At 71.6% G+C, this 81,154-nt stretch carries 71 protein-coding genes and 14 pseudogenes; 36 read left to right on the forward strand and 49 right to left on the reverse strand.

Translation table 11 applies throughout. The annotated features are described in order from the left end of the window. The 3 genes and pseudogenes from RUMESO_RS05835 to argE form a co-directional block, all read left to right on the forward strand. Positions 1–282 (forward strand): annotated as a pseudogene (locus RUMESO_RS05835) (type III glutamate--ammonia ligase); the annotation flags it as partial. A gap of 119 nt (positions 283–401) precedes the next feature. Then, the gene (locus tag RUMESO_RS25665) at positions 402–653 is read left to right on the forward strand and encodes an MbcA/ParS/Xre antitoxin family protein (protein ID WP_037278847.1); all 252 of its coding nucleotides are present in this window, start codon (positions 402–404) and stop codon (positions 651–653) included. A 356-nt stretch (positions 654–1,009) separates the two neighbouring features. Continuing rightward, a complete protein-coding gene (gene argE / locus RUMESO_RS05845) occupies positions 1,010–2,164 on the forward strand; it encodes an acetylornithine deacetylase (protein WP_037278919.1) in 1,155 nt (384 codons plus the stop codon). Positions 2,165–2,308: 144 nt separating this feature from the next. On the opposite strand, the gene RUMESO_RS05850 is transcribed toward argE, so the two are convergent. The 20 genes and pseudogenes from RUMESO_RS05850 to RUMESO_RS05930 form a co-directional block, all read right to left on the reverse strand. After that, positions 2,309–2,983, reverse strand: coding sequence for a DUF1028 domain-containing protein (locus tag RUMESO_RS05850; protein WP_037278850.1), 675 nt, complete (start codon positions 2,981–2,983; stop codon positions 2,309–2,311). A 1-nt stretch (position 2,984) separates the two neighbouring features. After that, positions 2,985–3,398: a RidA family protein gene (locus RUMESO_RS05855; RefSeq protein WP_037278852.1), complete on the reverse strand. Its 414-nt coding sequence runs from the start codon at positions 3,396–3,398 to the stop codon at positions 2,985–2,987. Positions 3,399–3,416: 18 nt separating this feature from the next. Further along, positions 3,417–4,691, reverse strand: a complete 1,275-nt coding sequence (locus RUMESO_RS05860) for a flavin-containing monooxygenase (RefSeq protein WP_051521069.1) — start codon at positions 4,689–4,691, stop codon at positions 3,417–3,419. 159 nt (positions 4,692–4,850) lie between these two features. After that, positions 4,851–6,113 carry a molybdopterin molybdotransferase MoeA gene (locus tag RUMESO_RS05865; protein ID WP_169791139.1) on the reverse strand — a complete coding sequence of 421 codons (1,263 nt, stop codon included), beginning with the start codon at positions 6,111–6,113 and terminating at the stop codon, positions 4,851–4,853. Between the two features lie 346 nt (positions 6,114–6,459). Further along, positions 6,460–6,669, reverse strand: a complete 210-nt coding sequence (locus tag RUMESO_RS05870) for a hypothetical protein (RefSeq protein ID WP_037278854.1) — start codon at positions 6,667–6,669, stop codon at positions 6,460–6,462. Further along, positions 6,666–6,986: a hypothetical protein gene (locus RUMESO_RS05875; RefSeq protein ID WP_037278857.1), complete on the reverse strand. Its 321-nt coding sequence runs from the start codon at positions 6,984–6,986 to the stop codon at positions 6,666–6,668. The genes RUMESO_RS05870 and RUMESO_RS05875 overlap by 4 nt, the downstream gene beginning before the upstream one ends. Continuing rightward, a complete protein-coding gene (locus tag RUMESO_RS05880; RefSeq protein WP_211262798.1) occupies positions 6,986–7,909 on the reverse strand; it encodes a peptidylprolyl isomerase in 924 nt (307 codons plus the stop codon). Before RUMESO_RS05880 ends, RUMESO_RS05875 begins: the two co-directional genes overlap by 1 nt. Beyond that, positions 7,906–8,451 (reverse strand): respiratory nitrate reductase subunit gamma, encoded by a 546-nt coding sequence (narI, locus tag RUMESO_RS05885; protein ID WP_245639172.1) that lies wholly within the window; start codon positions 8,449–8,451, stop codon positions 7,906–7,908. The genes RUMESO_RS05880 and narI overlap by 4 nt, the downstream gene beginning before the upstream one ends. A gap of 61 nt (positions 8,452–8,512) precedes the next feature. Further along, positions 8,513–8,698: pseudogene (locus RUMESO_RS26905) on the reverse strand (respiratory nitrate reductase subunit gamma); the annotation flags it as partial. A 10-nt stretch (positions 8,699–8,708) separates the two neighbouring features. Next, on the reverse strand, positions 8,709–9,410 hold the full coding sequence (narJ, locus tag RUMESO_RS05890; RefSeq protein WP_037278859.1) for a nitrate reductase molybdenum cofactor assembly chaperone: 702 nt from the start codon (positions 9,408–9,410) through the stop codon (positions 8,709–8,711). Beyond that, complete coding sequence (gene narH / locus RUMESO_RS05895; protein WP_037278861.1) at positions 9,407–10,933, reverse strand: nitrate reductase subunit beta; 1,527 nt, start codon at positions 10,931–10,933, stop codon at positions 9,407–9,409. Before narH ends, narJ begins: the two co-directional genes overlap by 4 nt. Positions 10,934–11,006: 73 nt before the next feature. After that, positions 11,007–11,477: a molybdopterin dinucleotide binding domain-containing protein gene (locus RUMESO_RS26910; protein ID WP_245639173.1), complete on the reverse strand. Its 471-nt coding sequence runs from the start codon at positions 11,475–11,477 to the stop codon at positions 11,007–11,009. A 91-nt stretch (positions 11,478–11,568) separates the two neighbouring features. Beyond that, positions 11,569–13,914: pseudogene (locus tag RUMESO_RS26915) on the reverse strand (molybdopterin-dependent oxidoreductase); the annotation flags it as partial. Then, a pseudogene (locus RUMESO_RS26920) lies at positions 13,842–14,792 on the reverse strand (molybdopterin-dependent oxidoreductase); the annotation flags it as partial. The pseudogenes RUMESO_RS26915 and RUMESO_RS26920, both read right to left, overlap by 73 nt. Further along, positions 14,789–17,521 carry a nitrate/nitrite transporter gene (locus tag RUMESO_RS27710; protein ID WP_037278863.1) on the reverse strand — a complete coding sequence of 911 codons (2,733 nt, stop codon included), beginning with the start codon at positions 17,519–17,521 and terminating at the stop codon, positions 14,789–14,791. The pseudogene RUMESO_RS26920 and the gene RUMESO_RS27710, both read right to left, overlap by 4 nt. A gap of 470 nt (positions 17,522–17,991) precedes the next feature. Further along, positions 17,992–19,351: pseudogene (hemN, locus tag RUMESO_RS05910) on the reverse strand (oxygen-independent coproporphyrinogen III oxidase). A gap of 134 nt (positions 19,352–19,485) precedes the next feature. Next, positions 19,486–20,184 (reverse strand): Crp/Fnr family transcriptional regulator, encoded by a 699-nt coding sequence (locus tag RUMESO_RS05915; protein WP_037278865.1) that lies wholly within the window; start codon positions 20,182–20,184, stop codon positions 19,486–19,488. Between the two features lie 291 nt (positions 20,185–20,475). Continuing rightward, positions 20,476–20,934: a group III truncated hemoglobin gene (locus RUMESO_RS05920; RefSeq protein WP_051521071.1), complete on the reverse strand. Its 459-nt coding sequence runs from the start codon at positions 20,932–20,934 to the stop codon at positions 20,476–20,478. Further along, positions 20,931–21,530: a UbiX family flavin prenyltransferase gene (locus tag RUMESO_RS05925; RefSeq protein ID WP_037278867.1), complete on the reverse strand. Its 600-nt coding sequence runs from the start codon at positions 21,528–21,530 to the stop codon at positions 20,931–20,933. The genes RUMESO_RS05920 and RUMESO_RS05925 overlap by 4 nt, the downstream gene beginning before the upstream one ends. Next, on the reverse strand, positions 21,527–23,038 hold the full coding sequence (locus RUMESO_RS05930; protein WP_037278928.1) for a UbiD family decarboxylase: 1,512 nt from the start codon (positions 23,036–23,038) through the stop codon (positions 21,527–21,529). Before RUMESO_RS05930 ends, RUMESO_RS05925 begins: the two co-directional genes overlap by 4 nt. Before the next feature lie 119 nt (positions 23,039–23,157). Between RUMESO_RS05930 and ubiT the strand changes: the two genes are divergently transcribed. From ubiT to ubiV, 3 genes are read left to right on the forward strand one after another with little or no spacing between them, the layout of a single operon-like run. Further along, complete coding sequence (ubiT, locus tag RUMESO_RS05935) at positions 23,158–23,697, forward strand: ubiquinone anaerobic biosynthesis accessory factor UbiT (RefSeq protein WP_037278931.1); 540 nt, start codon at positions 23,158–23,160, stop codon at positions 23,695–23,697. Further along, positions 23,697–24,674, forward strand: a complete 978-nt coding sequence (ubiU, locus tag RUMESO_RS05940; RefSeq protein WP_037278933.1) for a ubiquinone anaerobic biosynthesis protein UbiU — start codon at positions 23,697–23,699, stop codon at positions 24,672–24,674. Before ubiT ends, ubiU begins: the two co-directional genes overlap by 1 nt. A gap of 17 nt (positions 24,675–24,691) precedes the next feature. Further along, positions 24,692–25,591, forward strand: a complete 900-nt coding sequence (gene ubiV / locus RUMESO_RS05945; protein ID WP_037278936.1) for a ubiquinone anaerobic biosynthesis protein UbiV — start codon at positions 24,692–24,694, stop codon at positions 25,589–25,591. 48 nt (positions 25,592–25,639) lie between these two features. On the opposite strand, the gene RUMESO_RS05950 is transcribed toward ubiV, so the two are convergent. Next, entirely contained in the window at positions 25,640–26,833 is a 1,194-nt protein-coding gene (locus tag RUMESO_RS05950; protein ID WP_245639168.1) for an HPP family protein, read from the reverse strand. Between the two features lie 324 nt (positions 26,834–27,157). Between RUMESO_RS05950 and minC the strand changes: the two genes are divergently transcribed. From minC to minE, 3 genes and pseudogenes are all read left to right on the forward strand, one after another. After that, positions 27,158–27,940, forward strand: a complete 783-nt coding sequence (gene minC, locus RUMESO_RS05955; protein WP_051521072.1) for a septum site-determining protein MinC — start codon at positions 27,158–27,160, stop codon at positions 27,938–27,940. Further along, positions 27,937–28,756: pseudogene (minD, locus tag RUMESO_RS05960) on the forward strand (septum site-determining protein MinD). The gene minC and the pseudogene minD overlap by 4 nt, the downstream one beginning before the upstream one ends. 2 nt (positions 28,757–28,758) lie before the next feature. After that, positions 28,759–29,034 carry a cell division topological specificity factor MinE gene (gene minE / locus RUMESO_RS05965; RefSeq protein ID WP_037278941.1) on the forward strand — a complete coding sequence of 92 codons (276 nt, stop codon included), beginning with the start codon at positions 28,759–28,761 and terminating at the stop codon, positions 29,032–29,034. Between the two features lie 278 nt (positions 29,035–29,312). Here the strand turns inward: minE and RUMESO_RS05970 are convergent, their stop codons facing one another. The 8 genes from RUMESO_RS05970 to RUMESO_RS06000 are packed head-to-tail and all read right to left on the reverse strand — an operon-like array spanning position 29,313 to position 37,614. Continuing rightward, a complete protein-coding gene (locus RUMESO_RS05970) occupies positions 29,313–30,983 on the reverse strand; it encodes an amidohydrolase (RefSeq protein ID WP_037278868.1) in 1,671 nt (556 codons plus the stop codon). An 8-nt stretch (positions 30,984–30,991) separates the two neighbouring features. Next, positions 30,992–31,972: an ABC transporter ATP-binding protein gene (locus tag RUMESO_RS05975; protein WP_037278870.1), complete on the reverse strand. Its 981-nt coding sequence runs from the start codon at positions 31,970–31,972 to the stop codon at positions 30,992–30,994. Further along, entirely contained in the window at positions 31,969–32,967 is a 999-nt protein-coding gene (locus RUMESO_RS05980; protein WP_037278871.1) for an ABC transporter ATP-binding protein, read from the reverse strand. Before RUMESO_RS05980 ends, RUMESO_RS05975 begins: the two co-directional genes overlap by 4 nt. Further along, complete coding sequence (locus RUMESO_RS05985; protein WP_037278872.1) at positions 32,964–33,932, reverse strand: ABC transporter permease; 969 nt, start codon at positions 33,930–33,932, stop codon at positions 32,964–32,966. The genes RUMESO_RS05980 and RUMESO_RS05985 overlap by 4 nt, the downstream gene beginning before the upstream one ends. Continuing rightward, positions 33,932–34,972 carry an ABC transporter permease gene (locus RUMESO_RS05990; RefSeq protein WP_082483383.1) on the reverse strand — a complete coding sequence of 347 codons (1,041 nt, stop codon included), beginning with the start codon at positions 34,970–34,972 and terminating at the stop codon, positions 33,932–33,934. The genes RUMESO_RS05985 and RUMESO_RS05990 overlap by 1 nt, the downstream gene beginning before the upstream one ends. 34 nt (positions 34,973–35,006) lie before the next feature. Continuing rightward, complete coding sequence (locus RUMESO_RS05995; RefSeq protein ID WP_211262799.1) at positions 35,007–36,098, reverse strand: ABC transporter substrate-binding protein; 1,092 nt, start codon at positions 36,096–36,098, stop codon at positions 35,007–35,009. Further along, positions 36,095–36,682, reverse strand: a complete 588-nt coding sequence (locus RUMESO_RS27715) for an ABC transporter substrate-binding protein (protein ID WP_211262800.1) — start codon at positions 36,680–36,682, stop codon at positions 36,095–36,097. Before RUMESO_RS27715 ends, RUMESO_RS05995 begins: the two co-directional genes overlap by 4 nt. Further along, positions 36,679–37,614, reverse strand: coding sequence for a proline iminopeptidase-family hydrolase (locus RUMESO_RS06000; RefSeq protein ID WP_037278873.1), 936 nt, complete (start codon positions 37,612–37,614; stop codon positions 36,679–36,681). Before RUMESO_RS06000 ends, RUMESO_RS27715 begins: the two co-directional genes overlap by 4 nt. A 230-nt stretch (positions 37,615–37,844) precedes the next feature. Here RUMESO_RS06000 and RUMESO_RS06005 point away from each other — a divergent pair, with 230 nt between their 5' ends. The 4 genes and pseudogenes from RUMESO_RS06005 (at position 37,845) to RUMESO_RS28390 (ending at position 41,572) form a co-directional block, all read left to right on the forward strand. After that, the gene (locus tag RUMESO_RS06005; RefSeq protein ID WP_037278945.1) at positions 37,845–39,497 is read left to right on the forward strand and encodes a M20/M25/M40 family metallo-hydrolase; all 1,653 of its coding nucleotides are present in this window, start codon (positions 37,845–37,847) and stop codon (positions 39,495–39,497) included. A gap of 63 nt (positions 39,498–39,560) precedes the next feature. Beyond that, positions 39,561–40,592, forward strand: a complete 1,032-nt coding sequence (locus tag RUMESO_RS06010; protein WP_037278874.1) for a histone deacetylase family protein — start codon at positions 39,561–39,563, stop codon at positions 40,590–40,592. Beyond that, positions 40,585–41,064 (forward strand): annotated as a pseudogene (locus RUMESO_RS28385) (nitrilase-related carbon-nitrogen hydrolase); the annotation flags it as partial. The gene RUMESO_RS06010 and the pseudogene RUMESO_RS28385, both read left to right, overlap by 8 nt. Before the next feature lie 22 nt (positions 41,065–41,086). Then, positions 41,087–41,572, forward strand: coding sequence for a nitrilase-related carbon-nitrogen hydrolase (locus RUMESO_RS28390; protein WP_281177540.1), 486 nt, complete (start codon positions 41,087–41,089; stop codon positions 41,570–41,572). Positions 41,573–41,725: 153 nt separating this feature from the next. On the opposite strand, the gene RUMESO_RS06020 is transcribed toward RUMESO_RS28390, so the two are convergent. The 5 genes and pseudogenes from RUMESO_RS06020 to RUMESO_RS06040 form a co-directional block, all read right to left on the reverse strand. Then, on the reverse strand, positions 41,726–42,751 hold the full coding sequence (locus tag RUMESO_RS06020) for an ABC transporter substrate-binding protein (RefSeq protein WP_051521075.1): 1,026 nt from the start codon (positions 42,749–42,751) through the stop codon (positions 41,726–41,728). Between the two features lie 25 nt (positions 42,752–42,776). Next, a pseudogene (locus RUMESO_RS06025) lies at positions 42,777–43,632 on the reverse strand (ABC transporter permease). Next, the gene (locus RUMESO_RS06030; RefSeq protein WP_245639169.1) at positions 43,625–44,539 is read right to left on the reverse strand and encodes an ABC transporter permease; all 915 of its coding nucleotides are present in this window, start codon (positions 44,537–44,539) and stop codon (positions 43,625–43,627) included. The pseudogene RUMESO_RS06025 and the gene RUMESO_RS06030 overlap by 8 nt, the downstream one beginning before the upstream one ends. A 3-nt stretch (positions 44,540–44,542) precedes the next feature. Beyond that, positions 44,543–45,601, reverse strand: coding sequence for an ABC transporter ATP-binding protein (locus RUMESO_RS06035; protein ID WP_037278875.1), 1,059 nt, complete (start codon positions 45,599–45,601; stop codon positions 44,543–44,545). 53 nt (positions 45,602–45,654) lie between these two features. Further along, on the reverse strand, positions 45,655–47,085 hold the full coding sequence (locus RUMESO_RS06040; protein WP_037278877.1) for an amidase: 1,431 nt from the start codon (positions 47,083–47,085) through the stop codon (positions 45,655–45,657). A 323-nt stretch (positions 47,086–47,408) separates the two neighbouring features. Between RUMESO_RS06040 and RUMESO_RS06045 the strand changes: the two genes are divergently transcribed. The 4 genes from RUMESO_RS06045 to RUMESO_RS06060 all read left to right on the forward strand — a co-directional run bounded on the left by RUMESO_RS06045 (position 47,409) and on the right by RUMESO_RS06060 (position 50,227). Further along, on the forward strand, positions 47,409–48,284 hold the full coding sequence (locus RUMESO_RS06045; protein ID WP_037278879.1) for a S1C family serine protease: 876 nt from the start codon (positions 47,409–47,411) through the stop codon (positions 48,282–48,284). Then, positions 48,281–48,643: a response regulator transcription factor gene (locus RUMESO_RS06050; RefSeq protein ID WP_037278880.1), complete on the forward strand. Its 363-nt coding sequence runs from the start codon at positions 48,281–48,283 to the stop codon at positions 48,641–48,643. Before RUMESO_RS06045 ends, RUMESO_RS06050 begins: the two co-directional genes overlap by 4 nt. 13 nt (positions 48,644–48,656) lie before the next feature. After that, the gene (locus tag RUMESO_RS06055; RefSeq protein ID WP_051521076.1) at positions 48,657–49,613 is read left to right on the forward strand and encodes a S1C family serine protease; all 957 of its coding nucleotides are present in this window, start codon (positions 48,657–48,659) and stop codon (positions 49,611–49,613) included. 272 nt (positions 49,614–49,885) lie between these two features. Further along, positions 49,886–50,227, forward strand: a complete 342-nt coding sequence (locus RUMESO_RS06060) for a hypothetical protein (RefSeq protein ID WP_037278882.1) — start codon at positions 49,886–49,888, stop codon at positions 50,225–50,227. A gap of 272 nt (positions 50,228–50,499) precedes the next feature. Here RUMESO_RS06060 and yghX read toward each other — a convergent pair. Next, positions 50,500–51,421: pseudogene (yghX, locus tag RUMESO_RS06065) on the reverse strand (YghX family hydrolase). Between the two features lie 197 nt (positions 51,422–51,618). Between yghX and RUMESO_RS06070 the strand changes: the two are divergent. The 5 genes and pseudogenes from RUMESO_RS06070 to RUMESO_RS06090 all read left to right on the forward strand — a co-directional run bounded on the left by RUMESO_RS06070 (position 51,619) and on the right by RUMESO_RS06090 (position 55,759). Further along, positions 51,619–52,068 (forward strand): RrF2 family transcriptional regulator, encoded by a 450-nt coding sequence (locus RUMESO_RS06070; protein WP_037278950.1) that lies wholly within the window; start codon positions 51,619–51,621, stop codon positions 52,066–52,068. Positions 52,069–52,257: 189 nt separating this feature from the next. Continuing rightward, positions 52,258–53,266 (forward strand): annotated as a pseudogene (locus tag RUMESO_RS26190) (sulfate ABC transporter substrate-binding protein). Positions 53,267–53,279: 13 nt separating this feature from the next. Beyond that, positions 53,280–54,113, forward strand: a complete 834-nt coding sequence (cysT, locus tag RUMESO_RS06080) for a sulfate ABC transporter permease subunit CysT (protein ID WP_037278884.1) — start codon at positions 53,280–53,282, stop codon at positions 54,111–54,113. A gap of 27 nt (positions 54,114–54,140) precedes the next feature. After that, positions 54,141–55,028 carry a sulfate ABC transporter permease subunit CysW gene (gene cysW / locus RUMESO_RS06085; protein ID WP_037278951.1) on the forward strand — a complete coding sequence of 296 codons (888 nt, stop codon included), beginning with the start codon at positions 54,141–54,143 and terminating at the stop codon, positions 55,026–55,028. A gap of 11 nt (positions 55,029–55,039) precedes the next feature. Next, positions 55,040–55,759 carry a sulfate/molybdate ABC transporter ATP-binding protein gene (locus RUMESO_RS06090; RefSeq protein WP_037278952.1) on the forward strand — a complete coding sequence of 240 codons (720 nt, stop codon included), beginning with the start codon at positions 55,040–55,042 and terminating at the stop codon, positions 55,757–55,759. Positions 55,760–55,762: 3 nt separating this feature from the next. On the opposite strand, the gene ureG is transcribed toward RUMESO_RS06090, so the two are convergent. From ureG to RUMESO_RS06130, 8 genes are all read right to left on the reverse strand, one after another. Further along, positions 55,763–56,380, reverse strand: a complete 618-nt coding sequence (ureG, locus tag RUMESO_RS06095) for an urease accessory protein UreG (protein ID WP_037278886.1) — start codon at positions 56,378–56,380, stop codon at positions 55,763–55,765. Positions 56,381–56,395: 15 nt separating this feature from the next. Further along, on the reverse strand, positions 56,396–57,037 hold the full coding sequence (locus RUMESO_RS06100; RefSeq protein WP_037278887.1) for an urease accessory protein UreF: 642 nt from the start codon (positions 57,035–57,037) through the stop codon (positions 56,396–56,398). Continuing rightward, the gene (locus RUMESO_RS06105; RefSeq protein ID WP_082483388.1) at positions 57,027–57,539 is read right to left on the reverse strand and encodes an urease accessory protein UreE; all 513 of its coding nucleotides are present in this window, start codon (positions 57,537–57,539) and stop codon (positions 57,027–57,029) included. The genes RUMESO_RS06100 and RUMESO_RS06105 overlap by 11 nt, the downstream gene beginning before the upstream one ends. Positions 57,540–57,555: 16 nt before the next feature. Further along, a complete protein-coding gene (locus RUMESO_RS06110; protein ID WP_037278889.1) occupies positions 57,556–57,771 on the reverse strand; it encodes a hypothetical protein in 216 nt (71 codons plus the stop codon). Between the two features lie 141 nt (positions 57,772–57,912). Then, on the reverse strand, positions 57,913–59,622 hold the full coding sequence (gene ureC / locus RUMESO_RS06115) for an urease subunit alpha (RefSeq protein WP_037278890.1): 1,710 nt from the start codon (positions 59,620–59,622) through the stop codon (positions 57,913–57,915). Between the two features lie 133 nt (positions 59,623–59,755). Continuing rightward, positions 59,756–60,061 (reverse strand): urease subunit beta, encoded by a 306-nt coding sequence (locus tag RUMESO_RS06120; RefSeq protein WP_037278892.1) that lies wholly within the window; start codon positions 60,059–60,061, stop codon positions 59,756–59,758. A 10-nt stretch (positions 60,062–60,071) separates the two neighbouring features. Beyond that, entirely contained in the window at positions 60,072–60,374 is a 303-nt protein-coding gene (locus tag RUMESO_RS06125; protein ID WP_037278894.1) for an urease subunit gamma, read from the reverse strand. Between the two features lie 2 nt (positions 60,375–60,376). Next, the gene (locus RUMESO_RS06130; RefSeq protein ID WP_051521077.1) at positions 60,377–61,216 is read right to left on the reverse strand and encodes an urease accessory protein UreD; all 840 of its coding nucleotides are present in this window, start codon (positions 61,214–61,216) and stop codon (positions 60,377–60,379) included. Positions 61,217–61,404: 188 nt separating this feature from the next. Here RUMESO_RS06130 and RUMESO_RS06135 point away from each other — a divergent pair, with 188 nt between their 5' ends. The 3 genes and pseudogenes from RUMESO_RS06135 (at position 61,405) to RUMESO_RS24945 (ending at position 64,011) form a co-directional block, all read left to right on the forward strand. Continuing rightward, entirely contained in the window at positions 61,405–62,850 is a 1,446-nt protein-coding gene (locus RUMESO_RS06135; RefSeq protein WP_037278897.1) for a cytochrome ubiquinol oxidase subunit I, read from the forward strand. 5 nt (positions 62,851–62,855) lie between these two features. Continuing rightward, positions 62,856–63,904, forward strand: a pseudogene (gene cydB / locus RUMESO_RS06140) (cytochrome d ubiquinol oxidase subunit II). Next, entirely contained in the window at positions 63,904–64,011 is a 108-nt protein-coding gene (locus tag RUMESO_RS24945; RefSeq protein WP_156362702.1) for a DUF2474 family protein, read from the forward strand. The pseudogene cydB and the gene RUMESO_RS24945 overlap by 1 nt, the downstream one beginning before the upstream one ends. 176 nt (positions 64,012–64,187) lie before the next feature. On the opposite strand, the gene RUMESO_RS06145 is transcribed toward RUMESO_RS24945, so the two are convergent. Beyond that, complete coding sequence (locus tag RUMESO_RS06145) at positions 64,188–65,114, reverse strand: NAD(P)/FAD-dependent oxidoreductase (protein WP_037278898.1); 927 nt, start codon at positions 65,112–65,114, stop codon at positions 64,188–64,190. A 134-nt stretch (positions 65,115–65,248) separates the two neighbouring features. Here RUMESO_RS06145 and RUMESO_RS06150 point away from each other — a divergent pair, with 134 nt between their 5' ends. Then, positions 65,249–66,022, forward strand: a complete 774-nt coding sequence (locus RUMESO_RS06150) for an L-iditol 2-dehydrogenase (RefSeq protein ID WP_037278900.1) — start codon at positions 65,249–65,251, stop codon at positions 66,020–66,022. A gap of 194 nt (positions 66,023–66,216) precedes the next feature. Here the strand turns inward: RUMESO_RS06150 and RUMESO_RS06155 are convergent, their stop codons facing one another. From RUMESO_RS06155 to RUMESO_RS06165, 3 genes and pseudogenes are all read right to left on the reverse strand, one after another. Then, positions 66,217–67,206 (reverse strand): lytic murein transglycosylase, encoded by a 990-nt coding sequence (locus RUMESO_RS06155; protein WP_342670728.1) that lies wholly within the window; start codon positions 67,204–67,206, stop codon positions 66,217–66,219. A 186-nt stretch (positions 67,207–67,392) separates the two neighbouring features. Further along, positions 67,393–69,435: a potassium transporter Kup gene (locus RUMESO_RS06160; protein WP_342670729.1), complete on the reverse strand. Its 2,043-nt coding sequence runs from the start codon at positions 69,433–69,435 to the stop codon at positions 67,393–67,395. Between the two features lie 30 nt (positions 69,436–69,465). Beyond that, a pseudogene (locus RUMESO_RS06165) lies at positions 69,466–70,105 on the reverse strand (TetR family transcriptional regulator C-terminal domain-containing protein). Positions 70,106–70,301: 196 nt separating this feature from the next. Here RUMESO_RS06165 and RUMESO_RS06170 point away from each other — a divergent pair. The 4 genes and pseudogenes from RUMESO_RS06170 to RUMESO_RS06185 all read left to right on the forward strand — a co-directional run bounded on the left by RUMESO_RS06170 (position 70,302) and on the right by RUMESO_RS06185 (position 75,102). Then, a pseudogene (locus RUMESO_RS06170) lies at positions 70,302–71,554 on the forward strand (Zn-dependent hydrolase). An 83-nt stretch (positions 71,555–71,637) separates the two neighbouring features. Beyond that, entirely contained in the window at positions 71,638–72,042 is a 405-nt protein-coding gene (locus RUMESO_RS06175) for a hypothetical protein (RefSeq protein ID WP_211262801.1), read from the forward strand. Between the two features lie 43 nt (positions 72,043–72,085). Next, positions 72,086–73,538 (forward strand): annotated as a pseudogene (gene hydA, locus RUMESO_RS06180) (dihydropyrimidinase). Between the two features lie 151 nt (positions 73,539–73,689). After that, positions 73,690–75,102 carry a pyridoxal phosphate-dependent decarboxylase family protein gene (locus tag RUMESO_RS06185; RefSeq protein WP_037278905.1) on the forward strand — a complete coding sequence of 471 codons (1,413 nt, stop codon included), beginning with the start codon at positions 73,690–73,692 and terminating at the stop codon, positions 75,100–75,102. Between the two features lie 95 nt (positions 75,103–75,197). On the opposite strand, the gene RUMESO_RS06190 is transcribed toward RUMESO_RS06185, so the two are convergent. Together RUMESO_RS06190 and RUMESO_RS06195 are read right to left on the reverse strand one after the other, a co-directional pair. Beyond that, positions 75,198–75,422 (reverse strand): hypothetical protein, encoded by a 225-nt coding sequence (locus RUMESO_RS06190; RefSeq protein ID WP_037278906.1) that lies wholly within the window; start codon positions 75,420–75,422, stop codon positions 75,198–75,200. A 105-nt stretch (positions 75,423–75,527) separates the two neighbouring features. Beyond that, positions 75,528–75,926, reverse strand: a complete 399-nt coding sequence (locus RUMESO_RS06195) for a cupin domain-containing protein (protein WP_037278908.1) — start codon at positions 75,924–75,926, stop codon at positions 75,528–75,530. Positions 75,927–75,949: 23 nt separating this feature from the next. Here RUMESO_RS06195 and RUMESO_RS06200 point away from each other — a divergent pair, with 23 nt between their 5' ends. From RUMESO_RS06200 to RUMESO_RS06225, 6 genes are all read left to right on the forward strand, one after another. Further along, a complete protein-coding gene (locus RUMESO_RS06200) occupies positions 75,950–76,759 on the forward strand; it encodes an ABC transporter ATP-binding protein (protein ID WP_425414875.1) in 810 nt (269 codons plus the stop codon). Beyond that, the gene (locus RUMESO_RS06205; RefSeq protein WP_037278910.1) at positions 76,759–77,094 is read left to right on the forward strand and encodes an SMR family transporter; all 336 of its coding nucleotides are present in this window, start codon (positions 76,759–76,761) and stop codon (positions 77,092–77,094) included. Before RUMESO_RS06200 ends, RUMESO_RS06205 begins: the two co-directional genes overlap by 1 nt. Then, the gene (locus RUMESO_RS06210; protein ID WP_037278911.1) at positions 77,091–78,008 is read left to right on the forward strand and encodes an ABC transporter permease; all 918 of its coding nucleotides are present in this window, start codon (positions 77,091–77,093) and stop codon (positions 78,006–78,008) included. Before RUMESO_RS06205 ends, RUMESO_RS06210 begins: the two co-directional genes overlap by 4 nt. Next, complete coding sequence (locus RUMESO_RS06215; RefSeq protein WP_037278913.1) at positions 78,005–78,850, forward strand: ABC transporter permease; 846 nt, start codon at positions 78,005–78,007, stop codon at positions 78,848–78,850. The genes RUMESO_RS06210 and RUMESO_RS06215 overlap by 4 nt, the downstream gene beginning before the upstream one ends. A gap of 23 nt (positions 78,851–78,873) precedes the next feature. Further along, entirely contained in the window at positions 78,874–79,869 is a 996-nt protein-coding gene (locus tag RUMESO_RS06220) for an ABC transporter substrate-binding protein (protein ID WP_037278915.1), read from the forward strand. Between the two features lie 153 nt (positions 79,870–80,022). Continuing rightward, positions 80,023–81,154, forward strand: a 1,132-nt coding sequence (locus tag RUMESO_RS06225) for a hydantoinase/oxoprolinase N-terminal domain-containing protein (protein WP_037278917.1), incomplete at its 3' end; no start/stop codon positions are given.

The following is an 81,154-nucleotide window of genomic DNA, read 5'->3' on the forward strand; positions in this document are numbered from 1 at the left end:
GCCGTCATCCTCGCCGCCGGCCTCGACGGCGTGCGCACCAAGGCCGACCCGGGCCCGCGCCACGACATCGACATGTACAAGGACGGCCACACCGTCCAGGGGGCGCCCAAGCTCCCCCTCAACCTCCTCGACGCCCTGCGCGCCTACGACCAGGACCCCACCCTCAAGGCCATGATGGGCGAGGCCTTCTCCTCCGCCTACCTCAAGCTCAAGACCGACGAGTGGAACCGCTACTGCTCCCACTTCACCCAATGGGAACGCGACAATACCCTCGACGTGTGAGGCATGACCGGAGGGGCGAGGCATCCGGGACCTGCCGGCGACGGTCGTCGCGCCTCGCCCTGGGCATGTGGACAGGTCGGTCGGAATACAGCTCCCGGGCAATTCCAAGAGGCAGAGACATGACATCCGCCCATCAACACACCTTCGCGGTTCGGGTCGCCGAGGTCCTGGGCTCGCCGGCGGAAGCGGAGGACTGGCTGCGGCGGCCCGCATCGGCATTCGACGGCCGGCGCCCCATGGACCTGCTTGCCTCCTCGGAAGGGCGGCAGCTCCTCGACGACTACCTGACCGGCCTGGAGCACGGGGGAGGGAGAGCGTCCGAGTTCATCGGAGGACGCCGAGGGGATTTCGGGTTCGGGCCCGGCCTGTGACGTCCCGGCCAACGGCTGTCCGGGGCAGAGCCGCCGGCCCGATCGCGCGCCGAGGATAGGACGGGCGGGCGGCAGGGCCAAGAGGCGGCTGGTTCCGGCGGGCTCGATGTCCTGTCCGATGGGCGGGCGCGATCGCCGTCCCGATGGCGTTCGGGGCGGCTCCGTCCGGCTGGTCGTGGCCATGGCCGTCGGCGGAGGGGTCGGCGCGCCGTCATCGATGCGACGGAGGCCGAAGGGTCGGAGGCCCTTGCCCCGGCCCTGCGGCCATGTCGCTTCCGTCGCTGCATCCGCTGGACAAGCGCGCCCCGGTCGGGATGCTCTGGGCCGGACGCGACGATCACGGAAGGGACCGATCCTTGGACAGCCTCGATCTCCTCGCCCGGCTCCTGGGCCACGACAGCGTGAGCCGGAACCCGAACCGGGCGCTCATCGACGACGTGGCGGGGCTCCTGAGGGGGGCGGGGCTCGACCCGGTGATCCTGCCCGACCCATCGGGGGCCAAGGCGAACCTGTTCGTGACGGCGGGGCCGACCGACCGGGGCGGCGTCATGCTGTCGGGGCACACCGACGTCGTGCCGGTGGACGGGCAGGCCTGGACCGTGCCGCCCTTCGCTCTGACCCGGCGGGACGGGCGGCTCTACGGGCGCGGCGCGGCCGACATGAAGGGCTTCGTGGCCTGCGCCCTGTCGGCCGTGCTGCGCGCCTCGCGGCGGGAGCTTCGGACGCCGCTTCACCTCGCGCTGTCCTACGACGAGGAGCTGGGCTGCCTCGGGGTGGCCTCGCTGATCGACATGCTCGACCGGGCGCCGTTCCGCCCCCTCCTCTGCCTCGTGGGGGAGCCCACGGGGATGCAGGTCGCCTCGGGCCACAAGGGCAAGATCGCGCTCCGGGCCACCTGCACGGGGCGCGAGGCGCATTCGGCGCTGGCGCCGCTCGGGCTCAACGCCATCCACCTCGGGGCCGACTTCCTGGGCCGGCTGCGTGTGCTCCAGGACCGGCTGGAGCGGGAAGGGCCCAAGGACGACGACTACGACGTGCCCTACACGACCGTGCATGCAGGGCGGATCGAGGGGGGCGTGACGCTCAACATCGTGCCCAACCGCTGCGTGCTCGACTTCGAGATCCGCAACATCGTGGAGGACGACGTGGGCGCCCTGCTGGCGGGCCTGCGCGAGGAGGCCGAGGTCCTGTCCCTCGCGGCCCGCGCCCGCGCGCCGGAGGCGGGCATCGTCATCGAGGAGCTCTTCTCCTATCCCGGCCTCGGCACGCCCACGGACGGCGAGGCCGTGCGATTCGTCCAGGGGCTGACCGGGGCCAACGGCACGATCAAGGTCGCCTTCGGGACGGAGGGCGGGCTCTTCTCGCAGCGGCTGGGGGTGCCGACGGTGATCTGCGGGCCGGGCTCCATGGCGCAGGGGCACAAGCCGGACGAATACGTGACCGAGGAGCAGATGGCCCGCTGCGAGGCGATGCTTGGGGCGCTGCTCGACCGGCTGGAGGCGGGGCTTTAGCGGGGCGTCGGGGCGGAGGGCGCAACTTCCCCTACCCCGCCGGGCGGCGACCCAGGGACAGGGTCACCATGGCAGGGAAAGCCTAAGAAACGGTTAACGGCCCGGAAAAAGTGCGGCGGGGACGGCGTGCCCCTGCGATGGCCGTCAGGGGTCGCCGGGGACGCCGTAGGAGGGGGCCGCGCTCGGGTCGAGCGCCCGCTGCACGTAGGCGCCCATCTGCGGCCGGTAGACCGCCCAGGCGGCGGCGACGGCGGCGATGGGGTCGTCCTCGGTCCAGTCGATGCGGAGCTCGGCCAAGGGCCAGGGCTGCTCGTGGACGAGGAGGAGGCCGGCGGAGTGGACCGGCCCGGCTTCGCCACCCGCGTCGCGGCCTGCCTCCAGCGCGGCGAGGAGGCGATCGCCCAGATGGCCCTCGGCGGCGTGGAAGGCGTCGAGCATGGCTCGGGGCACGTCCTCGTGGGAGAGGAGGTTGCCGCCCGCCGCCGCGCCCTCGCCCCTGGCCTCGGCCCAGAGGCCGAGCGCCTTCCCGCCGGAATGGATCGCGGTGCCGCCCCGCGCGTCCACGGCGAGGACCTGCCGCCAGTCCATGAAGCCGCCCGTCCGCCGCAGGATCGCCACGGCCTCCTCCGCCGTGGCGCCCTGCTCCATGAGGTCGAGGGCGCAGGGGCCGAGGCGGGGGTCGGTGACGTTCTGGCTCGCCACCGCGCCCACCCCGGCACGGGCATGGGCGCAGCGCGCGGCCACGGCCGGCGAGGAGGAGGAAATGACCATGCCGAACATGCCGGTCCGGTGGCAGCGCGCGACGAGGGAGAAGGTCATGTCAGTCCGGGATCACGGCGGTGGCGTCGATCTCCACCAGCCAGCTCGGCCGGGCGAGGGCGACCACGACGAGGCCGGTCGAGACGTAGTGGACGCCGGGGAGCATCTCGCCCAGCACCCGGTAGACGGGCTCGCGGTGCCGCACGTCGGTGAGGTAGATCACCAGCTTGCAGAGATGGGCGGGCTCGGCCCCCGCCTCGGAGAGGAGCTGGAGGATGTTCTCGATTACCTTGCGCGCCTGCACGGCGGGGTCGTGGCTGTCGATGTCGCGCCCCGTATCGAGATCCTGCGGGCACTGGCCGCGCAGGAACACGGTGGTCCCCCGCGCCACGACGGCGTGGGCGAGGTCGTTGGACAGGCGCTGCTCGGGGTAGGTGTCGCGGGTGTTGAACGGGCGGATTCGGGTATGGGCCACGTGGTCGGTTCCTGGATGTCAGACGGATTGGCCGAGAGGGACGGCGAGGGCGCCGTCGTCCGAGGGCCGGGGGTTCGCGGCGATCCGGTCGGCCAGATGTTCGGCGTCGGTCCAGACCCCCCAGATGAAGGCCGAGGCCCGTCGCGAGAGCCAGGGGAGGCCGAGGAAGTAGAGGCCGGGCACGCGGGACACGCCGCGCTGGTGCACGGGGCGGCCCTTGTCGTCGAAGGCATCGACCTTGAGCCAGCCGAAGTCGAGCGCGTAGCCCGTGGCCCAGACGATGGAGGTCACGCCGGCCCCTTTCAGGTCCAGGGCCAGGATCGGATCGCGCAGGCAGTCGGGGTCCGGGCCGATCAGGCGGGCCTCCGGCTCCTCGGGCAGGTCGAGGCCGTGCCGCGCGACGTAGGCGTCGGCCTCGTCGAGGACCGAGAGGTAGTTCGCGTCCCCGCGCGCGATGTTGCGGGCGAGGTCCGGCGCGAAGCGCATCACCCCGTCCGCGAAGGACTCGGCCCGGCCGAGGAGCGTCATCCCCTGCCTGGCGAGCCGCCGGAAGTCGATGGTCTCGCCCCCCCGGGCGCCACTGACCGCGATCGTGACGTGCTCCATGCCGGGGGCCACGGCCTTGGCGTCCCACTTGCCCAGCGTCCCGAGCCACCAGACGAAGTCGTGCCCGCGGTAGCGCCGGGGCGGCCGGTCGTGGGGGCCGACGGACAGGTAGACGCGCCGCCCGGCCCGCAGGAGCTCGTCGGCGATCTGGGTTCCCGACGATCCGGCCCCGATCACGAGGACCGCTCCCTCGGGCAACTGGCCGGGGTTGCGGTAGGCGTTGGAATGGGTCTGGAAGAGGCCCGCCTCCTCCGGCACGACCGCCGGGATGAGCGGGCGCTGGAAGGGGCCGGTGGCGGCGACCACGTTCATGGCCTCGACCACGCCCTCGGAGGTCTCGACACGGAAGACCGGGCCGTCGGGGCTCTGGCGCACCTCGGTCACCTCGACGCCGCAGCGGATCGGGGCGGCGATCTGCCGGGCGAAGGTCTCGAAGTAGTCCGCGATGCCGTCCTTGGAGGCGAAGGCGTCGGGGTGGAGGCCGGCGAATTCAAGGGGCGGGAAGCGGTCGTGCCAGGCCGGGCCATTCGCCACGAGGGAATCCCACCGCTCCGAGCGCCAGCGCTCGGCGATGCGGTGCCTCTCGAGGACGAGGTGGGGCAGGCCGTGCCGGCTGAGGTGCGCGCTCAGCGCCAGGCCGGCCTGGCCGCCGCCGACGACGAGCGTCTCGACCGTCTCGATTGGCATTCCGGCGTTCCCCCCATGCGAGCCTTCGGGAACCGCAGGCCGGCCCCGCCTCGACTGTATTGAAGGCGCCGGGCGGGGGAAGCGGAATCTCGCCCTTCGGGTGCGGGCCCCGTCACGGCATCGCCTCCGCATCCGCGGGCGCGAGGGCGGCCTCGGGCCTCAGAACGGCAGGAACTCGAGCAGGGTCCCTTCCGGCACGGCCCCGGCCTCGGCGGGAATGAGCGCGAGGCCGTCGGCGCGGGCCAGGAGCGCCACGCGATAGGAAGTCTCTCCGGGAAGGAGTTCGGCCACCTGCACTCCATGGGCGTCGTAGCCCACCAGCCTCGCGAGCCGGAACTCGCAGCGTCCCGGCCGGTGGGCGGCGGGCGCGGCGGAGCGGACGATGGCCTTTCGGGGGCCCGTCCCGGCGAGGCCGGCCATGGCCTCGGCGATCCGGGCGCCGACCACGGTCCAGCCGACGAAGGCCGCGACAGGGTTGCCGGGCAGCCCGATCCACGAGGCCCGGCCGATCTGGCCGAAGGTCAGGGGCTTCCCCGGCTTCATCGCCACCGAGTTCACCAGGATCCGGCCCCCGGCCTCGGTCACGGCCCGGGGCAGGTGGTCCTCGTCCCCGACCGACACGCCCCCCGTGGTCACGACGAGATCGGCGCCCTCGGCGGCGGCGGCGAGCGCCCGCCGAAGCTCCGCCGGGTCGTCGGGAACGGTGCCCCGGTCCTGGAGCCTGATCCAGGGCAGGGACAGCAGGGACAGCAGCGTGGCGCCGTTCGAATCCCATATCCGGCCCGGATCGAGAGGCGCGCCGGGCGGGGTCAGCTCCGAGCCGGTGCGAAGCAGCGCCACCTCGAGGCGGCGGCGCACCTCCACCCGTCTCAGGCCCGCGGCGGCGAGCGCTCCCACCTCCCGGGGGCCGATGAGGCGCCCGGCCGGAAGGAGCTCCACGCCTTCGGCCAGGTCGCTCCCCGCGCGGCGGACATGGGCGCCGGGCCTCGGCCGGAAGCGGAGCCGCAGGCCCGCGCCCCGGGCCCCGACCTGCTCCTGCGGCACCACCGCGTCGGCGCCCAGGGGCAGGGGCGCCCCGGTCAGGATGCGGAGCGCGGCGCCGGCGGGCAGGGGCCCCGGAGGGTCGCCCGCTCGGACGCGGCCCGCGACCGGGATCTCCCAAGGGCCGTCCCCGGCGAGAGCGGCCGAGCGCAGGGCATAGCCATCCATGGCGGAGGCGTCGAAGGGCGGCATCGGCCGCGATGCGCTGACCGGGGCAGCCAGGATGCGGCCCGTCGCCTCGACGAGAGGGACCGACTCCGCCGCCGTGATCCGTCCAGCGGCACCGATGGCCCGATTCAGGGCCTCGTCCACCGGCATCAGGTCTCCGGTCGAATCGCGGGCGCATCCGCAGTGGATCGGGTCCGTGGTTCCCAAGTGCAACGGAGCTCCCAAGGCGTCCTGTCCTCCATCCGGGCCGTGGCGGCCTTGCTCCGGCGAACGACGATGCCGACCGGGCCCGGAGCCGATGCCCAGCCGGGTCGCGCGAGAGGCGGGCCGGGGTTGCGTTCGGAACGCCGCCCCGGCGTCGTCCGCCCCAAGGCGGGCTACCATGTCGAACGGTGGCGCGGCCGCAGTGCCGGCCTCCCTCCGTTCCGGCGCAGGAGACAACGGATGCCGGTGGCCGTCCTTGCGCGGGCGCAACGTTCGACCACGAGCCTGGCTGGCGGGTTCCGTCGGGGGGGCGGATCGGGGCGCGGGTGCCGGGGCACGAGCGCGCCCCCGAGACTCATCCGAGGAGGATGTAGAGCACCGCCAGCACGCAGACGATCACGACCACGAGCCAGATCCAGGGCCAGGTGCCCCCCTCGGCCCCGCCGACCGAGGTCGTCGTGACCGGCGGCGGCGTGCGGTGGGCGGTGTCGTGGGTCGCGTCCTGCTGGCTCTTGAGGGCCGGGTTGAGCCCGGGGTCGCGGCCGGTTCGGGTCGGTTCGGTCATGGGTGGGCTCCGTGGCTTGCGTGGGTCCGGTGGGCTCGGACCTGCTCCATCCGCCAGCCCACCATCGAGAGAAGGCACGTCGTCCCGGGGTCGTCGCTGTCCCGCAGGCGCGAGGTGAGCTGGACCCAGTCCTCCTCGGAGGCGAAGCGCGCGAAGTCGGCCACCGCGACGCGGACGAAGCTGGTCACGCTGCCGCCCTCGGCCAGCGCCGCGCCGCGAAGCTCCTCGGCCATGTCGGGCTCCCGCGCGGCGATCCAGCGCTCGAAGCCGGCGCTCGACCGCTTGGCGGAGGCCAGGATCTCGCCCAGCGTGGCCATCAGGCGAACCTCGCGTCGTCAGCGGGCTCGATGGCGATGCCGTCGATCTCCGACCGTCCGGCGAGGGCGGCGACGTAGCGGGTCGCCCCGATGGACCAGCTTCGGGCGCCCAGCATCTCGGCGATCTTCTCGCGCACGGCCTCGAAGGGCAGCACCCGCCCGTCGATCCGCTGGCCGAGCCGGATCACGTGCCAGCCGAAGCGGGACCGGACCGGTTCGCGCCCCGTCTCGCCGGGCCGCAGCGCCTCGATGGCCTGCTGCACGGCCGGCACGAGCTCGCCGCGCCGCACCTGGCCGAGGGAGCCGTCCTGCAGCTTCGACGGGCAGGCGGAGAGCTCGCGCGCGGCCTGGGCGAAGGCGGCCGGGTCGTCGCCCAGCCGAAGCGCGAGGAAGCGGGCCTGCGCCTCGGCGGCGTCCCAGGCCTCCTCCGTGTCGCCCTCGGGCTCGAGCAGGATGTGGGAGGCCTCGAAGAGGTCCGGCGTGCGGAAGCGGCTGGCCTGCGATTCGTAGATGCGGCGGCACTCCTGCTCCGAGGGCTCCTCCGGCATCACCTCATGATCGAGGAGCGCGGCGATCACGGCATCGTCGTCGGTCTCCAGGCGCCCGGCCTCGTCGGGACCGGGCTCGGCCGAGAGGCCGAGGCGGGCGGCCTCCTGCAGGAGGAGCTCGCGGATGGCCAGCGCGCGGGCGGCCTCGCGCCAGGCTGTCGACGGATCGGGGGCCGGGTGGTGCTGGATCTCCTGCGCGATGGCCTCGGGCGTGATCTCCACGCCGTTCACGCGGACCTCGCCGAAGTCGGGCGGGGGCGGGAGCCTCGGCGCGGGGGCGCCGCCGCAGCCCCCCGACTGGCAGGCGCTCATCATTCCGGGCAGGGCGGGGGCCCGGTCGGGCACGAGGCGGGGGATGACGGGACGGTCGCTCATGCTCCGGCCTGCCCTTCCTCGGACTGCTGGCGCATGACCGTGGTGCCGCCGGCGCTGGGCGCGCCGCCGAGCGGGCCCTTGGGGGTGCGGCGGAGCGGCGCGAGCGAGCGGACGATCTGGTAGCCCGGCCGGATCATGTAGCCGAGCGGAGCGCTCCAGATGTGCACAAGGCGGGTGAAGGGCGTGATGAGGAACAGCGTCAGGCCCAGGACGATGTGCAGCTTGTAGATCAGCGCGGCCTCGGACAGGAGGGCGGGCGCGGAGGGGTCGAAGGTGATGAGGGCGTTGGCCCAGCCCATGAAGCGGATCATCTCCTCGCCGTTGAGGTGCTGCATCGTCCAGTAGGTCGTGCCGATCCCCATCGTCAGCTGGAGCCAGATCAGGATCAGGACTAGGATGTCGCCGATGGAGGAGCTGCGCCGGATGCGCGGGTCGAGCAGGCGACGGTGGAGGAGGAGCGTCGCGCCCACCCAGGCCGCGATCCCCGCGAGGCCGCCGACGACCACGGCCACGATCTGCTTGAAGCCGTGGCTGATGCCCACCGCGTCGACGACGTTGAGTGGGGGTGAGCAGCCCGACGAAGTGGCCGACGAGGAGAACCAGAATCCCGATGTGGAAGAGGTTCGAGCCCCAGATCATCTGGCGCCGTCGCAGGAACTGGCTCGAATTGGCGCGCCAACTGTATTGGGCCGCGTCGAAGCGGAAGATCGAGCCCACGACGAGCACCGTCACCGCCAGGTAGGGATACCAGCCGAAGGCGAGCTGGTTCAGAAGTTCGTTCCAGGTCATCGCGTCCTCCCTAGCCCTTGGTGCCGTTGCGCGCCGCGACCATCGCCTTGCCGGCCGCGCGCAGGCGGGCGACGATCCCCGTCGGCCCGCCCATCTCGTGGGAGGCCATGAAGGTCACGGCCTTCTCCTCCCATTCCTCGTCGATCCGCGCCGGGTCGTCGCTGGGCGCCCTCTCCCGGAGCTCGCCCAGCGCGTCCTGGTCCGGCTTGGCCTGCGCCAGCGCGACGAGGCCGCCCAGCACCGCCGCGTAGTCGGAGCCCCGCTCGGTCAGGCGCTCCTCCAGGGCGGCGAAGACGTGGAGCGGCTGCCCCAGCCAGTCCCGCGCCTCCTCGGGCGGGAGGCACGAGGCGAACTCGGCGAAGACGGGGATGAAGTCGGGAAGCTCCGGGCCGTCGAGGAAGAAGCCCTTCTCCAGATACTGCTGCCCGAGGTCGATGAGCGCCTGGCCTCGTTCCTTGTTGTCGCCGTGGACGTGCTCGAAGAGGTGGAGCGAGAGCGACCGCGAGCGGTCGAAGAGCTCGCTGTAGGCCGACTGGGAGTCGAGGAGGTCGTCCCGCTCCAGCCGGTCGAGGAGCGGGTCGAGCCGGCGCCGGGCGGCGCGGGGCAGGGCGCGCTCGGAGGAGAGCGCCTCGCGGATCTCGGGGATGGCGGCCTTGAGGTCCTGGGACGGGTAGCCCAGGAGCGCCGCGAGGGTGCGGAGCGTCAGTCTCATGTCGGCACGTCCATGTTCGGGTGGCGCGGCGTGCGCTTGGTGCCGCCGAAGAGGTTGACCTTGGTGGCCCCCGTCGTCGTCTCGCGGAAGCCGAAGCCGGTGGAGCCGCGCAGCATGTAGGCGTCCTCCTCCAGCTCGCGGTGGGCGGTCGGGATGACGTAGCGGTCCTCGTAGGCGGCGAGCGCCATGACCTTGTACATCTCCTCGATGGTCGCCGCGCTGAGGCCCACGCGCTCGGCGATGGAGGGGTCGATGCGGCCCTCGACGCTCTTGGCGCGCATGTAGGACCGCATCGCGAGCATCCTCTCCAGCGCCTGCGCGACCGGCGCCTCGTCCCCGGCGGTCAGGAGGTTGGCGAGGTAGCGCAGCGGGATGCGCAAGCTCCGCACGTCCGGCATCCCGTCCACGGCGCTGATCTTGCCGGCCTCGTGCGCCGACTGGATGGGCGAGAGGGGCGGGACATACCAGACCATCGGCAGGGTGCGGTATTCGGGGTGGAGGGGGAAGGCCACCTTCCACTCCATCGCCATCTTCCAGATCGGCGACTGGATCGCGGCCATGAGCCACTGGTCGGGGATGCCCTGCGCGCGCGCCTCGGCCTGCACGGCGGGGTCCTTCGGGTCCAGGAAGACCGAGAGCTGGGCCGGGTACAGGTCCTTCTCGTTCTCGACCGAGGCCGCCGCCTCGATCCGGTCGGCATCGTAGAGCACCACGCCCAGGTAGCGGATGCGGCCCACGCAGGTCTCGGAGCAGACGGTGGGCTGGCCGGTCTCGATCCGGGGGTAGCAGAAGATGCACTTCTCGGCCTTCCCCGAGGCCCAGTTGTAGTAGACCTTCTTGTAGGGGCAGCCGGACATGCACATCCGCCAGCCCCGGCACCTCTCCTGGTCCACGAGGACGATGCCGTCCTCGGCCCGCTTGTAGATCGCCCCCGAGGGGCAGGAGGCGAGGCAGGAGGGGTTGAGGCAATGCTCGCAGAGCCTCGGGAGATACATCAGGAAGGTCTTCTCGAACTCGCCGTAGATCTCCTTCTCGACGCCCTCGAAGTTGTAGTCGCGCGAGCGGGAGCTGAACTCGCCGCCCAGCATGTCCTCCCAGTTGCCGGACCACTCGATCTTGGTCATCACCTCGCCGGTGACGAGGCTGCGCGGCTTGGCCGAGGGCTGGGCCTGGAGCTCGGGCGCGTTCTGGAGCCACTCGTATTCGAAGGTGTAGGGCTCGTAGAAGTCGTCGATCTCGGGCAAATGCGGGTTGGCGAAGATCTTGGAGAGGATGCGCCACTTGGCCCCCTGGCGCGGGACGATCTTGCCGTTCGGCTTGCGCATCCAGCCGCCCTTCCAGCGCTTCTGGTTCTCCCAGTCCTTGGGATAGCCGATGCCGGGCTTGGACTCGACGTTGTTGAACCAGACGTATTCGACGCCTTCGCGGTTGGTCCACACGTTCTTGCAGGTGATCGAGCAGGTGTGGCAGCCGATGCACTTGTCGAGGTTCAGGACCATCGCGATCTGGGCACGGATTCTCATTGCGCGGCCTCCTGGCGTCCGGGTCGGTCGGAGCGGTCGGCAATGAGGGCCATCGCGATCTGGGCTCGGTTCCTCATTCGGCGGCCTCCTGGCGTCCGGGTTGTCGTCCGCCCCAGTCGGCGCTGCCGGTCGGGGCCTGGTCGGTGTCGTCGGCTTCCTTGTCGAACCAGTTGATCTGGCTCATCTTGCGGACGATCACCATCTCGTCGCGGTTGGCGCCCACGGTGCCGTAGTAGTTGAAGCCGTAGGAGAGCTGCACGTAGCCCCCGATCATGTGGGTGGGCTTCATGTTGATCCGCGTCACCGAGTTGTGGATGCCGCCCCGCACGTTCGTGACCTCGGAGCCCACGGTGTTCACCAGCTTCTCCTGCGCGTGGTACATGATGCAGGAGCCGGGCATGATGCGCTGGCTGACGATGGCCCGCGCGGTGAGCGCGCCGTTGACGTTGAAGACCTCGATCCAGTCGTTGTCCACGATCCCGGCGGCGCGGGCGTCGTCCTCGCTGATCCAGACCGCGGGGCCGCCGCGGTTGAGGCTCAGCATGATGAGGTTCTCGGTGTAGGTGGAGTGGATGCCCCCATTTCTGGTGCGGCGTCAGGAAGTTGAGCACGACCTCCTTGTTGCCGTTGGGGATCGCGCCCAGCGCCTCGCGGATGCTGCGGGTGTCGATGGGCGGCTTCCAGGTCACGAAGGCCTCGCCGAAGGCGCGCATCCAGTGGTGGTCCTGGTAGAGCTGCTGCCGGCCCGACAGGGTCCGCCAGGGGATCAGCTCGTGCACGTTGGTCCAGCCGGCGTTGTAGCAGATGCTCTCGTGCTCGATCCCCGACCAGGTGGGCGAGGAGATGATCTTCCTCGGCTGCGCGGCCACGTCGCGGAAGCGGATCTTCTCCTCCTCCCGCCCCTCGGCAAGGTGGACGTGGTCGCGGCCCGTGGCGTGGCCGAGGGTCTCCCAGGCCTTCACGGCGACCGCGCCGTTCGTCTCGGGCGCGAGCATCAGGATCGTCTCGCAGGCGTCGATGTCGGTGTCCACCTTGGGGCGCCCGGCTGTCGGCCCGGCCGGGACGCGGCCGTTGAGGTCGCCCAGGAGCCTCACCTCGGCCTCGGCGTTCCAGGTGAGGCCCTTGGAGCCGTTGCCGAGCTTCTCGACCAGGGGGCCGAGCGCGGTGAAGCGGGCGAAGGTCGCGGGGTAGTCGCGCTCCACGATGTGCACGCTGGGCATGGTCTTGCCCGGGATGGGCTCGCATTCGCCCTTGGCCCAGTCCTTGGGCTCGTAGGGCTGGGCGATCTCGCTCGGCGTGTCGTGGAGCGTGGGCATGAGCACCACGTCGTGTTCGACGCCCAGCACCTCGGGCGCGACTTCCGAGAACTTCTGCGCGATGCCCCGGAAGATGTTCCAGTCGCTCCGCGCCTCCCACGACGGGTCCACCGCCGCCGTGAGCGGGTGGATGAACGGGTGCATGTCCGTGGTGTTGAGGTCGTGCTTCTCGTACCAGGTCGCCGTGGGCAGCACGACGTCGCAGTAGAGGCTCGTGGTGGACATGCGGAAGTCGATGTTCACCATCAGGTCGAGCTTGCCGACGGGCGCCTCGTCGCGCCAGACGACCTCGGTCGGGCGCTGGATCCCGGCGCGGTCCTCCGTCCCCACGACCCCGTGCTGCGAGCCCACGAAGTGCTTCAGGAAGTATTCGTGGCCCTTGCCCGAGGCGCCGAGCACGTTCGACCGCCAGAAGAACATGTTGCGCGGCCAGTTGCGCGGGTGGTCGGGGTCCTTGCTGGCGAACTGGAGCTCGCCCGAGCGCAGCCCCGCGACCACGGCCTCGCCGGGGTTCTGGCCGCCCTGGGCGATGGCGCGGCCGACCGCGAGAGGGTTGGCGTTGAGCTGCGGCGCGGAAGGCAGCCAGCCCATCCGCTCGGCCCGGTGGTTGTAGTCGATCAGCGTCCCCGACCAGTCGCCGGGCGGGGCGGTGGGCGACAGCAGCTCGGAGACCTTGAGCGTCTCGTAGCGCCACTGGTCGGTGTGGGCGTAGAAGAAGCTCGTGCCGCCCATCTGGCGCGGCGGCCGCGTCCAGTCGAGCGCGAAGGCGAGGGGCAGCCAGCCCGTCTGCGGGCGCAGCTTCTCCTGCCCCACGTAATGCGACCAGCCGCCGCCCGATTGGCCGATGCAGCCGCACATCACCAGGAGCTGGATGATGCCGCGGTAGCTCATGTCCATGTGGTACCAGTGGTTGAGCCCGGCCCCGAGGATCACCATGGAGCGGCCCTTGGTGATGTCGGCGTTCTGCGCGAACTCGCGGGCGACCTGCACGATGGCCTGGCGCGGCACGCCCGTCACCTTCTCGGCCCAGGCGGGCGTGCAGGGGACGTCCTCGTCGTAGCCCTTGGCGACGTTCGCGCCACCGAAGCCCCGGTCGAGCCCGTAGCTCGCGCAGTAGAGGTCGAAGACGGTGGCGACCCGCATCCGCCCGCCATCGGCGGTGGCGATCTCCTTCACGGGCACCTGCCGCATCAGGATGCGGTCGTGGTTGGTCGCGGTCCATTCGTGCGGGGCGGTGTCGCCGAAATAGGGGAAGGCGACGGGGAGCGTCGCGTCCTGAATCCCGGCCAGGCTGAGGCGCAGGCGGGTGTCGCGGCCTTGGCCGTCCTTCTCCTCGAGGTTCCACTTGCCCTGCTCGCCCCAGCGGAAGCCGACCGAGCCCGTGGGCGCCACGAACTCGCCCGAGGCCTCGTCGATGCCGATGGTCTTCCAGTCGGGGTTGTTGGCCTCGCCCAAGCCCCCGGGCAGTCCGCCGCGCGCAGCATCCGGTCGGGGACGAGCCGCCCGTCCTGCTCGCGCAAGGTCACGAGGAGGGGGAAGTCGGAATACTTGCGGGCGTAGTCGGTGAAGTATTCGGATTGCCGGTCGAGGTAGAACTCGCGCAGGACCACATGGCCGAAGGCGAGCGCGAGCGCTGCGTCGGTGCCCTGCTTGGGATGCAGCCACATGTCCGAGAACTTGGCGGCCTCGTTGAAGTCGGGCGCGATGACGACCGACTTGGCGCCCCGATACCGGACCTCGGAGTAGAAATGCGCGTCGGGTGCCCGGGTCATGGGGATGTTGGAGCCCCAGACGAGGAGGAAGCCCGCGTTGTACCAGTCCGCGCTCTCGGGCACGTCCGTCTGCTCGCCCCAGGTCTGGGGCGAGGAGGGGGGCAGGTCGCAGTACCAGTCGTAGAAGCTGAGGAGGGTCCCGCCGATCAGCGACAGGTAGCGGCTCCCGGCGGCGTAGGAGATCATCGACATGGCCGGGATGGGCGAGAAGCCGGCGATGCGGTCGGGGCCGTATTCGCGGATCGTGTAGGCGTTGGCGGCGGCGATGATCTCGTTGACCTCGTCCCAGCCGACGCGGACGAAGCCGCCGCGCCCGCGCCGCGACACCCAGTCCCGCCGCTTCTGCTGGTCCTGCACGATCGAGGCCCAGGCCGCGACCGGCGTCAACGTCGCCCGCGCCGCGCGCCAGTGGCGGATGAGCCGCGCCCGCACCAGGGGGTATTTGATGCGCGTGCCCGAGTAGAGATACCACGAGTAGCTCGCCCCGCGCGGGCAGCCGCGCGGCTCGTGGTTGGGGAGGTCGGGGCGGGTCCGGGGATAGTCGGTCTGCTGCGTCTCCCAGGTGACGATCCCGCCCTTGACGTAGATCTTCCACGAGCACGACCCGGTGCAGTTCACCCCATGGGTGGACCGCACGATCTTGTCCGCCGCCCAGCGCTTCCGGTAGGCGTCCTCCCATTGCCGGCTGTCCTGGCTGATGAAGCCGTGGCCACCCGAGAACGTCTCCTGCTGGCGCCGGAAGTAGGTGAGTCGGTCGAGGAAATGGCTCATGTCGCGCTCCCGGTTGCGGCGGTGATGGTGTCCTGGCGGGCCCGGGCGCGCTCGTCCTCGCGGAGGAGGCCGCGCGGGCCGCTGTAGACCCACCAGGTCATGCCCAGGCAGGTCGCGTAGAAGATCAGGAATCCCCAGAGCGCCAGGTTCGCGGTGCCCGTCGCGGCGATGGAGGTCCCGTAGGCCTTGGGGATGTAGAAGGCCCCGTAGGCCGCGATGGCCGAGGTGAAGCCGATGACCGCGGCGGACTCGCGCTCGGCCTGGCGGCGGCGCTCGGCCAGGGGCTGGTCGGGGGCCGCGCGGTCGACGACGTGCCGCATGATCCCGGGGACCATCTGGAAGGTCGAGGCGTTGCCCACCCCGCTCGCGGCGAAGAGCACGAGGACCATCGCGAAGAAGCCCAGGAAGCTCTGGAGGTCGAGGAACCAGACCATGCCCAGGATGGCGAGGATCTGGACCGCGAAGACCCAGAAGGTCACGCGCGCCCCGCCGTACTTGTCCGAGACCCAGCCCGTCCCGGCCCGCGACAGCGCGCCGACGAGCGGCCCGAGGAAGACGTAGCTCTGCGCGTTCACGTCCGGGAAGACGAGCTTCGTCAGCAGCGGGAAGCCCGCCGACATGCCGATGAAGGTCCCGAAGGTGCCGGTGTAGAGCCAGCACATGAGCCAGGTGTGCCCGCGCCGGAAGATCGCGGCCTGATCGGCGAAGGAGGCCCGGGCGCTCAGGATGTCGTTCATCCCGAACCAGGCGGCCAGCGTCCCGATCATGATGAACGGCACCCAGACGAAGCCCGCGTTCTGCATCCAGAGCCGGCCGCCCTCGGCCGTCGCCTGCGCCTGTCCGCCCAGCGCCCCGAAGAGGCCGAAGGTGATGACCACCGGCACGAGGAACTGCATGACGCTGACGCCGAGGTTGCCCAGGCCCCCGTTGAGCGCGAGCGCGTTGCCCTTCTCGGACTTGGGATAGAACCAGCCGATGTTCGCCATGGAGGAGGCGAAGTTGCCGCCGCCCAGGCCGCAGAGGAGGGCCAGCGCGAGGAAGATCAGGTACGGCGTGGTGGGGTCCTGCACGGCGTAGCCGATGCCGAAGGCCGGGACGAGCAGCGACGCCGTCGAGATCGTAGTCCAGAGCCGCCCGCCGAAGACCGGCACGAGGAAGGCGTAGAAGATGCGCAAGGTCGCGCCCGAGAGCCCCGGCACCGCCGCGAGCCAGAAGAGCTGGTCCGTGGTGAAGTCGAAGCCGATGGCGGGCAGGCGCGCCACGACGACGCTCCAGACCATCCAGACGGCGAAGCTGAGGAGCAGGCAGTAGATCGAGATCCACAGGTTGCGCCGCGCGATGGGGCGGCCGGTGCTGGTCCAGAAGGCCGGCTCCTCGGGCCGCCAGTCCTCGATCGCGCCCGCGCGGGCCGGGATGACGATGCCGGGCTCGCCCATGCCCTGCATCTCCGGGAACTCGGGCAGCTCGGCGGGCCGGGCGGCGCGGCGCTCCATCTGCCGGATGGCGACGTGCATCCAGATGAAGGCGATCGAGACGAGGAGGAAGAGGAGCGCGAAGCAGCTCGTCCAGACGCCCGTGAGGTCGTTCAGCACCCCGAAGGCGAGCGGCAGGACGAAGCCGCCCAGGCCGCCGATCATCCCCACGAGGCCGCCCACGGCGCCGACGTGGTGCGGGTAGTAGGCCGGGATGTGCTTGAACACCGCCGCCTTGCCGAGGCTCATGAAGAAGCCCAGCACGAAGATCGTGACGAGGAAGGGGATCAGCCCCATCGAGGTCGAGAAGGTGATCGGCCCGCTGACGGCGTGGATGGTGTAGGTGGTGGGCGGGTAGCTCAGCATGAAGGTGCAGAGCACCGAGACGCCGAAGGTCCAGTACAGCACCGCCCGCGCGCCGTAGCGGTCCGACAGGTGCCCGCCATAGACGCGGAAGAGGCTCGCCGGGATCGAATAGAAGGCCGCGAGGACCCCGGCCGTCTTCACGTCGAGCCCGTAGACGTCCACGAGGTAGTGCGGCAGCCAGAGCACGAGCCCCATGAAGGCGCCGAAGACGAAGAAGTAGTAGAGCGAGAAGCGCCAGACCTGGATGTTGCGGAGCACCGAGAGCTGCTCGCGCAGGGGGGCGCCCCGGCGTCCCTCGCGCTGGCGCGCAAGCTGGTCGGGGTCCTCCTTGGTCAGGAGCAGGAAGGCCACCGCCATGATGAGCAGCCCCACGGCCCAGATGCGGGCCACGGATTCCCAGCCCATCGCCACCATGACGAAGGGCGCGAGGAGCTTAGTGACGGCGCTGCCCACGTTGCCCGCGCCGAAGATGCCGAGCGCGAGCCCCTGCTGCCGGGGCGGGTAGAACTTGGAGACGTAGGCCACGCCCACGGAGAAGGACCCGCCCGCGATCCCGACCCCGAGCGCCGCGAGGAGCAGCATGGGATAGGTATGGGCGTAGGAGGTGAGGAAGGCCGCGGCGGCGCCGGCCACCATGACGCCCGCGAAGAGCCGCCGCCCGCCGAACTGGTCGGACCAGGCGCCCAGCAGGATGCGCGACAGCGAGCCGGTGACGACCGGCGTGCCGATGAGCAGGCCGAACTGGGTCTCCGAGAGGCCGAGCTCCTGCTTGATGCCCATGCCGATGATGGAGAAGATCGTCCAGACCGCGAAGCAGGCCGTGAAGGCCACCGTGCTGGTCCAGAGCGCCTGGTTCGCGCCCGGGGCGGGGCGGTCGGTTTCAGTGGGCATGGTCGTCACCGTTCGTCGGGCAGGGGAGCGGGCACGGACGCAGGTCGCGCCGCCAGGGCGGGCCGATGATGGGGATCCCGTGCGAAGCCCGGATGGAACCCCGGAGCCGGCCCGCCGCCGAGGCATGCGGGACGCCCGGGCGACCCGGACATGCGACGGGCCGTGTGGCGGCCCGCTTCAAGCTGGAGGTCCAAGCGCCCAAGCGCGCTGCTCCCTCGACCCTGTTCAACGGTGGACGAACCCCGGCCCTGTCCGGCAGATCGCAGCGGCCGCCTGTCCCACGCACCGCCTTCAGGCGCCGAAACGCATACGGTTTCGTGATAGTTCCGTGATTGGAAAAGAAAAAGGCCGCGGTGGTGGAACACCCCCGCGGCCGGCTGATGGTGCTGCGCAACCCTGTCGCTCGTCTCGACACGGGCCCCGGGACCCCCTCGATCCGAGAGGGGCCCCTGGGAATGGGCAATGATTGTCTAGGACGCATGGCTGTATCTGACCCCTTCTGGGACGTAGGCGTCGAGTTGGCTGGCGATGATGCGGGTGAGCGGGAGGCCCTGCGGCAGGATGCGCAGGCCGGCGGCGCCGTCCGAGGCGACGAAGCCGTCGAAGCGCTGGAGCGCGGCGGCGACGTCGGGGGCCAGGCCCGTGGCCGCCTCGCCGAAGGTGCCCCGCAGCTCGGTCATGTCGAGATGGAAGTCGCACATCAGCATCTCGATGGCCCGGGCCCGAAGGCGGTCCTCCAGGGTGAAGGCGTGGCCCTTGGCCCCGGCCAGGGCGCCGGACCGGATGCGGCCCTCGTAGGCGGCGGTGGCGTGGGCGTTCTGGACGTAGCCCGTCGGGAAGCGCGAGATGGAGGACGCCCCCAGGCCGATCAGCGTCGGGCAGGTGTCGTCCGTGTAGCCCTGGAAGTTGCGCCGGAGCCGTCCGTTCCGCGCCGCCACCGCGAGGCCGTCCCCGGGCTTGGCGAAGTGGTCGATGCCGATGGCCTCGTAGCCGGCGGCCTGGAACATCTCGCCCGCGGCCCGGGCGAGGTTGTAGCGCGCCTCCTCGCGGGGGGAGCGCCTCCTCGGGGATGAGCTTCTGCCGCTTGGAGACCCAGGGGACGTGCGCGTAGCCGTAGAGCGCCAGCCGGTCGGGGTCGAGCGCGAGCACCTGCTCGACGGTGCGGCGGATGCGCTCCTCGCTCTGGTGCGGGAGGCCGTAGACGAGGTCGGCGTTGAGCGACCGGATGCCCGCCGCGCGCAGGTCGGCCACGCAGGCCGCCGTGATGTCGAAGGGCTGGATGCGGCCGATGGCGGCCTGCACCTCGGGGGCGAAGTCCTGGATGCCGATGCTGGCGCGGTTGAGGCCCTCGTCCCGAAGCGCCTCGATCTTGGCGCGGTCCACCATGGTGGGGTCGATCTCGACCGAGAACTCCCAATCGGGCGTGTGCGGGATGGCGGACTTGATGGCCCGCGCGAGCCGATGGATCATCTCGGGCGGCAGGATCGTGGGCGTGCCCCCGCCCCAGTGGAGGCGGCCCATCCGGATGCCGGCGGGCAGGAGCGCGGCAACCTGCTCGATCTCGGCCTCGAGGACCTCGAGATAGGCCTCGACCGGGTGGAGGGTCTTGGTGCCCTGCGTGTGGCAGGCGCAGAACCAGCAGAGCCGCTCGCAGAACGGGATGTGGAAGTAGAGCGAGACGGGCTGCGTGGGGTCGAGGCCCGCGAGGGCCTCGGCCTGGAAGGCGGCGCCCACGGCGGGGGAGAAGACCGGCGCGGTGGGATAGCTGGTGTAGCGGGGCACGCGGGCGTCGAAGAGGCCGAGCGCGCGGAGGCGGGCGATCTGTTCCATGCGCCGCTTCTGCCGCATCGTGGAGGGACGCGCCTTGCGCTGGATCAAGGTAGCCGGCGAAAGTGCGGATCGCCCGGCGGGGAAAGCACCGGCCCTGTTCCGCGCCGTCGCGGCCCGGCGCCGACGACCGTGCCTCAGCCCTTGGGATCCGATAGCAGCAGGAGCCTGTGCGGGTCCGTCACCAGGATATGCTTGCGGCTGCTCTCGATCACGCCGTCCCGTTCCCAGGCCGACAGCGTGCGGCTCACGGTGAAGAGCGAGGTGCCCGTCATCTCGGCGATGTTGGCGCGGGACAGGGGAAAGGCGATCTCGACCCCGCCTGCGACCTTTCGCCCCGTCTGGTTCACCATGCGCAGCAGGCAGGCCGCGATCCTCTGCTCCACGGCCCGGGTGGCGAGCTCGGCCACCTGGTCGTGGGCCTGCTCCAGGCGCGCGCCCACCGTGGCCCAGGTCTCGGTGGCGAAACCCTCGTAGCGGCTCATGAACCCGCCCCAGAGGCGCGTGGGCCAGGACAGCGTCAGGGCCTCGGTGACGGTGAGGGCCGTCGCGGGATAGGTCGTGCGCCGAAGGGCCGGCGCGATCCCGATGAGCTGGCCGGGCGGGATGTGGCGGAGCACGACCTGCTCTCCGCCCGCCAGCGTCCGCATGACGCGGACATAGCCGTCCAGCAGCAGGTAGAAGCGGTCCGCGTCGTGCCCCTCGTGGAAGACCGCCGTCCCCTCGTCGTGATGCCGGGAGGTGCCTTGATCCAGGATCTCCCGGATCTGGTCGGGCGCGAGCCGGGAGAACGGCGGCAGCCCGGAGAGCAGCTTCGCGTCGAGCTTCTTCGCCATTGCCCCCAGCCCCGTGGCCCGACTCCGATGGTCGGGGGCAACTAGACCGGGGAGCCGTCGGGGGCAAACGGTTTGCGGACCGGGTCGGCCGATCCGGTGCGCTGGAAGCCCCGTCCCCCGCCATCCCCAGATCGGGCGCGCCGCACGACCGAGGTCCCACGTCGCGGTGCGCGGCAGGCCGCCGGCGGAGGCCGGGCGCGACGTGCCGGACGTGCGGCAGGCCGCCATCGCGATGCCGCGGTCGGGGCCGCGTCCGAAACGCCGGCGGATCGTCGGCGCCTGGCCGCGCCCTCACCTGATGACGTCGAGGCCGACCTCGAGGCGCTCCCGGTGGAAGTCCCTGTTGGCCCGCATGGTCAGCGCGAGGCGCTCGGCCGCCGCGATGACATGGTCGGCGCCCTCAGGGGGGCAGACGTCCCGGGCGGTCTCGCGGAAGAGGTCGAGCCACCGCTCGAAATGCTGGCCCTCCAGGGGGAGGGGCAGGTGCTTCCGCATGGGACGACCCCGATACCGCCCGGTCATCAGCACCACCGAGGACCAGAAGTCCACCATCCGCGCCAAGTGCGGCTCCCAGTCGTCGATGACCGCCTCGAAGACGGGCGCCAGCAGGTCGTCCTGCCGGACGCGGTCGTAGAAGCGGCGCACGAGGCGGTCGAGCACCGCCTCGTCCAGCCCCGTGCCGACCGTGGGATCGACCGTCGTCGCGGGCCGGGCGCCGGTCGCCGAGCCGTCGCCGTCCGATGCCGTCATGCCGCCTCTCCTTCCAGTTCGGCCTTGACGCGGGGCGGGTCCCAGGCCTGCGCCGCCGGCCGCGCGATCCGCAGCAGGTCCACCGCGCGGGCCGCGATCTGGGCCGCCGCGTCGCGCAGCGTCGCCGGCCTGAGATAGAAGGCCGGGACCGGCGGCAGGACGATCGCGCCCATCTCGGTCACGGCCGTCATGTTGCGCAGATGGGCGAGCGTCAGCGGCGCCTCGCGGGCGATCAGCACGAGGGGGCGGCGCTCCTTGAGCTGCACGCCCGCCGCGCGCGTGAGGAGGTTGTCGTCGAGCCCGTGCGCGATGGCCGCGAGGCTCCGCATCGAGCAGGGGGCGACGATCATGCCGGCGACCGGGTGCGAGCCCGAGGCGATGGAGGCGCCGAGGTCGCCGATGGGGTGGACCCGCGCCGCCATGGCCCGGATCTCCGCCGGAGCCTCCGGCCCGATCTCGAGCGCGAGCGTCCGCTCGGCCATGGGCGAGAGGGTGAGGTCGAAGGCGGCCCCCACCCGGGCCAGCGCGCGGGCGCATTCCACGGCGAGCATGGCCCCGGAGGCACCCGAGACCCCGAGGACGACGCGCGCCGTCACGACGCCCTCCGCAGCGGCGGCGCGGCGCGGTGCCGGGCCAGCAGCGCCTCGGCGAAGGCCACGTCGCCGGGGTCGGCCGCCATGACCTCGCCCCAGTCCCGGGCCGTCTCGGCGCCGATCTTCACCGTCGCGTCGATCCCGAGCTTCCCCGCGAGGCCCGGGGCCGGCGAGGCGAAGTCGAGGTAGTCCATCGGCGTGTTCTCCAGGATCGTGACGTCGCGCGACGGGTCCATGCGGGTGGCCAGCGCCCAGGCCACGTCGTCCCAATTGCGGGCGTCGATGTCGTCGTCCACCACGATCACCATCTTGGTGTAGCTGAACTGCGCCAGCATCCCCCAGAGCGCCAGCATCACCCGCCGCGCCTGCCCCGGATAGCGCTTGTCGATGCTGACCACGGCGATGCGGTAGGAGGCGGCGGCGGGCGGCAGCCAGACGTCCCGCACCTCGGGGATCTGGGCGCGGATGACCGGCAGGGCGAGGTCGTTGAACACCTCCCCGATGACCGAGGGCTCGTCCGGCGGGCGGCCCGTGATGGTGGTCAGGTAGAGCGGGTCGCGCCGGTGGGTGATCCGCGCGACGCGCATCACCGGGAAGGGCTCCACGGCGTTGTAGTAGCCGGTGTGGTCGCCGAACGGCCCCTCGGGGGCGGTCTCGCCCGGGTGGACCCAGCCCTCGACGACGATCTCGGCGCGGGCGGGGACCATGAGCGGGACCTCGCGGGCGGGGACGATCTCGGTCCGCGTGCCGCGCAGGACGCCGGAGAAGGTGAGCTCCGACACCGTCTCGGGGAGGGGCAGGGCGGCCGCGAGGAGGGTCGCGGGGTCGGCGCCCAGGGCGATGGCGACGGGCATGGGCTCGCCCGCGCGGGCCCAGGTGCGGTGATGGGCCGCGCCGCCGCGATGGGGGAGCCAGCGCAGGATCAGGCGGTCCGGGCCGATCACCTGCGCGCGGTAGACGCCGAGGTTGTAGCGCGCCGTGTCGCCGGGGGCGCTGCCATGGGGCCGCGTGACGACCACCGGCCAGGTGACGAGAGGGCCCGCGTCCCCCGGCCAGCAGGTCTGGACGGGGATCGCCGTGAGGTCCGGCGCCTCCTCCTCCTGCACGGGCGCGCGGGAGAGGACCTTGGGGCGCGTGGACAGCGCCGCCCGCAGCATGGGCCAGCGCGAGAGGGCGTCGCGCATCCCCTCGACCGGGGCGGGGCTGCGCAGCGCCGCGAGGAAGGCGCCGAACTCGGTCACCGCCTCGGGAGCGAGGCCCAGCCCGGCCGCGACCCGCGCGCGGGTGCCGAAGAGGTTCGCCACGACGGGCATCCCGGCCCGCGCGCCGCCCTCTCCCACGGCATGGTCGAATCGCAGGACTGGCCCGCCTGCCCGCAGGGCCGCGAGTTGGACGGCCGCCATGCGATGGCGCAGCGGCACGGGCTCGGGGAGGGCAAGAAGCTCGCCCCGGGCCTCGCACCAGGCGAGGAAGGACCGGAGGTCCGGGAAGACGGGTAGGTCGCGCTGCATGAGGGCCCCAGGCGTGGTGGCCACCGGATAGCAGCGGTCCCGGGCCGCCAGTTTGCGCAACCGCAAACACCCTGCGGTCCCGCCGGACTAGCGTGGCGCCAGAACTGACCGAGATGGACATGCCCTCATCCGACCTGCCCCGCCTGCCGCGCGGGCTTTCCCTGCTGGCCGGGACCCTCCCGCTCATGCCGGTCTCCCTCGCGCTGACGCGGCTCACGCGCGACCTCTCCGCGCGCCACCCGGGGATCCGGGCGCGGCTCGGGTCCTTTGCCGACCGGCGCTTCCTCCTCGACCTGGAGGACCTGCCCGTGGTCCTGCTCCTGGAGCCGGGCGGGGATCGGCCTCGCGTGCGGGCCTGCCGGCGGGGGCGCGAGCCCGGCCACGACGCCCGCATCAGGGGGCCCGTCTCGGCCTTCCTGGGGATGCTGCACGGGCGGCTCGACGGCGACGCGCTGTTCTTCTCGCGCGACCTCGTGGTCGAGGGCGACACGGAGGCGGTGCTGGCGCTGCGCAACGCCATCGACGACGCCGAGATCGACCTGTCCGAGGAGGCCGGCCACCTGACGGGCCTGGCCGCGCCCGCCGTCCGGGGCGCCCTGGGCCTGGCCGAGCGTCTGACCGGCGTCGCCCTCTCGCGCGGACTGGAGGCCGGGGCATGATGGAGCTCGTCTGCCCGGCGGGCACCCCCGCCGCCCTGCGCGCGGCCGTCCAGGCCGGGGCCCACGCCGTCTACTGCGGCTTCGCCGACGAGACCAACGCCCGCAACTTCCCCGGCCTGAACTTCAGCCGCGAGGAGATGGCCGCCGGCGTCGCCCACGCCCATGCGAACGGGGCCAAGGTGCTGGTCGCCATCAACACCTTCCCCCGCGCCGGCTCCGAGGATCTCTGGCACCGCGCCGTCGCCGACGCCGAATCCGCCGGGGCCGACGCGGTGATCCTCGCCGACCTGGGCCTCCTCGCCCATGCCGCCGAGCATCATCCCCGCCTTCGCCGCCACCTTTCGGTTCAGGCCGCCGCCGCCAACCCCGACGCGATCAACTTCTACGCCGAGGCCTTCGGGGTCCGCCGCGTGGTCCTGCCCCGCGTCCTGACGGTGGAGGAGATCGCCGCCATCAACCGCGACATCGACGTGGAGACCGAGGTCTTCGTCTTCGGCGGCCTCTGCGTCATGGCCGAGGGGCGCTGCTCCTTGTCCTCCTACGCCACGGGCCGGTCGCCCAACATGAACGGCGTCTGCTCCCCGGCGAGCCATGTCGCCTATGCGGAGGAGGGGGACGAACTCGCCGCCCGGCTCGGCGGCTTCACCATCCACCGCACGCCCAAGGGGGCGCCGGCGCCTTATCCCACGCTCTGCAAGGGGGCCTTCGTCTCGGGCGACCAGACCGGCCACGTCTTCGAGGACCCGGTGAGCCTCGACGCCACCCGCCTCATCCCGGCGCTGGCCAAGGCGGGGGTCTCGGCCCTCAAGATCGAGGGGCGGCAGCGGAGCCGCGCCTACGTGGCCGAGGTGGTCCGCAGCTTCCGCGCCGCCGTCGAGGCGCAGGCGGCGGGCCGCCCGCTGCCCGAGGCGACGCTCGCGAAGCTGACCGAGGGGCAGGCCGCCACCACCGGCGCCTACGCCAAGATCTGGAGATGAGCGCCATGCCCCTGCCGATGGACCTCACCGTAGGGCCGAACCTCTTCTTCTGGGACGCCGAGGCGGTGCGCGCCTTCTACGAGGGCCTCGCCGCCACCCCGGTCGCCCGCGTGGTGCTGGGCGAGGTCGTCTGCTCCAAGCGCCTGCCCTTCTGGCAGGACGAGATCCCTCGCGCCGTGGAGACCCTGCTGGAGGCGGGCAAGGAGGTCGCGGTCACCTCGCTCGCCCTCGTCACCCTCCCGCGCGAGCGGCGGATGACGGCGGACCTCCCCGGGACGGGCCTGCCGATCGAGGTCAACGACCTGACCGCGCTCCTCCACATCCCCGAGGGGCAGCCCTTCTGGGTCGGGCCGCTGGTCAACGTCTACAACGAGGGCACGCTGCGCTGGCTGGCCGCGCGCGGGGCCACGCGGGTCTGCCTGCCGCCCGAGCTGCCGCTCGCCTCCATCCGGGCGCTGGCCCGGACGGGCCGCGATCTCGGCGTGGCGGTCGAGGTCTGGGGCCATGGCCGCGTGCCGCTGGCCATCTCGGGGCGCTGCTACCACGCGCGGCTCCACGACCGGCCCAAGGACGCCTGCCTCTTCGTCTGCGGCGAGGACCCGGACGGCCGCGACGTGGAGACGCTGGACGGCCAGCCCTTCCTCGCGGTGAACGGCGTGCAGACCCTGTCGCAGTCCACCGCGAGCATGGCGCTCCAGGCGGGCGCGCTGGCCGAGGCCGGGGTGGCCTCGCTCCGCCTCTCGCCGCAGAGCCGGGACTTCGCGGACATCTGCGCGGGCTACGCCGACCTCCTGGCCGGGTCCCTGCCGGGGGAGGCCCTGGCCCGCCGGCTCGCACCCCTGGCGCCCGGAGGCCGCCTGTCCGACGGCTTCGTGAACGGCCCGTCGGGGGCCGCGTGGTCCGGCCCGCATGGCTGAGCCCGCCGTCCCGTCGCCCGACCGGGGGCCGGGACCCCTCCGGCCGCCTCAGGCCACCCGGCTCGCCAGGCTCACCCGGAGGTGCTGCCGCGCGAGGGCGGCGATCAGGTCCGTCTGCGTCACGATCCCGACGATGGTCCTGTCCTGCGTCATCACCGGAACGGCGTCGGATTCGTTCTCCGCCAGCAGGGGCAGCAGGGCGCTGACCGGCGTCGTCGGGGCCACCCGGGGCGTGCCCACGGCCATGATGTCGGCGGCCCGGACCGGGGCCTCGCGCTCGGGGTCGAGCAGGCGCGCCATCGCGGCGGCGAAGTCCATCTTCAGGTGCAGCGAATCCTCCCGGGCGCGGCGGATCAGGTGAAGCTGGAAGATCACCCCCAGGAACCGGTCGCTCCCGTCCACCACCGGAAGGGACGTGAAGGCATGGAGCCGGAACAGGTCCGCGACCTCGGAGAGCGGCGTGTCGGGATGGACCGTCACCAGATCGCGCGACATGATGTCCGCCGCGGTGAGCGGACCGGCCTGATGACTCGCCGCCTGCATCTCGGCCGCGCCGATCAGCCGCGCGAGGTCCTCCACGCCGAGGTTCAGCGACTGCCGGTAGCGCCGCAGGATGTCGGTGAGCTCCGCCTCGGACAGGCCCAGGCGCTCCACGGCCGGGTGGTCGGCGGTGCGGTGGGCGCGCTCGTCGTCGTAGTGCCGGAACGGGTAGCGCCGTCCCGTCAGGTGGGCGTAGGCGATCCCCACGACCACCAGCAGCGCCGAGCCGACCGCCACGGGGGCGAGCGCGAAGCGGAACCCCAACTCGTGGATGGCGTCGGGGTTCATGGCGGCCGTCATCGCCACCGCCCCGGCGGGCGGGTGCACGGCGCGCGCCAGGCTCAGGGCCACGACGGAGAGGCCCACGGCCAGCGCGATGCGCAGGGCCGGGTCCTCGACCAGCCGCACCACCAGGATTCCCACGACCGCCGCCAGGGTGTTGCCCACCACCGCCGACCAGGGCTGGGCCAGGGGGCTGTTCGGCACGGCGAAGATCAGCACGGAGGTCGCCCCGAAGGGCGCGATCATGTAGAGCCCCAGCCGCAGGTCCAGGCCGGGGGACAGCACCAGCAGCCCCGCGACTCCCAGGCCGATCAGGGCGCCGAGGCCGGCCCGAAGGGCCTCGACCGGAGGGACGGCGGCGATGGCGGGGCCCAGGACCCGCAGCGCGTGCTGCAGGGGCGAATGGCGCCGTGAGATCAATTCGGGGCAACTCCTACCCGGGACGACGAAGCGAGGCCGCCCTGGCCCGACTTGCGGCTCCGAAAACGCGGGTCCGGCAGCGGGACGCTGGGGCCGATCCCCAGGGGCGAGCCTGCCTCTATGGCAATTCCCGGGCGGTGTGAACTCGGTCCTCTCGGGCCCGGCGCCCCCACCCGGGCGACCCGAGGTGGCAAGAGCCTGCCTAACGCGGCGTCAGGCGCGCGAAGCGGTGGACCTGCTGGCGGCGGCGGGATAGGCAGGCTGGAAAGCCACGGCCCCGACTGGGGTCGGAGAGCGTCGTCGAGCAGGATCAGCAGTACAGGCGTGGAAGCACAGGAAGCCAGAGGCCGCGGCCCGCGCGGCGCCACGACCGTCCGGCCGTATCAGATTCGCGGCCGGTTCCTGACCGCCATCGCCCTGCGCCTCGAAGGCCCGGCCGACCAGCGGATGATGGCCGACCTCGACGCCCAGATCCGGCAGACGCCGCAGTTCTTCGCCGACGCGCCCATGGTCCTCGACCTGGAGCTCGCCGCCGGCGCCGTGACGCCCGAGGACCTCGCGAGCTTGGTCGAGCATCTGCGCTTCCGCAGGATCTCGGTCTTCGCCGTCCAGGGCGGCACCCGCGAGCAGAAGGCCGCCGCCGCCACGCTCGGGCTGATCTCGATCCCGGCCGGGCGCGACGCGCCGGCGAGGGGCGCCGACCGCGAGGAGGCCCCGGCCCCCGCCGCGACGCCGGCGCCGACGGGGCCCGTGAACCGGCTCGTCACGTCCCCGGTCCGATCGGGCCAGACGATCATGGCCGAGAAGGGGGACCTGATCGTGGTGGGGACGGTGGGCTCGGGCGCCGAGCTGATCGCCGCCGGCAACATCCACGTCTACGGCCAACTGCGCGGCCGGGCCTCGGCCGGCGTCTTCGGGGACGAGACGGCGCGGATCTTCTGCCAGAGCCTCGACGCGGAGCTCCTCTCCATCGCCGGCCTCTACCACACCAGCGAATCCCTCGATCCCCTCGTCCGCCGGCTCAGCGTGCAGGTCCTCCTCCGGGGCGACCGCCTCTGCGTGGAGCCCTTCGGACAACCCCAGCCCCGAGACAGGAGCGGCCAGTGAGCAAAGTCGTCGTCGTCACCTCCGCAAGGGAGGGGCGTGGGCAAGACCACGACCTCCGCCGCCATCAGCGCGGGCCTCGCCAAGCGTGGCCTGAAGACCGTCGTGATCGACTTCGACGTGGGCCTGCGGAACCTTGACCTCATCATGGGCTGCGAGCGGCGGGTCGTCTTTGACTTCATCAACGTCATCCAGGGCGACGCCAAGCTCAAGCAGGCCCTGATCCGCGACAAGCGGCTCGACAACCTTTGGGTGCTGCCGACCTCCCAGACGCGCGACAAGGACGCCCTCTCGCGCGAGGGCGTCGAGAAGGTGCTGGACGAGCTGAAGAAAGAGTTCGACTACATCGTCTGCGATAGCCCGGCCGGCATCGAGAAGGGCGCGCAACTCGCCATGTACTTCGCCGACGAGGCCATCGTCGTCACCAACCCCGAGGTGTCCTCGGTCCGCGACAGCGACCGCGTGCTGGGCCTCCTCAACAGCCGCACCCGCCGGGCCGAGCAGTCGGGCCAGGAGCCGGTCAAGGCCCACGCCCTGCTGACGCGCTACGACACCGGCCGCGTGGCGCGGGGCGAGATGATGACCGTCGAGGACGTGCTGGAGATCCTGGCGATCCCGCTCCTGGGCGTGATCCCGGAAAGCCCCGCCGTCCTGCGCGCCTCGAACGTCGGCACGCCCATCGTCCTCGACGAGCCCTCCAAGGCGGGGGCCGCCTACGAGGACGCCGTCGCCCGCCTGGTCGGCGAGCAGGTCGAGATCCGCATCGAGCCGAACGAGCGGCCCGGCTTCTTCCAGCGGCTGTTCAAGAGGACGGCATGAGCATCTTCGGCTTCCAGTTCCGCCCCAAGAAGGCCGCCACGGCCCAGACCGCCAAGGAGCGCCTGCAGATCCTCCTCGCCCACGAGCGGGCGGACACCGCCGCGCAGGACATCATGCCGCTCCTCCAGCGCGATATCCTCGAGGTGATCCGGCGCCACATGAGGATCGACGGCGACGCCGTCGACATCCGCATGGAGCGCGACGACGACCGGTCGAGCCTCGAGATCAACATCGAGCTCCCCGGCGCCCGCGCCCTGTCTGCCCAGGTCCGCCGGTAGCCTCTCGGGCTCCCGGCAGGGCGCGGCGGCCCGGGGCCCGGTCCGTGACCGGCAGCCTGACGTTCTCCCAGCCCGGGGGGCTCCAACCGTCGGTGGACGGACGCCGCATCGACCCGGCGCGGCGCCTTCGCCGCGATTCTCCCCGACGCCGTTAACGGTTTCTCAACCTTTCCCTGCCATGGTGATCCCGTCCCCGGGTCGCCGCCCGGCGGGGTAGGGGGAGTTGCGCCCCGCGACTGGCGGCTACGTTTCCAGAAGGGGCCCCGGGCGGCAGGGCCTTACGACCGGCCAGGGCCGGAAGCGCCCCGATAGGTCACATCCCCGCCGCAGACCGTCAGGGCCACCTCCAGCCGGTCGATGTCCTGCGGCTCCACCGCCTCGATGTCCCCCGACAGGAGCACGAGATCGGCCATAAGCCCCGGCCTCAGGCGGCCCGTCAGGTGCTCCATGTGCGCGGCCCAGGCCCCGTCGCGGGTGTAGGCGGCGAGCGTCCCCAGGAGGCCCACCCGCTCGTCGGGCAGATCCTCGGCCCAGGGCCTGCGGCAGACGGCGGCCTTGATGCCCCGCAGCACCGCCACGTCCGAGACCGGCCAGTCCGAGGCGAAGGCCAGCGGCGCGTCGAGCGACTTCCAGCGGTAGGCGTCGGCCCAGCGATGGCGTGGGATCTGGCCGACCGTGGGCTCCAGCGGCAGGTCCATGCAGCCCGGAGGATGCGGCGGCTGGACCGAGGCCACGGCGCCCAGCTCCTTCAGGCGCAGGCGGTCGTCGGGGTGGATCAGCTCGATGTGCTCGACCCGGTGGCGGCTGTCGCGGGGCCCGTTGGCGCGCCGCGCGGCCTCGTAGCCATCGAGCACGGTCCGCACCGCCCCGTCGCCGATGGCGTGCACCGCGATCTGGAGCCCGCGCCGGTCGGCCTCGGTCGCCACCTCCGCGAACCGGGCCGGGTCGAAGAGAGGCTCGCCCCGCCAGCCGGGACGGCCCGGATAGTCCTCGATGGTGAGCGCGGTGCCGCTGTCGATGACCCCGTCCATGAACATCTTGACGTGGCCGGAGAGGAGGCGGTCCCCCTGCCAGTCCCAGGCCATGGCGCTGGCCTTCTCCAGCTCGCCCAGCTCCATCCAGGGCTTGAAGTGGAACGGCACCTTGACGCGGAGCGGCAGCTCCCCCGCCTCCTCCAGCTCGCGCAGGAGCTCCAGGGTGTAGAGGTTGCCGTCCATGTTCACGGCGCTGGTGATCCCATGGGCCGCGAAGTGGCGCGCGGCGGCCAGGACCATGGCCCGGTCGGCGGCGCGCTCCTCGGGGGTGGGCGGCGTCTCGGGCTCGCCGCCGGTCCGGAGGCCCAAGGAGGCGCGCTCCACGCCCGCGAGGTTCATCAGGGGCCCGAAGGCCGGGGACTCGCGCAGCTCGCCGGTGGCGAGGCCGTCTTCCCCCATCACCACCTCGGACCCCGGGGCGAGGTCCCGCCCGTGGAGGAGGCCCGCGGCGCGCAGGGCAGCGGTGTTGGCCCAGACGGTGTGGTGGTCCCCCGCGACGAAGGCGAGCGGCCGGTCGGGCAGGATCGCGTCGAGGTCGGCCCGCGTGGCGGCCCGCCCGAAGATCGCGTAGTCCGCGCCCTGCGCGACCAGGACCGGGGCGTCCGGGTTCGCGGCGGCGTAGTCCCGGACCGCCCGGCCCACCGCCTCTTCGCCCATGATGCCGGTCAGCGGCAGGTGCCCAAGCTCCGCGCCGCCGTAGAACAGGTGGCAGTGGCTCTCCACGAAGCCGGGAAGCAGCGTGGCCCCCCGGGCGTCGATCACCTCCGTCCCGGGTCCGCGCAGGGCCATAATCTCCTCCGCCCGCCCCACGGCCAGGATGCGGTCGCCCGCCACCGCGACGGCCTCGGCCCGAGGGGCATCGTCGTCCATGGTCAGGACGCGGGCGTTGGTGACGATCAGGTCGGCGGTGGTCATGCGGCGATTCACGACGGGGGAAAGTGACAGGCGACGAGGCGTCCGTCGGCCAGCGGTCGGAGCGCCGGACGCTCGGCGCGGCAGAGGTCCTGCGCGTAGGGGCAGCGGGTCACGAACTTGCAGCCCTTGGGCGGGTTGGCGGCGTTCGGGATCTCGCCCTTGAGGATGATCCGCCTCCGCCGCGCGGCGGGATCGGCCACGGGCACCGGGATCGCGGACAGCAGCGCCTCGGTGTAGGGATGCGCGGGCGCGTCGAAGATCGTGTCGGTCCCGCCGGTCTCCATGACCGAGCCCAGGTACATGATCGCCACCCGGGTCGAGACCTGCCGCACGACACCCAGGTCGTGCGCGATGAACAGGTAGGTGAGTGACAGCCTCTCGCGCAGATCGGCGAAGAGGTTCACCACCTGCGCCTGCACCGAGACGTCGAGCGCCGAGACGGGCTCGTCGGCGACGATCAGGCGCGGCTCCATGGCGAGCGCCCGGGCGATGCCGATGCGCTGGCGCTGCCCGCCCGAGAACTCGTGCGGGAAGCGGTCGAGCGCGGCGGCGGGCAGGCCCACGAGGTCCATGAGCTCGCGCAGTCGCCCCGGGATCTCGCGCGCGGGGTGGATGCTGTGGATGGCCAGCGGCTCGGACAGGATGTCGCCCACGCGGCGGCGCGGGTTCAGCGACGACGAGGGGTCCTGGAAGATCATCTGGACCGACCGCCGGAAGGGCCGCAGTCCCCGCGTCCCGAGCCGGGTCACGTCCTGCCCGTCGAAGACCACCGCGCCGTCCGTCGTCTCGATCAGCCGCGTGAGGCAGCGGCCCAGCGTGGACTTGCCCGACCCGCTCTCCCCCACGAGGCCCAGCGTCTCGCCCTTGTGGACGGCGAGGTCCACCCGGTCCACCGCGCGCAGGGTCTGGCCGCTGCCGGGGACCCAGCTCCGCCGCAGCACGAACTCGCGCGTGAGCGCCCGCGCCTCGATCAGCGGCGCGGCGGTCATGCGGCGACCCGGGGCGGGCGCAGGGCGGCGCGGGTCGGCGCGTCGAGGACGCAGAGCGCCCGGTGGCCGCCCGCGACCTGCTCGGGCGGGGGCAGGCGGCAGATCGGCATCGCGGCCCGGCAGCGCGGGGCGAAGGGGCAGCCGGGCTCGGTCCGGCCCGGCGGGGGCGGCATCCCGGCGATGGAGGGGAGCCTGCGGGGGCGCGGCCCCGTCAACGGCGGGATCGAATCGAGGAGCCCCCAGGTGTAGGGGTGCCAGGGATCGTCGAAGAGCTCGGCCACGGTCCCCGTCTCGACGATCCGGCCCGCATACATCACCGCCACCCGCGTCGCCATCTCGGCCACCACGCCCATGTCGTGCGTGATGAGCACCACCGAGGAGCCATGCTGCGCGCTGAGCCGCCGCAGCATGTCGAGCACCTGCGCCTGCACGGTGGTGTCGAGCGCGGTGGTGGGCTCGTCGGCCACGAGGAGGGCGGGATTGCAGGACAGCGCCATGGCGATCACGGCCCGCTGCCGCATCCCGCCCGAGAGCTCGTGCGGGTAGCGGTCCACGGCCCGCTCGGGCATCGGGATGTTCACGTCGCGCAGCAGCGCCACGGTGCGGTCCCGGGCGGCGTGGCGGCTCACCCGCTCGTGCGCCCGGATCTGCTCGGCGATCTGGTCGCCGATGCGGTGGACGGGGGTGAGGGCGGTCATCGGGTCCTGCGAGATCAGGGCGATGTCGCGGCCCCGGATGCGGCGCAGCGCGCGTTCCGAGAGCCCCAGGATCGGCTCGCCCCGGAACGTCGCCTCGCCTTCCACGACCGTCCGCCGCCGGTCCACGAGGCCCAGCACCGACAGCAGCGAGACCGACTTGCCCGACCCGCTCTCGCCCACGACGGCGAGGACCTCGCCCGGCTGGACGGCGAAGGAGACGTCGTGGACCGCCGTCACCGGGCCGCCGTCGGTCGTGAAGGTCACGCGGAGGTGGCGCACGTCGAGGAGCGGGCTCATGCGCGCACCCGGGGGTCGATCACCGCGTAGAGCACGTCCACCAGCGCGTTCGCGGCCACGACGAAGAACGAGGCGTAGATCACCGTGGCGAGGATCACCGGCAGGTCGAGGTTCTGGAGCGCGTGGAAGGTCAGCCGCCCGATGCCGTTGATGCCGAAGACCACCTCGGTCAGCAGCGCCGCGCCGCCGACGAGCGCCCCGAAGTCGAGCCCGAACATGGTGATGAAGGGCAGGAGAGAGGTCCGCAGCGCGTGGCGCAGCATGATGCGCGTGGGGCTCAGCCCCTTGGCGCGGGCGGTGCGGATGTAGTCCTCGGAATAGGCCTCGATCAGGTTCGCCCGCAGCACCCGCCCGTAGATGCCGATGTAGAGGACCGCGAGCGTGATCCAGGGGATCACCAGCGCCTTGAACCAGCCCGAGACGCTCTCGCTCAGGGGCACGTAGCCCAGCCCCGGCACCCAGGAGAAGAGCCAGGTGTCGTGGTAGCGGCTCTGGCTGAGGAGGTTCGCGACCTCGCCCAGCCAGAAGACCGGGGCCGAGATGCCGATCAGCGACAGGATCATCAGCCCCCGGTCCACCGCCGTGTCCCTGAGCGCCGCCGCAGCGACCCCCACGGCGAGCGAGCCCAGGACCCAGAGCACCGCCGCGCCGCCCACCAGCGACAGCGTCGCCGGGATCGCGTCCAGCACCTCGGGGATGACCTTCTGCCCTCGGTTGACGAAGGAGGTGAGGTCCCGCGTCACGAAGAGCCGCTTCATCATCACGACGTACTGCACCGGCAGCGGCCGGTCGAAGCCGAAGTCGTGGCGGATCTGCTCCACCGTCTCGGGCGAGGCGTTGCGCCCGGCGATGCGCGCCGCCGGATCCGATCCGGGCGTGGCGAAGAAGATCAGGAACACCAGCACGCTGATGCCGAACATCACGAAGGCCATCTGCACGAGGCGCGCGACGACCGTGGCGAGCATCAGCGCCCGTGCCCCCGCGCGTCGAGAGCGTCCCGCACCGCGTCGCCCAGCACGTTGAGCGCGAGCACCGTCGCCACGATGGCGAGGCCCGGCGCCAGCGCCACCCAGGGCCGCGAGTAGAGCAGCGTCTGCCCGTCCTGGATGATCGTCCCCCAGCTCGCGTCGGGGGGCTGCACGCCGATCGAGAGGTACGAGAGCGCCGACTCGGTGGTGATGGCGAGCGCGAGGAGGATAGGGACGAAGACGATGATCGTCGGCAGGAGGTTCGGCAGCACGTCCTTGCGCAGGATGCGGCGCGTGGGAAGGCCCAGGCCGATGGCCGCCAGGACGAACTCGCTCTGCCGGAGCGTCAGGACCTGCGCCCGGATGGGCCGGGCCACGTAGGGGACGTAGATCACGCCGATGATCCCGATGGGGAGGAGGAGGCTCCCCGCCGTGATGGTCACGGGCCCGATGGTGAAGGCGCTGGTGAGCAGAACGATCGAGAGCGAGATGGCGAGGAGGTAGACCGGGAAGGCCCAGAGCACGTCGAGGATGCGCGACAGCACCGTGTCCACGATCCCGCCCATGTAGCCCGCGACGAGGCCCACGAGGGTCGCGAGGATCAGGCACAGCACCGTCGCCGAACCCGCGATCACCAGCGAGTTGCGGCCCCCGTAGAGCAGCCGCGCGGCCACGTCCCGCCCTTGGTTGTCCGCGCCCAGGAAGTAGCCGCCCAGGTCCCAGGTGGGCCCGATGGGCGTCACGCCGAGGCCGAGCCCGGTCGTGGACGGCTCCATGACCGGCACGCTCTGGCCGTCGATCACCCAGGTCCCCGCGAGGTTCGACCGGAACGGGTCGATGCCGAGCCAGCCCGCGTAGGCGGGCGCGAGGAGCGTGAGCGCGGCCACGGCCAGCAGCACCGCCAGCGAGACCATGGCCGAGCGGTTGCGGCGCAGGCGGCGGAGCGCGGTCCGCCAGGGACCGCGTCCCTCGGCGGGGCGCACGGCGTCGGCGGGCTCGGCCGCCGGTGCCAGGACGGGTTCGGACGGCAGGCTCATCGTCTCGGCCGGCCAACCTCGTGCGGGGCCGGGATCACTGGACCCAGGCCTCGGACATCACCCACTTGTACTGGTTCGAGAACATGTAGTTCCCGACCCGCGTGGACAGGAAGTCGATGGACTTGGGCGTGAAGAGCGGCACGACCGGCGCCTCCTCCATGAAGGCCTGGTCGATCTTGGCCCATTCCGCGTTCGCCGCCTCCGGGTCCGTCACGGCGAGCTCCATGGCCGCCTGCATCCGGGCGTCCAGCTCCTCGTTGCAGTAGCCCGAGATGTTGACCGAGGCATCCGACCCCGGATGGAACGAGGCGCAGGACAGCAGCACGTTCAGGAAGTTCGAGGCCGCCGGGTAGTCCTGGTACCACTGGCTGACGCTGATCTGGACGTTGTTGTTGGTGTTCTGGATGTAGGTGAACTGGATGTTCGAGGAGATGGCGTTGACGCTCGCGTTGTAGCCCAGGTCGGTCAGCACCGACTGGAGATAGGTCCCCACCCCGCGCGAGACGGTGGTGTCCTCGACCACGACCGTCACGTCCTGCCCGGCGGTCCCGGACTCCTCGACGAGGGCGCGGGCCTTGTCCATGTCCGGCGCGGTCCAGGCCGTGCCGGGGTTCTGGGTGTAGACGCAGGAATCCTCGTGCCCCGGGAAGCCGGGCGGCAGGATCTGGCAGACGGGCTGCGCGAGAACCGGCCCGCCGAAGACCTGCACCAGCGCGTTGCGGTCCACCGCGTAGTTCAGCGCCTGCCGCACCCGCACGTCGTCGAAGGGGGCCATGTTCACGTTCATCGGCGCATACCAGAAGGCGGTCAGCGGATTGACGTGCACCTGCTCGGCGTATTGCGTCCCGATCTCGTTCAGGCGGTCGGCCGGGGGCTGGTCGAACATCCAGTCCGCCTGCCCGTTCTGCACCGCCGTCACCTGCGCCTCGTCGGTCAGGCCGAAGCCGTACTCGATCCGGTCGACGTAGCCGTCGGGCTGGGCGTCCTGGCTCCACTCCTTGAAGTGGGGGTTGCGCACCATCACGAGGCTTTCGTTCGGGTTGTAGCTCTCGAAATAGTAGGGACCGGTGCCGGGGATCGGGTTCACGCCCGCGTCGGTGGCCGGCGTCTCGGCGGGCAGGATCACCGCATGGGGACCGAGATCTTGAGCAGGAACTCCGGGTCCGGCGCCACGAGGTTGATCGTCACCGTCCGCGCCGCCTCGTCGCCCACCACGCCGCCCTCGAGCGTGCAGTCGGCGGGCGAGGACAGGCAGGCGTCCGCGCCCACGATCCCGTTGTAGAAGGTCCCCGAGGTCGGGCCCGAGATCTTGAAGATGCGCTGGAACGAGGCGACCACGTCGTCCACACCCACGTCGCTCCCGTCCGAGAACTTGAGGCCGTCGCGCAGGTGGAAGACGTAGGTCTTGCCGTCGTTGGTGGGCTGCGGGACCTCGGTGGCGAGATCGGCCACCACGACGCCGCCTTCCTCGCCGGCGGCCTTCTTGAAGGTCAGGAGCCCGTCGTAGACGAGCTGCATCACCTGCCAGTACTGCGCGGTGTAGTTGATCTGGGGGTCGATGGTGCCGCCCGCCGCGCTGGCCACCAGCCGGAGCGTGCCGCCCCGGTGCTGCTGCATCAGCTCCTCGCGCGACTGCGCGGAGGCGGCGAGCGCCGTGGTGGACAGCAGCGCGGCGCCGACGAGGGCGGCGCGTCCCGTGCGCAAGGTCATTGGTGGATCCCCTCTGTTGTTCTGGTCGTCGTCGCGCCGTCGCCGTCCACCTCGTCCAGGAAGGCGGCCACGGCAGCCAGGCAGGCGTCCTTCTCCTCCACGTGCGGCATGTGGCTCGACTCCTCGAAGATCGTCCACCGCACGTCGGGGATGCGGTCGGCGTAGGGCCGCACGCAGGCGTCGGTCGCCTCGTCGTGGCGGCCGGAGATCAGGAGCGTCGGCACCGCGATCCGGTCGAGGCGGTCCTCGATGGTCCAGGTCTTCAGGGTGCCGATGACGTGGAACTCCGACGGCCCGTTCATGGTGTGGTAGACGGTCGGGTCCTCGGCGATGGCGTCGAAGGTGCGCTGCACCTCGGGCGGGTTGGGCACCACCCGGCAGACATGGCGCCCGTTGAAGACCTCGACGGCCTTCGTGTACTCGGGGTCGTCCGTCGTGCCCGCCCTCTCGTGCCGGAGGAGCGTCGCCTGCACCTCGGGCGGGAGCATCTCGCGAAGGCGGTTGGCCTCCGCCACCCAGGTGACCATGCTGGCGGGGGAGTCCGCGATCACGAGGGACCGAAGGCCCCCGGGCCGCCGCACCGCGTGCTCGGCCGCGAGCATCCCGCCCCAGGACTGGCCCAGCACGGCGTAGCGGTCCTGGACTCCGAGGTGCCGGAGCAGGTTGTCGAGCTCGGAGAGGAACAGGTCCACCGTCCAGACCTCGGGCCCGGCGCCCCGCAGGTGGGTGGAGCGGCCGTTGCCGATCTGGTCGTAGTGGATCACGGCCCGCCCCGTCTCCGCGAGGTCCGCGAAGGACAGCACATAGTCGTGGGTGCAGCCCGGCCCGCCATGCAGGACGACCAGGGGCGTCCTGCCCGACCCGAGATCGCCCGTGACCCGGTACCACGTCTCGTGCGCGCCGAACGGAGCGCGGCCCTCCCGCACCGACATCCACCGCTCTCCCTGTTGTTCTTGCTTGAACATCCGGGCTTCCCGTCGAATCTGTCAAGCGTGATCGGTGGCCGTTCCGCGACGGCACCCGGCTTGCCCCGCATGGCAGGCCGTGATCAAGGCGCAGGCGCCCAGGATGCGTCGGAGCGATGGTTGCCCCTACACGTCCCTGGCCGGGCCGTCCTATGCTGGGCCGGCGCTGCGCGACCAACCTGCAGGTGACGCCCCACATGAACGACCATCCAGACCCCTTTCCCTTCGAGGAGCTGTGCCGCGACCTGGCCCTTCGCCTCACGGGGCGCCCCAGCGTGACGGGGACGCCCGACGAGGCCGGCTTCGGCCCGTGGCTCGCGGAGATCCTGACGGCGGAGAGCCGCCTTGGCCCGACGGCGGAGGTCTGGACCTTTCCCGTCGAGGAAGGCGACCCGAGGCTCTGCGTCGCCTGCATGGTCCGGGGATCGGGCCGCGCGACGGTCCTCCTGACCGGGCACTACGACACGGTCACGACCTCGGACTACGGCGACCTCGAAGAGGTCGCGCTGCGGCCGGAGGAGCTGGCGCCCCGTCTGCGCGCGCGGCTCGAAAGCGCGCGGCCCGGCTCGGCCGAATGGCTCGCCCGCGAGGATCTGGCCTCCGGGCGCTTCCTGCCCGGACGCGGCCTTCTCGACATGAAGGCCGGGCTGGCCGCGGGGCTGTCGGCCATGGCCGCCTTCGCCGCCGACCCTCGGGCGCGCGGCAACCTCCTCTTCATCGCCGTCCCGGACGAGGAGAACGCCTCCGCCGGCGCGCGCCGGGCGGCGGTCGAACTCGGGCCGCTGGCGCGGGAGCGTGGCCTGGAGATCCGGCTGGCGGTCAACCTCGACGCCATCGCCGACGACGGCGACGGGACCGCCGGTCGAGTCGTCGCCCTGGGGACCGTCGGCAAGGTGCTCCCCACTGCCTTCGTCGTCGGCGCCCCGGTCCACAGCGGCTTCCCGCTCCGGGGCCTCAACGCCGCTGTCCTGGCGGCCGCGCTGGCGCAGCGCCTCGAATGGGCGCCCGAGCTGACGGACGAGACCGCCGCCGAGCCCGGGACCCCGGTCAGCCTCCTGTCCCTCAAGGACGGCAAGGCGGGCTACGACGTGACCACGCCCGGCACCGCCTTCGCCTACTGGAACGTGCTCAACCACCGCCGCGACCCCGCGCGGGTCCTCGACATCGTGGAGGCGCTGGCCCGCGAGGCGGTGCGGGCCTGCGTCGAGGATCTGCACGCCAGGGCCCTGAGATCCGGGCAGCCCTCGGGCCCGATCGCCACCGCGCCCGAGGTCCCGATCCTGCGCTACAGCCAGCTCCTCGCCCGCGTGCGCGCGACCGACGCCGCCATCGACCAGGCCGTCGCGGCGGAGGGGGCCCGTCTCGCCGCGACGGGGATGCCGTTCCCGGACATATGCCAGGTCCTCACGGCCATGCTCTGGACGCGGTCGGGCCTGTCCGGCCCCGCCATCGTCCTCGGCCTGGGCTCGACCCCCTACCTCGCCACCGAGCTCGCCGACCCCCGGACCCGCGCCGACATAGACGCCCTCCTGGCCGAGGCGCCGGCCCGCCATGGGACCAGCCTCCACGCGGTGGACTACTTCGCCGGCATCTCTGACATGAGCTTCTTCGGCCAGGGCGATGCCGGGGCCTTCGCCCGGCTCGCCCCCGAGACCCCGGCCTGGGATACCTGCGTGAGGCTCGGGCCCTCGAGCCTCGCCGGGGTGCCGACCGTCAACCTCGGGCCCTGGGGCCGAGACTACCACACCCCGCTCGAGCGCATCGAGGCCGACTACGGCTTCCGCGTCCTGCCGCGCCTTCTGTTCGACCTCGCCACGCGGGTCCTGCGGTCAGGAGGCGTGACGACCTAGCGCGCGACCCTTGCCCGTCCCGGCCAACTCGCGCAGGTTCCCCGGAACCATCAGGGAGCCGCCATGAGGACCTTCTTCAGCGAGGATCACCGCCTGCACTTCCCGCAGGCCGAGCTGTCGGGGGGCGAGTTCGTCACCCCCTACGAGCGGCCGTCCCGGGTCGAATACATCCTGGGTCAGCTCAAGGAGCGCCGGCTGGGCGAGATCGTGGCGCCCGGGCCGGTGGACATGGGGCCTGCCGAACGGCTGCTCGACGCGGGCTTCCTGCGGTTCCTGGAGACGGCCTACGACGAGTGGAAGGCGGCGGGCCAGGGGGGAGAGGTCATCGCGGCGGGGATGCCCACGCGGCGCCAGCGCCACGACCGCATCCCCCGCAACATCGACGGCAAGGTGGAATACTACTGCCACGCCAGCGAGACGGCGATCACCGGCGGCACTTGGCGGGCGGCGCAGTCGTCGCTCGCCTCGGCGCAGGCGGCGCAGCGCGAGGTCGCGGGTGGCGCGCGGGGCGCCTTCGCGCTCTGCCGCCCGCCGGGGCACCATGCGACGAGCGACCAGTACGGCGGCTACTGCTTCATCAATAACGCCGCCGTGGTGGCCGAGATGTTCCGCATGGGCGGCGCGCGGCGCGTGACGGTGCTCGATGTCGACTTCCACCATGGGAACGGCACGCAGGACATCTTCTGGCGGCGCGGCGACGTGATGTTCGCCTCGATCCACGGCGACCCGCTGGACGCCTATCCCTACTTCGCGGGTTACGCCGACGAGATCGGCGAGGGCGAGGGGAAGGGACCAACCTCAACGTGCCGGCTCCCGCCGGGCACCGGCTACGGCCCCTGGGCCGAGGCGCTGGATGGGCTGATCGCGCGCATCCGCGACTGGGGCGCCGAGGCGCTGGTCGTGTCGCTGGGCGTGGACGCCTACAAGGACGACCCGATCAGCTTCTTCAAGCTCGACAGCCCCGATTTCCTCGACTGCGGCCGGCGGATCGGGCGCATGGGCCTGCCCACCGTGTTCTGCATGGAAGGCGGCTACGCCATCGAGCAGGTCGGCGTGAACACGGTCAACGTGCTGGAAGGGTTCGAGGATGCGTGAGCTGACGGTCGCTGCCCCGCAGTTCGCCGCCTCCGAGGAGCCGGAGGAGAACGCCGACAAGGCCGAGGCGATGGTGCGGGAAGCTGCGGCGCGCGGGGCGCGCCTCATCCTCCTGCAGGAGCTGTTCGAGTCGCGCTACTTCTGCGTGACCGAGAACCCGCGCTACCTCGCGCTCGCCCGGCCCTTCGAGGGCAACCCCCTCGTGGCGCGCTTCGCGGCGCTCGCCGGGGAGCTGGGCGTCGTGCTGCCGATCCCGTTCTTCGAGGCGGCGGGGCAGGCGCATTTCAACTCGGTCGCCATGGCGGACGCGGACGGACGGGTCCTCGGCCTCTACCGCAAGAGCCACATCCCGCAGGGTCCGGGCTACGAGGAGAAGTTCTATTTCTCCCCGGGCGATACCGGGTTCCGGGTCTGGGACACCGCGGTCGGGCGCATCGGCATCGCGATCTGCTGGGACCAGTGGTTCCCGGAAACGGCCCGGGCCGATGGCGCTGATGGGGCGGGAGCTGCTCCTCTACCCCTCCGCCATCGGCAGCGAGCCCGAGGCGCCGGGCTACGACAGCCAGCCGCATTGGGAGACGGTCATGCGCGGCCACGCGGCGGCGAACCTCATGCCGGTGGTGGCGTCGAACCGGATCGGCGCGGAGCCGCAGGGCGGGCGCGAGGTGGTCTTCTACGGCTCGTCCTCGTGGCCGGACCGACCGGCGAGGTACTGGCGCGGGGCGGCCGGGACCGCGAGGAGATCGTCCTGGCGACGCTGGACCTCGACGCCTGCGCCGAGATGCGGCGCGGCTGGGGCCTGTTCCGCGACCGGAGGCCCGACCTCTACGGGCGGCTGGCCGGGCTCTAGGATTCGGCCCTCCGTAGGGTGCGCGGACGGCGCACCGGGCAGCGACGGGCCGGCCGACGTGGTGCACGGACGGCGCACCCTGCGGCTCGCGCCCTCTGCCGCGACCGGCGCGATTTCCCGCAGCCGTTAACGGTTTCTCAACCTTTCCCTGCCATGGTGACCCTGTCCCTGGGTCGCCGCCCGGCGGGGTAGGGGGAGCTGCGTCCTCCGCCTGGGCCGCCCGCGTCACCGGACGCCACCCTCGAAGGGGTGCGGGGGCGCCGACCGCCCCCGCGTCGTCGCCTCAGCTCTGAAGCTCGGTCCAGATCCGCGTGTAGAGGTCGTTCGCCGAGGGTGGGCAGGTGGGGAGGAAGTGGCCGTTGGCCTTGAACTCCTCGGGGATGACGATCTCGGGGGCGTCGCGCATCTCGGGGTCCATGAACTCCTCGGAACCCGTGATGCCGTTGGCGTAGCGGGCGAAGTTGGAGATCAGCGCGGCGTTCTCGGGCGCCATGATGAAGTTGAGGAACTCATAGGCCTCGTCCACGTTCTGCGCGTCCGACAGCAGCGCGACCGAGTCCATCCAGAGGGGATAGCCCTCCTTCGGGTAGCCGTACTGGACCGGCGGGTTGTTGAGCCGCGCCCGCATCGTCGGGCCGTTCCAGGTCAGCGCCGCCATGATGTCGTTGGCCGAGAGCTTGGCCTCGGAGTCGTAGTCCATGGACAGCCAATGGGGCTTGGCGTCCATCAGCATGTCGCGGACCCGCTTGAGCACGTCGAGGTCCTCGGTGCAGAGCTCGCCGCCCTGGTTGAGGATGGCAAGAGCCATGACGTCGCTCATCTCGGGCACGACGTTGATCTTGCCCTCCAGCTCCGCCGGCGGGTGGAAGATCACGTCCGAGGTGTTGATGTCGCCGGAATAGGCCGAGGTGTTCACGGCGACCGCCGTCGAGCCCCATTGCCACGGGATCGTGTAGCGGCGGCCGGGGTCCCAGTCCACGTCCACCCATTCGGGCGCGATGTTGGCGTGGTTGGGCAGCTTCGAGAGGTCGAGCTCCTGGATCAGGCCCTGCTCGACATAGACGGGGACCATGTGGGCCGAGGGGACCACGAGGTCGAAGCCATGGCCGCCGGCCGAGATCTTGGCGAGCGCGGTGTCGTTCGAGTCGTAGTCGGTGATGGTGACGTCGATGCCCGTCTCGGCCTCGAACTTCTCGATCATCTCGGGCGAGGTGTAGTCGCCCCAGTTGTAGAGCTGGAGCTGCCGGTCCTGGGCGGCCGCCCCGGTGGCAAGCGCGGCCAGCGCGGTGGTGAGGAGCAGTTTCGTCATGGGGTCTCCCTTGGTGATGCGGGTCTCAGGCCCGCTTGCGCGTGATGAGGAAGAAGGCGGTCAGCAGCGCCAGCGTGATGGCGAGGAGCACGGCCGAGATGGCGTTGACCTCGGGCGTGAGCGTCCGGCGGAACTGGCCCAGCATATAGGTGGCGAGCGTGTCCTGCCCTGCCGACTTGACGAACTCGGTGATGACCACGTCGTCGAGCGAGATGACGAAGGCCAGCATCGCCCCGGCGATGATCCCCGGCATTAGCAGCGGCAGCGTGATGCGCCGGAAGGCCTGGACGGGCGTGGCGTAGAGGTCCGCCGCCGCGAGCTCGAGCGTGCGGTCCATGTTCTCCAGGCGCGCGCGGATCGGCAGGTAGGCGAAGGGGATGCAGAAGGCGGAATGCGCCAGCATCAGGTAGCCCAGGCCCTGATAGCCCGTGGAGGAGCGGATCACGCCGAAGACGATGAGGAGCGAGACCGCCGTCACGATCTCGGGCACCATCAGCGGCTGGTTGATGAGGGCGTAGATCGCCGTGCGGCCCCGGAAGCGGCCCTGCCGGGCGGTGCCGAGCGCGGCCAGCGTGGCGACCGCCGTCGAGGCCACGGCCGCCGTGGTGGCGATGAGGAGGGAGCGGACGGCGGCCTCCTGCACGGCCTCGTTCTCCCAGGCGTCGTGGTACCACTTGAGCGAGAGGCCGCCCCCATTCGGACATCGAGTTCAGCTCGTTGAACGAGAAGATCACGAGCGTTGCGATGGGGAGGTAGAGGATCGCGAAGGCCAGGACGGCGATGGCGCCGAAGCCGGGCAGGCGCGTGACCGAGAAGGCGCGCGGCCGGGCGGGCGCGGCGGCGGGGCTGTCCAAGGCGCCGGTCAGGGGCGTGTCAGCCATCGCGCCCCTCCCGCGCCGAGACGCGCACATAGACCAGGAGCGCCGCCGTCACCACGAGGAGGAGCAGCATCGAGAGCGCGGCGCCCAGGGGCCAGTTGCGGGCCTGGCCGAACTGGAGCTCGATGAAGTTGCCGATCATCATGTTCTTGCCGCCGCCGAGCACCCGCGGCACCACGTAGGAGCCGAGCGCCGGGATGAAGACGAGGATGCTGCCCGCCACGATGCCGGGACGGACGATGGGCAGGATCACCTTCCGCAGGAGCGCGAGCCGCGAGGCATAGAGGTCGTAGCCCGCCTCGAGCAGCCGGAAGTCGAAGCGGTCGATGGCGGCATAGAGCGGAAGCACCATCAGCGGCAGGTAGACATAGGTCATGCCGATCAGCGTGGCCCAGTCGGTGAAGAGGATCTGGATCGGCCGGTCGATGAGGCCGAGCCCCGTCAGCGCCGTGTTCAGGAGCCCCTCGTTCCGGATCACCTCCATGATCGCGAAGGTCCGGATGAGGAGGTTGGTCCAGAAGGGGATCGTGATGAGGAACAGCCAGAGCCCCCGCGACCGCTCGGGCCTCGTGGCGATGAACCAGGCGGTGGGCAGGCCCAGGACGAAGGTCAGCAGCGTGGTGACGACCGAGAGCCAGGCTGAGCGCCAGAAGATCACGAGATGCGCGTCGGCGGCGCTGACGGTGCCGTCGAAGATGTCGCGCTCGAGGAAGACGCCGAACCAGGCCGCGCCAGAGAGGGGGAGGGTCACGCCGCCGTAGCCGCCCTTGGTCAGGAACGAGAAGACGAGCACCACGAGGAGCGGGCCCGCCGCGCCCACGAGGAGCAGGAGGAGCGCCGGCGCCGAGAGGAGCCAGCCCGCGCGGGCCCTCCGCCGGGCCGTCGCCATCTCGGCCATGCCCGGGACCATGCCTCAGCCCTCCAGGACCTGGACGGCGCCGGGGGCGATTCGGAGGCCGACCTGGGTGCCGGAGGGCGGGGCGGAGTCGCCGGCCGGGGAGGAGGGCACGCGCGCGACCACGGCGCTTCCGTCCGAGAGGCGCAGGTGGACATGACTGTCCGTGCCCAGGTAGGTCGCGCCCTCGACGGTGGCCGGGAGCAGGCCCTCCGCGAGGACATCGAGCCGGAGCTGTTCGGGCCGGATGGCGACGGTGACGGGGCCGGAGCCGGGCCCCTGGGCGACCGCCTCGCCGGAGGCGAGCCGGATCACGCCGCCCTCGGCCCGGGCGGGCAGGAAGTTCGTCTCGCCGATGAAGTCGGCCACGAAGCGGTTCACCGGACGGTTGTAGATGTCGCGCGGGGTCCCGACCTGCAGGAGCTTGCCCGCCGACATCACGCCGATGCGGTCGGACATGGTCAGCGCCTCCTCCTGGTCGTGGGTCACGAAGACGAAGGTGATCCCCGTCTCGTGCTGGAGGCGCTTCAGCTCGGACTGCATCTCCTTGCGGAGCTTGAGGTCGAGCGCCGAGAGCGGCTCGTCGAGGAGGAGCACCTCGGGCTGCGGGGCCAGCGCCCGCGCCAGCGCCACGCGCTGCTGCTGACCGCCCGAGAGCGCGTCGGGCCGGCGTCCGGCGAGCTGGTCGAGGCGGACGAGGGCCAGCATCCTCTCGGTGGTCTGGCGCACCTCGGCCCGGGACTTGCCGAGCATCTCGAGGCCGAAGGCCACGTTCTGCGCGACCGTCAGATGCGGGAAGAGCGCATAGCTCTGGAAGACGGTGTTGACGCGCCGCCGGTTGGGCGGCTCGCCCGTGATGTCGCGTCCGCCGAGCAGGATGCGCCCGGCGGTCGGCGTCTCGAACCCGGCGATGCAGCGCAGCAGCGTTGTCTTCCCGCAACCGGAGGGGCCGAGCAGAGTGAAGAACTCGCCCTGCGCGATGCGGACCGACACGTCGTCGAGGGCGCGGACGACCTCGGCACCCTGCCCGAACTGCTTGACGATGTTCTGCGCCTCGACCGCCGGACCTGCGCCCACGCTGGACCTCCCTGCTCTTCGAAGCCATGCTGCACCGGCGATCCGCGCGTTGTCTAGCGGGGCGGGCGCTTGTGGAACCAGGGCCGGGCCATCTCGACCTCGCGGCAGAGGGCGATCAGGGTCTCGTCCTCGCCGAAGCGCGCGGCGAGCTGCACGCCCACCGGCAGGCCCCCGGCCGTCCAGTGAAGGGGCAGCGAGGCCGCCGGCTGGCCGGAGGCGTTGAAGGCGGTGCAGAAGGGGGAGTAGGGCCAGACCCCCTCCTCGCCCAGGCGATAGGCGAGGTAGTCCTCGCTCTGGTGGGCGAAGCGGCCGATCTCGGCCGGAGGCTCGGCCATGACGGGGGAGAGGAGGACATCGATCCGCTCGAACTCGGCCGCCATCCTGCGGCCATAGGCGTGGATGCGCCCGATGGCGGCGAGGTAGCCCTCGCCCGAGAGGGAGCTCGCATGGGCCATCGCCCCGCGCGAGACCGGCTCCACGAGGCCTTCGGGGTCGCGGCCCTTCGGCGCGGAGCGGATCCAGAGGGCGGTGCCGCAGGCGACGATGTCCACCCATGCGCGGATCATGCCCTCGTGATCGGCGTCGGGGCGGAAGGGCTCGACATGGTGGCCAAGGGATTCGAGGAGCCGCGCGGCGTCCCGTACGGCCTCGGCGCAGTCGGGATCCACGGGGCGGCCCGTGAAGGTCGTCTCGCAGACGCCGATCCGCAGCCGCGCGGGCGGGCGGGCGATGGCGGCCATGTAGCCCTTGCAGAGCGGCGGCGCCCAGTAGGGGGCGCCGAGGTCCGCGCCCTCGGTGGCGTCGAGCAGCGCGGCGGTGTCGCGGACGGAGCGGGTGAGATAGCCGTCGATGGCCATGCCGCCCCAGCCCTCGCCGGCATAGGGCCCGTCGGGCAGGCGCGCGCGGGTGGGCTTCAGGCCGAAGAGCCCGCAGTTGGAGGCCGGGATGCGCACCGAGCCGCCGCCGTCCGAGCCATGGGCCGCCGGCACGATCCCCGCCGCCACCGCCGCCCCGGCGCCCCCCGACGAGCCGCCCGGCGTGCGTCCGAGGTCCCAGGGGTTGCGGGTCGGGCCGCCGTAGACGACGGCCTCGGTCGCCGGCCCGATCCCGCCCTCGGGCGCCGTGGTGCGGCCGAGGATGACGAGCCCCGCCGCCTTGAGGCGGGCGACGATGGCCGAATCGGCGGGCCAGGTCTGGTTCCTCCAGAGCCGCGAGCCCGAATGCGAGGGGAAGTCCGCCGCTTCGGCCCCGAGGTCCTTGAGGAGGAACGGGACGCCCCGGAAGGTTCCCCGGGGGAGGCCCGAGCGGATCGCCTCCCTCGCGCGATCCTCCTGGACGAGCACCACGGCGTTGAGGGACGGGTTGAGGGCCTCGACCCGTGCGAGAGCTTCGTCGAGCAACTCGTCCGGAGTCACGGTCCCGCTGGCCACCAGGGCGGCCAGGCCCGTCGCGTCGTGACCGTCGTAGTCGAATGTGACTGGCAAGCTCAAAGGCCTCCATGCTGTCGTGGGGGTGGGCCGTGCGTCCGTCGTGACATGATGCACGGGCATTCCATGCCCAGTTCATGTCGGGGACATGAGGGACCTGCAAGGCGGTGGGACGGAAAGGCACCTGCGCCCCGCCTCGGCCGACGGCCACCCTCATCCGTTCGGGGGTCTCGTTCGCTGCCCCGGTCACCGAGGCTCGCGGCCTGCCGCCCGTGGAGGCAGCCCGGCTGCAAGACCACGGCCCGCCGCCTGCCCGACCGGGCAGTAGGCGCGGGCGCCCGCAATCCTTACCTCTTCCGGGGCAATCCGGGAGACCCATCATGTCAGACCTTCTCGCCGACCTGTCCCGCCGTCTCTCCGCGCTGGCCGGACAGCTCGCGCCCCACCTCGTCGCCGTTCAGAGCGGCCACCGAACGGCCAGCGGCTTCATCTGGCGCGAGGGTCTCGTCGTCACCTCCGACGAGGCCCTCGAGTCCGAGGAGGGGATCAGCCTGACGCTGCCCGACGGCACGCGCCGGCCGGCCGCGCTGGCCGGGCGCGATCCCTCCACCGACATCGTGCTGCTCCGGGTCGACCAGCCGCTCGGACAGCCGGCGGAGCTCGACATCGGAACCCCGCGCGCCGTGGGCGAGCTGGCGCTGGCGCTGGGCCGGGGCGCCGAGGGGCCGGTGGCGGCCCTGGGCGTCGTCGGCGTGGTGGGACCGGCCTGGCGCTCGCTCCGGGGGGGCAACATCGACGCGCTGATCCGGCTCGACCTGCGTCTGCCCCGCGCGGCCGAGGGAGGCCTCGCGGTCGACGCCGAGGGGCGCCCCTTCGGCATGGCGGTCCACGGTCCGCGCCGCTCCACGCTGGTGATCCCGGGCGCCACCATCGAGAGGGTCGCCGCGCATCTCCTGGAGCATGGGCGCGTGGGGCGGGGCTACCTGGGCCTCGGGCTCCAGCCGGTGCGGATCGACGCGAGCGGGGAGCACGGCGTCCTCGTCTCCAGCGTGGACGAGGCCGGGCCGGGGCGGCAGGCGGGGCTCCTTCAGGGCGACATCATCACGCGCTTCGGTGGCGAACCGGTCGGGGGGATGCGCGGCCTCATGGCGCGGCTCGGGCCCGACAGCATCGGGCGGACGGTGGAGATCGGGGTCCTGCGGGGCGGCGCGCCGACCGTGGTCACCCTGACGATCGGGGAGCGGCCGACGACGTGAGGGACCCGGAGGAGATCGTGCTGGCCCTGCGGGTCGCCGACCCGGCCTTGGCCGAGCGCCTGAGCGAGATCCTGGGCGCCGTGCCCGGCCTGCGCCTTGCAGCCGGAGGCGAGCCCGCCGACGCCGCGATCCAGGACGAGGGCGCCACCCCGCCCGAGGCCGGCACCCTCACGACGCGGGAGAGGGAGGTGCTGGGACTGCTGACCGAGGGGGCCTCGAACAAGGCCATCGCCCGGCGGCTTGGCATCTCGGTCCACACGGCCAAGTTCCATGTGGGGCGCGTCATCGACAAGCTCGACGCGACGGGGCGCACCGACGCGGTGGCGCACGCCGCGCGGACAGGCCTCATCCATCTCTGAGGGAGCCGCGACCATGGCCAGCCTGCCCCGTCCCAAGGACGAAGCCGCGATCCTCGACGCCTACTCGGCCACCGTCGTCGGGGTCGTGGATGAGGTCGCGCCCGCCGTGGTGCGGATCGAGGTCCGTCAGGGGAGGCGGCAGGGCGGAGGGTCCGGCGTGGTCGTGGCGCCCGACGGGCTCGTGCTGACCAATGCCCATGTGGTCGAAGGCGCGGAGGAGGTGCGCGTCCACCTGATCGACGGCACCCGGACGGGCGCGGCGGTCCTGGGACGCGACGGCGACACCGACCTCGCGCTGCTCAGGACCCATGCCGGGTCGCTGCCCCATGCGCGCCTGGGCTCCTCGCGGGGGCTGCGGCAGGGGCAGCTTGTGGTCGCGCTGGGGAACCCATTGGGCTTCGAGTCCACGGTGACGGCGGGGGTCGTCTCGGCGCTGGGGCGATCGCTTCGGGCGCGGAACGGGCGGCTGATCGAGGACGTGCTCCAGACCGACGCGGCCCTCAACCCCGGCAACTCGGGCGGGCCGCTGGTCAACGGCGCGGGGGAGGTCGTGGGCATCAACACGGCGATCATCCCGGGCGCCCAGGGGCTCTGCTTCGCGGTGGCGAGCGACACCGCCGCTTTCGTCCTCGGGCGGCTCCTGCGGCACGGGCGGGTCCGTCGGGCCTGGATCGGGGTGGCGGGGCAGACCGTCGCGCTGCCACGACGACTGGTCCGGGTCGCGGGGCTCGCGGCCTCCTCTGGGGTGCGGGTGACCGAGGTCGTGGCCGAGGGACCCGCCGCGCAGGCGGGGCTGCGGCCGGGCGACACGCTCCTCGCGCTGGACAACGCGGCGCTCTCGGGCGTGGACGACCTCGTCCGGCACCTGACGGAGGAGCGGATCGGGCGGCCGGGTCGGCTGAGGCTGCTGCGCGGCGCGGGCCTCGAGGAGGTGGGGATCACGCCGGTCGAACGGCCGGAGGGGAGCTGAGCCGCGACGGAAACGGGGCGCGGGCGCGTAGAAGGAACGAGCCGCGAGCGATCGCACCGTTTCGGAGCCCCTCGGACATGTCCGTCCGACCCTCGCCCGTCCCGTCCTGGGACTTGCCCTGCTCGATTCCGCCCTGGCGCTCCTGCCGACGCCGGGCGGCGATGGCGGGCTCGGCGCCTTCCTCGACCAGGGACGCGGCGTGCCCTGGGGCGGCGTGCTGACGGTGCTCGGGACCTGGGCGCACGCGCTCCTGACCTGAGAGGGTGGCTCCGATGCTCGCAACCCTGCGGCGCCTGCCCGTGCTCGCGACCGCCTTCCTCCTGGCGGCCACGGCGGCGCTCGTCTTAGCGGGCAACCTCGTCTGGGGCATCGTCTACTGCCAGGTTCACGAGAGCGAGCCCGTCCAGCCCTGGATGACCGTGGGCTGCATCGGCCGGAGCTGGGACCTCAGCCCGCGCGAGATCGACGAGTTGGCGGGCCTTCCCGCGCCCGTGCATGGCCACCCCTTCACGCTCTCCGAGATCGCTCGCCAGCGGGGCGTGCCCGTCGGGCAGGTCGTCGCGGAGGTGGAGTCGGCGCTGGCCGAGCTTCGGGCGCGGGAGCGGCACCCTTGACCGACTCGCTGCTGGGCCTCGTGCCGACCTATGGGCTCTGGCTGCTGGCGGTCTCGACCTGCCTGTCCTGCCTCGCCCTCCCGATCCCCGCTTCCATCCTCATGCTCGCGGCGGGGAGCTTCGCGGCCGCCGGGGACCTCTCCCTGCCGGGGAGCATGGTGTCCGCCCTTGCGGGCGCGGTGGCGGGGGACCAGGCAGGCTACGCCGCCGGGCTCTGGGGCTCGGCGCGTGGCTCCTGTCCGCGCACCGGGCCGGGATGGGCTGACGATCCCTTACGCGAGGTACTTGCGGAACCAGTCGATGGTCCGGCTCCAGGCCAGCTCCGCCGCCGCGGCGTCGTAGCGGGGGTGGAGTCGTTGTGGAAGCCGTGGTTCACGCCGGGGTAGATGTAGACCTCGTAGGTCTTGCCGTTGGCCTTGAGGGCCTGCTCGTAGGCGGGCCACCCTTCGTTGATGCGGGTGTCGAGCCCGGCGTAGTGGAGGAGGAGCGGCGCCTCGATGCGCGGCACGTCGGCGGGGTCGGGCTGGCGGCCGTAGAAGGGCACGGCGGCCTTCAGCTCGGGGATCGCCACGGCCGCCGCGTTGCAGACCCCGCCGCGTAGCAGAAGCCCACGATGCCGACGTTGCCGGTCGAGAGGTCGTGCCCGCGTAGCCAGTCGACGGCGCGCAGGAAGTCGTTCATCAGCTTCGTCGCGTCCACCTGGGACTGGAGCTCGCGCCCTTCCTCGTCGTTGCCGGGGTAGCCTCCGACGCTGGTGAGGCCATCGGGCGCCAGCGCCAGGAACCCCGCCTTGGCGAGCCGGCGCGCCACGTCCTCGATGTAGGGGTTGAGGCCCCGGTTCTCGTGGACGACCACCACGGCGGGGAAGGGGCCGTTCCCGGCGTCCTCCGGCCCGGGCTGGGCGCCCTCCTTGGGCGTGGCGGGGCGGACCATGTAGGCGCGCACCTCGCCCGTGCCCTCGGGCGAGTCGTAGGTGACGTATTCGGGCAGGATCTCCGGGTCGGTGAACTCGACCTGCTGGGCCAGCGCGTAGTCGGGGCTCATGGCGGCGAGGATCGCGGGGGCGGTCATGCCGGCCACGGCGAACCGGGCGGCGCCGTCGAGGAACTCGCGCTTGCTGATCCGGCCATGGGCATAGCCGTCGTAGAGCTGGAGCAGCTCGGGCGAGAAGTCCTTGGCGGTCAGACGGGTCATGGGGTCGCCTCCCTGGCGCGATGGTTCGTGGGACCGCTGGTTAAGATCGGTCGTCCCCCGGCATCGGCAACCCACCGCGCGGGACCCCGGTCCATCCCGGGCGATGGGCGCGTCCCGGTGTCGCGGTCGGGGCGTCTCTCCAGGGGTGTGATCGCAGCTTCATTGCAGTGCTGCGCCGCTTCCGTTACGCCCATTCCATGATCAGCCAGAAGATGAAGTACGCGCTCAAGGCCCTGATGGTCCTCGCCGACGAGAAGGCGGGACCGGGCGGCGCGCTGCGCATCGAGGAGATCGCCAAGCGCGCGGGGGTGCCGAAGCGGTTCCTCGAGCACATCCTCCTGGAGATCCGCAACGCCGGGATCATCGCCTCGATCCGGGGCCGGGCCGGGGGCTACGTGCTGGTCAAGGAGCCCGCCGAGGTGCCGCTCTCCGAGCTCCTGCGGCTGATCGACGGACCCATGGCGCCGCTGCCCTGCCTCTCGCGGCGCCACTACGCCCGTTGCGAGGACTGCACCGACGAGGAGACCTGCCGCATCCGGCGCGTCTTCGCGGAGGTGTTCTGGGGCTACCTCGTGCTGATCGAATCGCTGACCCTGGCCGACATGGTGCAGGCGAACGGACCGGCTGCGCAGATTTTCGCCGCGTGACCCCGGTGCCTCGCTGAGAGGCAACTCCTTGACATGATGAGTATATCTCCGGTCGCTCGACTGTCCTTTCCGGCCTTTGAAATCACGACAGAAAAAAGCGTGATTTTTCTCTTGCCAAACACGACAAGCGCGCTCGATATTTCTCTCGACGCGGTGATGAGGCCGCGAGGGAACAGGCAGGAGGTCTGCATGACGTATCGCCCGATCAACTTGGCCGCCTCGGCCGCGCTGGCTGCAGCGGCGCTGGTGCTTCCGCAGGGGGCCCGGGCGGCGGAGCTGCTCAACGTGTCCTACGACCCGACGCGAGAGCTCTACGAGGACATCAACGAGGCCTTCGACACCTGGTGGCAGGCCCAGGGCCACGAGGCCGTGGACATCGAGCAGAGCCACGGCGGCTCGGGGTCGCAGGCGCGGGCGGTGATCGACGGGCTCGCGGCGGACGTGGTGACGCTGGCGCTCGCGGCCGACATCGACAAGATCGCTCAGGCGGGCTTGCTGCCGGAGGACTGGCAGACTCGGCTGCCGCACAACTCCTCGCCCTACACGTCGACGATCGTGTTCCTGGTGCGCGAGGGGAACCCGAAGGGCATCCAGGACTGGGGCGACCTCGTCAACGACGGCGTCGAGGTCATCACGCCGAATCCCAAGACCTCGGGCGGGGCGCGCTGGAACTACCTCGCAGCCTGAGCCTGGGCGGAGAAGAACGGCCAGGACCCGCAGGCCTTCGTGGCCGAGCTCTTCAAGCACGTCCCCGTCCTCGACTCGGGCGCCCGTGGCGCGACCACGACCTTCGCGCAGCGCGGCATCGGCGACGTGCTCCTCGCCTGGGAGAACGAGGCCTACCTCGCTCTCGACGAGCTGGGCGAGGACCAGTTCGACATCGTGACCCGTCGGTCTCGATCCTGGCCGAGCCCCCCGTGGCCATCGTCGACTCCAACATCGCCGACGATGCGGAGCGCGAGCTGGCCGAGGCCTACCTGAACTTCCTCTACACCCGGAGGCGCAGGCGATCATCTTCAAGGACGGCTATCGCGGCTGGGACGCGTCCAAGGCCGACCCCGCCGACGTCCAGCGCCTTCCGCAGCTCGAGCTCGCCACCATCGCCGACTTCGGCGGCTGGAAGGAGGCGCAGGCCACCCACTTCGACGACGGCGGCGTCTTCGACCAGATCTACGAAGGCGAGGAAACCTCGCAGTGACCCGCAGCGGCGCCTGGAGCCTTCGCGCCCCCTCCCCCTTCCGGGGTGGGGGCTTTCGCTCGGGATCACCATGACGCTCCTCTCTCTGGTGGTCCTGCTGCCGATCGGGGCGCTGCTGCTCCGTGCCGCCGAGATCGGCCCGGCCGAGCTCTGGGCCACCATCGGCTCGAAGCGCGTCCTGGCGGCGCTGCTGCTGTCGTTCCGGGCGGCGCTGATCGCGGCGCTCTTCAATCTGGTCTTCGGCCTCGCGTTGGCCTGGGTGCTGGTCCGCTACGATTTCCCGGGGCGCAAGCTCGTCGACGCGGCGGTGGACCTGCCCTTCGCGCTGCCCACGGCGGTCGCGGGCATCGCTCTGACGACCATCTACGCCCCGAACGGCGTCTTCGGCGCGCCCGTCATGGACTGGTTCGGCGTCCGCCTCGCCTACACCGAGATCGGCATCTGGATCGCCCTGGTCTTCGTCGGGCTGCCCTTCGCCGTCCGCACCGTCCAGCCCGTGATCCAGGAGATCGAGAAGGAGGTCGAGGAGGCCTCGGCCACGCTCGGCGCCTCGCGGGTCACCACGCTGCGGCGGGTGATCCTGCCCATGCTGCTGCCCGCGCTCCTGACCGGCTTCGCCCTCGCGCTCGCCCGCGCGGTGGGGGAGTACGGCTCGGTCATCTTCATCGCCGGGAACCTGCCCTTCCAGACCGAGATCGCGCCGCTCCTCATCGTCATCAAGCTCGAGGAGTTCGACTACGAGGGCGCGGTGGCCATCGCCATCGCGATGCTCGCCATCTCCTTCGCCATGCTGCTGCTCATCAACCTGATCCAGGTCTGGAGCCGCCGATACAGCTCGGAGGGCTGACCCATGGCCGACGCGACCTTTTCCCCCATGACCGACTCCGCCCTGACCCTTGCCTCGCGTCCCCGGGCCACCCGGTTCCGCAAGGCCACCGAGGAGCCCCGCTGGTTCCGCTGGACGCTGACCGCCGTGGTGCTCGTGCTGCTGGCGGTGCTGGTGCTGGCCCCGCTGGCCACCGTCTTCGTCGAGGCCCTGGTCAAGGGCATCCCCGCCGCCCTCGAGTCGCTGGGCGACGAGGACGCGCTGGCGGCGATCCGGCTCACGCTCACCATCGCCGCCGTGGCGGTGCCACTGAACGCGCTCTTCGGGGTGGCGGCGGCCTGGGCGCTGACCAAGTATTCCTGGCGCGGCAAGGCGTTCCTCCTGACGCTGATCGACCTGCCCTTCTCTGTCTCGCCGGTGGTGGCCGGCCTCTGCATCGTGCTCCTCTTCGGGGCGAACTCGGCCATCGGGGGCTGGCTGGTGGCGACCGGGCACCCGATCGTCTTCGCGGTGCCGGGGATCGTCCTCGCCACCATGTTCATCACCTTCCCCTTCGTCGCCCGCGAGCTGGTGCCTCTGATGACCGAGCAGGGGACCTCCGAGGAGGAGGCGGCGCTGACGCTGGGCGCCTCGGGCGCGCGGATGTTCTTCACGGTGACGCTGCCCAACATCAAGTGGGCGCTGCTCTACGGCGTGCTGCTCTGCAACGCCCGCGCGATGGGCGAGTTCGGGGCCGTGGCCGTGGTCTCGGGCAAGATCCGAGGCGAGACGGCGACCATGCCGATCATGATCGAGATCTTCTACAACCAGTACGCCTCGGTCGCGGCCTTCACGATGGCCGGGGTGCTGACGCTCCTTGCGCTCGTCACCCTCGGCCTCAAGACCGCGCTCGAATGGCGCTATGCCGACCAGCTCTCCGCCTCCGGGCGGCACTAGGGAAACCGACCATGCACATCGAGATCGACGAGATCGCCAAGGAGTTCGGCGCGACGGCGGCCCTCCAGCCGGTGTCCCTCTCCATCCCCTCGGGGGCGCTGATCGCGCTCCTGGGGCCGTCCGGCTCGGGCAAGACCACGCTGCTGCGCATCCTGGGCGGGCTGGAGGAGCCCTCGCAGGGCCGCGTCCTCTTCGACGGCGTGGACGCCACGGGGATGCGGGTGCAGGACCGGCGCGCGGGCTTCGTGTTCCAGCACTACGCGCTCTTCAAGCACATGACGGTGTTCGAGAACATCGCCTATGGCCTGCGAGCCCGGCCCCGCGCGACACGGCCCGCGAACGCCGAGATCGGGCGGCGGGTGACCAAGCTTCTGGAGCTGATCCAGCTCCCCGACATCGGCAAGCGCTACCCGTCCCAGCTTTCGGGGGGGCAGCGGCAGCGGGTGGCGCTCGCCCGGGCGCTGGCCATCGAGCCGCGGATGCTGCTGCTGGACGAGCCCTTCGGGGCGCTCGACGCCAAGGTCCGCAAGGAGCTGCGGGGCGGCCTGCGCCACATCCACGACACGACCGGCCTCACGACGATCTTCGTGACCCACGATCAGGAGGAGGCGATGGAGCTCGCCGACCTCGTGGTGGTCATGTCGATGGGCCGGATCGAGCAGGTCGGCAAGCCCGCCGACATCCGCGCGAAGCCCCAGACGGAGTTCGTGCGCGAGTTCCTGGCGGCCTGACGATCAGACGGCGAGGCCGCCCAGGTGCGCGAGCGCCCTGACGACCTCGTCCACCCCCTCGCCATTGCGGAGCGAGGTGAAGACGACCGGCAGCGTCCCCCGCATCCGCTTGGCGTCGCGCGCGAGCACGTCGAGGCTCACGCCCACATGGGGGGCGAGGTCGGTCTTGTTGATGACCAGGATGTCCGACCGCGTGATGGCGGGGCCGCCCTTCCTCGGGATGTCCTCGCCCGCCGCCGTGTCGATGACGTAGATCGTCAGGTCCGCCAGTTCCGGCGAGAAGGTGGCCGAGAGGTTGTCGCCGCCCGATTCGATCAGGATCAGGTCGAGGCCGGGATGCCGCCGGTTCAGCTCGGCCACGGCGGCGAGGTTGATCGAGGCGTCCTCGCGGATCGCGGTGTGGGGGCAGCCGCCGGTCTCCACCCCGATCACCCGGTCCGAGGGCAGGATCTGCATCCGCATCAGCGCCTCGGCGTCCTCCTGCGTGTAGATGTCGTTGGTGATGACGGCGACGCTGATCCTGTCCTTCAGCGCGCGGGCGAGGGCGGCGGTCAGCGTGGTCTTGCCCGCGCCGACGGGGCCGCCGATGCCGAGCTTGAGGGGGCCGTGGGGGCTGCTCATGGGGTCTCCGGGGTGTCAGGAGCGGAAAATGCGCGACGGAAGCGTCTCGTGCCGCATCGCCGCAAGGTCGAGGCCCAGGGCGCAGGGGCCGATGTCCTCGGTGGTGAGGGAGAGGCTCTCCTCGGCGACGCGGGCGCAGAGCGGGGCGAGGCGGTGCAGGACGCACTGCCCGGCGGTCTGGCCGAGGGGCATCAGCCGCAGCGCCGCCTGGATCTGTGTCGAGGCGAGGCCCTGGAGGTAGAGCTGGACCACGGGCCGCAGCGGGACCCCGGCCAGCGCCGCCGCGCGGCCGACGGCGAGGGGCAGCGCCATGTCGGGCAGGTCGAAGCCCCGGACGGCGCGGGTCACGGCGGCGAAGGCCGCGCCCTGCTCGCGCGTCTCGGCGAGGCGCTCGTAGGAGGGGGCAAGCGCGAGGGCGAGGTCGTCGAGGCCCGCGAGCGTGGCGGGGTCGGCGCGGAACGCCTCGCCCAACAGGATCGCGTCGGTGCGGCCGGAGCCATGGGTGAGGAGATCGGCGATCCAGCCTTCGAGACCGGCGGCGTCCCGCACGAGACCCTGGGCCGTCGCGGCCTCCAACCCGTGCGACCACGCGAAGGCCCCCGTCGGATAGGCGGGGGAGAGCCACTGGGCGAGGGTGAGGAGGGCCTCAGCCTCCATGGCCGGGAACGTGGCTGGAGAGCTGCCCGAGGTCGCCGCTGTAGTGGTCGTGGCCCATGGTGCGGCCGTGGCCATAGGCGCCGCCCTCCGGCACGAAGGGCTCGCTGACTTCGCGGACCTCGGCGCCAAGGCGGCCCAGCATATCGCGCAGCACATGGTCGCGCTGGATCAGCAGGCGGTCCGCCTCGATCCGGCAGGGGGCGTGGCGGTTGCCGAGGTGCCAGGCGAGGCGCGGCAGGTCGGGGCCGCGCACCTCCAGCAGGGGCTCCTCGGCCGCGATAACCTCGATCAGCCGCCCGTCCTCCAGCTCGAGGGCGTCGCCCTGGTCGAGGCCGCTGGTCGCGGGCAGGTCCACGAGGAAGCCCTCGTCGTGGGCGGTCACGAGGCGGCGGCGGCGCAGGAGGCGCTCGTCGTGCCGCAGGACGACGATGTCGTAGGGCAGGACGCCCAGGGGCGCGCGGCGAAGGGCCCGCGCCGGGGGCAGGTCGGGCGCGGCGCTCATGGCCGCGCGGGTCCGGTCAGAGCGCGGCGCCCGCGCCCAGGATGTGGTTGAGCTCCGACTGCCGGGTCGTGCCACGGGCCGCGAGGTCCTCGTCCGTCGTGCGGAGGAGCTGCTCGATGGCCTGGACGCGGGGTTGGGCCGTGACCGCCAGGACGGCGATGTGGCCCAGGGCCCGAAAGCCCGAGGCGATCCCGTCCAGGACCGGATGCGAATGAACGGATGCGTATGCCATGATAGGATGCCTTCTGCGTGGGGAACGGGTCCCCCTGGGCAGAAGATGGGATGCCGCGATGCGGCGAACCAGAGCCAGCCGGGCAAGCCCGCCCTGTCCGGGGCGCATGGCGCAGGTTGCCGGGGCGCAACGACGGCCCCCTCAGAACAGGAAGTAGCGCTGCGCCATGGGCAGGCTCTCCATCGGCTCGCAGGTGAGGAGCTCGCCGTCGGCGCGGACCTCGTAGGTCTCGGGGTCGACCTCCACCTTGGGCAGGGCGTCGTTGAGCCTGAGGTCCGCCTTGCCGATCCCGCGCGTGTTCCGCACCGCCACCGTATCCTTGGCGAGGCCCAGCGTCCGCCCGATCCCCGAGTCGTGGGCCACGGCGCTCACGTAGGTGACGGCCCCGCGCTCCACCGACCGGCCATAGGCGCCCCACATGGGCCGCATCCACACCGGCTGCGGCGTCGGGATCGAGGCGTTGGGGTCGCCCATCTGCGCGGCGGCGATGGTGCCGCCGATCAGCACCATATCGGGCTTCACGCCGAAGAAGGCGGGCGACCAGAGCACGAGGTCGGCGCGCTTGCCCTCCTCGACGCTGCCGGTCTCGTGCGCGATGCCGTGGGCGATGGCCGGGTTGATCGTGTACTTGGCGACGTAGCGCCGGGCGCGGAGGTTGTCGTTGGCCCCCGTCTCGCCCGCGAGCCGCCCGCGCTGGACCTTCATCTTGTGCGCGGTCTGCCAAGTCCGGGTGATGACCTCGCCCACGCGCCCCATCGCCTGCGAATCCGAGGCGATGATCGAGAACGCCCCCATGTCGTGCAGGATGTCCTCCGCCGCGATGGTCTCGCGCCGGATGCGGCTCTCGGCGAAGGCCACGTCCTCGGGGACACGCTTGTCGAGGTGATGGCAGACCATGAGCATGTCGAGATGCTCGTCCACCGTGTTCACCGTGTAGGGCCGCGTCGGGTTCGTGGAAGCGGGGAGGACGAAGCTCTCGCCGCAGATCTTGATGATGTCGGGGGCGTGGCCGCCGCCGGCTCCTTCCGTGTGGAAGGCGTGGATGGTCCGGCCCTTCAGGGCGGCGACGGTGTTCTCGACGAAGCCCGACTCGTTGAGCGTGTCGGTGTGGATCATCACCTGCACGTCCAGCGCATCCGCGACCGATAGGCAGCAGTCGATGGCGGCGGGCGTGGTGCCCCAGTCCTCGTGGAGCTTGAGGCAGGCAGCGCCGGCCATCACCTGCTCCTCCAACCCGGCGGGCCGACTCGCGTTGCCCTTGCCCGCGAACATCAGGTTCATCGGGAAGGCGTCGGCGGCCTGGAGCATCCGGCCCAAGTGCCAGGGCCCCGGCGTGCAGGTGGTGGCGAGCGTCCCATGCGCGGGGCCCGTGCCGCCCCCGATCATGGTGGTCAGGCCCGAGGCCAGCGCCTCCTCGATCTGCTGAGGGCAGATGAAGTGGATGTGGCTGTCGATGCCCCCGGCCGTGAGGATGCGCCCCTCGCCCGCGATGGCCTCGGTCCCCGGCCCCACGACGATGTCCACGCCGGGCTGGATGTCGGGGTTGCCCGCCTTGCCGATCCTGTGGATGCGCCCGTCCCTGAGGCCCACGTCGGCCTTAGTGATGCCGGTCCAGTCGAGGATCAGGGCGTTGGTGATGACGGTGTCCACCGCCCCCTCGGCCCGGGTGCGCTGGCTCTGGCCCATGCCGTCGCGGATGACCTTGCCGCCGCCGAACTTCACCTCCTCGCCATAGGTGGTGAGGTCGCGCTCGACCTCGATCCAGAGGTCCGTGTCGGCGAGGCGCACCCGGTCTCCGACCGTAGGCCCGTACATGGCCACGTAGTCGCGGCGCGGGATGGTGACGGGCATGGGCGCTCCCTGCGAGGACGGAGGCCAGGATGCCTCGACCTCCCGACCCCCGGCCAGTCCGGCGTCCCCCCCATTGGGGACGCCTCGGCCCCCGGTTGCGCCCTGCCCAAGGAATAGGCAGCGATGCCGGGTTTCAGAGCGGTCCCATGACGCGGCCGTTGAAGCCCCAGACCTCGCGCTCGCCCGCCACCGGGATCAGCCGCACCTCGCGCCGCTGGCCGGGCTCGAACCGCACCGCCGTGCCGGCCGCGATGTCGAGCCTGCGCCCCCAAGCCGCCGCACGGTCGAAGTCGAGCGCCGGGTTCGTCTCGGCGAAGTGATAGTGCGAGCCCACCTGCACGGGCCGGTCGCCGGTGTTGGCGACCATGATCGTGACGCTCGCGCGCCCCGCGTTCAGCTCGATGTCGCCCTCGGCGACCTGGATTTCCCCCGGGATCATGGCGCTCTCCTCAGCGGATCGGCTGGTGCACGGGGACGAGCTTGGTCCCGTCAGGGAAGGTCGCCTCGACCTGCACCTCGGGGATCATCTCGGCGATCCCCTCCATGACCATCTCGCGCGTCACCACCTGCGCGCCCGCCTCCATGAGGTCCGCGACGGACCGGCCGTCGCGCGCGCCCTCGACCACGGCATCGGTGATGAGGGCGATGGCCTCGGGGTGGTTGAGCCTGACGCCCCGGGCGAGGCGCTTGCGCGCGACCTCGGCGGCCATGGCGACGAGGAGCTTGTCCCTCTCGCGCGGGGTCAACTGCATCGTCAGAGCCTCCAGACCTTGGGCAGCGGGCCGCCCGCCAGCAGTTCGGCGGCCGGCACCAGGGCCTGCCGCAGCCGGAACCCATCCTCCGCGAGGATGCGGGCGAAGAGAACCCCCTCGCGCACGACGCTCGCCCCGGCGGTGGTCGGGAGGAGCGAACGGAGCCTTCCGAGGAGCGAAGGTGCCTCAGGACTGAGCAGAAGGAGGCTCGCCCAGGCGCCCGCGCCGTCCAGCGTGCCGGGCGATTCGAGCTTGCCCCAGGTCTCCCCCTCGATCCGCAGCCGATCCGCGAAGACGAGGCGCCCGTCCTGCCGGATGTCCCATCGGTCGCGGAAGGTGGCGCTCCGCACGCGCTCGCCCATGGCGCGGCGGCCGAGGATCACCGGCTCGACGAGCAGCGCCCGCGCGCCCGGCGCGACATCGAGCGTCAGCCTCCGGTCCAGCGCCGCGCCGTCGTAGAGGATCGTCTCCTGCGGCAGCCAATCGAGCCGCCCGCCGAGGCCGACCGTGAGCGCCGCCTCGACCTCGGCCATGCCGCCGGACGAGCGGTAGACCCGCTCCGCCGCCTGCGTGGAGACCACGAGCCGGGCGCCCGGACCCGCCTGCGCCGCGACCCGCAGCCGGTCGCCTCCGGTCAGGCCGCCGGAGGTGTTGAGGAGGACCGCCTCGAGGGCGGCTCCGGGGGCCTGCGTCGGCAGGAGGACCTTGAGCGACCCCTCCTGACGCAACCGGCCAAGGCGGGGGTGTCCGTCCCGAAGCTCGGCCGAGACCGTCGCGGCGCCCCGGGTCCGCTGGGGACTCGCCGCCGGGCGGCCCTCTGCCATGCCTGTGCTGCCGTCCATGCGCCCGTGGCTCCCTGCGGTCACGGGTCTGTCCGATCCCTGCCGCCAAGTCCAGCCGAGGCCTCTCGCGGACCTGCGACAAACCGGCCGGCGCCTGCGAATTGACCAAAGGCCGGGCAACCTTAGGTTCCGGCCCGTAATCCCGTTCCCCGTGATCCGAACCCCAGGGCCCCAAGGGAGGCGTGGCGATGGACCCCGATGCCCTGCTGCTGGCGCGCATCCAGTTTGGCTTCACCATCGCCTTCCACATCATCTTCCCGTCCTTCACCATCGGGCTCGCGAGCTGGCTCGTGGTGCTGGAGGCGCAGTGGCTCAGGACGAGGAACCTCCTCTACCGCAAGCTCTTCCAGTTCTGGGCCAAGGTCTTCGCGGTCTCCTTCGGGCTGGGCGTCGTCTCGGGCATCGTCATGTCCTACCAGTTCGGCACCAACTGGTCGGGCTATGCCGAGTTCACCGGCAACGTGCTCGGGCCGCTGATCGCCTACGAGGTCATCACCTCCTTCTTCCTCGAGGCGGCCTTCCTGGGGATCATGCTCTTCGGCTGGGAGAAGGTGGGGAACCGGCTGCACTTCCTCGCCACGATCATGGTGGCGCTGGGGACGCTCGGCTCCTCCTTCTGGATCACGACCGCCAACAGTTGGATGCAGACCCCGGCCGGCTACGCCATCGAGAACGGCGTCGCCGTGCCGGTGGACTGGTGGCGGATCGTCTTCAGCCCGTCCTTCCCCAACCGCTACATGCACCTCATCACCGGGATGTACCTGACGACGGCCTTCGCCATCGCCGGGATGTCGGCCTACATGCTGCTCCGCGCCCGCCGGCAGGGCGACGCGCCCGAGCGGATCGAGGGCGCGCGGCGGTCCCTGTCCATGGCGCTGTGGTTCGCGGCGATCTTCGCCCCCATCCAGATCGGCTTAGGCGACCTCCAGGGCCTCGCGGTGCTCGACCAGCAGCCCACCAAGCTCGCCGCGATCGAGGCCAACTGGGAGACGCAGCGGGGCGTGCCCCTGATCCTCTTCGCCTGGCCGGACCAGGAGGCGCAGGAGAACCGATTCGAGATCGCCATCCCGCGCCTCGGCAGCGTGATCCTCGCCCACGACCCGAACGGCGAGATCCCAGGCCTGCGCGACGTCCCGCGCGACCGGCAGCCCCCGGTGCTGCCCGTGTTCTTCTCCTTCCGCATCATGGTGGGGCTGGGCTTCCTGATGCTCGGGGTCGGCGTCTGGAGCCTCTGGCTGCGCTGGCGGGGGCGCCTCTTCGACAGGCCCGCCTTCCTCTGGACCTGCTTCGCCATGACGCCCGCCGGGGTCGCCGCCGTGGTCTTCGGCTGGTTCACCGCCGAGATCGGGCGCCAGCCCTGGCTGGTCTACGGGCTCCTCCACCGCGACGATGCCGTCTCGCCCACCGTCGAGGCGCCGACGATCCTGGCCTCGCTGGTGGCCTTCGTGGTGGTCTACGCCGTCATCTTCGGCTTCGGGACCTACTACCTCTTCAAGCTCCTCCGGCGCGGCCCCGATCCGCACGAGGAGATCGAGGGCGAGAACGTCGCGCGCAAGCCCAAGCGGCCGCTCTCCACTCTGGGCGAGGGGCTCGAGGGCCCCTTGCCGCGCGGCGCGAGCCCCCCGGCGGAGTGAGAGCCATGGAGTTCCTTCACCTTCCCCCCGACCTCCACGGCGCCGCGCTCTGGCTGCCGCTGGTCTGGGCCGCGATCATCGCCCTCGCGGTGGCGATGTACGTCCTGCTCGACGGCTTCGACCTGGGCATCGGCATCATGTTCACCGCCGCCGAGAGCGAGAACTGGCGCGACCGCATGATGCTGTCGGTGGCCCCGGTCTGGGACTTCAACGAGACCTGGCTGATCCTGGGCGGGGCGGGGCTCTTCGCGGTGTTCCACTTCGCCTACGCGATCCTGATGCCCGCGCTCTACGTGCCGGTCTTCGTCATGCTGATCGCGCTCATCTTCCGGGGCGTCGCCTTCGAGTTCCGCTTCAAGGCCGAGAGGACCAAGCACCTCTGGGACAAGAGCTTCCACTACGGCTCGCTGGTGGCGACCTTCGCGCAGGGCGTCGTGCTCGGCGCCTTCGTGCAGGGGTTCGAGAGCGACGGGCGCGCCTTCACCGGCTCGACCTGGGACTTCCTCACGCCCTTCAGCGCGATGACCGGCCTCGCGCTGATCGCGGGTTACGGGCTCCTGGGGCGACCTGGCTCGTGATGAAGACCTCGGGCGGGCTCGAACTCTGGGCGCGGCGGATGGCGCAGCGGTTCCTGATCGCGACGCTCCTCGCCATGGCGGTGGTGAGCCTCTGGGTGCCCTTCCTCGACACGGACATCAGCGCGCGGTGGTTCACCCTGCCGAACCTGTTCCTCCTCCTGCCGGTCCCCGTGGTGACGGCGCTGGTGGCGTTCCTGCTCTGGCGCGCCATCGACCGCAACGCGCGCTATCAGGCCTTCTTCCTCGCCATCGGCCTGTTCCTGCTGGGCTACCTGGGCCTCGCCGTCAGCCTCTTCCCCAACATCGTCCCGCCCGGCGTGACGATCTGGGAGGCGGCCAACACGCCGTCCTCGCAGATCTTCACGCTGATCGGCTTCAGCTTCACGCTGCCGATGACCTTGATCTACACGGGCTACGCCTACTGGGTCTTCCGGGGGCAGGTGGCCGAGGACGTGGACGCAGGCGGCTACCACTGATGCGGCAGGGGCTCCGGCGCCTGCTCTGGTTCGTGGGGCTCTACCTCGCGAGCCTCCTGGCCTTCGGAGCGGTGGCCTTCGCCCTGCGTGCGCTTCTGGCGCCCTAGCTCGCATCGCGGCCCGGGCGGTGGACGCAACTTCCCCTACCCCGCCGGGCGGCGACCCAGGGACAGGGTCAACATGGCAGGCAAAGCTTACGGAAGCGTTAATTTCCGGGCGGCGACGCACGAAAAGGGGCGTTCTCCGGCCCGGTCGGGCCGGTCCATCCCGATGGGGTGCTCCCTCAACCCTCGCAGAGCGTCATCTGCTCCTCCCGCCGCAGCGCGTTGTGGATGTCCACCGCCGCGACCTCGGCCTGCGCCATGGCCACCGCGATCTGGTTGAGCCCCGTCACCGCGTCCCCGGCCGCGTAGACACCCGGCACCGAGGTCCGCTGGTGCGCGTCGGTGACGAAGCGCCCGTCCTCCATCAGGTCCGCGCCGACCATCCGGCCGAGGTCCGTGTGCGGCTCGCTCCCGAGGCCGCTATAGGCGGTGTCGAAGCGCAAGGTCGTGCCGTCGGCCAAGTGCGCCTCGACCCGGTCCCGCGTGCAGTCGAGGCCCCTCAGGGGCGTCTCGACGATCTTGACGCCGACCGCGTCCAGCCGCTCCCGGTCCTCCGGCTGGACCGTGAGGGGCTCGCCCATCGTCACCAGCGTCAGGTCGTCGGTGTAGGTCCGCAGGAACAGCGCCTCGCCCGCCGTGCAGGGCTTGTGGCCGAGGACGGCCACGCGCTTGCCCTGCACCTCGTAGCCGTCGCAGATCGGGCATTGCCGGATCAGCCCCTCGCGGACGTGCCGCACCGCGTCCTCCACCGGGGGCAGGTGGTCCCTGACGCCGGTGGCGAGGATGACGTTCCGCGCGAGGAGGCTCCCGCCCTCGGTCTCGACGCGCAGGCGTCCGTCCGCCTCGCGCCGGAGACTGGTCACGATTCCCTCGCGGCGCGCTCCGCCATAGTCCTGCATCTGTTTCCGCATCCGATCCAGGAGATCGAGGCCGTTGATCCCGTTGGGGAAGGCCGGGTGGTTGTGCGAGCGCGGGATCCACGAGGCGCGGCTGTCGCCTCCGTCGATCAGCACGAAGCGCCGCCGGAACCGCGCCAGGAAGATGCCGGCGGTGAGCCCCGCCGGGCCTCCGCCGACGATGACGCAGTCGAGTTCCTGATCGGCCATCGGCTCCGGTCCCTCCCCGAGGATGCACGAGACGACGAACCGGCCACGCCCGCCGCCGGTTCCCCTGCCTTGCGTCGCGCCCGCGCTTGGCCGATAGCCCTGCCCGAAGCGACAGGGCCGGGGAGGGCCAGAGGATGAACCGACTCCAGGGCCGATCCGCCCTCGTCACCGGGGGCGCGCGGGGGATCGGCGCCGCCTTCGCCCGGGCCTATGCCGAGGAGGGCGCCACCGTCGCCGTGGCCGACATCCTGCTCGACCAGGCCCGCGCCACCGCCGAGGCCATCGGGCCCGCCGCCTATGCCGTCCAGATCGACGTGACCCGGCAGGAGAGCATCGACGCCGCCATCGAGGCGGTGCGGGAGAGGGCAGGGGGCCTCGACATCCTCGTCAACAATGCGGGCGTCTACGACATGGACCCGGTCGAGGCGATGACCCGCCGGAGCTTCGACAGGCTGCTTGCCGTCAACGTGGCGGGCACGCTCTTCACCCTCCAAGCGGCGGCGCGGCTGATGATCGCGCAAGGGCGGGGCGGCAAGATCATCAACCTGTCCTCGCAGGCGGGGCGGCGGGGCGAGGCGCTCTCCCCCATCTACTGCGCGACCAAGGCGGCGGTGATCTCGCTCACGCAGTCGGCGGGGCTCGATTTGATCCGGCACCGGATCAACGTCAACGGCATCGCCCCCGGCGTGGTCGAGAGCGACATGTGGGACCATGTGGACGCGCTCTTCGCCAGGCACGAGGGGCGGCCCCTGGGCGAGAAGAAGCGCCTCGTCGGAGAGGCGGTCCCCTATGGCCGGATGGGCGTGCCCGAGGACCTTTGCGGGATGGCCGTGTTCCTGGCCTCCGGCGAGAGCGACTACGTCGTGGCGCAGACCTACAACGTGGACGGCGGCAACTGGATGTCGTGAGGTGGATGGGGTCGCGTCCCGCCAAAGGACGCAACTTCCCCTACCCCGCCGGGCGGCGACCCGGGGACAGGATCACCTTGGCACAATAAGGTTAAGATTCCGTTGATGTCCGCAAGGGAATCTCGAGGGGCCTCACCGATGCAGGGCCACCCCGATGGGTCCGTGATGGACGGTGCGCAGGGGAGCGCGCCCTCCTACAGCGCGCCCAGCAGCTCCCGCGTCGGCCAGCCGTCGGCGGGCAGCCCTAGCCGGACCTGCTCGGCCTGCACGGCGACGCGGGTCCTGGCGCCGAGGATGCCGTCCACCTCGCCCACGTCGTGACCGAGCGCCTGCAGCTTCTCCTGCAGCCGGATCATCTCCTCGCCCGAGAGGCCCTGGTCGGGCTCGCCCGCCCGATACCGCTCCGCCCCGCCGATCCGGTTGGCGAAGTAGGCCGCCGTAAGGACGTAGGTGAGGCTGTCGTTCCACTCGGTCAGGACGGTGAAGTTGGGATAGGCCAGGAAGGCAGGCCCCTTGCGCCCGACCGGCAGCACCAGCGCGGCGGGCAGGTCGCCCGCGATATCCCCCGCTCGGGCCGCGACGCCCATGGCCGCCCAGTCCGAGGCCGGGCGCGGGTCCTCGATCCCGGTCAGGCTCCAGTCGAGGTCCCCGGGCACCGTGACCTCCTGGAGCCAGGGCTCGTTCGCGCGCCAGCCGAGACCCACCAGCATCCGCGCGCCCGAGAGCAGCGCGTCGTCCGGGGAGCCCTTGAGGTCCACGGCCCCGTCACCGTCGCCGTCCGAGCCGAATTCGAGGATGTCGCGAGGCAGCATCTGGACCTGCCCGATCTCCCCCGCCCAGGCGCCGGTCACGTCCGTGTCCCAGCGTCCCTCGGCGTAGAGCCTCATGGCGGCGAGCGCCTCGGGCCGGAACAGCCCGGGCCGGCGGCAGTCGTGGGCCAGCGTCACCAGCGCGTCGGTGGTGTCGAAGTCGCCCTGCACGGCGCCGAAGTCCGTCTCGAAGGCCCAGAAGGCGAGGAGGATGCCGCGCGGCACGCCCAGCTCGGCCTCGATCCGGTCGAAGGTGGCGCCGTGCTCGCGCGACATCCGCGCCGCGCGGTCCACCCGGTCCTGGCTGATGAGCCGCTGCGAGAAGGTCAGGAAGTCCGCCTGGAAGTGCCCCTGGTCCCGGTCCCGGGCGAGCACGTCCCCGGTCCTGCCGCGCGCCCTTCAGGAACCCGTCCGCCGCCTCGGCCGAGACGCCCTGCGAGACCGCCTCGGCCTTCAGCCCGTCGAGGAAGAGGCCGAAGTCGCCGCCGCAGTCCTGCGCGAAGGCCGGCGCGGCGAGGCCCGCCGCGAGGAGGGGGAGGACATATCGCATGGGGAGAACCTTCAGATGATGATCTGCTGGCCGAGCTCGATCACCCGGTTGGTGGGGAGCCGGTAGAAGTCGGTGGCGTTGGCCGCCGACTTGGCCAGCGTGATGAAGAGCGATTCCTGCCAGCTCGGCAGTCCCTGGTGCTTGGAGGGGCGGAAGGTCCGGCGGTTGAGGAAGAACGACGTCGACATGATGTCGAACTTCTCCCCCATCTTGCGGGCGAGCGCGAGCGCCCGGGGGACGTTCGTCTCCTCCATGTAGCCGAAGAACATGTCCACGCGGGAGAAGCGCTCCGAGAGCCTGGTGATGCGGATCCGCTCGGCGTCGGGGACGAAGGGGCGGGTGGCCACGCTCACGCAGACGATGATGTTGCGGTCGTGCAGGACGTGGTTGTGCTTGATGTTGTGCATCAGGGCGGCGGGCGCGATGTCGGGGTCCGAGGTCAGGAACACCGCCGTACCCGGCACGTCCTTGAGGCGCGAGGACTTGGCCAGCATCTCGATCAGCGCGTCGATCGTGGTGGCCCCGCGCCGCGCCGCCTCCTGGACGTGGCGGGTGCCGCGCATCCAGGTCCACATCAGCAGGATCATGGTGGCCGCGAACATGATCGGCACCCAGCCGCCCTGCGGGATCTTGAGGATGTTCGCGCCCAGGAAGATCAGCTCGATCAGCAGGATCGGCAGGCCGATGACCGCCACCAGGGCCGGCTTCCATCGCCAGGCCCGCAGCACCACCATCGAGGCCAGGATGCTGGTGATGACCATGTCGCCGGTGACCGCGATCCCGTAGGCCGCCGCGAGGTCCGAGGACGAGCCGAAGATGAGCACGAGGACGATGACGCCCACGGCGAGGATCGCGTTGACCTTGGGCAGGTAGATCTGCCCCTCCTGCGTCTCGGAGGTATGCAGGATCTCGAGCCGGGGCAGCAGGCCCATCCGCACCGCCTGCTTCATCATCGAGAAGGCGCCCGAGATGACCGCCTGGCTCGCGATGACGGTGGCGAGCGTGGCGAGGAGCACGAGGGGCAGCAGGCCCCAGTCGGGCGCCATGAGGAAGAACGGGTCCCGCGCCGCCTCGGGGTTCGACAGCACCAGCGCCCCCTGGCCCAGGTAGCTGAGCGTCAGCGCCGGCCACACGAGCCCGACCCAGGCCAGCCGGATCGGCCTCTTCCCGAAGTGCCCGAGGTCGGCGTAGAGCGCCTCGGCCCCCGTCACCGACAGGAACACGGAGCCCAGCACGATCAGCGAGGCGAAGCCGTTCGTCACCACGAAGCCCGCCGCATAGGTCGGGTTCAGGGCCCAGAGGATCTCCAGGTTGTCGCCCAGGTGGACGAGGCCCATGATCCCCATGGTCGCGAACCACGCGGCCATGACCGGCCCGAAGAAGACCGAGACGAACCCCGTCCCCCAGCGCTGCACCACGAACAGCGCCGCGATGATGGCGAGGGTGATGGGCAGCACGAAGCTCTCGAAGGTCGGCGTGATGAGGCTCAGGCCCTCGACCGCCGAGAGCACCGAGATGGCGGGGGTGATCATCGAATCGCCGAAGAACAGCGAGATCCCCACCATCCCCAGGCCGATGAGCCAGACCGGTCGCCGGTTCAGCGCCTGCTGGACCAGCGCCACCAGCGAGAGCGTGCCCCCCTCGCCCCGGTTGTCGGCGCGCAGGATCAGGACCACGTACTTGAAGGTCACGATCAGGATGATCGTCCAGATCAGGAGCGAGATCACCCCGATCACGTCCGCCTCGGCGCGCCCCTGGCTCGCGGTGGCGTGGAGCGACTCGCGCATGGCGTAGAGCGGCGAGGTCCCGATGTCGCCGTAGACCACGCCGATGGAGCCCAGCGTCAGCGCCCAGAGGCTGCCGGTGCCGTGCTGCCCGGGGGTGGGAAGGTCCGAGGGGCTCTGCGCGGCGGCCGCGGATTCCCCCCTGCGTCTGGCCGTCCCCTTGCGGCACTGCCTTGACGCCCCCGTCCGGTCTGTCGCTGTCGCTGATCGCCATCCTGGGGGTCCGTCGTCGGTCCGCCTCTGATATAGCGCGGCTCCGGCCTCTGCAATGCGGCGCCGGCGGGTCGGGTTCCCCTTGCGTCAGGGTGCGAGCAGGCGGCGGAACAGCGTGTCGAGGAACTCCCCCGCCTCGGCGAAGGGGTCGTGCCCTTCGCCCAGCACGGCGCGGACCTGGGTGTCGAAGTCGGCGTAGTGCTGCGTCAGCGCCCAGATCGAGAAGACGAGGTGCTTGGCCGGCATCCGGGCGATGCGCCCCTCGGCCATCCACCTCTCCAGCACCGCCGCCTTCTCCTCCACGAGCCGCGCGAGCTCGCCCCCCAGCACCTCGCTCAGGTGCGGCGCGCCCCGCAGCACCTCGTTGGCGAAGAGCCGGCTCTCGCGCGGGAAGCTCCGCGACAGCTCCAGCTTGCGGCGGACATAGGCCAGCACCTCCGCGACCGGCTCGCCCTCCGGGTCGAGGTCGCGCAGAGGGTCGAGCCAGGCGTCCAGCATCTCCTGGAGGAGGGCGATATGGATCGCCTCCTTGGAGGGGGAAGTAATAGAGGAGGTTCGGCTTCGACAGATGCGCCGCCCTGGCGATCTGGTCGAGCGTCGCCCCCCGGAACCCCTGGGCCGAGAACACCGCCAGCCCCGCCTCGAGGATGGCGGCGCGGTTGCGCTCCTGGATTCGGGTGCGCCCGCCGTTCGGGCGGGGGGCCTCCTCGGTCGCCTCGGTCGTCATGCTCGGGTCGTCCCTTTCCTGGGCAGCCCCGTCCCGCGAAACCGCCCGATCCTCGGCGGCCGGCGGGGCCCTGCGCGAAATCCTTGACTGGTCCTTGGCCTTTGCTAGCGTGGCTTTGACCGATTGGTCAAATCCAAGGCACGCCGCAGGGGACCCTCCTCCCGTCCCCTGCGGCCCCCATTCAAGAGGTTCCGCCATGCCCGCTGCCGGGGACAATCTCAGGATCTCGGGCGCCCGGCTCTGGGACAGCCTGATGGAGATGGCCAGGATCGGGCCGGGGGTCGCGGGCGGCAACAACCGCCAGACCCTGACCGACGCCGATGCCGAGGGGCGGCGCCTGTTCCAGACGTGGTGCGAGGCGGCGGGCTGCAGCATGGGCCTCGACACCATGGGCAACATGTTCGCCCGGCGAGAGGGGGGGCCGATCCCTCGCTCGATCCCGTCTATGTCGGCTCCCACCTCGATACCCAGCCCACCGGCGGCAAGTACGACGGCGTCCTGGGCGTGCTGGGCGGCCTGGAGGTCCTGCGGACGCTGAACGACGCGGGCATCCGGACCAGGCGCCCCATCGTCGTGACGAACTGGACCAACGAGGAGGGGACCCGCTACGCCCCCGCCATGCTGGCCTCGGGCGTCTTCGCGGGCATCCACACGCAGGACTACGCCTATGGGCGCGAGGACGCGGAGGGGAGGAGGTTCGGCGACGAGCTGAAGCGCATCGGCTTCGTCGGCGACGAACCCGTGGGGAGCCGCAGGATCCACGCGATGTTCGAGCTGCACATCGAGCAGGGGCCGATCCTCGAGGCCGAGAGCAAGGAGATCGGCGTCGTCACCCATGGCCAGGGCCTCTGGTGGCTGGAGGTGCGGCTGACGGGGCGCGAGGCGCATACCGGCTCCACCCCGATGAACATGAGGGTCAACGCCGGCCTCGGCATGGCCCGGATCATCGAGATGGTCCACCGCGTCGCCATGGACCACCAGCCCGACGCCGTGGGCGCGGTGGGGCAGGCCAACGTCTGGCCCAACTCGCGCAACGTGATCCCCGGCCGCGCGGTCTTCACCATCGACATCCGCAGCCCCGAGCAGGCCAAGCTCGACTCCATGCGCGCCATCATCGAGGCCGAGGCCCCCAAGATCGCGCAGGAGTTGGGCCTGCAGATCGAGATCGAGCCCGTGGGCCACTTCGACCCCGTCACCTTCGACCCGCGCCTCGCCCAGCTCGTCCGGGACGTGACGGACCACCTGGGCTATTCGCGCCGCGACATCGTCTCGGGCGCGGGGCACGACGCCTGCTGGGTCAACCGCGTGGCGCCGACCGTCATGATCATGTGCCCCTGCAAGGACGGCCTCTCGCACAACGAGGCCGAGGAGATCACCCCCGACTGGGCCGAGAAGGGCACCGACGTGCTCCTCCACGCCGTCCTGCGCGAGGCCGAGGTGGTGGTGTGACACTGGGGAAAACTTCAACGGACGCCTCCCGTTCGCTCGGGGCCCGCGCTACGCTGCGCCGCGATCCCGCACCCGGAGTTCCGATGAAGCGCCTCCTTCCCCTTGCCCTCCTCCCCCTCCTCGCCGCCTGCGAGGCCCCTTCCGACCAGCCCGGGGCGCCCCATGGGGGCCTCGCCGGCCTCTTCCAGCACCCCGAGGCCGAGCCTCCCGCGCCCGAGCCGCTGCCGCCGCAGGTGCTGGCCGCGTTGCCCGCCGGCGTGCCGCCCACGGTCGTCCAGCAGGGGGCGGACGGCTGCTACCTCCTCACCATCGAGGTCACGGACCCGCCCACCGGCTATCCGCTGCGCGACGCCGCCGGGACCCCGGTCTGCGAGGGGGGAGCCGTCGCCATGGCCACCGATCCCGCGCCGATCCCGGGCGCCTCCGCGCCGCTCGCGCCCGGCTCGATCACGCCGCCGGCGCCCATCGCACCATTGAACCCGACCTGACGGTCGGGCGGCCCAACCAAGAAGAACAGGGAGAGGGGACATCATGGCCAGCACAGTCATCAAGGGTGGCATCGTCGTCACGCACGACCTGACCTATCCGGCCGACGTCCTGATCGAGGGGGGCGGATCACCGACATCGGCCCCAACCTCAAGGGCGACGAGGTGCTCGACGCCACCGGCTGCTACGTGATGCCGGGCGGCATCGACCCCCACACCCACCTCGAGATGCCCTTCATGGGCACCTACTCCTCGGACGACTTCGAATCGGGCACCCGCGCGGCGCTGGCGGGCGGAACGACGATGGTCGTGGACTTCGTGCTGCCCGGCCAGGGCCAGTCGCTGCTCGACGGGCTGCAGATGTGGCACAACAAGTCGGGCCGCGCGAACTGCGACTACTCGTTCCACATGGCCGTGACCTGGTGGGGCGAGCAGGTGTGGAACGACATGCCCAAGGTGATCGACCAGGGCATCACCACCTTCAAGCACTTCATGGCCTACAAGGGCGCCCTGATGGTGAACGACGACGAGATGTTCGCGTCGTTCCGCCGCCTGGGGGAGCTGGGCGGCATCGCCCTCGTCCACGCCGAGAACGGCGACGTGGTGGCCGAGCTCTCCGCCAAGCTCCTGCGCGAGGGGAACCGGGGGCCCGAGGCCCACGCCTATTCCCGCCCGCCGCAGGTCGAGGGCGAGGCGACGAACCGCGCCATCATGATCGCCGACATGGCGGGCGTGCCGCTCTACGTCGTGCACACCTCCTGCGAGGAGGCCCACGAGGCCATCCGCCGCGCGAGGCAGCAGGGCAAGCGCGTCTGGGGCGAGCCGCTGATCCAGCACCTCATCCTCGACGACAGCGAATACCGCCATCCCGACTGGGACCACGCCGCCCGCCGGGTCATGTCGCCGCCCTTCCGCGACAAGAAGCACCAGGATTCGCTCTGGGCCGGGCTCCAGTCCGGGTCGCTGTCCGTGGTGGCCACCGACCACTGCGCCTTCACGACCGAGCAGAAGCGCACCGGCATCAACGACTTCACCAAGATCCCGAACGGGACGGGGGGCTGGAGGACCGGATGCCGCTCCTCTGGACCCATGGCGTCAACACCGGTCGCCTCACGCCCAACGAGTTCGTGGCCGTGACCTCCACGAACATCGCCAAGATCCTCAACTGCTATCCGAGGAAGGGCGCGGTTGCAGTGGGCGCCGACGCCGACCTCGTGGTCTGGGACCCCGAGAAGACCAAGACGATCACGGCGGGCAGCCAGCAGAGCGCCATCGACTACAACGTCTTCGAGGGCCACGAGGTGAAGGGCCTGCCGCGCTTCACCCTCTCGCGCGGGCACGTCGCGGTCCACGACGGCGAGATGCGGACCCGCGAGGGCCACGGCCAGTTCGTCGCCCGCGAGGCGAATGCTCCGGTCAACCGCGCGCTCACCCAGTGGAAGGAGCTGACGGCGCCGCGCCCGGTGGTGCGGTCGGGCATTCCGGCGAGCGGGGTGTGAGGAGTCAAGCGCATGCCAAGAGGTCTAAGACCCAGTACAATGCGAGGCGCGCACAAGTTTGATAGCTGTCGGTGGTGCTGGATCGTGGCTGTGCTGGTGCTCCTAACCCTTGTTTCCCAATGCGGCAATTGAGGCGGTGCAGGAGGGGACCATGACGACCGGCCTCCGTCACGAAGAAGAGGAAGCTCTACGGCGTGCGCTTTCCCACGCGCTCGCCTACCGCCGGTCTCTCCCGGAGCGCCCCATCCCCGCCACCATCGACGCCGCCGAGGCCACCCGGCGCTTCTCCGACCCCCTCCCCGACCACGGCCGCGACCCCGCCGAGGTGATCGACGACCTCGTCGCGCGGGGCGAGGAAGGCCTCCTGCAGATGGCCTCGCCGGGCTTCCATGGCTACGTCATCGGCGCCGGGCATCCGGCGGGGATCGCGGCGGACCTCCTCGTCTCGGCCTGGGGCCAGAACGCGGCCTACGCCGCGACCACGCCCACCACCGCCGCCGTGGAGAATGCTGTCGCCGCGCAGGTCGTGGACCTCCTCGGCCTGCCCGCCGGCGGCGCCGGCTTCGTGACCGGCGCGACGATGGCGAACACCGTGGGCGTCATGGCCGCGCGCCATGCCCTGCTCGCCCGCGAGGGCTGGGACGTGGAGGCCCGGGGCCTCTTCGGCGCGCCGGAGATCCATGTCGTGCTGAGCGCCGAGGCGCATTCCGCCGTCCACGCCGCGCTGCGCTACGCGGGCCTGGGCTCCGCCCGCGCGATCCGCGTCCCGGCCGACGAGCAGGGCCGCATCCGCCCCGAGGCCTTCGCCGAGGCCATCGCGCCCCTGAGCGGCCCGGTCCTCGTCGTCCTCCAGGCCGGGCACGTCAACTCCGGCGCCTTCGATCCCTTCGAGGAGATCCTCCCGCTCGCGCGCGGGAAGAACGCCTGGGTCCACGTGGACGGCGCCTTCGGCCTCTGGCTGCGCGCGGTCCCCGACCTCGCCTTGCGCCTGACGGGGGTGGAGCAGGCCGACAGTTGGGCGCTCGACCTCCACAAGTGGCTCAACGCGCCCTACGACGCCGGGCTGGTGCTGACGCGCGAGGCGGCTCCGCTGGTCGGGGCCATGTCCGCGCACGGCGCCTACCTGCCCGAGCACGGGGCCGTCCCCGATCCCGCCGACGCCGTGCCCGAGCTGTCGCGCCGCGCGCGGGGCGTGCCGTCCTGGGCGATCCTGCAGACTCTCGGGCGCGAGGGGGTGCGCGAGATGGTCGCCCGGCATTGCCGCCTCGCCGCCTGGATCGGCGGGCAGCTCTCGCAGATCCCCGGGATCACCGTGCTGAACGAGGTCGTGGCCAATCAGGTCGCCTTCCACGTCGGCGAGGGCGACCGGCGCGACGCCGCCACGGCTGCCGTGCTCGCCCGCGTGCAGGCCGGGGGCCGGGTCTACCCGACCCATGGCCAGTGGCGCGGCGGCGCCATCATCCGCGTCTCCGTCATCGGCCACCGCACCGACGAGGACCGCGCCCGCGCCGCCGTGGAGGCCATCCGCGAGGCCTGGGCCCATGTCCGGGAGGAGATCGCATGAGAGAGAGCCTCTGCTGCGGCGAGGGCGCGGACCACGTCGCCGGCCAAGGCCTCCGCATGGCGGGCGGCCTCGGGGTCGGCCTGACGGGACGCCTCTCAGGTCCCGGCCGGGCCCCCCTCCGCCACGATGGTCAGACGCCCCACCGCCGGGTCCCAGTCGTGGGACAGGCGGCGTCCCCGGCCGCCGAGGGCGGCGATCTCCTCCCACAGCCGCTGGGCGGCAGGGGAGGGGCGTGGCGCGAGCAGTCCCTCGGCCAGGCGGTGGGCGCGCTCGCCCGTCAGGGCGATGACGAGGGGGCCTTCGCGATGGGGGTGCGGCATGGGAACCCTCCGGGACGGGCGCGGATGGCGGCCCGCGCGACACCCTCTCTACCCAGGAATGGTTGCGATCCCGTTAAGGCCGCGCGATGTTTCGGTGACGGCCTCTCACTCCACCAACCCGTCGAGCTCCGGCAACAGCACCACGCTCTCCTGCTCGTGCGGGTCGGTGCGGGCGATGACGGCCGTGACCGGATCGGGGCCGGGGTTCCAGGGCAGGTGCGGCACGTCGGCGGGGATGTAGATCATCTCGCCCGCGCCGGTCTCCATCCGGTGCTCCAGCCGCTCGCCCCAGAACATCACCGCCTGGCCCGACAGCACGTAGATGGCCGTCTCGTGGGTCGCGTGCTTGTGCGCCCTGGCGCGCCCGCCGGGCGGTATGGTGAGAAGATGCATGCAGACCGCCTGGGCGCCCATGGTCTCCCGCGAGATGCCTTCGAAGTAGCTGAACCCCTGCTTGCCCGCGTAAGCGTTCGCACCAGGCCTGATTTTCTGGCATGAGGTCATTCGTGTCTCCCGATGGAACGTCCATGATGGCGAATGTCGCCACCCTTTCACAGACCTCCGCCCCCGTCATCGAGGCCAAGGGCGTCAACCTCGTCTTCCAGACCGCCGACGGGCCGGTGCAGGCGCTCAAGGACGTCTCGCTCTCGGTCGCCAAGGGCGAGTTCGTGAGCTTCATCGGCCCCTCGGGCTGCGGGAAGACGACATTCCTGCGCTGCGTGGCCGCCTTGGAGACGCCGACCTCCGGCACGCTCACCGTCAACGGCATGACGCCGGACGCGGCGCGGCGGGCGCGGGCCTATGGCTACGTCTTCCAGGCGGCGGGCCTCTACCCGTGGCGCACCATCGCCGGGAACATCCGCCTGCCGCTGGAGATCATGGGCTTCCCGCGCGGCGAGCAGGACGCCCGCGTGGACCGGGTCCTGAAGATGGTGGACCTCGAAGGGTTCGGGCGGAAGTATCCCTGGCAGCTCTCGGGCGGGATGCAGCAGCGCGCCTCGATCGCCCGCGCGCTGGCCTTCGACGCCGACATCCTCCTGATGGACGAGCCCTTCGGCGCCCTGGACGAGATCGTCCGCGACCGCCTCAACGAGGAGGTCCTGCGCCTCTGGGCCCGCACGCAGAAGACGACGCTCTTCGTCACCCACTCGATCCCCGAGGCGGTGTTCCTGTCGACCAAGATCGTCGTCATGTCCCCCCGCCCGGGGCGGATCACCGACGTGATCGACTCGCCGCTGCCGCGCGAGCGTCCCCTCGACATCCGCGAATCGCCCGAGTTCCTCGCCATCGCGCACCGCGTCCGCGAGGGGCTCCGCGCCGGGCACGTGGAGGTCTGATGAGCTCCGCCTCGATCCTCTGGCTCGCCATGGCGATGGGCGTCTTCGTGCTCGCCAACTCCGTGCTGCGGGCCTATTCCGCCTCGACCTATCTGCCCACGCTGGTGGGTGCGTTGCTCCTCTTCTCGCTCGGCAACCTGATGATGGTCCGCCTGATGCGCGAATCGGGGCTGGCGCTGGCCATCTCGGTCTCCTCGGTGGTCCAGCTCGTGCTGATCTCGCTCGTCGCCGTGCTCTGGTTCGGCGAGAGGCCCTCGCCCCGCCAGCTCGCCGGCATGGCGCTGGGCGTCGTGGCCGTGGTCCTGATCGCCTGGCCGCAGGGAGGCGAGGCATGAGGCGCAGCGTCCTTCCCGTCCTGACCGTGGTGCTGGCGATCCTCGTCGTCTGGTATGTCGCCGCCATCCCCATGAACATCCGCGAGAGCCTGACCGCCGCCGAGCGCGCGGGCGCCGAGGTCTGGGGCGGCACGCCGGCCGAGCGCGAAGGGCGTTCCGCCTGGGCGCTGGCGCTCCGCAACCCCTCGGTGGCGCTCGACGGCTGGACGCAGGACCGCCCGCGCCTCCCCGCGCCCCACCAGGTCGTGCAGGAGTTCTCCAAGGCCACCTTCGGCGAATCCGTCACCTCGAAGAAGAGCCTCCTCTACCACGCCGGGATCACGCTGGGCGCGACCATGGTGGGCTTCGCCCTGGGCTCGCTCGCGGGCGTGCTCCTCGCCGTCGGCATCGTCCACAACCGCGCGATGGACATGAGCGTGATGCCCTGGGCCATCATCAGCCAGACCATCCCCATCGTCGCGCTCGCGCCCATGATCATCGTGGTGATGAACTCGGTGGGGGTGCAGGGGCTGCTGCCCAAGGCGGTGATCTCGGCCTACCTGTCGTTCTTCCCGGTGGTGGTCGGCATGGTGAAGGGCCTGCGGACGCCCGACCAGATGCAGCTCGACCAGATGCACACCTGGAGCGCGACCCGCTCCGAGACGCTCTGGAAGCTGCGCCTGCCCGCCTCGGTTCCCTACCTCTTCGCCTCCCTCAAGATCGCCATCGCGGCGTCGCTGGTCGGCACCATCGTGGGCGAGCTTCCGGTGCAGCGCGGGGGCCTCGGCGCCCGGATGCTGGCGGGGAGCTACTACGGACAGACCTCGCAGATCTGGGCGGCGCTGCTGATGGCGGCGATCCTGGCCTCGTTCCTCGTCTGGCTCATGGGCTTCCTCGAACGGCGGACGCTGCGCGCGATGGGGGTGCCGGCATGATCCTCGTCCTCCTCGCCGTCGTCGTCTGGTTCGGCGCCTGGGCGCTCAACGGCTGGCTCACCGCCGGCCCGCGCTACCGAAGCCGGGGCATCCGCATCGCCGTCCCCCTGATCTTCGGCGCGACCGTCCTGATCGTCTGGGAGCTGCTGGTGCGGGGCCTGAGCGTGCCCCCGGCCATCCTGCCGCCGCCCTCCCGCATCGGCGCGACCTTCGCGGCGAGCCTGCCGATGCTCTGGGGCGACTTCGTGCAGACGATCCTCAGGGGCGCTCTCTCGGGCCTCGTGATCGGCGTGATCGCCGCCCTCGCCGTGGCCGTGCTGGTGGACCGCTTCGACGTGCTCCGGCGCGGCCTCCTCCCGGTGGGGAGCTTCATGGCCGCGCTCCCCATCGTCGGCGTCGCGCCGATCATGGTGATGTGGTTCGGCTTCGGCTGGGCGTCGAAGGCCGCGGTCGTGGTGCTGATGGTGTTCTTCCCGATGCTGGTGAACACGGTCGCGGGCCTCCAGGACACCACCCTCCAGCAGCGCGACCTGATGCGGACCTACGGGGCGGGCTACTGGCCCACGCTCCTCAAGCTGCGCCTGCCGGCCGCGATGCCCTTCGTCTTCAACGGGCTCAAGATCGCCTCCACGCTCGCGCTCATCGGCGCCATCGTGGCCGAGTTCTTCGGCTCGCCCACGCAGGGCGTCGGCTTCCGCATCTCCACGGCGAACGGCGCGCTCCAGCTCGACCTCGTGTGGTCCGCGATCCTCGTGGGGGCCCTTGCGGGCAGCCTGTTCTACGGCATCATCACACTCGTCGAGCGCTGGGTCACCTTCTGGCACCCGTCGCAACGAACATAACGAACCAACAGGGGAGAACGAGAATGACGAAACTTCTTTGGGCGACCGCCCTGGCGACGATGGCGGTGCCGGCCTTCGCGCAGGACGCGGTGACGCTCCAGCTCAAGTGGGTGACGCAGGCCCAGTTCGCGGGCTACTACGCCGCCCTCGACCAGGGCTTCTACGAGGAGGAGGGCCTCGACGTGACCATCCTCCCCGGCGGCCCGGACATCGCGCCGACGCAGGTGATCGCCGGAGGCGGCGCCGACGTGGTCGTGGACTGGATGCCCAGCGCGCTGGCCGCGCGCGAGCAGGGCGTCCCCCTCGTGAACATCGCCCAGATCTTCGACAAGTCGGGGATGCAGCTCACCTGCTGGGCCGATTCGGGGATCGCCGCGCCCACCGACTTCCCGAACCACACGCTCGGCGTCTGGTTCTCGGGGAACGAGTATCCGTTCCTGAGCTGGATGTCGCAGCTCGGCATCAAGACCGACGGCAAGTCCGCCGACGGCGTGGAGGTCCTCAAGCAGGGCTTCAACGTCGACCCGCTCCTGCAGCGGCAGGCCGACTGCATCTCGACGATGACCTACAACGAATACAACCAGGTCCTCGAAGCCGGCGTGAAGCCCGAGGAGCTGGTCAACTTCAAGTATGAGGACCAGGGCGTCGCCACCCTCGAGGACGGGCTCTACGCGCTGGAATCGAACCTCCAGGATCCCGCCTTCGTCGACAGGATGGCCCGCTTCGTGCGCGCCTCCGAGAAGGGCTGGCAATGGGCGATCCAGAACCCCGACCAGGCGGCTCAGATCGTCATCGACAACGACGAGACCGGCGCCCAGACCATCGAGCACCAGACCTCGATGATGACCGAGGTGGCCAAGCTCATCACCGACGACGATCCTTCGCTCGACCCCGCCGCCTACGAGCGGACGGTGGCCACGCTGATGGGCGGCGGCTCGGACCCGGTGATCTCCAAGGAGCCCGAGGGCGCCTGGACCCATGCCGTGACCGACGCGGCCAAGGCGGCTCCGGCCCAGTGACCCTCTGATCCTTCGGGCGGGCGCGGGGGACCTCCTCCGCGCCCGCTTCCTTTTGACCGCGTCGCCCCGCGACCCTCGGCCGTCGTCCCGGGGCTTGCCTCGACGGCCCTCCCGGGCCATCCCGGACCCGATCTCCAGAACGGACCTTCCCCCATGCCTGTCCTCCTCGGCGTCGATACCGGCGGCACCTACACCGACGCCGCCCTCCTCGACGAGGACGAGACCCGCGTCCTCGCCAAGGCCAAGGCGCTGACGACCCGGCCCGACCTCTCGGGCGGGGTCGGCGCCGCCATCGACGCGGTGCTGGCGCAGGGCGGCGTGGACCCCTCCGAGGTCGCGATGGTCTCGCTCTCCACCACGCTCGCCACCAACGCGCTGGTGGAGGGGCAGGGGGGTCGCGTGGCCCTCGTCGCCATCGGCTTCGACGCGGGCGACCTCGACCGCGACGGGTTGCCCGAGGCGCTGCGCGGCGATCCCCTGATCGTCCTCCCCGGCGGCCACGACCATGCGGGGAACGAGCGGGCCCCCCTCGACCTCGCGGCCCTGGAGGAGGCGCTGAAGGCCCTGCCCGAGGGGCTGACCGGCCTCGCCGTCGCCGCCCGCTTCGCCACCCGCAACCCCGCGCACGAGACCGCCGCGCGCGACCTCGCCCGCCGGGTGACGCACCTCCCCGTCACCTGCTCGCACGAGCTCTCCTCCTCCCTCGGCGGCCCCCGGCGCGCCCTGACGGCGGTGCTGAACGCCCGCCTCATCGGCCTGATCGAGCGCCTCGTCGCCGCCTGCGAGGCGCACATGGACAGGCGCGGCATTCGCGCGCCGCTCATGGTCGTGCGCGGCGACGGCGCGCTCATGGCCGCGCAGGTCGCCCACGAGAAGCCCATCGAGACGATCCTCTCCGGCCCCGCCGCCTCGGTCGCCGGCGCCGCCTGGCTCGCGAAGGAGCCCGTGGCCCTCGTCTCCGACATCGGCGGCACGACCACGGATATCTGCCTCCTGCGCGACGGCCGCCCCGCCATCGATCCGGAGGGCGCCCGCGTCGGCCCCTGGCGCACCATGGTCGAGGCCGTGGCCATGCGGACCTGGGGCCTCGGCGGCGACAGCGAGGTGCATCTCCTCCCCGGTCTCGCGGGCGACCTCTCGCTCGGCCCCCGCCGCGTGGTCCCCATCGCGCTCCTCGCCCGCGACCACCCGGACCTCGTCCACCGCACGCTCGACGCCGCGCTGGCGCAGGAGCGCGCGAACGAGGAGACGGGCCGCTTCGTCCTCCCCCTCTGGCGGGGCACCG

Origin of the sequence: Rubellimicrobium mesophilum DSM 19309 (assembly GCF_000600335.2) — a bacterium.
GTDB lineage: Bacteria > Pseudomonadota > Alphaproteobacteria > Rhodobacterales > Rhodobacteraceae > Rubellimicrobium > Rubellimicrobium mesophilum.

Bases quoted from the DNA above. Each gene is read 5' to 3' on its own strand.
- RUMESO_RS05980 (WP_037278871.1), bottom strand. From the start codon at position 32,967: ATGAGCCCGCTCCTCGACGTGCGCCACCTCCGCGTGACCTTCACGACC.
- RUMESO_RS05970 (WP_037278868.1), bottom strand. From the start codon at position 30,983: ATGACCACCGCCGACCTGATCGTCACCAACGCCCGCGTCCTGACCATG.
- ureC (WP_037278890.1), bottom strand. From the start codon at position 59,622: ATGCCCGTCACCATCCCGCGCCGCGACTACGTGGCCATGTACGGGCCT.
- RUMESO_RS06185 (WP_037278905.1), top strand. From the start codon at position 73,690: ATGACGACCGGCCTCCGTCACGAAGAAGAGGAAGCTCTACGGCGTGCG.
- RUMESO_RS05990 (WP_082483383.1), bottom strand. From the start codon at position 34,972: ATGAGCCTGCCGTCCGAACCCGTCCTGGCACCGGCGGCCGAGCCCGCC.
- RUMESO_RS05930 (WP_037278928.1), bottom strand. From the start codon at position 23,038: ATGCAGCGCGACCTACCCGTCTTCCCGGACCTCCGGTCCTTCCTCGCC.
- RUMESO_RS05875 (WP_037278857.1), bottom strand. From the start codon at position 6,986: ATGGCCACGCTGGGCGAGATCCTGGCCTCCGCCAAGCGGTCGAGCGCC.
- narJ (WP_037278859.1), bottom strand. From the start codon at position 9,410: ATGAGACTGACGCTCCGCACCCTCGCGGCGCTCCTGGGCTACCCGTCC.
- RUMESO_RS06205 (WP_037278910.1), top strand. From the start codon at position 76,759: ATGAGCTCCGCCTCGATCCTCTGGCTCGCCATGGCGATGGGCGTCTTC.
- RUMESO_RS06020 (WP_051521075.1), bottom strand. From the start codon at position 42,751: ATGACGAAACTGCTCCTCACCACCGCGCTGGCCGCGCTTGCCACCGGG.
- RUMESO_RS28390 (WP_281177540.1), top strand. From the start codon at position 41,087: ATGGGGCGGGAGCTGCTCCTCTACCCCTCCGCCATCGGCAGCGAGCCC.
- RUMESO_RS06175 (WP_211262801.1), top strand. From the start codon at position 71,638: ATGAAGCGCCTCCTTCCCCTTGCCCTCCTCCCCCTCCTCGCCGCCTGC.
- RUMESO_RS05850 (WP_037278850.1), bottom strand. From the start codon at position 2,983: ATGACCTTCTCCCTCGTCGCGCGCTGCCACCGGACCGGCATGTTCGGC.
- RUMESO_RS27710 (WP_037278863.1), bottom strand. From the start codon at position 17,521: ATGCCCACTGAAACCGACCGCCCCGCCCCGGGCGCGAACCAGGCGCTC.
- RUMESO_RS06145 (WP_037278898.1), bottom strand. From the start codon at position 65,114: ATGGCCGATCAGGAACTCGACTGCGTCATCGTCGGCGGAGGCCCGGCG.
- RUMESO_RS06220 (WP_037278915.1), top strand. From the start codon at position 78,874: ATGACGAAACTTCTTTGGGCGACCGCCCTGGCGACGATGGCGGTGCCG.
- RUMESO_RS06110 (WP_037278889.1), bottom strand. From the start codon at position 57,771: ATGGCATACGCATCCGTTCATTCGCATCCGGTCCTGGACGGGATCGCC.
- RUMESO_RS05880 (WP_211262798.1), bottom strand. From the start codon at position 7,909: ATGAGCGACCGTCCCGTCATCCCCCGCCTCGTGCCCGACCGGGCCCCC.
- narH (WP_037278861.1), bottom strand. From the start codon at position 10,933: ATGAGAATCCGTGCCCAGATCGCGATGGTCCTGAACCTCGACAAGTGC.
- RUMESO_RS25665 (WP_037278847.1), top strand. From the start codon at position 402: ATGACATCCGCCCATCAACACACCTTCGCGGTTCGGGTCGCCGAGGTC.
- ubiV (WP_037278936.1), top strand. From the start codon at position 24,692: ATGGACCTCACCGTAGGGCCGAACCTCTTCTTCTGGGACGCCGAGGCG.
- RUMESO_RS06090 (WP_037278952.1), top strand. From the start codon at position 55,040: ATGCACATCGAGATCGACGAGATCGCCAAGGAGTTCGGCGCGACGGCG.
- RUMESO_RS06125 (WP_037278894.1), bottom strand. From the start codon at position 60,374: ATGCAGTTGACCCCGCGCGAGAGGGACAAGCTCCTCGTCGCCATGGCC.
- RUMESO_RS06215 (WP_037278913.1), top strand. From the start codon at position 78,005: ATGATCCTCGTCCTCCTCGCCGTCGTCGTCTGGTTCGGCGCCTGGGCG.
- RUMESO_RS06045 (WP_037278879.1), top strand. From the start codon at position 47,409: ATGTCAGACCTTCTCGCCGACCTGTCCCGCCGTCTCTCCGCGCTGGCC.
- RUMESO_RS06130 (WP_051521077.1), bottom strand. From the start codon at position 61,216: ATGGACGGCAGCACAGGCATGGCAGAGGGCCGCCCGGCGGCGAGTCCC.
- RUMESO_RS26910 (WP_245639173.1), bottom strand. From the start codon at position 11,477: ATGCTGAGCCTCAACCGCGGCGGCCCCGCGGTCTGGATCAGCGAGGAC.
- RUMESO_RS24945 (WP_156362702.1), top strand. From the start codon at position 63,904: ATGCGGCAGGGGCTCCGGCGCCTGCTCTGGTTCGTGGGGCTCTACCTC.
- RUMESO_RS27715 (WP_211262800.1), bottom strand. From the start codon at position 36,682: ATGACCTTGCGCACGGGACGCGCCGCCCTCGTCGGCGCCGCGCTGCTG.
- RUMESO_RS06150 (WP_037278900.1), top strand. From the start codon at position 65,249: ATGAACCGACTCCAGGGCCGATCCGCCCTCGTCACCGGGGGCGCGCGG.
- RUMESO_RS06210 (WP_037278911.1), top strand. From the start codon at position 77,091: ATGAGGCGCAGCGTCCTTCCCGTCCTGACCGTGGTGCTGGCGATCCTC.
- ubiT (WP_037278931.1), top strand. From the start codon at position 23,158: ATGCCCTCATCCGACCTGCCCCGCCTGCCGCGCGGGCTTTCCCTGCTG.
- RUMESO_RS06105 (WP_082483388.1), bottom strand. From the start codon at position 57,539: ATGAGCGCCGCGCCCGACCTGCCCCCGGCGCGGGCCCTTCGCCGCGCG.
- RUMESO_RS05915 (WP_037278865.1), bottom strand. From the start codon at position 20,184: ATGGCGAAGAAGCTCGACGCGAAGCTGCTCTCCGGGCTGCCGCCGTTC.
- RUMESO_RS06010 (WP_037278874.1), top strand. From the start codon at position 39,561: ATGAGGACCTTCTTCAGCGAGGATCACCGCCTGCACTTCCCGCAGGCC.
- RUMESO_RS06070 (WP_037278950.1), top strand. From the start codon at position 51,619: ATGATCAGCCAGAAGATGAAGTACGCGCTCAAGGCCCTGATGGTCCTC.
- RUMESO_RS06100 (WP_037278887.1), bottom strand. From the start codon at position 57,037: ATGGAGGCTGAGGCCCTCCTCACCCTCGCCCAGTGGCTCTCCCCCGCC.
- RUMESO_RS05860 (WP_051521069.1), bottom strand. From the start codon at position 4,691: ATGCCAATCGAGACGGTCGAGACGCTCGTCGTCGGCGGCGGCCAGGCC.
- ubiU (WP_037278933.1), top strand. From the start codon at position 23,697: ATGGAGCTCGTCTGCCCGGCGGGCACCCCCGCCGCCCTGCGCGCGGCC.
- RUMESO_RS05975 (WP_037278870.1), bottom strand. From the start codon at position 31,972: ATGACCGCCGCGCCGCTGATCGAGGCGCGGGCGCTCACGCGCGAGTTC.
- RUMESO_RS06005 (WP_037278945.1), top strand. From the start codon at position 37,845: ATGAACGACCATCCAGACCCCTTTCCCTTCGAGGAGCTGTGCCGCGAC.
- RUMESO_RS06200 (WP_425414875.1), top strand. From the start codon at position 75,950: ATGATGGCGAATGTCGCCACCCTTTCACAGACCTCCGCCCCCGTCATC.
- cysW (WP_037278951.1), top strand. From the start codon at position 54,141: ATGACCGACTCCGCCCTGACCCTTGCCTCGCGTCCCCGGGCCACCCGG.
- ureG (WP_037278886.1), bottom strand. From the start codon at position 56,380: ATGAGCAGCCCCCACGGCCCCCTCAAGCTCGGCATCGGCGGCCCCGTC.
- RUMESO_RS06195 (WP_037278908.1), bottom strand. From the start codon at position 75,926: ATGACCTCATGCCAGAAAATCAGGCCTGGTGCGAACGCTTACGCGGGC.
- RUMESO_RS06135 (WP_037278897.1), top strand. From the start codon at position 61,405: ATGGACCCCGATGCCCTGCTGCTGGCGCGCATCCAGTTTGGCTTCACC.
- RUMESO_RS06060 (WP_037278882.1), top strand. From the start codon at position 49,886: ATGCTCGCAACCCTGCGGCGCCTGCCCGTGCTCGCGACCGCCTTCCTC.
- RUMESO_RS06055 (WP_051521076.1), top strand. From the start codon at position 48,657: ATGGCCAGCCTGCCCCGTCCCAAGGACGAAGCCGCGATCCTCGACGCC.
- RUMESO_RS06190 (WP_037278906.1), bottom strand. From the start codon at position 75,422: ATGCCGCACCCCCATCGCGAAGGCCCCCTCGTCATCGCCCTGACGGGC.
- RUMESO_RS05985 (WP_037278872.1), bottom strand. From the start codon at position 33,932: ATGCTCGCCACGGTCGTCGCGCGCCTCGTGCAGATGGCCTTCGTGATG.
- RUMESO_RS05870 (WP_037278854.1), bottom strand. From the start codon at position 6,669: ATGACCGAACCGACCCGAACCGGCCGCGACCCCGGGCTCAACCCGGCC.
- RUMESO_RS06000 (WP_037278873.1), bottom strand. From the start codon at position 37,614: ATGTCGGTGCGGGAGGGCCGCGCTCCGTTCGGCGCGCACGAGACGTGG.
- RUMESO_RS06030 (WP_245639169.1), bottom strand. From the start codon at position 44,539: ATGGTCCCGGGCATGGCCGAGATGGCGACGGCCCGGCGGAGGGCCCGC.
- RUMESO_RS05920 (WP_051521071.1), bottom strand. From the start codon at position 20,934: ATGACGGCATCGGACGGCGACGGCTCGGCGACCGGCGCCCGGCCCGCG.
- RUMESO_RS06120 (WP_037278892.1), bottom strand. From the start codon at position 60,061: ATGATCCCGGGGGAAATCCAGGTCGCCGAGGGCGACATCGAGCTGAAC.